Annotated in this window: 116 protein-coding genes and 11 pseudogenes (1 of these 127 cut by a window edge); 47 read left to right on the top strand and 80 right to left on the bottom strand. The window is 42.3% G+C overall.

The annotated features are described in order from the left end of the window. The 3 genes from MAE_RS00590 to MAE_RS00580 form a co-directional block, all read left to right on the top strand. On the top strand, window positions 1–276 hold the 3' portion of the coding sequence (locus tag MAE_RS00590) for a type II toxin-antitoxin system VapC family toxin (protein WP_012263870.1). 102 nt of this gene lie to the left of the window's left edge; the window shows 276 of its 378 coding nt (coding positions 103–378); the start codon falls outside the window, past its left edge; it ends in the stop codon at window positions 274–276. Between the two features lie 243 nt (window positions 277–519). Further along, window positions 520–846 carry a hypothetical protein gene (locus MAE_RS00585; RefSeq protein WP_012263869.1) on the top strand — a complete coding sequence of 109 codons (327 nt, stop codon included), beginning with the start codon at window positions 520–522 and terminating at the stop codon, window positions 844–846. Window positions 847–1,184: 338 nt separating this feature from the next. Beyond that, window positions 1,185–2,909: a diflavin flavoprotein gene (locus MAE_RS00580; RefSeq protein ID WP_012263868.1), complete on the top strand. Its 1,725-nt coding sequence runs from the start codon at window positions 1,185–1,187 to the stop codon at window positions 2,907–2,909. Between the two features lie 259 nt (window positions 2,910–3,168). On the opposite strand, the gene ppk1 is transcribed toward MAE_RS00580, so the two are convergent. The 3 genes from ppk1 to MAE_RS00565 form a co-directional block, all read right to left on the bottom strand. Then, entirely contained in the window at window positions 3,169–5,337 is a 2,169-nt protein-coding gene (gene ppk1, locus MAE_RS00575; protein ID WP_012263867.1) for a polyphosphate kinase 1, read from the bottom strand. Between the two features lie 363 nt (window positions 5,338–5,700). Further along, window positions 5,701–6,543: a DUF4435 domain-containing protein gene (locus MAE_RS00570; protein WP_012263866.1), complete on the bottom strand. Its 843-nt coding sequence runs from the start codon at window positions 6,541–6,543 to the stop codon at window positions 5,701–5,703. Next, the gene (locus MAE_RS00565) at window positions 6,521–7,876 is read right to left on the bottom strand and encodes an AAA family ATPase (protein WP_012263865.1); all 1,356 of its coding nucleotides are present in this window, start codon (window positions 7,874–7,876) and stop codon (window positions 6,521–6,523) included. The genes MAE_RS00570 and MAE_RS00565 overlap by 23 nt, the downstream gene beginning before the upstream one ends. Window positions 7,877–8,363: 487 nt before the next feature. Between MAE_RS00565 and MAE_RS00555 the strand changes: the two genes are divergently transcribed. Beyond that, the gene (locus tag MAE_RS00555) at window positions 8,364–9,254 is read left to right on the top strand and encodes an alpha/beta fold hydrolase (protein WP_002797519.1); all 891 of its coding nucleotides are present in this window, start codon (window positions 8,364–8,366) and stop codon (window positions 9,252–9,254) included. A 206-nt stretch (window positions 9,255–9,460) separates the two neighbouring features. On the opposite strand, the gene MAE_RS00550 is transcribed toward MAE_RS00555, so the two are convergent. After that, on the bottom strand, window positions 9,461–10,291 hold the full coding sequence (locus tag MAE_RS00550) for a hypothetical protein (protein ID WP_002797518.1): 831 nt from the start codon (window positions 10,289–10,291) through the stop codon (window positions 9,461–9,463). 232 nt (window positions 10,292–10,523) lie between these two features. On the opposite strand from MAE_RS00550, the gene MAE_RS00545 reads away from it, so the two are divergent. Continuing rightward, complete coding sequence (locus MAE_RS00545) at window positions 10,524–10,760, top strand: ferredoxin-thioredoxin reductase variable chain (protein ID WP_002797517.1); 237 nt, start codon at window positions 10,524–10,526, stop codon at window positions 10,758–10,760. A 16-nt stretch (window positions 10,761–10,776) separates the two neighbouring features. Here MAE_RS00545 and tyrS read toward each other — a convergent pair whose 3' ends face one another. Next, a complete protein-coding gene (gene tyrS, locus MAE_RS00540) occupies window positions 10,777–11,994 on the bottom strand; it encodes a tyrosine--tRNA ligase (RefSeq protein ID WP_002797516.1) in 1,218 nt (405 codons plus the stop codon). Window positions 11,995–12,191: 197 nt separating this feature from the next. On the opposite strand from tyrS, the gene MAE_RS00535 reads away from it, so the two are divergent. From MAE_RS00535 to MAE_RS00525, 3 genes are all read left to right on the top strand, one after another. Further along, complete coding sequence (locus tag MAE_RS00535; RefSeq protein ID WP_002797515.1) at window positions 12,192–13,877, top strand: glycosyltransferase; 1,686 nt, start codon at window positions 12,192–12,194, stop codon at window positions 13,875–13,877. A gap of 95 nt (window positions 13,878–13,972) precedes the next feature. Further along, window positions 13,973–14,197 (top strand): indolepyruvate ferredoxin oxidoreductase subunit alpha, encoded by a 225-nt coding sequence (locus MAE_RS00530; RefSeq protein WP_041804484.1) that lies wholly within the window; start codon window positions 13,973–13,975, stop codon window positions 14,195–14,197. A 338-nt stretch (window positions 14,198–14,535) separates the two neighbouring features. Next, window positions 14,536–15,273, top strand: a complete 738-nt coding sequence (locus MAE_RS00525) for an ABC transporter ATP-binding protein (protein WP_012263861.1) — start codon at window positions 14,536–14,538, stop codon at window positions 15,271–15,273. A gap of 137 nt (window positions 15,274–15,410) precedes the next feature. Here MAE_RS00525 and MAE_RS33065 read toward each other — a convergent pair whose 3' ends face one another. The 8 genes from MAE_RS33065 to tnpA form a co-directional block, all read right to left on the bottom strand. Further along, window positions 15,411–15,572: a hypothetical protein gene (locus MAE_RS33065; protein WP_012263860.1), complete on the bottom strand. Its 162-nt coding sequence runs from the start codon at window positions 15,570–15,572 to the stop codon at window positions 15,411–15,413. Window positions 15,573–15,621: 49 nt separating this feature from the next. Then, window positions 15,622–16,707 carry an alanine/ornithine racemase family PLP-dependent enzyme gene (locus MAE_RS00520; protein ID WP_002762913.1) on the bottom strand — a complete coding sequence of 362 codons (1,086 nt, stop codon included), beginning with the start codon at window positions 16,705–16,707 and terminating at the stop codon, window positions 15,622–15,624. Window positions 16,708–16,711: 4 nt separating this feature from the next. Further along, complete coding sequence (locus MAE_RS00515) at window positions 16,712–17,872, bottom strand: DUF1611 domain-containing protein (protein ID WP_012263859.1); 1,161 nt, start codon at window positions 17,870–17,872, stop codon at window positions 16,712–16,714. 141 nt (window positions 17,873–18,013) lie between these two features. After that, window positions 18,014–18,226: a DUF3134 family protein gene (locus tag MAE_RS00510; protein WP_002762915.1), complete on the bottom strand. Its 213-nt coding sequence runs from the start codon at window positions 18,224–18,226 to the stop codon at window positions 18,014–18,016. A 252-nt stretch (window positions 18,227–18,478) separates the two neighbouring features. Beyond that, complete coding sequence (gene psb34 / locus MAE_RS00505) at window positions 18,479–18,787, bottom strand: photosystem II assembly protein Psb34 (RefSeq protein ID WP_002734380.1); 309 nt, start codon at window positions 18,785–18,787, stop codon at window positions 18,479–18,481. A 173-nt stretch (window positions 18,788–18,960) separates the two neighbouring features. After that, a complete protein-coding gene (locus MAE_RS00500) occupies window positions 18,961–20,334 on the bottom strand; it encodes a gluconeogenesis factor YvcK family protein (RefSeq protein ID WP_012263858.1) in 1,374 nt (457 codons plus the stop codon). 73 nt (window positions 20,335–20,407) lie between these two features. After that, window positions 20,408–20,893, bottom strand: a complete 486-nt coding sequence (locus MAE_RS00495) for a Tic20 family protein (protein ID WP_002762922.1) — start codon at window positions 20,891–20,893, stop codon at window positions 20,408–20,410. A gap of 148 nt (window positions 20,894–21,041) precedes the next feature. Next, window positions 21,042–21,473 carry an IS200/IS605 family transposase gene (gene tnpA, locus MAE_RS00490; RefSeq protein ID WP_012263857.1) on the bottom strand — a complete coding sequence of 144 codons (432 nt, stop codon included), beginning with the start codon at window positions 21,471–21,473 and terminating at the stop codon, window positions 21,042–21,044. A 49-nt stretch (window positions 21,474–21,522) separates the two neighbouring features. Here tnpA and MAE_RS00485 point away from each other — a divergent pair. After that, window positions 21,523–22,768 (top strand): annotated as a pseudogene (locus MAE_RS00485) (RNA-guided endonuclease InsQ/TnpB family protein). 11 nt (window positions 22,769–22,779) lie between these two features. Here MAE_RS00485 and nuoF read toward each other — a convergent pair. Both nuoF and hoxE read right to left on the bottom strand, forming a co-directional pair. Continuing rightward, window positions 22,780–24,387: an NADH-quinone oxidoreductase subunit NuoF gene (gene nuoF, locus MAE_RS00480; protein WP_002797504.1), complete on the bottom strand. Its 1,608-nt coding sequence runs from the start codon at window positions 24,385–24,387 to the stop codon at window positions 22,780–22,782. A 28-nt stretch (window positions 24,388–24,415) separates the two neighbouring features. Beyond that, the gene (gene hoxE, locus MAE_RS00475; RefSeq protein WP_002762924.1) at window positions 24,416–24,925 is read right to left on the bottom strand and encodes a bidirectional hydrogenase complex protein HoxE; all 510 of its coding nucleotides are present in this window, start codon (window positions 24,923–24,925) and stop codon (window positions 24,416–24,418) included. Window positions 24,926–25,522: 597 nt separating this feature from the next. Between hoxE and MAE_RS00470 the strand changes: the two genes are divergently transcribed. Then, window positions 25,523–26,443 (top strand): DUF4351 domain-containing protein, encoded by a 921-nt coding sequence (locus MAE_RS00470; protein ID WP_012263854.1) that lies wholly within the window; start codon window positions 25,523–25,525, stop codon window positions 26,441–26,443. Here the strand turns inward: MAE_RS00470 and MAE_RS33060 are convergent. After that, window positions 26,415–26,567, bottom strand: a complete 153-nt coding sequence (locus MAE_RS33060; protein WP_155120265.1) for a hypothetical protein — start codon at window positions 26,565–26,567, stop codon at window positions 26,415–26,417. The two genes, MAE_RS00470 and MAE_RS33060, sit on opposite strands and share 29 nt — an antisense overlap. Window positions 26,568–26,702: 135 nt before the next feature. Here MAE_RS33060 and MAE_RS00465 point away from each other — a divergent pair, with 135 nt between their 5' ends. The 8 genes and pseudogenes from MAE_RS00465 (at window position 26,703) to MAE_RS28105 (ending at window position 36,320) form a co-directional block, all read left to right on the top strand. Then, entirely contained in the window at window positions 26,703–26,948 is a 246-nt protein-coding gene (locus MAE_RS00465) for a UPF0175 family protein (RefSeq protein WP_002797501.1), read from the top strand. Next, window positions 26,945–27,442, top strand: a complete 498-nt coding sequence (locus MAE_RS00460; protein ID WP_012263852.1) for a DUF3368 domain-containing protein — start codon at window positions 26,945–26,947, stop codon at window positions 27,440–27,442. The genes MAE_RS00465 and MAE_RS00460 overlap by 4 nt, the downstream gene beginning before the upstream one ends. A 154-nt stretch (window positions 27,443–27,596) precedes the next feature. Beyond that, complete coding sequence (locus MAE_RS00455; RefSeq protein WP_002797498.1) at window positions 27,597–27,887, top strand: DUF4347 domain-containing protein; 291 nt, start codon at window positions 27,597–27,599, stop codon at window positions 27,885–27,887. A 53-nt stretch (window positions 27,888–27,940) separates the two neighbouring features. Continuing rightward, entirely contained in the window at window positions 27,941–28,960 is a 1,020-nt protein-coding gene (locus MAE_RS00450) for an Rpn family recombination-promoting nuclease/putative transposase (RefSeq protein ID WP_012263851.1), read from the top strand. Between the two features lie 135 nt (window positions 28,961–29,095). After that, the gene (locus MAE_RS00445) at window positions 29,096–29,443 is read left to right on the top strand and encodes a DUF4347 domain-containing protein (RefSeq protein ID WP_012263850.1); all 348 of its coding nucleotides are present in this window, start codon (window positions 29,096–29,098) and stop codon (window positions 29,441–29,443) included. Further along, window positions 29,440–30,450 carry a hypothetical protein gene (locus MAE_RS00440; protein WP_012263849.1) on the top strand — a complete coding sequence of 337 codons (1,011 nt, stop codon included), beginning with the start codon at window positions 29,440–29,442 and terminating at the stop codon, window positions 30,448–30,450. Before MAE_RS00445 ends, MAE_RS00440 begins: the two co-directional genes overlap by 4 nt. 26 nt (window positions 30,451–30,476) lie before the next feature. Further along, window positions 30,477–30,887, top strand: a pseudogene (locus MAE_RS00435) (hypothetical protein); the annotation flags it as partial. 141 nt (window positions 30,888–31,028) lie between these two features. Next, window positions 31,029–36,320 carry a Calx-beta domain-containing protein gene (locus MAE_RS28105; protein WP_012263848.1) on the top strand — a complete coding sequence of 1,764 codons (5,292 nt, stop codon included), beginning with the start codon at window positions 31,029–31,031 and terminating at the stop codon, window positions 36,318–36,320. Window positions 36,321–36,437: 117 nt separating this feature from the next. Here the strand turns inward: MAE_RS28105 and MAE_RS00425 are convergent, their stop codons facing one another. Further along, window positions 36,438–36,728 (bottom strand): type II toxin-antitoxin system Phd/YefM family antitoxin, encoded by a 291-nt coding sequence (locus MAE_RS00425; protein ID WP_002754869.1) that lies wholly within the window; start codon window positions 36,726–36,728, stop codon window positions 36,438–36,440. 76 nt (window positions 36,729–36,804) lie between these two features. On the opposite strand from MAE_RS00425, the pseudogene MAE_RS36270 reads away from it, so the two are divergent. Together MAE_RS36270 and MAE_RS00420 are read left to right on the top strand one after the other, a co-directional pair. Next, window positions 36,805–36,909, top strand: a pseudogene (locus MAE_RS36270) (bluetail domain-containing putative surface protein); the annotation flags it as partial. 380 nt (window positions 36,910–37,289) lie between these two features. Continuing rightward, the gene (locus tag MAE_RS00420) at window positions 37,290–37,613 is read left to right on the top strand and encodes a HesB/IscA family protein (RefSeq protein WP_002794892.1); all 324 of its coding nucleotides are present in this window, start codon (window positions 37,290–37,292) and stop codon (window positions 37,611–37,613) included. Here MAE_RS00420 and mraY read toward each other — a convergent pair whose 3' ends face one another. The 3 genes from mraY to mutT all read right to left on the bottom strand — a co-directional run bounded on the left by mraY (window position 37,614) and on the right by mutT (window position 39,769). Further along, window positions 37,614–38,681, bottom strand: coding sequence for a phospho-N-acetylmuramoyl-pentapeptide-transferase (gene mraY / locus MAE_RS00415; protein WP_002797493.1), 1,068 nt, complete (start codon window positions 38,679–38,681; stop codon window positions 37,614–37,616). A gap of 45 nt (window positions 38,682–38,726) precedes the next feature. Beyond that, entirely contained in the window at window positions 38,727–38,990 is a 264-nt protein-coding gene (locus MAE_RS00410) for a DUF3134 domain-containing protein (protein ID WP_002760451.1), read from the bottom strand. 374 nt (window positions 38,991–39,364) lie between these two features. Further along, window positions 39,365–39,769 (bottom strand): 8-oxo-dGTP diphosphatase MutT, encoded by a 405-nt coding sequence (mutT, locus tag MAE_RS00405; protein WP_012263846.1) that lies wholly within the window; start codon window positions 39,767–39,769, stop codon window positions 39,365–39,367. A gap of 103 nt (window positions 39,770–39,872) precedes the next feature. On the opposite strand from mutT, the gene MAE_RS00400 reads away from it, so the two are divergent. Then, a complete protein-coding gene (locus tag MAE_RS00400) occupies window positions 39,873–40,196 on the top strand; it encodes a 30S ribosomal protein PSRP-3 (RefSeq protein WP_002760450.1) in 324 nt (107 codons plus the stop codon). 144 nt (window positions 40,197–40,340) lie between these two features. Here the strand turns inward: MAE_RS00400 and atpC are convergent, their stop codons facing one another. Beyond that, on the bottom strand, window positions 40,341–40,757 hold the full coding sequence (gene atpC / locus MAE_RS00395; protein WP_002735380.1) for an ATP synthase F1 subunit epsilon: 417 nt from the start codon (window positions 40,755–40,757) through the stop codon (window positions 40,341–40,343). 75 nt (window positions 40,758–40,832) lie between these two features. Continuing rightward, window positions 40,833–42,281, bottom strand: coding sequence for a F0F1 ATP synthase subunit beta (gene atpD, locus MAE_RS00390; RefSeq protein WP_012263845.1), 1,449 nt, complete (start codon window positions 42,279–42,281; stop codon window positions 40,833–40,835). A 713-nt stretch (window positions 42,282–42,994) separates the two neighbouring features. Between atpD and MAE_RS33900 the strand changes: the two genes are divergently transcribed. Beyond that, a complete protein-coding gene (locus tag MAE_RS33900; protein WP_002760440.1) occupies window positions 42,995–43,135 on the top strand; it encodes a hypothetical protein in 141 nt (46 codons plus the stop codon). 156 nt (window positions 43,136–43,291) lie between these two features. On the opposite strand, the gene recQ is transcribed toward MAE_RS33900, so the two are convergent. Then, window positions 43,292–45,403, bottom strand: coding sequence for a DNA helicase RecQ (recQ, locus tag MAE_RS00385; protein ID WP_012263843.1), 2,112 nt, complete (start codon window positions 45,401–45,403; stop codon window positions 43,292–43,294). Window positions 45,404–45,518: 115 nt separating this feature from the next. Then, complete coding sequence (locus tag MAE_RS00380; protein WP_012263842.1) at window positions 45,519–46,130, bottom strand: DUF3318 domain-containing protein; 612 nt, start codon at window positions 46,128–46,130, stop codon at window positions 45,519–45,521. A gap of 1,130 nt (window positions 46,131–47,260) precedes the next feature. On the opposite strand from MAE_RS00380, the pseudogene MAE_RS00375 reads away from it, so the two are divergent. Next, a pseudogene (locus MAE_RS00375) lies at window positions 47,261–48,197 on the top strand (IS110-like element ISMae40 family transposase). A 237-nt stretch (window positions 48,198–48,434) separates the two neighbouring features. On the opposite strand, the gene MAE_RS34585 reads toward MAE_RS00375, so the two are convergent. Further along, on the bottom strand, window positions 48,435–51,011 hold the full coding sequence (locus tag MAE_RS34585; RefSeq protein ID WP_012263839.1) for an Ig-like domain-containing protein: 2,577 nt from the start codon (window positions 51,009–51,011) through the stop codon (window positions 48,435–48,437). A gap of 240 nt (window positions 51,012–51,251) precedes the next feature. Between MAE_RS34585 and MAE_RS33055 the strand changes: the two genes are divergently transcribed. After that, window positions 51,252–51,443 carry a hypothetical protein gene (locus tag MAE_RS33055; RefSeq protein WP_041803585.1) on the top strand — a complete coding sequence of 64 codons (192 nt, stop codon included), beginning with the start codon at window positions 51,252–51,254 and terminating at the stop codon, window positions 51,441–51,443. 281 nt (window positions 51,444–51,724) lie between these two features. Here the strand turns inward: MAE_RS33055 and MAE_RS00355 are convergent, their stop codons facing one another. Next, on the bottom strand, window positions 51,725–52,600 hold the full coding sequence (locus MAE_RS00355; RefSeq protein ID WP_012263837.1) for an energy-coupling factor transporter transmembrane component T family protein: 876 nt from the start codon (window positions 52,598–52,600) through the stop codon (window positions 51,725–51,727). A 3-nt stretch (window positions 52,601–52,603) separates the two neighbouring features. Continuing rightward, window positions 52,604–53,962, bottom strand: coding sequence for a ribosome biogenesis GTPase Der (gene der, locus MAE_RS00350; protein ID WP_002761352.1), 1,359 nt, complete (start codon window positions 53,960–53,962; stop codon window positions 52,604–52,606). Between the two features lie 152 nt (window positions 53,963–54,114). Between der and MAE_RS00345 the strand changes: the two genes are divergently transcribed. Then, the gene (locus MAE_RS00345; protein ID WP_012263836.1) at window positions 54,115–54,336 is read left to right on the top strand and encodes a helix-turn-helix domain-containing protein; all 222 of its coding nucleotides are present in this window, start codon (window positions 54,115–54,117) and stop codon (window positions 54,334–54,336) included. Between the two features lie 184 nt (window positions 54,337–54,520). On the opposite strand, the gene MAE_RS28090 is transcribed toward MAE_RS00345, so the two are convergent. Next, a protein-coding gene (locus MAE_RS28090; RefSeq protein WP_148204717.1) for an ISAzo13-like element ISMae28 family transposase occupies window positions 54,521–55,743 on the bottom strand; the annotation gives its coding sequence in 2 pieces (ribosomal slippage) (window positions 54,521–55,263 and window positions 55,263–55,743; 1,224 coding nt in all). Window positions 55,744–55,941: 198 nt separating this feature from the next. Between MAE_RS28090 and MAE_RS00330 the strand changes: the two genes are divergently transcribed. Together MAE_RS00330 and MAE_RS00325 are read left to right on the top strand one after the other, a co-directional pair. Then, window positions 55,942–56,184: a hypothetical protein gene (locus tag MAE_RS00330; RefSeq protein ID WP_002797484.1), complete on the top strand. Its 243-nt coding sequence runs from the start codon at window positions 55,942–55,944 to the stop codon at window positions 56,182–56,184. Window positions 56,185–56,617: 433 nt separating this feature from the next. Further along, window positions 56,618–57,109: a hypothetical protein gene (locus tag MAE_RS00325; protein ID WP_041803581.1), complete on the top strand. Its 492-nt coding sequence runs from the start codon at window positions 56,618–56,620 to the stop codon at window positions 57,107–57,109. On the opposite strand, the gene MAE_RS00320 is transcribed toward MAE_RS00325, so the two are convergent. The 6 genes and pseudogenes from MAE_RS00320 to MAE_RS00295 all read right to left on the bottom strand — a co-directional run bounded on the left by MAE_RS00320 (window position 57,084) and on the right by MAE_RS00295 (window position 63,529). Further along, window positions 57,084–57,869 (bottom strand): DNA cytosine methyltransferase, encoded by a 786-nt coding sequence (locus MAE_RS00320; protein ID WP_012263833.1) that lies wholly within the window; start codon window positions 57,867–57,869, stop codon window positions 57,084–57,086. The genes MAE_RS00325 and MAE_RS00320 overlap by 26 nt on opposite strands. A 49-nt stretch (window positions 57,870–57,918) precedes the next feature. After that, window positions 57,919–59,107, bottom strand: a pseudogene (locus tag MAE_RS00315) (RNA-guided endonuclease InsQ/TnpB family protein). 346 nt (window positions 59,108–59,453) lie between these two features. Beyond that, window positions 59,454–59,654, bottom strand: a complete 201-nt coding sequence (gene psb35 / locus MAE_RS00310) for a photosystem II assembly protein Psb35 (protein WP_002761344.1) — start codon at window positions 59,652–59,654, stop codon at window positions 59,454–59,456. 59 nt (window positions 59,655–59,713) lie between these two features. After that, window positions 59,714–60,121, bottom strand: a complete 408-nt coding sequence (locus MAE_RS00305; RefSeq protein WP_041803579.1) for a gamma-glutamylcyclotransferase family protein — start codon at window positions 60,119–60,121, stop codon at window positions 59,714–59,716. Beyond that, window positions 60,118–61,143: an aldo/keto reductase gene (locus MAE_RS00300; protein ID WP_008205609.1), complete on the bottom strand. Its 1,026-nt coding sequence runs from the start codon at window positions 61,141–61,143 to the stop codon at window positions 60,118–60,120. The genes MAE_RS00305 and MAE_RS00300 overlap by 4 nt, the downstream gene beginning before the upstream one ends. 290 nt (window positions 61,144–61,433) lie before the next feature. Further along, window positions 61,434–63,529: pseudogene (locus tag MAE_RS00295) on the bottom strand (S8 family peptidase). Window positions 63,530–63,596: 67 nt separating this feature from the next. Here MAE_RS00295 and MAE_RS00290 point away from each other — a divergent pair. Continuing rightward, the gene (locus MAE_RS00290; RefSeq protein ID WP_041803577.1) at window positions 63,597–64,388 is read left to right on the top strand and encodes a Uma2 family endonuclease; all 792 of its coding nucleotides are present in this window, start codon (window positions 63,597–63,599) and stop codon (window positions 64,386–64,388) included. Window positions 64,389–64,459: 71 nt separating this feature from the next. Here the strand turns inward: MAE_RS00290 and MAE_RS27875 are convergent, their stop codons facing one another. From MAE_RS27875 to MAE_RS34575, 9 genes and pseudogenes are all read right to left on the bottom strand, one after another. Next, complete coding sequence (locus tag MAE_RS27875; protein ID WP_002797475.1) at window positions 64,460–64,615, bottom strand: anacyclamide/piricyclamide family prenylated cyclic peptide; 156 nt, start codon at window positions 64,613–64,615, stop codon at window positions 64,460–64,462. 144 nt (window positions 64,616–64,759) lie between these two features. Next, the gene (locus MAE_RS00285; protein WP_012263827.1) at window positions 64,760–65,719 is read right to left on the bottom strand and encodes a cyanobactin biosynthesis PatC/TenC/TruC family protein; all 960 of its coding nucleotides are present in this window, start codon (window positions 65,717–65,719) and stop codon (window positions 64,760–64,762) included. Between the two features lie 123 nt (window positions 65,720–65,842). Continuing rightward, entirely contained in the window at window positions 65,843–66,100 is a 258-nt protein-coding gene (locus tag MAE_RS00280) for a cyanobactin biosynthesis system PatB/AcyB/McaB family protein (protein WP_002753002.1), read from the bottom strand. A gap of 80 nt (window positions 66,101–66,180) precedes the next feature. Continuing rightward, window positions 66,181–67,266 (bottom strand): annotated as a pseudogene (locus tag MAE_RS00275) (PatA/PatG family cyanobactin maturation protease); the annotation flags it as partial. Between the two features lie 17 nt (window positions 67,267–67,283). Further along, window positions 67,284–68,519 (bottom strand): IS701 family transposase, encoded by a 1,236-nt coding sequence (locus MAE_RS00270; protein WP_080506913.1) that lies wholly within the window; start codon window positions 68,517–68,519, stop codon window positions 67,284–67,286. Window positions 68,520–69,405: 886 nt separating this feature from the next. Then, complete coding sequence (locus MAE_RS33050; RefSeq protein ID WP_012263821.1) at window positions 69,406–69,555, bottom strand: hypothetical protein; 150 nt, start codon at window positions 69,553–69,555, stop codon at window positions 69,406–69,408. 72 nt (window positions 69,556–69,627) lie between these two features. Beyond that, window positions 69,628–70,497 (bottom strand): annotated as a pseudogene (locus MAE_RS00265) (S8 family serine peptidase); the annotation flags it as partial. A 184-nt stretch (window positions 70,498–70,681) separates the two neighbouring features. Next, window positions 70,682–70,825 (bottom strand): hypothetical protein, encoded by a 144-nt coding sequence (locus tag MAE_RS34580; RefSeq protein ID WP_231859621.1) that lies wholly within the window; start codon window positions 70,823–70,825, stop codon window positions 70,682–70,684. Between the two features lie 103 nt (window positions 70,826–70,928). Continuing rightward, window positions 70,929–71,117, bottom strand: a complete 189-nt coding sequence (locus tag MAE_RS34575) for a hypothetical protein (protein ID WP_012263819.1) — start codon at window positions 71,115–71,117, stop codon at window positions 70,929–70,931. Window positions 71,118–71,200: 83 nt separating this feature from the next. Here MAE_RS34575 and MAE_RS00255 point away from each other — a divergent pair, with 83 nt between their 5' ends. Both MAE_RS00255 and MAE_RS00250 read left to right on the top strand, forming a co-directional pair. Then, entirely contained in the window at window positions 71,201–72,688 is a 1,488-nt protein-coding gene (locus MAE_RS00255; protein WP_012263818.1) for an NF041680 family putative transposase, read from the top strand. Between the two features lie 286 nt (window positions 72,689–72,974). Continuing rightward, window positions 72,975–74,633 carry an IS1634 family transposase gene (locus tag MAE_RS00250; RefSeq protein WP_012263817.1) on the top strand — a complete coding sequence of 553 codons (1,659 nt, stop codon included), beginning with the start codon at window positions 72,975–72,977 and terminating at the stop codon, window positions 74,631–74,633. Between the two features lie 353 nt (window positions 74,634–74,986). On the opposite strand, the gene MAE_RS00245 is transcribed toward MAE_RS00250, so the two are convergent. From MAE_RS00245 to MAE_RS00200, 11 genes and pseudogenes are all read right to left on the bottom strand, one after another. Continuing rightward, window positions 74,987–75,358 carry a S8 family serine peptidase gene (locus MAE_RS00245; RefSeq protein ID WP_012263816.1) on the bottom strand — a complete coding sequence of 124 codons (372 nt, stop codon included), beginning with the start codon at window positions 75,356–75,358 and terminating at the stop codon, window positions 74,987–74,989. A 31-nt stretch (window positions 75,359–75,389) separates the two neighbouring features. Beyond that, window positions 75,390–75,959 carry a Uma2 family endonuclease gene (locus MAE_RS00240; protein WP_012263815.1) on the bottom strand — a complete coding sequence of 190 codons (570 nt, stop codon included), beginning with the start codon at window positions 75,957–75,959 and terminating at the stop codon, window positions 75,390–75,392. A 35-nt stretch (window positions 75,960–75,994) separates the two neighbouring features. Beyond that, window positions 75,995–76,441, bottom strand: coding sequence for a DUF29 domain-containing protein (locus MAE_RS00235; RefSeq protein ID WP_012263814.1), 447 nt, complete (start codon window positions 76,439–76,441; stop codon window positions 75,995–75,997). Between the two features lie 42 nt (window positions 76,442–76,483). Continuing rightward, window positions 76,484–77,152 carry a Uma2 family endonuclease gene (locus MAE_RS00230; RefSeq protein WP_002753010.1) on the bottom strand — a complete coding sequence of 223 codons (669 nt, stop codon included), beginning with the start codon at window positions 77,150–77,152 and terminating at the stop codon, window positions 76,484–76,486. 8 nt (window positions 77,153–77,160) lie between these two features. Then, window positions 77,161–77,481: pseudogene (locus tag MAE_RS00225) on the bottom strand (DUF29 domain-containing protein); the annotation flags it as partial. Between the two features lie 79 nt (window positions 77,482–77,560). Then, window positions 77,561–78,457 carry a DUF5838 family protein gene (locus MAE_RS00220; RefSeq protein WP_012263813.1) on the bottom strand — a complete coding sequence of 299 codons (897 nt, stop codon included), beginning with the start codon at window positions 78,455–78,457 and terminating at the stop codon, window positions 77,561–77,563. 33 nt (window positions 78,458–78,490) lie between these two features. After that, window positions 78,491–78,934, bottom strand: coding sequence for an HNH endonuclease (locus tag MAE_RS00215; protein WP_002802537.1), 444 nt, complete (start codon window positions 78,932–78,934; stop codon window positions 78,491–78,493). Continuing rightward, complete coding sequence (locus MAE_RS00210) at window positions 78,931–79,323, bottom strand: hypothetical protein (protein ID WP_012263812.1); 393 nt, start codon at window positions 79,321–79,323, stop codon at window positions 78,931–78,933. Before MAE_RS00210 ends, MAE_RS00215 begins: the two co-directional genes overlap by 4 nt. A gap of 348 nt (window positions 79,324–79,671) precedes the next feature. Beyond that, window positions 79,672–79,827, bottom strand: a complete 156-nt coding sequence (locus tag MAE_RS27870) for an anacyclamide/piricyclamide family prenylated cyclic peptide (protein WP_070108813.1) — start codon at window positions 79,825–79,827, stop codon at window positions 79,672–79,674. A gap of 203 nt (window positions 79,828–80,030) precedes the next feature. Beyond that, complete coding sequence (locus MAE_RS00205; protein WP_002797462.1) at window positions 80,031–80,327, bottom strand: type II toxin-antitoxin system RelE/ParE family toxin; 297 nt, start codon at window positions 80,325–80,327, stop codon at window positions 80,031–80,033. Next, window positions 80,327–80,611 carry a ribbon-helix-helix domain-containing protein gene (locus MAE_RS00200; protein WP_002797461.1) on the bottom strand — a complete coding sequence of 95 codons (285 nt, stop codon included), beginning with the start codon at window positions 80,609–80,611 and terminating at the stop codon, window positions 80,327–80,329. Before MAE_RS00200 ends, MAE_RS00205 begins: the two co-directional genes overlap by 1 nt. Before the next feature lie 120 nt (window positions 80,612–80,731). On the opposite strand from MAE_RS00200, the gene MAE_RS33895 reads away from it, so the two are divergent. Continuing rightward, entirely contained in the window at window positions 80,732–80,869 is a 138-nt protein-coding gene (locus tag MAE_RS33895; protein WP_002802526.1) for a hypothetical protein, read from the top strand. Between the two features lie 33 nt (window positions 80,870–80,902). Here the strand turns inward: MAE_RS33895 and MAE_RS00195 are convergent, their stop codons facing one another. Next, a complete protein-coding gene (locus tag MAE_RS00195) occupies window positions 80,903–81,088 on the bottom strand; it encodes an anacyclamide/piricyclamide family prenylated cyclic peptide (protein WP_002797460.1) in 186 nt (61 codons plus the stop codon). 334 nt (window positions 81,089–81,422) lie between these two features. Between MAE_RS00195 and MAE_RS00190 the strand changes: the two genes are divergently transcribed. The 3 genes from MAE_RS00190 to MAE_RS00180 all read left to right on the top strand — a co-directional run bounded on the left by MAE_RS00190 (window position 81,423) and on the right by MAE_RS00180 (window position 83,294). Beyond that, window positions 81,423–81,629 carry a type II toxin-antitoxin system HicA family toxin gene (locus MAE_RS00190; protein WP_158303484.1) on the top strand — a complete coding sequence of 69 codons (207 nt, stop codon included), beginning with the start codon at window positions 81,423–81,425 and terminating at the stop codon, window positions 81,627–81,629. Between the two features lie 149 nt (window positions 81,630–81,778). Further along, entirely contained in the window at window positions 81,779–82,993 is a 1,215-nt protein-coding gene (locus MAE_RS00185; protein WP_012263806.1) for an ISL3-like element ISMae36 family transposase, read from the top strand. Window positions 82,994–83,060: 67 nt separating this feature from the next. Continuing rightward, entirely contained in the window at window positions 83,061–83,294 is a 234-nt protein-coding gene (locus MAE_RS00180) for a type II toxin-antitoxin system HicB family antitoxin (protein WP_041803571.1), read from the top strand. A 47-nt stretch (window positions 83,295–83,341) separates the two neighbouring features. Here MAE_RS00180 and MAE_RS00175 read toward each other — a convergent pair whose 3' ends face one another. The 5 genes and pseudogenes from MAE_RS00175 to MAE_RS28065 form a co-directional block, all read right to left on the bottom strand. Beyond that, window positions 83,342–83,692: a DUF2887 domain-containing protein gene (locus MAE_RS00175; protein WP_080506911.1), complete on the bottom strand. Its 351-nt coding sequence runs from the start codon at window positions 83,690–83,692 to the stop codon at window positions 83,342–83,344. Between the two features lie 6 nt (window positions 83,693–83,698). Then, window positions 83,699–84,511 carry an Rpn family recombination-promoting nuclease/putative transposase gene (locus MAE_RS00170; RefSeq protein WP_012263803.1) on the bottom strand — a complete coding sequence of 271 codons (813 nt, stop codon included), beginning with the start codon at window positions 84,509–84,511 and terminating at the stop codon, window positions 83,699–83,701. Between the two features lie 83 nt (window positions 84,512–84,594). Then, on the bottom strand, window positions 84,595–85,254 hold the full coding sequence (locus MAE_RS00165) for a Uma2 family endonuclease (RefSeq protein WP_012263802.1): 660 nt from the start codon (window positions 85,252–85,254) through the stop codon (window positions 84,595–84,597). A gap of 17 nt (window positions 85,255–85,271) precedes the next feature. Beyond that, entirely contained in the window at window positions 85,272–85,850 is a 579-nt protein-coding gene (locus MAE_RS00160) for a Uma2 family endonuclease (RefSeq protein ID WP_012263801.1), read from the bottom strand. 14 nt (window positions 85,851–85,864) lie between these two features. After that, window positions 85,865–86,056 (bottom strand): annotated as a pseudogene (locus MAE_RS28065) (Uma2 family endonuclease); the annotation flags it as partial. Window positions 86,057–86,233: 177 nt separating this feature from the next. Here MAE_RS28065 and MAE_RS31305 point away from each other — a divergent pair. Then, window positions 86,234–86,449 (top strand): annotated as a pseudogene (locus MAE_RS31305) (transposase family protein); the annotation flags it as partial. A 668-nt stretch (window positions 86,450–87,117) separates the two neighbouring features. After that, complete coding sequence (gene hisH, locus MAE_RS00155) at window positions 87,118–87,756, top strand: imidazole glycerol phosphate synthase subunit HisH (protein ID WP_002795703.1); 639 nt, start codon at window positions 87,118–87,120, stop codon at window positions 87,754–87,756. Here hisH and MAE_RS00150 read toward each other — a convergent pair. Together MAE_RS00150 and MAE_RS00145 are read right to left on the bottom strand one after the other, a co-directional pair. After that, the gene (locus tag MAE_RS00150; protein ID WP_002795704.1) at window positions 87,745–88,497 is read right to left on the bottom strand and encodes an ABC transporter ATP-binding protein; all 753 of its coding nucleotides are present in this window, start codon (window positions 88,495–88,497) and stop codon (window positions 87,745–87,747) included. The genes hisH and MAE_RS00150 overlap by 12 nt on opposite strands. A 281-nt stretch (window positions 88,498–88,778) precedes the next feature. Then, on the bottom strand, window positions 88,779–89,894 hold the full coding sequence (locus MAE_RS00145) for a branched-chain amino acid ABC transporter permease (protein WP_012263798.1): 1,116 nt from the start codon (window positions 89,892–89,894) through the stop codon (window positions 88,779–88,781). 171 nt (window positions 89,895–90,065) lie between these two features. Here MAE_RS00145 and MAE_RS00140 point away from each other — a divergent pair, with 171 nt between their 5' ends. After that, window positions 90,066–90,722, top strand: coding sequence for a response regulator transcription factor (locus MAE_RS00140; RefSeq protein WP_002742402.1), 657 nt, complete (start codon window positions 90,066–90,068; stop codon window positions 90,720–90,722). 14 nt (window positions 90,723–90,736) lie between these two features. Here the strand turns inward: MAE_RS00140 and MAE_RS00135 are convergent, their stop codons facing one another. From MAE_RS00135 to MAE_RS00120, 4 genes are all read right to left on the bottom strand, one after another. Continuing rightward, window positions 90,737–91,255 carry a low molecular weight protein-tyrosine-phosphatase gene (locus MAE_RS00135; RefSeq protein ID WP_041804476.1) on the bottom strand — a complete coding sequence of 173 codons (519 nt, stop codon included), beginning with the start codon at window positions 91,253–91,255 and terminating at the stop codon, window positions 90,737–90,739. Window positions 91,256–91,257: 2 nt separating this feature from the next. Further along, window positions 91,258–91,551: a hypothetical protein gene (locus MAE_RS00130; protein WP_002797452.1), complete on the bottom strand. Its 294-nt coding sequence runs from the start codon at window positions 91,549–91,551 to the stop codon at window positions 91,258–91,260. Between the two features lie 153 nt (window positions 91,552–91,704). Further along, window positions 91,705–92,343, bottom strand: a complete 639-nt coding sequence (locus MAE_RS00125; RefSeq protein ID WP_002797450.1) for a hypothetical protein — start codon at window positions 92,341–92,343, stop codon at window positions 91,705–91,707. A 246-nt stretch (window positions 92,344–92,589) separates the two neighbouring features. Beyond that, window positions 92,590–94,182: a hypothetical protein gene (locus MAE_RS00120; protein ID WP_012263796.1), complete on the bottom strand. Its 1,593-nt coding sequence runs from the start codon at window positions 94,180–94,182 to the stop codon at window positions 92,590–92,592. Between the two features lie 229 nt (window positions 94,183–94,411). Between MAE_RS00120 and MAE_RS00115 the strand changes: the two genes are divergently transcribed. Then, complete coding sequence (locus MAE_RS00115; RefSeq protein WP_012263795.1) at window positions 94,412–94,612, top strand: hypothetical protein; 201 nt, start codon at window positions 94,412–94,414, stop codon at window positions 94,610–94,612. 69 nt (window positions 94,613–94,681) lie between these two features. Here the strand turns inward: MAE_RS00115 and uvrC are convergent, their stop codons facing one another. From uvrC to rfbC, 7 genes are all read right to left on the bottom strand, one after another. Then, complete coding sequence (gene uvrC / locus MAE_RS00110) at window positions 94,682–96,559, bottom strand: excinuclease ABC subunit UvrC (protein WP_012263794.1); 1,878 nt, start codon at window positions 96,557–96,559, stop codon at window positions 94,682–94,684. A 4-nt stretch (window positions 96,560–96,563) separates the two neighbouring features. Beyond that, entirely contained in the window at window positions 96,564–96,710 is a 147-nt protein-coding gene (locus tag MAE_RS33890; protein ID WP_002763481.1) for a hypothetical protein, read from the bottom strand. Window positions 96,711–96,839: 129 nt separating this feature from the next. Then, on the bottom strand, window positions 96,840–97,100 hold the full coding sequence (locus MAE_RS00105; protein ID WP_002734814.1) for a hypothetical protein: 261 nt from the start codon (window positions 97,098–97,100) through the stop codon (window positions 96,840–96,842). An 80-nt stretch (window positions 97,101–97,180) separates the two neighbouring features. Beyond that, window positions 97,181–98,266: a 3-isopropylmalate dehydrogenase gene (leuB, locus tag MAE_RS00100; RefSeq protein WP_002797441.1), complete on the bottom strand. Its 1,086-nt coding sequence runs from the start codon at window positions 98,264–98,266 to the stop codon at window positions 97,181–97,183. A 270-nt stretch (window positions 98,267–98,536) separates the two neighbouring features. After that, on the bottom strand, window positions 98,537–99,610 hold the full coding sequence (locus tag MAE_RS00095; RefSeq protein ID WP_012263793.1) for a glucose-1-phosphate thymidylyltransferase: 1,074 nt from the start codon (window positions 99,608–99,610) through the stop codon (window positions 98,537–98,539). Between the two features lie 4 nt (window positions 99,611–99,614). Beyond that, entirely contained in the window at window positions 99,615–100,490 is an 876-nt protein-coding gene (gene rfbD / locus MAE_RS00090; RefSeq protein WP_012263792.1) for a dTDP-4-dehydrorhamnose reductase, read from the bottom strand. 5 nt (window positions 100,491–100,495) lie between these two features. Further along, window positions 100,496–101,041: a dTDP-4-dehydrorhamnose 3,5-epimerase gene (rfbC, locus tag MAE_RS00085; protein WP_012263791.1), complete on the bottom strand. Its 546-nt coding sequence runs from the start codon at window positions 101,039–101,041 to the stop codon at window positions 100,496–100,498. Between the two features lie 133 nt (window positions 101,042–101,174). Between rfbC and bioB the strand changes: the two genes are divergently transcribed. Genes bioB through lspA form a run of 3 tightly spaced genes read left to right on the top strand, consistent with a single transcriptional unit; the run spans window position 101,175 to window position 103,373 of the window. Continuing rightward, window positions 101,175–102,269, top strand: a complete 1,095-nt coding sequence (gene bioB / locus MAE_RS00080; RefSeq protein WP_012263790.1) for a biotin synthase BioB — start codon at window positions 101,175–101,177, stop codon at window positions 102,267–102,269. Beyond that, the gene (locus tag MAE_RS00075) at window positions 102,241–102,894 is read left to right on the top strand and encodes a biotin transporter BioY (protein ID WP_012263789.1); all 654 of its coding nucleotides are present in this window, start codon (window positions 102,241–102,243) and stop codon (window positions 102,892–102,894) included. Before bioB ends, MAE_RS00075 begins: the two co-directional genes overlap by 29 nt. Window positions 102,895–102,905: 11 nt before the next feature. Then, window positions 102,906–103,373 (top strand): signal peptidase II, encoded by a 468-nt coding sequence (gene lspA / locus MAE_RS00070; RefSeq protein ID WP_012263788.1) that lies wholly within the window; start codon window positions 102,906–102,908, stop codon window positions 103,371–103,373. A 282-nt stretch (window positions 103,374–103,655) separates the two neighbouring features. Here the strand turns inward: lspA and MAE_RS00065 are convergent, their stop codons facing one another. The 5 genes from MAE_RS00065 to MAE_RS00045 form a co-directional block, all read right to left on the bottom strand. Continuing rightward, window positions 103,656–103,868: a type II toxin-antitoxin system HicB family antitoxin gene (locus tag MAE_RS00065; protein ID WP_002776225.1), complete on the bottom strand. Its 213-nt coding sequence runs from the start codon at window positions 103,866–103,868 to the stop codon at window positions 103,656–103,658. Next, window positions 103,852–104,118 carry a type II toxin-antitoxin system HicA family toxin gene (locus tag MAE_RS00060; protein ID WP_002797432.1) on the bottom strand — a complete coding sequence of 89 codons (267 nt, stop codon included), beginning with the start codon at window positions 104,116–104,118 and terminating at the stop codon, window positions 103,852–103,854. The genes MAE_RS00065 and MAE_RS00060 overlap by 17 nt, the downstream gene beginning before the upstream one ends. Window positions 104,119–104,272: 154 nt before the next feature. Then, the gene (locus tag MAE_RS00055; RefSeq protein WP_002797431.1) at window positions 104,273–104,719 is read right to left on the bottom strand and encodes an HNH endonuclease; all 447 of its coding nucleotides are present in this window, start codon (window positions 104,717–104,719) and stop codon (window positions 104,273–104,275) included. Then, window positions 104,716–104,958, bottom strand: coding sequence for a hypothetical protein (locus tag MAE_RS00050; protein WP_002767156.1), 243 nt, complete (start codon window positions 104,956–104,958; stop codon window positions 104,716–104,718). The genes MAE_RS00055 and MAE_RS00050 overlap by 4 nt, the downstream gene beginning before the upstream one ends. Before the next feature lie 84 nt (window positions 104,959–105,042). Beyond that, a complete protein-coding gene (locus tag MAE_RS00045) occupies window positions 105,043–106,836 on the bottom strand; it encodes a fatty acyl-AMP ligase (protein ID WP_002797429.1) in 1,794 nt (597 codons plus the stop codon). Between the two features lie 189 nt (window positions 106,837–107,025). On the opposite strand from MAE_RS00045, the gene MAE_RS00040 reads away from it, so the two are divergent. From MAE_RS00040 to MAE_RS00025, 4 genes are all read left to right on the top strand, one after another. Then, window positions 107,026–107,727, top strand: a complete 702-nt coding sequence (locus MAE_RS00040; RefSeq protein WP_012263786.1) for a Uma2 family endonuclease — start codon at window positions 107,026–107,028, stop codon at window positions 107,725–107,727. A 24-nt stretch (window positions 107,728–107,751) separates the two neighbouring features. Then, complete coding sequence (gene purE, locus MAE_RS00035) at window positions 107,752–108,285, top strand: 5-(carboxyamino)imidazole ribonucleotide mutase (protein ID WP_012263785.1); 534 nt, start codon at window positions 107,752–107,754, stop codon at window positions 108,283–108,285. Between the two features lie 42 nt (window positions 108,286–108,327). After that, complete coding sequence (locus tag MAE_RS00030; protein WP_002761720.1) at window positions 108,328–109,128, top strand: tetratricopeptide repeat protein; 801 nt, start codon at window positions 108,328–108,330, stop codon at window positions 109,126–109,128. A gap of 288 nt (window positions 109,129–109,416) precedes the next feature. Next, window positions 109,417–109,911, top strand: coding sequence for a hypothetical protein (locus MAE_RS00025; RefSeq protein ID WP_041803568.1), 495 nt, complete (start codon window positions 109,417–109,419; stop codon window positions 109,909–109,911). Window positions 109,912–110,014: 103 nt separating this feature from the next. On the opposite strand, the gene cimA is transcribed toward MAE_RS00025, so the two are convergent. Next, a complete protein-coding gene (gene cimA / locus MAE_RS00020) occupies window positions 110,015–111,655 on the bottom strand; it encodes a citramalate synthase (protein ID WP_012263782.1) in 1,641 nt (546 codons plus the stop codon). 62 nt (window positions 111,656–111,717) lie between these two features. Between cimA and MAE_RS00015 the strand changes: the two genes are divergently transcribed. Together MAE_RS00015 and MAE_RS00010 are read left to right on the top strand one after the other, a co-directional pair. Next, window positions 111,718–112,053, top strand: a complete 336-nt coding sequence (locus MAE_RS00015) for a 2Fe-2S iron-sulfur cluster-binding protein (RefSeq protein WP_012263781.1) — start codon at window positions 111,718–111,720, stop codon at window positions 112,051–112,053. A gap of 101 nt (window positions 112,054–112,154) precedes the next feature. Continuing rightward, complete coding sequence (locus tag MAE_RS00010) at window positions 112,155–112,700, top strand: hypothetical protein (protein ID WP_012263780.1); 546 nt, start codon at window positions 112,155–112,157, stop codon at window positions 112,698–112,700. On the opposite strand, the gene sds is transcribed toward MAE_RS00010, so the two are convergent. Then, entirely contained in the window at window positions 112,697–113,668 is a 972-nt protein-coding gene (gene sds, locus MAE_RS00005; protein WP_012263779.1) for a solanesyl diphosphate synthase, read from the bottom strand. The genes MAE_RS00010 and sds overlap by 4 nt on opposite strands.

The raw sequence follows: 113,668 nt of genomic DNA, 5'->3' as shown, positions 1-113,668 counted from the left end.
ATTTCGCCGATAGTAAGGCTAGAGTTACAATATTTATACGAAATTGGGCGAATTACTGAAAAATCAGACGACATTGTTCTAGAATTAGTAAGTTGCCTTGATTTAAAGGTATGTAAAAAAGATTTTAATTTAATTATTAATCAGTCTGTCATTATTAACGAGACTCGTGATCCCTTTGAGCGCTTAATTGTTAGTAACGCTTCAGTAGATAACCATATTTTGCTAACCAAAGATTATCACATTTTAAATCATTATGAAAATGCCGTATGGGATTAATCACAATCTATGGGAAATTGATGAAGCATAACGGCGATCGCACCATTCAATCGCTAAATAACGATGGACTCCTATAGGTTAAGTACATAATAACTGTTCAAGGAGAATCATCGGTGATCTCACCTAGTTAAAATCCTGACTCCTAGCGCAAACTTTAAATATTGTAAAAAAAGTAATTTTTTGTATTCCCACTGATTACCATAATGGAAAATTCTGCTAATCTCTATGTTGATGAGGTAACTTATGGAACAGTCAAAGGGTAAATCCTCTCGTCAGCGCGGCGTAATCTTAACCTCTATCGGCTACCAAAAACTGCACCGTGCTAAAGTGAATTGGGAAATAAAACAAAACACTCGCTGCACCTTAGACATTCTTAGCCAACACACTGGACTGACTGCCAATACTCTCAGTAAAATTTTTAGTCGCTCTGTCGCCGTTGATAAACGTAGTCTGTGGGTCTGCTTTTCTGCCTTTAATCTCGATTTAGACGGTCAAGATTATTTATCCACTTTTACCCTTGCCTACAAAGACCGCCAATTTTCACATTGGGGGATAAATATGAACTGTTAAAAAGAAGGTGACAGCTAATAAAGGCGTTCAATCGTATCCAAAAGTTAGTTTGGGTCTAGGTTTTAAAAATCCCAGAAAAGAGGATTCATATCTGAAATCAGCAACGCCTCAAATTTAATTTGACTGGAATGTATAAGACCCATTTCCCCACACAGATCGATAGAGAGCTTTTCTCATAAAGATGAAGTATAAGCTAATTCGGTATCGACGATCGACTCCTACCTGACCATTAAGATAACTGTTATCAGTAATTATTGAGAAAATAAATCCCCATACCTTATTTCCTCGTGGCACAATAGAGACAAAGTATAAAAAACTTAACAATAAGGAGAGGTTCGATGGTTGCTACACCAGTCAAAACAAAACGTCTCACCGTGCAGGTGGCCGATCTCACCGCAGACACTACCGCTATTCGTTCCCTCGATTGGGATCGCGATCGCTTCGATATTGAATTCGGATTACAAAACGGTACGACTTATAACTCCTATCTGATTCGTGGGGAAAAAATCGCCCTTGTGGATACCTCTCACGAAAAATTCCGTCAACTATATTTTGATAGTCTCAACGGATTAATTAACCCCCAAGAAATCGATTATTTAATTATCAGTCATACCGAACCCGATCACAGTGGGTTAGTCAGAGATATATTGCAACTCGCTCCCAATATTACCGTCGTTGGGTCGAAAGTAGCAATTCAGTTTTTAGAGAATTTAGTGCATCATCCCTTTCAACGTCAACTGGTCAAAAATGGCGATCAGTTAGACCTAGGCAACGGTCACATTCTCGAATTTGTTAATGCTCCTAATTTACACTGGCCCGATACTATTTTTACCTACGATCACGGTTCGGGAATTTTATTTACCTGTGATGCCTTCGGAATGCACTACTGTTCCGATGATCTTTACGATGAGCAATTAAGTGCTATTGAACCGGATTATCGTTTCTATTATGAATGTTTAATGGCTCCTAATGCTCGTTCCGTACTAGCGGCGATGAAAAGGATGGAACCCCTAGGTAATATTAATCTCGTGGCTAATGGTCATGGACCGTTATTAAAACATAATGTTACTGAATTATTGACCCATTATCGTGATTGGAGTCAGGCACAAACTAAGGCAGAAAAAACCGTTGCAGTTTTCTATGTTTCCGATTATGGTTATAGCGATCGCCTCTGTCAATCTATTGCCAAAGGTATTACTAAAACCGGTGTGGCTGTAGAAACTTTAGACCTGAAATCCGCCGACCCCCAAGAGGTAAAAGAATTAGCTTCTTCCGCGGTGGGAATCGTCATCGGTACTCCCCCCGTTTCTGGTATTCATGCCCAAGAAATTACGGGGAATCTAGGCACAATTCTCGCCTCGGTTAACCCCAAACAATACCTCGGAATGTTTGAATCTCAAGGGGATGATGATGAACCGATTTTACCTCTATTTAATAAGTTTCGTGAAGTTGGCTTAACCAAAGCTTTCGATCCCATTCGTAGCGCGGAAACTCCTAACGAGAGTCTCTATCAACGCTGTGAAGAAGCGGGGACAGATCTGGGACAACTATTAACCCAAGAGGTAAAAGTTAAACAAAGAAAATCCCTCGATACTGACCTCGATAAAGCCATCGGACGGATTAGCGGTGGTCTATATATTATTACCACCAAGAAAGGAGACAGAAGCGGGGCAATGGTCGCTTCTTGGGTCACTCAAGCAAGTTTTGATCCTCCCGGTTTTACCGTTGCTGTGGCCAAAGATCGGGCGATCGAGTCTTTACTGCAAGTGGGGGATCAATTCATTTTAAATATTCTGGAAGAAGGCAATTATCAAACCCTGATGAAACACTTTTTAAAACGTTTCGGACCTGGGGAAGATCGTTTTGCAGGAGTCGATACTCGCACCGCTAATAATGGTTCGCCGATTTTAGCCGATGCCCTCGCTTATTTAGAATGTGAGGTAGTTAGTCGTATGGAATGTGCTGACCACTGGATTGTTTACAATAAAGTCGCCGATGGTCGCGTTTCTAAACCTGATGGTTTAACGGCTGTTCACCATCGCAAAGTCGGTAATTATTATTAGGATTCTTGCTTGATTTGACTGGTTGAGAAAATACAGATCAAGATGCTTGCTCTCAGCTTTTGAGATGGTTTAACCTCTCAACCAGTTAGTCATACTAAATCCGTTGAGTATAGGCTACATATCAGGAGAGGCAATAGGCAATAGGCAAAAGGAGCAATAGATAATCAGTTTTTAATAACCAGATTTAGTATCACATCTGATCACTGACAACTTACCCACTGATAACTGATAACTGATAACTGATAACTGATAACTGTTCCTATTGACTAATACCCGCAGATTTAAGGGCTTTTTCCATCAAAATTACATGGGTACTGCTTTCCTGTCCCTGGTTGGCAGCACGACGCTGAATATAACTGCCGTCGGATTGTAATTCCCATGCTTGCCGGTTATCTGACAACATAATGCCGAGAATTTCTTCTAGTTCCTTGGCGATCGCTGGTTCATCGATGGGTGTCACTGCTTCCACGCGACGAGTCAGGTTCCGCGTCATCCAATCGGCGCTACCAATATAAACCTCCTCCTGACCATCATTGTAAAAGTAAAAAATGCGGGAATGTTCCAAAAAGCGGCCGATAATGCTAATTACTCGGATATTTTCGCTTATTTCTGGCAATCCGGGTCGTAAACAACAGATGCCGCGAATAATTAAGTCAATCTGCACACCAGCACGAGAAGCGGCGTATAAAGCTTCTATAATCGGTTTATCGACAATAGAGTTCATTTTTGCGACAATGCGCCCCGTACCGCCATTTTTACAGTTTTTGGCCTCGCGATCGATCATTGCTAACATCCGTTTTCGCAAACTCACCGGAGCAATTAAAAGTTTGCGATAGGATTGCTGACGGGAGTATCCAGTCAGAAAGTTAAATAAATCGGTGATATCTGCCCCCAAATCCTCACGACAGCTAAGTAAACCCAAATCAGTGTATAATTTGGCAGTTTTTGGGTTATAATTGCCCGTGCCAATATGGAAATAACGACGGATTTTATCCCCTTCTTTTCTGACCACGAGAACCACTTTCGTATGGGTTTTTAGACCAACTAAGCCATAAACAACGTGAACTCCGGCTTGTTCGAGCTTTTTCGCCCAAGTAATGTTATTTTCCTCATCAAAGCGTGCTTTTAGTTCCACTAACGCCGCTACCTGTTTCCCATTTTCCGCCGCTGCAATCAGGGAATTGACAATCGGGGAATCTCCGGAAGTACGATACAAAGTCATTTTAATCGCTAAAACATGGGCATCATAGGCCGCCTGGGCGATAAACTGTTGTACTGAGGCACTAAAGGAATGGTAAGGGTGATGAACGAGAATATCGTTATTGCGAATTAAAGTAAAAATATCTTCGCCATCCTGTTCTAGGATACCGTCTTCGTTACCGTCAACTATTTCTCGCAATCCCTGTAAAACTGTTGGAGTGACAGGATTCCAAGGCGGATCTTTCAGTTCGGGACAGGGTAAAGACATAAAATAAAATAAATCTTTGTGTCCCAGCAGTCCATCCACATCGTAAACATCGATCTCCTCAAGTCCGAGATCGCGCATGATCCGGTTTTTAATATTGCTAGGGGTAGAACTGTGAATTTCCAGACGTACTGCCGATTTACCGATGCGGCGCTTGCGTACTTCTTCCTCGATCGCTAATAATAAATCATCGGCCTCATCTTCTTCGACGGAGATATCGGCGTTGCGCGTCACCCGAAAAGGATAACATTCTTGAATGATCATGCTGGGGAAAAGTGCCTCTAAATTGTGCATTACCACCTGTTCAAGGGGTACTCCCGTCCAAATCGAAGCTTTTCCGTCTTGGTGGCGTAATTCCTTGGGTAATGCCAGAAAACGGGGGAAAACCTGCGGCACTTTCACCCTGGCAAATAGTTCTTTATCGGTGTCGGGATCGCGAACGACTACGGCTAAATTGAGACTAAGATTAGAAATATAGGGAAAAGGATGACTAGGATCCACCGCTAGAGGAGTTAAAACGGGGAAAATATTTTGTTCAAAGTAATCATGGAGATAATTGCGCTGTTCTTGATGTAAATCTACATAGTTAATCAGATGAATTCCCTGTTCCACTAAGAGATTTTTTAGGGTGTGTTCAAAAAGACGATCCTGCTGTTGTACAAGGGGACGCAGACGTTTACTGATCTCGGTTAGCTGTTCCGAGGCAGTCCGGCCATCGGCACTTAAAACGGCTACATTTGCCTCTACCTGTTGTTTAAGAACTGCCACCCGTACCATAAAAAATTCGTCGAGATTGGCACAAAAAATGGCGGTAAATTTTAATCTTTCCAGTAGGGGAGTCCGAGGATCAAGTGCTTCATAAAGCACGCGACGATTAAATTCTAACCAGCTTAATTCTCGGTTAAAGTAATATTGCGAATCTTTAAGATCGATTTCGGAAGTTACGGTAGAAGCTTTAGCCATAGAGTCTAATACCTAAATAATAGATTAAACAGTTAGTAAGAAGCCACTCAAGTCTAAATTTGACTATTTTTGGCGTTTTTTTAGGCTACACTGCCCCAGATTAACCAAAGTTACCCCGATTATCTTGGATGCTAATCCTACTGATTCTAGCCTGACTGGGGAAAAAATCAATTTATTAACAGGTTAAGAAATCAATCCCGACAGATCAAGGTTAAATTAATCTTTCAGTGAAATTAGAGTGCCAGGAAGAACAATAGGCATAATTTGCTGAGAATATCGTCTTTAAAGCCTTGCTTTGATTATAACACAAAGTCGAGCCGATTTGTTAAATATATCATCTCAAACTTAAGGCAATAAGCCAAATCAGAATATTTGATAAGGATGATTATTAGATTGCCAATTGACCATTAGTTGATATATTTGTGTTTGATAAAAATAAGATAACTCATAAGCTAATCTTAACTCTCTTTCCCAGTCTTCTTTTTTAACATCATTAGCATTCCATGTACCTAAAACCTTGCAGAGTGCGATCGCTAAAATACTGATAAAATCGTGTCCACAACATAGCTGCCACGGATCATGATTTTCATCGCTAATTACCGATAAATACTGTTTAATTTGCTGTTCGTCTAAGGACAGTTTCTGAGAATGATTTTTGATACTTATAATTAATTTGTCAATATCTATTGACAGATTCTTTTTGTCAATAAACTTACCAAACTTTAATCCTTCAAACTTTAAATCTAACTCATTTCTAAGAGATAGCAATCTTAATTTACCAATTTCCTGACCTAACTTTAGTAAAGTTTCTCTAATATCTTTGGAAAAAGCTGCAATTTTTTCTTCACTTCCTCGTTCTTTTAATAATTTATCGAAAGCGGCAGATTTAATTAACATCATTTCCAAATCATGTTCATCGGTTAAAAAGAGATTATTACTGTCGGAAATTTGCTGTTCTATTCTCGAAAAATCCGCATCTATAACAGCAACAACTCGGCAAAAATTTTCTTTTTCTAAGATGGATAATGCTTTGATAGCATTATTTTTACCAGAGGCAATTGTCACCCTAACCTCTTGCTTGTTTACTAATCGCTCATAAATAAGTTTATCACTATGACCTTCAACAATTAAAAAAACTCCCTCATGATCGCTGCGTAGTAAACGAATGCTATTGGCAATTCTGTCAGGTGTTATCTGTTCTCTCATCTTTGCTTTTTTGCTTTGGTTTCTCTAATTCAACTGTCAAATCCCAACGATCATTAATAATATCAGGAGAATGGGTAGCCATCAAAATATCTAACCCGGAAAGTTTCGTGATTTCCTGTAAATCTTTTAAAAATTCCTGCTGCCATGAAATATGAAGTGACATTTCTGGTTTATCAATTAAGATCAAAGTATTAGGTTTAACTTTAAATAACAATTCATATAAAATTACTAATTCGTGCTGTTCCCCAGAAGATAAATCTGTTGGCGATAAAACCTCCCCTTCCTGGGTAGTGAAGATAAACCCTTTGCTTTGATCAATAGTAACACTTTTGAAAGAATATTTTTTATTAATTATATTTTTAAATAGCTCTACTTTAGGATAAATGTCATTGAATACATTGAGCTTTTTATCTACATCCTCAATATAAACCGATAATAACTTTCTGGTGCTATCATCAATACTATCTTTAACTTGGAAGTTAGAATCTTCATCTTTTTTCAATAGTCCTGCACTAATTAATTGATTTCTTTCGCTTTCAAGTTGATCAATTTTTTCCCTTAGTTCATCATCGGTCAATGATGCCTTTTTTTGTACAACTCTCGCTGGAAAGGTTCGGTCTAAAGTTTGAGATAGTTGTCCATACTCTGCTAATTTAGTTTGAATATTTTCTGCTAAATCTTCAGAATAGCTGGCCACAGAGTACAATGTCATCGGCATCCTTATAGTTCTGCCATTTTTGGCACTATTGGAAATATCTAATAGACGTTGTGATTCAATAAAACGAACATTAATAGAGTCTCGAATTTTATTTAACCAATCAGGATATTCTTGCTGGAATTGCTTTGGTAAATATTCTCCAAATCGTTCATAAATATCTTCTAAATCCAGAATTTCTTTTGTGGGGGTATAGAGCCATTTTTCTGATCCAACTCTATCTAAACCGGGTATGACATCAGCTATCATGCCGGTCAGTAAAGGGATTTTTCTCCCGTCTAGTAAATTAGGAGAAAAAGTCAGTTTTTCTTTTTGATCGGAGGAAGTAAAATTAAAATCAATCTCTGGTCTTACATTACTTTTTTTATTCTTACTGGTGGAAGCTTTGACAACATCCACAAAGCTGTTATCGTCAAAAATTATAGTAAATTTTTGAAAAGGAATAGCTCTTATATCTGAATACTTTAAGTTAAAAAAGCCATTGACCAATCGCAGTATTGAGGTTTTACCAAAGCCATTTTTACCATGAATAATAGTTATTCTTTCCTCCATATTGAGATTAATTGTATGGTCAAATATGCCAAAAAGATGCTTAACTGTAATTTGTTTAATTCTCATAATTTCCCGGGAGCAAGCGATTAAACTTAGACGCACTCTACTACTCATAACTTGAGAGGATCGAGGCGTTGAAGCTAGAAATTTTGGCAGACGTTTTCAAAAAACGCCTATAGACACTGTATTATACCAAATCCCTTTTAAATAGTATGATTAACTCCCGATCGAACTTTAACAGCCCACTTCCCATTCTCCTAGCCGCTACTTAGGGTTTGCGGCAAAAAGCTTTTCGGTGGTGGCAGGGTGTGGGGTGTGGGGTGTGGGGTGTGGGGTGTGGGGTTTTATCGATTTTCAGGTGGTCAACTACCTAATTTTCAGGGAAAAAGTCCAGGAATTTTCCCCCCGATCCCCGCAATGGCTGGCACTTTTTGAGGGGAAAAAAGTCCAAAAGTCTTATCCAACAAGGTTTTTAGATTTATTCAGCAGACCCTACTTAACCTGACAGTATATATTAAGAAAAGCAACAAATACTTTACAGATAAACAAAAATATGCAGCAAATTCTAGGATTAGAGACACAACCAAAAATCTGGCATTGGCGGGGATTCAAAATCACCTATCAGAGTGCGGGGGAGACGGGACCTGCGATCGTGCTTGTGCATGGATTTGGGGCATCTTGGGGACATTGGCGGAAAAATATCCCCGTTTTAGGCGAAAAATGTCGCTGTTTTGCCCTAGATTTAATTGGTTTTGGCGGTTCCGACAAACCCGAACCGAAAAACGAGATCGATTACACTTTCGAGACTTGGGGGGCGCAAATTGCCGATTTTTGTCGGGAAGTGGTGGGGGGTCCTGCTTTTTTGGCGGGTAATTCCATCGGTTGTGTGGCCATCATGCAGGCTGCCGTCGATTATCCCGATTTTGTCCTTGGGGTAGCGGCGATCAATTGTTCCCTCAGACTACTGCACGAAAGAAAACGGGGGGAATTACCATGGTATCGTCGTTTAGGCGCAGATTTTGCCCAAATAATTCTAAAAAATAAGGCAATTGGGGCTTTTTTCTTCCAACAGATCGCTAAACCCCAGACAGTGCGTAAAATTCTCCTGCAAGCTTATCGGCGCTCGGAAGCGGTAACGGAGGAATTAGTAGAAATAATCCTAAAACCCGCCAGAGATCAGGGAGCGATCGAGGTTTTCCTCGCTTTTACCGCTTATTCTGGCGGCCCGCTGCCAGAAGACCTACTGCCGATTCTCCCCTGTCGGGCGATTCTGCTTTGGGGTAGCGAAGATCCCTGGGAGCCCTTGGCCTTGGGCCAAGAATTAGCACGATTCCCGACAGTAAAACAGTTTATCCCCTTAGCCGGTTTAGGCCACTGTCCCCAGGACGAGGCCCCAGAAATAGTTAATCCGATTTTATTAGACTTCCTACAAGCTCCTATCTAGGGTTTGCGGCAAAAAGTTTGTTGGTGGGGGTAGGGTGTAGGGTTTTACCCATTTTCAGGCGGTCAATTACCTAATTTTCAGGGAAAAAGTCCCGGAATTTTCCCCCCAATCACTCCAATCGCTGGTACTTTTTGATTTCAAAAAAGTCTAAAAATATTATCCAACAAGGTTTTTAGATTTATTCAGCAAACCCTATCTAAGTTCCTCTAGTAACCAGAAGACCTGGTATTAATGGGTTGTTGGATGGAGAAACCTCGGTTAATACTTTGAGGTGGAACTTGATTGGGGGTGCCATTATTGTTAGGTGGCATTCCCTGATTGGGATAACCAGTGACGTTAGGTTGACTGCCGTAGACGGGGGCCTGATATACGGGGGGTTGATAATAGTTGGATTGGTTGCTAGAGCCGGGGACGGGGTTAGGGTTGGCATTATTCCGGGAGGGTAGGGCCTGAACATTTTGTTGCTCAGGGGAATAATTTCCCTGGGGGTTGACTTGATTCGGGCTGCCCCCGGGGTTGGGATTAGGAAAATTATTCCAGTTATTAGTCCGCGAGCGATTTTCGATTTCCCTTTGTAAAGGATAATTGCTAGTGTCGCCACTAATCGGTCGCACTTGAATCGGTTGCAGACTTTTACTAGCCTTCGGAGCCTGATTTTGCTTAGGCTGCGGCATTAACGGGGTGAACAAAGAGGGTTTCTGGTTGTTATCGGGATTAGTATTTAAAGGGTCAAAAGGCTGCGTCGAGGCCGGTTTGTTCAGGCGAGCGGTATTATTATGGGCAGGAATGGCCGGCAATGGTACAGCAGTGGGGAGAGGAGTATCGGTAATCTGGTTAGCCCTGATTTCCCGCTCCTCCAAGGACATTCCTGGGGTATCTAATACCGAACCCAACCATTCAGGATTCTGTTGATATACCCACAAACCAATTAGAGCCAAGGAAAATATTCCTAACGGTAGCCAAAATAAAGGTTGGGCAAAGGGTTTTAATCCCGCCAGGAAATAGCGCATGGAAGAAGAATTTTTATAGTCACTCATACCGCTTAACCCTCTATAGGTTTTCCCCCATGCTATCAAATCAGTGAGCAGTTATCAGTTTTTTAGCCGTCAGCCCCCTGCCTCCTGCCCCCTGCCTCCGTTATCTGGAGAAAAAAGCTCAGGCTCTAGGTTTCAATCTTAAGAGTTTTCAGTTCCCCGTTCCCTGATACGGCGTAGAATGATAAGATTGTTTTCAAAGATACAATAGGCGTTTGTCTTCGCTAGAGAGTTTATGAAAGTTGGCGATCGAGTTCGTGTAATTGAGTCTGTGGTAGTTTATCACCATCCTGAACACAAATCGGATCCTTTTGACGTGAAAGGACTAGAGGGAGAGGTGAAAGGGATTGTCACCGAATGGCGTGGTAGGCCGGTTAGCGCCAACCTACCCGTCCTCGTCGAGTTCAGTAAAAAGTTTAAAGCCCATTTTCGAGATTTTGAGTTAGAAATCCTGGAAAAAGCCGCCGAATAGGGACTTTTTCGCTTATTTAAGCTACAAAGCGAATAAATTTATTTTTGCCCACCTGTAGGACTTTTCCGGTTAAAGCTTCGGCTGTCTCAAAACTTTTGTCCACATCGGTGATTTTCTCACTATCGATCCTCACCGCACCCCCCTGAATCTGTCTTCTCCCTTCGCCGCTACTTTTACATAAGCCAGTGGCCGAGAGGAGATAGAATAATTTCAGGGGAAAAGTGACCGCCGCGAGGGAAAATTCGGGTACAGAAGCAGCGGCCGCTGTATTTCCCTGTAGAACTATCTCCTGCGCCGTTTTTTGTGCTTTTAATGCCTCCTCTTTCCCGTGAAACTGGGCAACTACCTCGATCGCCAGTTGTTTTTGTGCCTCCCGCGGATTGCTCGCCATAGCATCTAAGGGCAAATTTGTCAATAGTTCGTAATAATCTTTTAACAAAGCGTCGGGGGTTTTTTCCAGTTTCGAGTACATGGACAGGGCCGATTCCCGCAATCCCACATAATTATTCAGGGATTTGGACATTTTTTGACTGCCATCGGTTCCGATTAAAATCGGTAAAAGTAGCCCGAATTGCGGTGTTTTGCCGAAATATTTCTGTAAATCGCGACCGACGACAATATTAAATTTTTGATCAGTTCCTCCCAATTCGACATCGGCCTCGACAGCTACGGAATCATAACCCTGCATTAAGGGATAAAGAAATTCATGGAGAAAAATCGGTTTTTCCTGGTCGTAGCGTTCGGAAAAGCCTTCTTTTGCCAACATTTGCCCGACAGTCATGGTGGAGAGAAGTTCGAGAATTTGCGATAGGTCTAATTTCCCCAACCATTCCGAGTTATAGCGAATTTCTAGGCGATTAGGCGTGTTAAAATCTAAAATTGGGCGTAATTGTGCCAGATAATTCTCGGCATTGGCTCTCACTTCTTCGCTCGTCAATTGTTTTCTAACTTCCGATTTTCCCGTCGGATCGCCGATTCTAGCGGTAAAATCACCAATAATCACCACTGCTACATGACCGGCATCCTGGAAAGCACGCAGTTTCCGAAAAGGGATACTATGGCCTAGGTGAATATCGCTGCCGGTGGGGTCAATACCTAGTTTAATTCTTAAAGGGCGATCGGTAGTTTGCAGTAGTTGGGTTAAATTTTCCCTAGGATCTTGGGAGTCGGGTTGATGGGGGAATAGGTCACTGGTGCCACGGGTTAGCCAGTCTAGGGAGGAAGATACGGTCATTGTTGCTCATTTTCCACAGCCTTCCCATTATAGTTTTTTATTATGTCAAGTAACAAGCAAAAGGTAAATAAACTGGTATCTTCAATAAGAGTCGATAACATCTTGACAATTCTCCCGATCAAATATAGAGTCTTAAAATCTTCTTTTTCAAAATTATCAAAAAATTTCCCTGTCTTGAATTGCGATCAGATAAGCCGATGAATCCTAGTTTTAATAACTCTATACCAGTGCAGAGGATCAAAGTTTCTGTAATTGTTTCTACCTATAAATCAGCAGAGTTTATCTGGGGTTGTCTAGAGGATTTAGTTACTCAAACTCTTTATGAAAAGGGAGAAGTAGAACTTATTATTATCGATAGTGCTTCTCCGGAGAATGAAGGGGAGATTATTCAAGAGTTTCAAGAAAATTATCCTAATATTATTTACCAGAGAACTAGAGAACGAGAAACCCTCTACCGCGCTTGGAATCGTGCTATTAAACTAGCTAGGGGTTCCTATATCACCAATGGGAATACTGATGATCGTCGCTGTTTTAATGCTCTGGAAATTATGGCTAATTATCTAGATAACAATAGAGAGATTAGTTTAGTTTATGCCGATCAATTAATTACCACCCTCAAAAATGATACTTTTGCCACCACCCCAGCTTTAAAACATTGGAATTGGCCAAATTACTCCTATCAACAGATGCGTCAAGGTTGTTGTGTGGGTTCTCAACCAATGTGGCGAAAAATGCTGCACGATAAATATGGTTATTTTCAGGAAAATTTTCGCTGTGCCGGTGATTACGAATTTTGGTTAAGAATCGGCATTCAAGGCGAAAAAATGGCTTTAATTCCTGAGATTTTAGGGTTATATTATTTAAATCTCCAAGGCTTAGAACATGGCAGTAATGGTCAAGCATTACAGGAACATTATCAAGTGTGTAAAATCTATAAAATTCCCCACCCAGACATTAAGGATATAGAAATTAAACCCAATCCAGTTAAGATGGAAGATTTAGGCATAATTTTACAGGAAGATGAGCGAGAAAAATTACAAACAATTCAAGCTATCTCCCGGAAAAGATGCCCAATTATTGTTATTGATGGCGTGATCTTTCAACTTGAGCAACGAAAATTAGCCAGAATTTGGTCTTCAATTCTAGAGCATTGGAGTCAATTAGAATTTAGTCAACACATTGTTATTTTAGATAGAAATAACACCGCACCAAGATGGGAAGAATTTAAATATTGGCCTGCGGAATCCTACGATTATAATTGCACGGGAAAGGATGCCAGAAAAATTCAAGCTATTTGCGATCGCCTACAGGCAAATTTATTTATTTCCACTTTTTATACCAGTCCCTTAAACACTCCTTCTCTACTTTTACTTGCTTCTGAACTACAACAAAAAAACGGCAATTTAACAGTGGATTTAGAAAAACACTATGCAATTTTATCCGCTTCTAGAATCATCGCTTTTTCCTCTGATATCGCCCAAGACTTAAGAAAGTCATACCCGAAAATTAACCCCGAAAAAATTGATATTATCGAGCTTTTTGAAGTTAATCAAAAAATAGCGGAAGAAATCAGTAATTTTCTCTGGTATGCGCTCAGTGAAGGGAACGAATCAAGTCAGCATCAAGTCTGGTTAGAGTTAAGAAAATTACAGGAAGCACAACAGACAATGTATCTGAAACAACAGCAAGATTATCATACTATGCAAGGGATGGGAATATCCCTAAAAGAATTAGATAATAATCATAACTATCTCCAGAAAAATAATCAGGAATTACGGGAAGAAATTAACTATTTGTCCTCCCGTAAGGGAATAGTAAAAACCCTATCGAAAACTTCTATTTTACTTCTTGCTAAGATCAAGAAAAAACTCCCAATATTTTAGGGAATTAAGAGAAAGTTTCCTAACAATGATCCGATCCTGGCACGGCAGGGCCTAAAAGTGGTAAAGTAATGTTAAGAATTAGAGGAGAAAACACTGTGCCACATTCGATCGTCACTGGAACTTGTGAAGGGGTTGCCGATTGCGTTTCCGCTTGTCCTGTTGCTTGCATCCATCCCGGACCGGGTAAAAATGTTAAGGGAACCGATTGGTATTGGATTGATTTTGCCACTTGTATCGACTGTGGTATCTGTCTTCAAGTATGCCCCGTCGAAGGTGCAATTCTGCCACAAGAACGTCCCGATTTACAAAAAACTCCCTAATTTATCAGGCTCTTCGGTAATTGTTATGCAATGGACGGGGGTTATAAGGGATGGAACCCTTATATAGAAAGGCATTTAGCGATTTTTGTCAATTATTTTTGATCTAGAGCGAACTAATCAATTAAGTCTCTTACCAGATAAGGATTTAGTCGATTTATGACCCCCTATCGAACCATACCAAGTAACGAAGAACCATTTATCAGTTATCAGTGATCAGTTATCAGTTATCAGATGTGAGTTTTCAGTTCACTGATTACTGTTCACTGAAAATGCTTCCCACTTCCCAATTCATAATTCATAATTCATATTACTGTCTGCTATCTCCTTTTTACCTTACCATGGATTATCTTTTAGAAGTTGAACAAGTTTATGCTGGTTATGTGCAGGATTTATACATATTGCAAGGGGTTAACTTTCGCATTGCACCGGGGGAATTAGTCACGGTTATCGGTCCCAATGGTGCGGGAAAATCTACCCTCGCTAAGACGATTTTTGGTTTATTAAAACCCAGTGCTGGAACTATCACTTTTAAGGGACAAAATATCGCCGGTTGGAAATCTAATCAAATCGTTCCCCTCGGAATGGGTTATGTTCCCCAAATTGCTAATGTTTTTCCGTCCCTGAGCATCGAGGAAAATCTGGAAATGGGGGCTTTTACCAGTAAAAAAGCGATTAAACCGCTAAAAGAGCGCATTTATGCCATGTTTCCCCGTTTGCTTGAGCGCCGTCGTCAGAAAGCTGGCACTTTATCCGGAGGAGAAAGACAGATGTTAGCCATGGGACGAGCGCTGATGTTGGAACCAGATTTATTAATTCTCGATGAACCTTCGGCAGCTTTATCTCCTATCTTAGTAACCAGCGTTTTTGAACAGATAAAAGCGATTAATCAGACGGGAACTGCAATTATTTTAGTGGAACAGAATGCCAAAAAAGCCCTAATGATGTCCGATCGAGGTTATGTTTTAGAAAGTGGTCAAGATCGTTTTCAGGGATCGGGTCAAGATTTACTCAATAACCCGAAAGTAGGGGAATTATACCTCGGGGCGGCTTATCATGATGCCAAACGAGATGATTAGGAATTTGTTAAGGATTGAGGGGGATTTTGATTTCTTCCCAGAATTTAGCGATAGGATAGTAATTGAGTACAAATCTCTACGGCCCTGATGTCAAGGTGATAAGCCAGCAACCCCTAAATAGGGTCTGCTGAATAAATCTAAAAACCTTGTTGGGTAAGACTTTTAGACCTTTTGTCAATCAAAAAGTACTGGATCTGGGAGTGATCGGGGGGAAATTTAGGCACTTTTTCCCTGAAAATTAGGTAATTGGCCACCTCAAAACTGGTAAAACCCCACACCCCACACCCCACACCCCACACCCTGCCACCACCGAAAAACTTTTTGCCGCAAACCCTATTTATTCATCGCTCAAGACAGTTGTGCTACTGCATTGAGAGCATAACTTTTAGTAATAAAAGGAGAAGTCATGGCTGTTAAAAGTCCTCCGTAATCAAGATTAAAACTGACTTCGCTTCCTACTTTTAACCTCTTGTTATGACTATCAAGAACTAGATGATCGCTACTAGAACCTAATATTTTTATCTCCTGACTTGTTTGTAATCCAGAGATAAGAATATCCTGTCTTCCTAATGCAATAATAACTCGACGGTGAATGCCTTGATCGATAAAGCTGGGAACATTACCAAAAGCATCTCGACCAATTTCTCCAGAGGGTAGAGATGGTTTATCTTTGGATTCGATTACTTCAGCAATTAACCGAAAAGCATCGGTATATAAGCCAGGTATCACTTGTCGATTAACTGTTTCACAACCTAATAAAATTGATTCTCCTAAACGCAGATTATTAATCCGACCAACTTCGCTACTTTTTTGATACCATTGATAGTTAGCAGAATTGCCTCCTGAAATAATCGGTAATTTTATTAAAAATTCCTGCTCAATTGTATCTGTTAACACAGATAATTTGCTCATATTATGGCTATCAGGTTTAATACCTCCATAACAAGCCAAATTACAACCCAGTCCAATAATTTTGATAAAGGGAAAAGCGAGGGTCTTTTTGATGAACTTGACCAGATCTTTCGGCAGTACACCTTCGCGTAAATCCCCTAACTCCGTCATGATAATAATGCGGTGTATTTTTTGCTTTTCCTGAGCATAATAGGAAAGTTCCTGAATTGTTGCTAATTCGGTATTTAAGCTGATATCTGCAATGTTAACCACTGATTCTGCTTGACTCAAGGCAGTACGCAACAGAACAAAAGTTGTCACTATTCCTGCTTGTTTCATTTTGAGAATATTTTCGATTCGAGAGTCAGCGATAAAGTTGACTCCACCTTGAATCATCGCCAAGGCGATCGAGGGATCACCCAAAATCGCTTTGGAAACTCCCATCACAGAAAGTCCCTTGCTACCGTAGAATTGGCAGAGTAAACGAGCATTATGGCGTATTTTCGGGAGAGAAATCTCGATTCTGGGTAAAAGGTCTTTCATCAGCCTATTTGCTCCCAATTGCGGGAATTGCAGCTAAAATTTCCCCTTTGATTTTCCGGTTTAATTTCGGAAAGCGATCGCATAAAGCTTGGACTAATTTCTCACATCCGTGTAACAAAACATCAGTAGTCGGTAACTGAAAATCTCGCTCATATTTGGCAATAATACGCTCAGTGGCTGCTGCGGTGAGATTTTCGTGATTAATCGCAATAGCGATAACTTTAGTGGGAGAAATTGCCTCAATTAGTGAAATTTCTTCCTGTAATTTTGGCATGGCTAAATGAGGAAAATCACAGCGAAATTTTCGGGCTGGGGGATGTTGTAAAATAATCCCATCGGGCCTACTTCCTTTCAAAATTCCCACGGAACTCATAAAAGCAGGATGACTCAGAGAACTTTGTCCTTCCACTAAAATAATATCGGGTTTTTCTTGCTCAAAAGCTTGAACCACAGCATTTTCAATTTCACCGATGACAAATTGAGAAACCAAAGCATCGATCGAAACCCCATATCTTGCTCCCTGCATCAAGCTAGTTTGTCCAGTAGCGACTAAGACAGACTTAATACCCAAGCCTTGGAGAGTTTGATTAACTGCCACCGCAGTGGTCATTTTTCCGCAAGCACAATCGGTTCCTAAAAAGGCAATAACGGGTATATTTACTTGGGAAATTTGCCCAGTAAATACATGAAGATCAGCTAATTGTGGTGGTTTACGAATGTCTGTAATTTGCACACCATACTGACTAGCTTGCTCCCTAAATTCTAAATCCTCGGAGAAGAATTGATGCAAACCATTAATAATCTCCATTCCTTGTGCCATTGCTTCTAAAATTAGCAGTCTTTCTAGGGGGGGAATAAACGCTTCTAAGGGTGCTTTGCCGTAGATATAACAATTGGGAACATCTCTAAGTTTTTCTAAGGCTGTTTGTAAATTGGCAAAAATGGGAATATGATTTTTTTTGTCTCCTAATGCTTCTCCCGCATCTTTTCCCGCTAAGGAACTATCCAGCACTCCAACAATTGTATATATTTCTGATTGTCTGATCAAGCCAGCTGCCGTTTTTCCGTCCACACGTCCAAACTGATTTTCACAGTAAATTAAAGCCGTTTTTTTCGTTGATACCACTTTCTTAATCTCCTGAATATTAGATAATTGAAATTTCACTCCTAACTCCCAGTAAGTAGGGAGGCACAATTATTTGTAGGATGGGTTAGCAGTAGCGTAACATGAGCGGGCGTTGGGTTTCATGCTTCAACCCAACTACGTTCATCTTATATTTAATTCCACCCACCTACTTAAGACTATTTATTCTTCTTCTTCTTCTATAGCATAATTATCTGGATCGATAATATCGTCTAATTCTTCTAAAATTTGCAAATCGGGATGAGCATCAGATTGACGTAATTTTAATCTTCCTGTCCGTTCTAACCAATGGAGAAGGGTTTCTTTGGAAGTTATCTGCATAACAGGAATTGCCTGATAGCGAGGTTCTTGACTAAGAGAAGGATTAAATTTCATACCTGTTGAATTTCCTTTGAGAAGTTATCTCTATTGGTTGTTCTATTGTTGATCACGAAGCAACCCACAAAAAACTGAAAAAAATTGTCAAGTTTAGCAAAGTAAAAAAGTTCAGCTGTCAGATTTACTATTTGGACAGATAGATAGAGTCGGTTCCAAGATATGCTCCCGATACTTGGGATGCAGACTCTATGGTGTAAATTAAAGTTTTCCTGTCTCGCTCAACTTAAATGTCAATCCTACGGTTTTTATCTAGCTAACGGAAAAGGTGATTAATAACACCAAAGCAACCAACAAAACCGCCCCTACTCCTTGCAAAATATACCATTTTTGCTGTTCTAAAGATGGGGATTTTGATAGATAAATCTTGGGTTCGCTACCATAGTTATTGATGATTCCTTCATCATCTACTGTATAGCCCTCTGGGAGAGGTATATTAAGTGATTGATAGTTTTGCCCGTTTATATCTAGTTTAACCTCAGCAGGAATTAATTCACTTCCATCGCTTGGGGAATAGACTGTCGCACCTGTCTCTTGATTAGATTTAGTAGAGTAGTGCATGATCATCTCTCTTCAAAATCTGAGTATAACACAGAATAAGGCGAAATGGTTTTTAGGCTAATTTTTTCCTAGGGCTTTAATCAGCAAATTTGGCTAATGTCGGCAAATTAAAGCAAAAAATATGATTTTATAACTTGACAAAGCTAGATAAAAACATTTAGTCAACTCGCTATTCACTTTTTAGCATACCAGCGCCATAAAACTCGCGCTAAACGTTGGGGATCATGACTAACTTTGGCAGTAACTTCATCTTCTGCCATTACATTCGCTAAAACAATGCGATAACCCATTTTTCCCACCTCCTCGCGGTCTAAAAACACAGGATGACTATGCTCTTGGGCGTATAATTGCAGAGATTGGGGCGATGGTGCAGTTCTTTGGGCCAAAACCGCATCAAAGACGCGTTCCTCGCAGACTTTTTCGATCGCCCGAATATGATCAGCCACCGAATAATTATCCGTTTCCCCCGGCTGGGTCATAATATTACAAACATAGACACGGGGGACTGTCACCTGTGCTAGGGCCTGACGAATTGCGGGAACCAACAAATTAGGGATAATACTGGTATAAAGACTACCCGGCCCGATAATAATATAATCTGCCTCCTTGATTGCCGCTAAAGCAGCCGGTAAAGCGACCGGATCGGCAGGATGACAGCCAATCTGACGAATTTGCCCCATAGCTTCGGTTATCTTCGATTCTCCCTCAATAATGCGCCCATCGGCTAACTTAGCCCAGAGACTAACATCGGTAAGGGTAGCAGGTAGCACTTTACCGCGAATGGCCAAAACTTTGGCACTAGCATCGATCGCCTGTTCCAGATCCCCAGTAATCTCGGTCATAGCGCTGATAAATAAATTACCAAAACTGTGGCCCGATAAACCATCCCCGGCATGAAAGCGATATTGAAACAATTCCGTTAATAACTTTTCCTCATCGGCTAAAGCGGCGATACAATTGCGAATATCCCCCGGGGGTAAAATGCCCATTTCCCGACGTAATCGGCCCGAAGAACCGCCATCATCAGCTACGGTGACAATAGCGGTGATATTGGAACTATACTGTTTTAAACCCCGTAAAAGCGTCGATAAACCTGTACCTCCACCGATGGCCACAATTTTCGGACCGCGATGGAGACGACGATGGGTGCGTAGGAGATCAACTAATTCCTCCGATGCGTCCGGTTGTAGTGCTTCTGTAATCGTTTCCACGGTGCGACTCTGACCCCAGAATAACAAAAAGACACCCAACAAAACCGCCAGCGGCCCGGAAACAGAATTGGGGACCAAACGGGCGATCGTTTCTAATGCTTGGGAAACAAACTCTAAAAAGCGATTAACTGGGGTTAATTTTACCCAAATAGCCAAACCGAAGGAGGTGAGAAAAACGCCGCTTAAACTGATTAAAAGCCAGCGTTTGACAAAAAGACCGGGAGAAAGCCATTTAAACCAACGATTAACTCGTTTAGGCGTTTTTCTGCCCACAGAAGCGGCTATTTTCCCCTTCTGAGCGTTGAGTTCCCGTAGCGTCTGTTTAAATGGACTCATAGATGTGGCCTGGCAGCGAACGCATTGATTCTGGAGAGACTGTAGCCGAAAAAGGGGACAAACTCAAGTTAACCTAACCTCCCACCTGGGAATAGGCCGCCTCGGAAATTGTGGGAATATCGGCGTATTTGCCGATAACCGACTGTATAATGCTGTAAACACAGGCGGCAAATGCTCCCAAAAAGACGACGTTAAAAAGAGTTTCTACCACTAAATTCGCCCCTAAACCCCTAGCGACGAAACCTAAGACCAATCCCAATAAATACACCAAAATCTCGATTAAAATCGCCTGCATGGTGTTAAAGCGGATAAAATGACTGATGCGGGGATTGCGTACCACGGCGAAAAAGAGGACGAAAAAGATAATTAAACTGCCAAAGCTTCCCAGAGAACTATAGAGAAAAGCTAAGGGATATAAGGCTATTGCTAAGGCCGCTCCTAAAAAAGGAATTTGCTGAAAGATAAAGATCCCGAAGGCAAAAGCCGAATATAAGGGTAAAAGATATACTAAAGCTGCAAAAATGCGATCTTTTGTATCGGTTGAGCCGCGCCAAGTCATAATCTATTGTCTCCTGAGACTACTGCTAACTCTCTTCAAGATAACCCGGCAGCCCACCAGACTTCGCGTAACTGAAGAAATTGATCGAGGCCGAAGATTGTTAGGCCTCGATCGAGTTATCGAAAATTTGGGTTAAAACCCCGTCGTTTTACGACGGCTTTTCCTGATTTTTAATGTAGCACTTAAGAACTTCCAGTGGCGCACCTCCTACAGAAGATACAAAATAACTGGGCGACCAAAGAGCGTCTTTCCCGTACGGTTTAGGATAACCAGCTTGTCCATACCTGCGACTAGAGACTCCCTTTAAAGAATTGACCATCACGGAAATAGATAGTTTCGGTGGGTATTCAATCAATGCGTGTACATGATCAGACTCCCCATTAAATTCCAATATCTGAAAATTCATCTTTTCCGCAACTTCTCTAAAAGATTTTTCAACCAAAGTCAGACTTTTAAAAGACTTTTCAACCAAAGTCAGACTTTTACCAGTAAAAACCTTTCTTCTGTATTTTGTCACACAGACCAAGTGTATCTTTAAATCGGAAACAGAGTTTCTTTCTTTTCGCAACCGACTTGACATTATTAACAGACCTAGTTAAAATAAATACAGACACACATATCTTAACCCAATGAAAGCAAGGTATCAATACCGTATTTACCCAACAGACCAACAAAAGAGGCTTTTGTCTCAGTTGTTCGGGTGTGTGCGCGTTGTCTGGAACGATACCTTAGCTTACTGTCAAGAACTCTATCGACAAGGGGAGAAAAAGCCAAAATATACTGAGTTATCTAAAAGACTAACTCAAGTCAAGAAAACAGAAGAAAAACAGTGGTTAACCGAGGTTTCTTCTATCCCTTTACAGCAGTCTTTGAGAGACTTAGAGACAGCCTATTCTAACTTTTTTGCATCTTGCAAGGGAGAAAGAAAAGGAAAGAAAGTCAAACCTCCTAAATTTAAGAAGCGTAAATCTAAACAATTAGCAAGATTTACCGATAATGGTTTTACCGTTAACCAACACTGCGTTACTTTAGCGAAAATCGGTGATTTAAGAATAGTTTGGAGTCGCCCATTACCTTCTAAACCTTCTAGCGTCACCGTGATCAAAGACGCATCAGATCGATACTTTCTTAGTTTTGTCGTCGAGATTCAGTCCGAAATACTTCCCAATAATGGGGAGTCAGTGGGAATTGATCTAGGGATTGCTACCTTTGCTACCCTCTCAACAGGAGAAAAGATAGACGCACCGAAACCGTTAAAGAAACGATTAAAACGACTAAGAAGAGCATCGGAAAAACCTTTCTAGAAAACAGAAGGGAAGTAAACGACGGGAAAAAGCTAGGAAACGAGTAGCTAGAATCCACGCAAAGATTAAAGACACTCGCACTGATTTCTTGCATAAAATATCCACTAGAGTTGTTCGTGAAAATCAAACGATAATTTTAGAGGATTTAAACACATCGGGAATGGTTAAAAATCGCAAGTTGTCCCGTGCTATATCAGATTTAGGATGGCGTTCTTTTCGAGATATGCTATCGGCAAAATCTGACAAATATGGGCGTGATTTTCGGATAATTTCCCGATGGGAGCCAACGTCTCAGAGGTGTTCCTGTTGTGGGAATATCGGCGGGAAGAAAGCGTTAAATATCCGTGAGTGGGAATGTCTTTTCTGTGGGACTTTCCATGATCGAGACGTGAACGCCGCAATTAATATCAAGGTCGCCGGTGGGCAATCGGAGACCTCAAAAAACGGACGCAGAGGAAAGTGTAAGACTTCTGTTAAAGAAGCAGCATCCCGTGAAGCGTCAACCCAACCGAAGATCGTTCAATTAAGTTTGTTTGATCTGCCGGTCATCACCGTCCGGCCCCGGCGGTGAGGATGTCAATCTCAAACAGAGACGGGGTGCTTGATTTCCTGTAACAGAGCCAGATATTCCTCCTTAAAATACTTTAGGGTACTTAAAATCGGATTGGGAGCGCTTTGACCAAGACCACAAAGACTGGTTTCCTTGACCATTTGACAGAGATGTTCTAGGTTTTCGAGGTCGTGAATATCGGCCTTTCGAGCGATAATTTTGGCCAATAATTCAAACATTTGTACTGTTCCCGTGCGACAGGGGATACATTTACCACAGGACTCCTCGCGACAGAATTCCATATAGAATTTCGCCACTTCCACCATGCTGGTGGTATCATCCATAACCACCATCCCCCCGGATCCCATCATCGAACCGAGTTTGGCTAAGGATTCGTAATCCACGGGAGTATCGAGTAAATTAGCGGGAATACAACCCCCAGAGGGGCCGCCGGTTTGTACCGCTTTTACTTGACCATCGGGAACACCACCCCCCATCTCCTCGACAATTTCCCGGAGAGTAATACCCATCGGCACTTCAATCAGCCCATTATTGCGGATTTTTCCCGTTAAAGCGAAGATTTTTGTGCCTTTACTGCTGGCAGTACCGATATTGGCGTACCAAGCGGCTCCCTCGCGGATAATAGCGGCGATATTAGCGTAGGACTCGACGTTATTAATCAGGGTGGGACAACCATCGAGGCCCGATTGGGCCGGATAGGGGGGACGGGTGCGGGGAGTGCCGCGGCCGCCTTCGATGGAATGGATGAGAGCGGTTTCCTCTCCACAGACAAAAGCTCCCGCCCCGATGCGGATATCCACCTTAAAATCGAAAGTGGACTCGAATACTTGGGAACCCATTAAACCGAATTTTTTGGCCTGATTAATCGCTTTTTGCAGACGATCAATCGCCAGAGGATATTCGGCTCTAACATAGATATAACCATGATCGGCCCCCACAGCATAGGCAGCGATCGCCATTCCTTCCAGGACTAAATGGGGGTCACTTTCCAAAACACTACGGTCCATAAACGCCCCGGGATCCCCTTCATCGGCATTACAGATAACGTATTTTTGTTTACCCGGTTGTTTAGCCACCGTCGCCCATTTTAAACCGGTGGGATAACCCGCACCGCCCCGGCCGCGCAAACCGCTTTGGGTGATTTCCTCCACCACCTGGGCCGGAGTCATCTCGTAGAGGGCCTTGTAGAGAGATTGATAACCCCCGACGGCGATATATTCCTCAATGCGATCGGGATCGATTTTACCGCTATTTTCCCGGACAATTTTGACTTGATGGGAGAAAAAGGGATGTTTTGAGTCCCCTAATTGCACCTCGGTTTTGCCGCCGTTTAAGGCTGCAATAATGCTGGCCGCACTTTCCGGGGTGACTTCTTCGTATAAGAGATCCTGGGGATCCACTTCCACCAACGGACCGCGACCACAAAAACCCATACAACCGACCCCGACCACTTCGACTGTATCCTCTAGGTCTGCCTCTTGGACGGCAGTGGCGAGGTTTTTTTTGATTTGGAGGGAGTTAGCAGCTTGGCAACCGGTGGAAGTGCAACAATGCACCCGGATGCTTTTTTGTCTAGTTTTTTCTTTCTCGGCCACTGCCAATAATTCTTGTAAGTCCATATTCTTCTCAATCCACTAGAGTGAAAAATTACTGGGAGAAACTCTGTAGTTTCGCTAAGACAGTTTCCGAATCTTGTTTAGGGGCCACGACTCCATCGAAGACCACGGCCGGCGCAATCCCACAGGCCCCGATACAACGGGCCGACACTAGGGAAATTTCTCCATCGGCGGTGGTTTCTCCCACTTTGACATCAAAGGCGTTTTCGATGTCTTCGAGGATTTTGCCGCTGCCTTTGACATAACAAGCAGTCCCCATACAGATGATACAGGTGTGTTTTCCCGCCGGTTTCAGGGAAAAGAGATGGTAGAAGGTTGCTACCCCATAGACGCGACTGAGGGGCAGTTTTAGCGCCCGGGCAACGTAGAGGAGAACATCTTCTTCTAGGAATCCAAAGGCTTCTTGAGCTTTGTGCAGGACTTCAATCAGGGCTGATTGATTATATCCTGCCCGCTTCATGGTGATGTCGAGGACTTTGAAGCGTTTATCGCCACTGGGATGCTCTTTTTTCTCCGTTTGACGAGGATTGGCAGTTTGCATAAATCTGAACCAAATAAATTTTAGGGGCGATGACGGGAAAAAGATGGAGAGTTGTCGGTTTTCCTTGGTCATCTCCCTGCTTTTATTCTGACACTGGCTCCGGAGGGCGATCGATAACTTTATCTTTCCTTTAGTTATTGGGGGATATTCAGTTATCAGTGACCAGTAATCAGTTTCCCTAAGCTGTGGAAGATGAATTTAAGCCATTTTTCAAGAATCTGGACTGAGATATAAGGCAATGCTGCATTACACTGCGTTAATACCAACGATAAGAAAGGCAATCGCACTCGATAAGATTGAACCCCACAGAAAACGGGTTTCTTTAAGAAACCCGTTTTCTGAAAGCATCCCCCTCTTTTCGTAAGTAGCTGGTTATAATTAAATTAAAAATGGATTTTAGGTTCGATCCCCCCTGCCCCTAGGGTTGATTCATGAATCAACCCTACCCTTGATAACGGGGGTGTCTGATAATTTTTAACGCCTACCTACTTAGGTTAAAGGGGTAAGGTTATAACAATCTGCTGCCAAAACAGACTTTTCAGAATATAATAGAGAAGAGTAGTCATTCATCACTCAGATTAGTTAAGATGATATTACATGACTAATAATATTGACCATGATCGCTTATTTAAGGAGTTAATCTCCATCTTTTTTGTCGAATTTATCGAGTTGTTTTTCCCTCAATTGATCAATTATTTAGATAGGGACTCGATTACTTTTTTAGACAAAGAAGTATTTACAGATGTCACGGAAGGAGAAAGGTATGAAAGTGATTTAGTCGCACAGGTTAAGTTTCGAGGAAAAGAATCTTTCTTTCTGATTCATGTAGAGGCGCAGGAAAGTTCCCGAAAGTGGTTTAACCGGCGAATGTTTACTTATTTTGCTCGCTTTCATGAGAAATTTGTCTTACCGATTTATCCGATTGTAATTTTTTCTTATTCAAGGCCAAAAAGAGCAGCGATTAGTCAATATGTGGTCGATTTTCCCGATTTTAAGGTCTTAGAATTTAACTATCAAGTAGTGCAGTTAAATCGATTAAATTGGCGAGATTTTCTCAATCAGCCGAATCCGGTTGCTTCAGCTTTGATGGCGAAGATGAACATTGCCGAGAAAGAGCGAGCAAAAGTTAAGGCCGAATGTCTGCGCTTGTTAATTACTTTAAGGTTAGATGCGGCGAGAATGCAATTAATTTCTGGATTTATTGATACTTATCTCAATCTAAATCCGGTCGAAGAGATACAATTTCAACAAGAGATTAGCACATTTAGTCAACCCGTACAGGAGGGAGTTATGCAAATTACCACCAGTTGGATGCGTCAAGGTATCGAACAAGGTATTGAACGCGAAAAGACATTGATTCTTCGTCAACTTAAACGCAAGTTAGGGGAGATTAATCCTTCATTAGAAACTAAAATTATGCAGTTAAGTATTGATGATGTCGAAGTATTAGGAGAAGCTTTATTCGATTTCTCTACGGTTGAAGATTTAATCAATTGGTTAAATACTTTAACTGCCTAGTTTTGACGTTAGCGATCGCATCTTCGCCATCACAAGCGGTGAGATTACTTCGGGTGGTTTTGGCTGAAAGAGAAAAGTTAACGCGGGAAGTATCCCCCTGACAATGACCCGCTAAAATTGTCATTATAGCTTGTTGATTGAAGTGAGGTCAAAGACAATGCTTTTTACCGTAGGGTGGGAATTACTCACCAATTCACCTTGACAGGCGGCGAAAAATAGGATAACATTTGTATAATTCTTGTCAAAATACGAAGAAAATATGAGTCTAGTTATTTCCCAAGAAGTGATTAAAGCAAGTGGTTTATCAGAGGATGAACTGTTAAAAGAGATTGTTATTATGTTATTTCAACAAGATAAGATTAGCTTGGGAAAAGCAAGTGAGTTATTAGGTATTAATCAAATCAAGTTTCAACGGCTGCTTTCTGAAAGAGGAATTTGTATTCATTATGATGTTGCTGAGTTTCAGGAAGATATTAAGCATTTAAAAAACAAAGGTTGGCTATGATCATTATTAGCGATACTTCTCCTCTCAGCAGTCTTGCTCTTGTTGGTTATCTGTCAATCTTAAAAGATATTTATACTAATGTTATTATTCCCCAAGCAGTTGCCAATGAATTGGCCAATTTAACTGAGGAAGATATCCGCATTAAAGCGACGCTTTCTCTGGAATGGATACAGGTTCAACAAGCCACTAATTTAGAACTTGTGGCTTGTTTGAGGAATGAATATAATTTAGATCTTGGCGAAGCAGAAGCAATCGCTCTTGCTTGGGAATTAAAGGCGGATGAATTGTTAATTTATGAACGTCTTGGACGGAGGGAGGCTGTGCGTTTGGGGCTGTCAATTACGGGTATTCTAGGAGTTCTTTTAATTGCTAAAAATAGAGGATTAGTTTCTAAGGTTAAACCGATAATGGAGTCTCTAATTAGCCAAGCAAATTTTCGCATCAGTCATCAACTTTATGAGGAGGTTTTGCAAACTGCAAATGAATTAGATTAAGTTGTGAGGGGGGAATTGAGAGACAATATTCAGAAAAACTGATGATTTAGAAATACAGTTTTCCCGATCAATGTTAACTTATGTTATGGAAGTCTTGAAAAATTGGCGCTTGTTGGGCTAAAACTGTTAGCAATAAACCTTTACAGTTAATATCATGAGTTCTCCCCTGTTGCCGATTCTTCCTGCTGTTGACGATATTTTATTCGATTTCGCTGAATCTGATGGCTTGAGTCAAGCTAATCGGGTGGATAGTGCGAGAAATCAGCGTTTAACCGCTACCGTAGTTTTCCTCGATGCTGGTGTTAGCGATTATCAAAGTCTCCAAGCTGGAGTAATTCCAGAAGTCGCCACCGTTATTCTCTCTCCCAATCAAGACGGAATCGAACAAATATCCGCTTTTTTACCACAAAATCCCCAGATTACCACCATTCACCTCTATTATTAAATCGGTGCGTTACGCTATCGCGCTTCACCCCTAAGAGTAAGCGGACAACTCCAATGAACCCAACAACAGCCAATTATGATGAACCCTGGAAAGAAGCATTAAGCGAGTATTTTGAAGCGTTTTTATGCTTCTTTTTTCCTGAAGTTCACCAACTAATTGATTGGACAAAAATTCCCGAATCCCTGGAAAAAGAACTCAAACGGATTACCGCTTCAGCTAAGACAAAAAAACGTTTCGCTGACAAACTTTATAAAGTCTGGTTACTCAGGGGTGAAGAAGTCTGGATTTTGATTCATATTGAAATTCAAAGTCAATACGAAGAAAATTTCCCTCAGAGGATGTATATTTATAACTATCGGGCCTTTGATTTGTATCAGAAACCAGTTATCAGTCTGGCAATTTTAGGAGATGAACGAGTAAATTGGCGACCAGATTCCTATAATTATACTATCGCTGGTTGTGAAGTGAGTTTGAAATTCCCAACGGTTAAATTACTGGACTATGAGGAAAGATGGACAGAACTAGAAACAAGTAGCAATCCCTTTGCTATAATAGTGATGGCACACCTGAAAACAAAAGCGACTACTGGGAAGCTGCCACAACGGGAACAGTGGAAGTGGAGGTTAATCAGGGGATTGTATGAAAAGGAGTTCGAGAGAGAACAGATAATTAAACTGTTTGAAATCATCGACAATATGATGACTTTATCCCCTGAATTGCAGTCAAGTTTAGAGAGTAAAATCAAACAATTTGAGGAGGAAAGAACCATGCCTTTAATGAGTAATATGGAGTTACGAGGAATCGAACGCGGTAAGGAAATTGGTAAGGAAATTGGGGAGTTACGAGGAATAGAACGCGGTAAGGAAATTGGTAAGGAAATTGGAGCGTTAGAAAATGCTCGTGATTTTGTCAAAACAGTTTTGCAAGCTCGCTTAGGTGAAGTTCCTTTAGATGTGGAACAATACCTGAATAAAGTTTCGGTACTATCTACATTACAAGAGATTGTTAAATTAGCAGCTACCGCTAATTCTCTCGCAGAATTTAAGCAGTCTTTGGCTAAAATCAATATCTAGAAAACGGGTTTCTTAGAAAACGGGTTTCTTAAAGAAACCCGTTTTCTGTATAATGTTAATTTTTGTTATATCCCCCTTGAAAAATTGGCGATTGTTTGCACAAAATAGTCGCATTAATCCTTTGCAGTTAACGTCATGACTTCTACCCTGTTGCCGAGCTTTCCTGCTGTTGACGATGTTTTGTTCAATTTTGCTCAATCTGATGGCTTGAGTCAAGCTAATCGGGTGGATAGTGCGAGAAATCAGCGTTTAACCGCTACCGTAGTTTTCCTCGATGCTGGTGTTAGCGATTATCAAAGTCTCCAAGCTGGGGTAATCCCTGGAGTCGCCACGGTTATTCTCTCTCCCAATCAAGACGGAATCGAACAAATATCCGCTTTTTTACCACAAAATCCCCAGATTACCACCACCAACTCTATTATTAAATCGGTGCGTTACGCTATCGCGCTTCACAGCCTACGAGTAAGCAAACAACTCAAATGAACCCAACAACCGCCAATTATGATGAACCCTGGAAAGAAGCATTAACCGAGTATTTTGAAGCGTTTTTATGCTTCTTTTTTCCTGAAGTTCACCAACTAATTGATTGGACAAAAATTCCCGAATCCCTGGAAAAAGAACTCAAACGGATTACCGCTTCAGCAAAGACAAAAAAACGTTTCGCTGACAAACTTTATAAGGCTTGGCTACTTGAGGGACAAGAAGTCTGGATTTTGATTCATATTGAAATTCAAAGTCAATACGAAGAAAATTTCCCTCAGAGGATGTATATTTATAACTATCGGGCCTTTGATTTGTATCAGAAACCAGTTATCAGTCTGGCAATTTTAGGAGATGAACGAGTAAATTGGCGACCAGATTCCTATAATTATACTATCGCCGGCTGTGAAGTGAGTCTGAAATTCCCAACAGTCAAATTACTGGACTATGAGGAAAGCTGGTCAGAACTAGAAGCAAGTAGCAATCCCTTTGCTATAATAGTCATGGCACACCTGAAAACAAAAGCGACTACTGGGAAGCTGCCACAACGGGAACAGTGGAAGTGGAAGTTAATCAGGGGATTATATGAAAAGGAGTTCGAGAGGGAACAGATAATTAAACTGTTTGAAATCATCGACAATATGATGACTTTATCCCCTGAATTGCAGTCAAGCTTAGAGAGTAAAATTAAACAATTTGAGGAGGAAAAAACCATGCCTTTAATGAGTAATATGGAGTTACGAGGAAGGAAAATTGGTGAGGAAATTGGGGAGTTACGAGGAATAGAACGCGGTAAGGAAATTGGTAAGGAAATTGGAGCGTTAGAAAATGCTCGTGATTTTGTGAAAAAAGTTTTGGAAAACCGACTAGGCGATATCCCTGGAGATATTGGACAATGTCTCAATGATGCTTCAGTTATTTCGGTTTTAGAAGAGATGTTAAAAGCCGCACTTATAGTAAATTCTTTTGAGGAGTGTAGGAAGTCTTTTAGTATCATCATAAATAAGTAGGGTGGGTAATACCTACCTTACTTAGTAAACTGTTTGAAATCATCGACAATATGATGACTTTATCCCCTGAATTGCAGTCAAGTTTAGAGAGTAAAATCAAACAATTTGAGGAGGAAAGAACCATGCCTTTAATGAGTAATATGGAGTTACGAGGAATAGAACGCGGTAAGGAAATCGGTAAGGAAATTGGCAAGGAAATTGGGGAGTTACGAGGAATAGAACGCGGTAAAGAAATTGGTAAAGAAATTGGCGCGTTACAAAAAAGCCGCGATGCCATAAAAACAGTTTTAACTGTGCGGTTTGGACAGATTTCTTCAGAAATTGAAGAGATAATCGGCAAAATGACTAACCCTACTATCTTAGAAGAGCTACTAAAATTAGCAGCTACCGCTAATTCTCTCGCAGAATTTAGGCAGTCTTTGGCAAGAATCCAATAATCTTATCCTAATATCTAGAAAACGGGTTTCTTTGAGAAACCCGTTTTCTTGGAATAAATGTTAATTTCTGTTACAGGGGTCTTGAAAAATTGGCCATTGTTGAGCTAAAACTGTTAGCAATAAACCTCTGCTGTTACCGTCATGACTTCTACCCTGTTGCCCCTCCTTCCTGCTGTTGACGATGTTTTGTTCGATTTCGCTCAATCTGATGGCTTTTGGGCGAATTTAGAAACCGCTTTTGGCACAAGTTATGATGTGGTTAAAGCGACAGAATTACGACAGCAGTGGCAAAGCCGAGATTTTAGTCAACTTCCTGAGATTGAGGTTGTCAATAGCAGTGTTTTAGGTAGTGCAAATGGCGCTTATGGGATTAGCACCAATAAGATATATCTATCTGAAAGTTTTTTTGCTTCTGCTAGTTTAGATGCTTTGGTTGCGGTGATTTTAGAAGAAATTGGGCATTATGTGGATGCTCAAATTAATAGGGTGGATACGGTGGGGGATGAGGGAGAATTATTTTCTCATCTGGTGAGAGGGGTTAATTTAACTGAGGCTGAGTTAACTTATATTCAAACAGAAGATGATCGTTCTGTTATTAATTTAGGTGGACAATTTATAGGGGTTGAACAAACATCACCAATTACTTTAATTGTCAATACTACTATAGATGAGAATGATGGAAGTGCCACTATTGGGAGTGGTTTATCTTTGCGGGATGCTGTTACAATTGCTAATAAAAGTCCTAATACTCCCTATATTATTAAGCTGAAATCAGGAACGACTTATGCTTTAACTTATGTTAATAATACGACAACAGGCGATCGCAGTTTGAATACGAATGGTACGATTACCATTGAAACTGATGGAACAGCACTAGCTTCTATTGTTAATAATGCTAGTCCTATCTCTGGGGAGAATGATTATAATTCTATTATAAGTAACTCTAGTCAACTTGGAGTTACATTAAATAATCTCTATATCAGCAACAAAGCAGGAAGGGGAATTGACAACGACTACGGGGGAACATTAACATTAAACAACAGTACAATAACAGGTAATACGGCTACTTATGGAGGGGGAATTGACAACGATGGAACATTAACATTAACCAACAGTACAATATCTGGTAATACTGGAGGGGGAATTCACAACTGGGGAAGGGGAATATTAACGTTAACCAACAGTACAATAACAGGTAATACGGCTACTAATTTTGGAGGGGGAATTGAGAACGATGGAACATTAACGTTAACCAACAGTACAATAACAGGTAATACGGCTACTTATTCTGGAGGGGGAATTTACAACTGGGGAAGGGGAACATTAACATTAACCAACAGTACAATATCTGGTAATACGGCTACTGGTTATTATGGTTCTGGAGGGGGAATTTACAACTCTACGGGAACATTAACAATAACCGACAGTGCAATATCTGGTAATACGGCTACTGGTTCTGGAGGGGGAATTGAAAACTATGGAACATTAACATTAACTGACAGTACAGTATCTGGTAATACGGCTGCTTATGACGGAGGGGGAATTGACAACTATGGGGGAACATTAACATTAACCAACAGTACAATATCTGGTAATACGGCTACTGGTTCTGGAGGGGGAATTGAAAACTATGGAACATTAACATTAACTGAAAGTACAGTATCTGGTAATACGGCTGCTTATGACGGAGGGGGAATTGACAACGATGGGGGAACATTAACATTAACCAACAGTACAATATTTGGTAATACGGCTACTCGTTCTGGAGGGGGAATTTTCAACTCTACGGGAACATTAACAATAACCAACAGTACAATAACAGGTAATACTGCTGATGCTGGGGGGGGAATTTACAACGGGGGTACATTAACATTAACGAATAACATTCTTACTAACAATAATGCCAACTTAGGTGGTGGTATTTACAATAGGGGTACATGGAGTTCAAATAGTATTATTAGTGGACATACTGCGAACCAAGTTTGGTATATAGATTCAGATGGAGATTCAACTACATCTGAATCCAGCTGGATTAATGGTCAATGGATAGCAAATCCAATAGATCCAAAATATCCAAATATATATGATGATGCCACTTACACAGCACTCCCACCCACTCCTAATCCTCCACCTAAACCAACGATATCAGTCAGTAATGCGCGGTTTGATGCTCCCGCAGGGAAGGTTATTTTCGAGGTTAAACTATCCTCAACCTATGATAAACCCATAACCGTTGATTACTATACCCTTGATGGAAGTGCCAATTCAATAGACCCTAACCAATTAAAAGATTTTAACAATGTTGTCAAACAAACCCTCTCCTTTTTCCCAGGACAAACCAGTAAACAAATAGAAATTACTGTTTTAGGAAGTGCGCCTCCTACCGACCAAACCTTTGAGATTTTGGCTAGAGACACCGCTTATCGTGATTGGACAGATACGGACAAAGGCAAAGAAGTAGATAAGATCTATGACTATAGTGACCTGGGTTACGAAGGCTATCGTATCAATAAAGTTTTCAAAGATTCTAGCACAGGATTTGATGCTTTTGGTTTAACTTCTGATGAAAAATTCTTTCTGGTTTTAGCCAATCCCCTTAATGCCAATGAATTTACATCTAATAGCAATAACTTACTGCAAGATATTGCCAATACTTCAGGCGGTAACAATACCGCCGCCTATACTGCTGGACAGAATCTAATCAACCAACTCACCAGCGCCAATCAATCCTATACCTTCACTGATGGCACAATTTATGACCTTGCTAAACCTCCTGTTTTAGCCATTCGGGGTACTGAATTCTCATCTGGTAAAGATTTATTAAGTGATACTGAAACCGAAGGAGTTGGCTATAATCAATTTACTAACAATAAAGCCGCAATCAATCAATGGCTTTCAGAAGTATCTAATCCCGTAAGCGGATTGACTCTAAAACCTAATATTACAGGTCATAGTTTAGGCGGTGCATTAAGTCAGTGGGTAGGGGGTAGTTATACAGGACAACTCGGAAAGATTGTTACTTTCAATAGTCCGGGTATTTCTCAACAACCCGGCATTAATTTCAACGCTACTAATAACTTAGGTGTCACTCATTACATAACCTCGGCCGATGTGGTTAGCATTGCAGGTTCAACATACCTAAATGGACTCTGGAACTTAGAAAAATATTCAAAACTAACATCTGCAATTACTTTTGAAAAACATTCAGTTCCCGTCTTAAATCAAACTATTACAAGAACTAATTTGTCAAAGCCGACAGATTTAACTCGGAAAGTTGCCAACGGAAATACCACTGATTTAAGTAGTTACTGGTTTACATATTTGCCTGATGCTGATTATTTTGCATTGCAAATGATGATTAGAGGATTGGGAAGCTTACCTATTCCTGGAATTGGATTAACAGGAACATATCTGGCAGCGGCTTTAACTTATCGTGGAACCACTGAAAAAGTACGCCAAGCAATCGGAATTGCCATTGATGGTCTTGGAAATATATCCGATGCAGTAACATCCGCTTACAACGCAGCTAAATCTTGGACTTCAGATGCGTGGGATGCGATTATTGGACAGTCTGACAAGAAACTTGGTTTATCTCCATCAACTGCAAATCAAAGCAATTCAACGCAAACGCTTGCATCATCTTTTCTCGACACAAATAGCTATCAAATAGCAACAACAGCTACAGCATCACAGACAATTGATAACTTTTGGGATGCCATACCTGACTGGGGAGATAACGCTTGGCAAGCTACAACTAAATGGTCAGGAGATGCTTGGAACAGTATTGATGAATGGACACCCCAAACTTGGCAAGCAACAACTACCTGGACAGCAGCCGATTGGGATAAACCATTCTTTACAATCTCAAATCCGACAATTGTAGAAAACAATTCAGGAACAAACAACCTGGTATTTAAAGTTACATTGTCAACCACAAGTACCCAAACAATTACCGTAAATTATGCCACTGCTGATGACACAGCAACAGCAGGAAGCGACTATACAGCCACAACAGGGACTCTCACCTTTACCCCCGGACAAACCAGCCAAGATATTATTATTTCAGTCAATGGTGATACTGCAATTGAACCCGATGAGACTTTCTTGATTAACCTTTCTAATCCTAGCAATGCGCTGATTACAGATAATCAAGGATTAGGAACAATTACTAATGATGATGGTGATAATACCAGTGTCACTCTTGCGGTTTCTCCCAGTAGTGTGACAGAAGACGGGACAGCTAATCTCGTTTATACCTTCACTCGTACTGGTGTAACAACCAATGCTTTAACAGTCAATTACACCCTCGGAGGGACAGCTACCCTTAATACAGATTACACTCGTACAGGGACTAATAATACAGTCACCTTCGCTGCTGGTTCAGATACTGCGACTGTAACAATTGACCCCACTGCTGATACAAATGTTGAAGATGATGAAACCGTAACTTTAAACCTTGCTCCTGGGACGGGTTATACAATAGGTACGGCCACCGCAGTGACGGGGACAATTACTAATGACGATTTCTCCAAACTCTCCATCAATAATGTCACCGTTGTCGAGGGTAAAGATAATAATGCCATCCTCACCGTCACTGTCAACAACCCCAATCCACAACCAATTAGCGTCAATTATACTACTGCACCCATTAACGCTATCGCCAATGTAGATTACACTAGCAAAACTGGAACTATCACCATTGCACCTAATACTTCCACTGCTACTATTACCATTCCCATCCTCAATGATAACCTTAATGAGGCAAACGAAACTTTTGCCATTAACCTCAGTAATCCCGTCAATGCAACTCTTAGCAATAACAAGGGAATTGTCACCATCAGCGACACCTTAACCGCTAATGTCACCACTACCCTACCCGCCAATGTCGAAAACCTCAGACTAATTGGCAGTAATAATATTAATGGTACAGGTAACGCCGGTAACAATAAAATCACCGGAAATAGTGGCAATAATCAAATCAATGGACGTGCGGGAATTGATACCTTAACCGGTGGTTTAGGTGCAGATACTTTTATCTTCCAATTTGGTCAATCTACCATATCAACAAGGGATCGTATCACAGATTTTGCCATCAATAGTGATAAAATTGACTTATTAACTCAAGCTGGAAACGCCACGAGTGCGCCTAGCAATTTCAGTCGTGCTGCTAATAGCACTGTCACCACTTTACAGAATTTAATCAATCAAGTATTTACTGATGCCAATGGAGCCACTACAGGTAATCAAGGATTAGGGGTTAATAGTGCCGCCTTAGTGCAGGTAACAACCGGTGCGATAGCTGGAACTTACCTCGTTATTAATGATAGCACGGCTGGCTTCCAATCCAGCAATGATTTATTAATAAATATCACCGGATTTACCGGTACTTTACCAGCTTTAGGGAACATTCCAGTGGGTAATTTCTTTGTTTAATTAACAATCCTTCTAGCCACAACCTCGCTTTTCGAGGAGAATCTTTACTGAACCACAGATAGGCTTTTTCAATTCCCTGTTGTGCTTCAGGTTGTATGACCACTTGATACTTTTGGCTCATGGAGAACTGTCCAGCTTATCGAACAATTCAGAGAAGAATTCCTCTGCCTTCTTACCTTTGCCTTGCTTCATCTCTTCAAGACCACGCTTGACTCCTTTAAGCGTCTCAACCAATTCAGCAGCTTCAAGAAGTGTCTGATAGGATTCCGCATCTTGCACGACGAGTGCTGCTTTCCCATCAACCGTAAGCACCAAAGGGTCTTTGGTTTGTTTGAGATGCTCTAGGAACCGGGTCGTGTTTCGTTTAAACTCAGTTAAAGAATGAATGTCTTTTGAAAGGTTGAGCATTATCCTAGCAGACAAAACGCATTTAATTGTATGCTACCACAAATTAATTCCCCTGTGACAAATACCCGCTCCTCTCACGGCTGGCTTCCAATCCAGCAATGATTTATTAATAAATATCACCGGATTTACTGGGACTTTACCAGCTTTAGGGAGCATTCCAGTGGGTAATTTCTTTATCTAAGTTTCTAAGCTCTCCTTCTAAGTCACCTAGAAAAAGGGTTTCTCGGAGAAACCCTTTTTCTGTGTTAAAAATTGTCAGCTACCCCCGCCATCCATTAGTTACATATTTCTTAAGTAGGTAGGCGTTAAAAGTTGTCAGACACCCCCCTTATCAAGGGGGGCAGGGGCGATCCCCCCGCCTATCGGCACCCCCCTTATCAAGGGGGGCAGGGGCGATCCCCCCGCCTATCGGCACCCCCCTTATCAAGGGGGGCAGGGGGGATCGAACCTAAAATCCATTTTTAATTTAATTATAACCAGCTACTTAACATAAAGTTTGATAATAACTGTGGTATAACTTCACAAGAACTTGATATTATTATTACAATAGTCTCAAAAACAATGATCGAATTAAGTCCCGCCGCCGCTAGAGAAATTGAACGTTGGAGTCAAAGCCGTCGTCTGACTGGTTCCTATCTGCGTTTGGCAGTAAAAAACGGTGGTTGTTCGGGACTTCACTATCATCTCGAATTAACCCCTATTGCGGCAGAAAACGATCGCTTTTATCAAAGTCAGGGTATTAATATTGTAGTCGATCCTGACAGCGATCGCTACCTACAAATTTTAAAATTAGACTATTCAGAAGATCTCATGGGTGGTGGTTTCCGTTTTACCAATGCCAACACCCAAAATACCTGCGGTTGTGGTCTTTCCTTTAGTGCTTAATTAACTACTCCAAATAGCCAAGACAACTAAAAGCGCATTAACCAGATAAAAAGCTCCCACAATCTTCGTTTCCGTCCAACCACTTAATTCTAAATGATGATGAAAAGGAGCCATTTTTAATAATCTTTTGCCCTTGCCATCGGGTCCTTTTGTGGCTTTATAATAGATAACCTGAGCGATTACCGAAAGAGATTCCAGAAAGAACAGACCACTAATTAAAAATAATCCCCAGAGATGTCCGGCAATTAAACCCACCGCAGCTAAAGCACCTCCCAAAGCGAGGGAACCCGTATCACCCATGAACACTTTAGCGGGGTTGCGGTTATGAAAAATGAAGCCTAGACAAGCACCAGCAAAACAAGTGCAGAAAATCGCCAAATCCGGATGACTAGGGGCGATAATAATACCTAAACCCAAAAATGCGATCGCACCTGTTCCCCCCGCTAATCCATCCACCCCATCGGTGAGATTAGTGGCGTTACTTTCAGCCACAAGGACAAATCCCGCCAAAATCCAGAAGAAAAAGCCCAAAGGAATGACTAATCGACCCCAAAGGGTGATATCGGTACTCACCTGATTGACCAACATCCAGAGGCAAAAAAGCACCGCCCCCGTTATCTGTAAAATTAACTTCATCTGGGGAGACAGGCCCTTATTCGACTTATAACGCAGAATTTGCCAATCATCTAACCAACCGATACCCATGTAAACAAAGGTCAGCAAAGCAACCGCCACCACATTAGGAGTGAATTTAGACCAGATTAAAGCGAAAATAAGGGCTACTGGCACAAAAAAGCTGCCTCCCATGGTCGGGGTTCCTGCTTTCTTTAAATGGGCCTGGGGTCCATCTTCGCGCATAATCTGACCCATTTTCAAGCGCCGCAGCATCGGTACTACTTGACAACCAAGACCAGCACTGATTAACGTTGTGGCCATCAGGGGGATTAACAGGGAATTAGTGGACTGAAAAAAAACTACTAACAGAAATAGTAATCCCGTTAGTAGAATCAGGAGATGGGTTCCAGTGGGTTTTTTAAAGATAGGGGCGGAAAAAATGTTAGCGTTCACGACTAAAGCGCCAGATAAGGGTAAAATTTGCCAAAGAAGACGGGATTAATCTTCATCTAAGACTAATTCATCCTCGTCGTCATCATAACCGATATCATCGACATCCATGAGTTCAGATAGTTCCACATCTTCTTCGAGAGTCAGATCCGGTTCGGCGATTTTATCCCGGGGAATCATGCGATTATTTTTTTCTAACCACTCGACAATGGAAGCGTCTTTTTTTAGGGGAATAACCGCGGCCGGTTCATAGCGGGGTTCTTGACGAATAGAAGGATTAAGCATAATTACTCGACGATTAGCAGCAATCATTTCGAGTTTACCATGTCTTTTAAGGCTCTGTTGACATCCTCGCCGCCGTAAAACGGACGGCGATTCCTCACCACGCCACTTTTTTAGGGTGGTCGCGTCAATGGGGTTGACGCAGATAGCGAAAAACGCTTAATTGCTTAAGTCTGACTCTTTCGACCCGTCCGTTTTGAGTGTCCGGATGCCGGACGGCCACTTTGAACAAGTCGAAAAAATCTAATGTTCAACCTTATTTCCTAGAAAGTTTTACTCGTTCAAGGCCGAATTTGAATTCTTTTCTGAACAAAACCCCCTACTATCTGTTGTCAAGGTTCAGTTTTTAGCTTGGTTATCGCTTTTTCCATTGTAGCTTAAAGCCGTCCTAAAAGGACGGGGTTTTAACCCAAATTTTCGATAATCTCTTGATTGGCCGCGGGGAAAGTGTAATTATCTAGTTCCTGGATAGTTACCCAGCGGATTTCTTCACATTCGATCGCCCGCGCTTCGCCGCTGAGATAACGACAGTTATATACTTGTAGATTAACCCGAAAATGACTATAGGTGTGATCGATGGTGATTAAATGACTATCCACTGCGATTTCAATGCCAATTTCTTCTAATACCTCCCGTTTAATACATTCCTGTACCGTTTCATTGCCTTCGATTTTGCCACCGGGGAATTCCCAAAAACCGCCCAGGAGTCCCTTGGCTAGACGGCGATCGATTAAAATTAAATCTCGATCATCTCTAATTACGGCCACACCGATTTGTTTACAGGGTAAAGAGTCTGTTTCTGGAATCATAGCGGTTATTAGCGAAAAAACAGCAAAAAATAGTTAAAAACTGACTGCGGAAAATTGAGTCAAAAGATGATATAATCGAGAATTGTACGATTAACGATTAACAATGACAGTCAGTTCCGAATCAAAGTTTATTTTAAAAGTATTGTGGTTAGATCAGAACGTAGCGATCGCTGTGGATCAGGTGGTCGGCAAAGGAACTAGCCCCCTCACCGCTTATTTTTTCTGGCCGCGCAATGATGCTTGGCAACAACTGCAAGAGGAGTTAGAAGCAAAACACTGGATTGATGAGTCCGATCGCGTTGATGTTCTCAACAAAGCCACAGAAGTAATTAATTTTTGGCAAGAGTTACGCAATCAAGGCCGACAAATCCCCATGGCCGATGCACAGTTAAAATTCCCCGAAGTTGTGTTTAGTGGTAGCAATTAATCGGCTTTTTAGCCGTCAGCTAGATAATCTTGATAGTAAGCAGAAAAATGGCTAAAAGCTGATTGCTAAAGGCTAAAAAATTAATCGGGTAGGTTTATATAAACCCGCCCGATTTTGCTTGAATTTAATTTGATTTGGTTTGGTTTAAACCGATACTAAACCGCCGGCGGCCTGGTATCTAGCGCGAGCTTTGCGCCATGATTGTTGCGCTTGGATAGTTTTGCGACGGTCATCCCCTTTACTGACTTCATCGAGACGAGTTTGGGCCCGTTCGTATTCGGCGCGAGCTTTTTCTTTATCGATTTTTGAGCCTAATTCCGCCCCATTAACGAGGACTTTGATCTCATTATTTTCGACTTCGGCAAAACCGCCCAAAACTGCGATATTTTCCCAGTCTTTCCCCGGTCGAATTCGCATTACGCCAATATTCAGGGCAGTTAATAAAGGAGCGTGACCGCTAAGAATACCTAATTGTCCCGTGGAACTGGGTAGGATTACTTCTTCGGCCACGTTATCCCAGACAATGCGATCGGGTGTAATAACCCGTACTGTAATGCTCATTGGTGATAATAACGATAATTTTGGCAGATTTCTGGGTTAAGTAACCGCGTTTAGCGGTTACTACTGACTTTGTAATTAGCCTTTTTTGAGTTTTTCGCCTTTAGCGATCGCTTCATCGATACTGCCGACCATATAGAACGCTTGTTCGGGTAAGCTATCGAGTTCACCTTTGAGGATCATCTGGAAGCCTTTGATCGTATCAGCGAGGGTAACGTATTTACCCGGGGAACCGGTGAAAACTTCGGCCACGAAGAAAGGTTGCGAGAGGAAACGCTCAATTTTGCGAGCGCGGTCAACGGTGAGACGATCTTCTTCCGACAATTCGTCTAAACCGAGAATAGCGATGATGTCCTGTAACTCTTTATAGCGTTGCAGGGTAGATTGGACGGCGCGAGCGGTGCCGTAGTGTTCATCACCGACGATATCAGCTTGGAGCATGGTGCTGGTGGAACCGAGGGGATCTACCGCCGGATAGATACCTTTGGAAGCCAGACCCCGGGATAGTACAGTAGTTCCGTCCAAGTGAGCGAAGGTAGTAGCGGGAGCGGGGTCAGTCAAGTCATCCGCGGGTACATAGACCGCTTGGATGGAAGTGATCGATCCTTCTTTGGTGGAGGTAATCCGCTCTTGCAGGTCGCCTACATCAGTGCCGAGGGTGGGTTGGTATCCTACCGCAGAAGGCATCCGACCGAGGAGCGCCGATACTTCCGAACCAGCTTGCACGAAACGGAAGATATTATCAATAAATAAGAGTACGTCTTGCTTGCTGACATCGCGGAAATATTCGGCCATGGTCAAAGCGGAGAGACCGACGCGCATTCTCGCTCCGGGGGGTTCGTTCATCTGACCGTAAACGAGGGCAATTTTCGAGTCTTCGGGGTTATCAGCGTTGATTACCTTCGATTCGATCATCTCGTTGTAGAGGTCGTTTCCTTCGCGGGTTCTTTCACCCACACCGCCAAAAACCGAGACACCACCGTGTTGAATGGCGATATTGTTGATTAATTCCATCATAATGACGGTTTTGCCCACACCAGCACCCCCAAAGAGGCCGATTTTGCCCCCTTGACGGTAGGGGGTGAGCAGGTCAATCACCTTGATACCGGTTTCAAAAACCGTCGGTGTTACTTCAAGATCGACTAATTTGGGAGCGGGACGGTGAATAGGAGAGGTTTCGGTGACGTTAACCGGTCCTTTTTCGTCCACGGGTTCACCAAGAACGTTAAAAATCCGACCGAGGGTGCATTTACCCACGGGAACGCTAATCGCTGCGCCGGTATCGACGATATCCATACCGCGCACTAAACCATCGGTGGTACTCATGGCAACGGCGCGCACTTGGTTATCACCGAGTAACTGTTGCACTTCACAAGTAACCGATAGATTTTGACCGGCGGAGTTAGTTCCTTTTACGGTTAAGGCATTATAAATACGGGGCAGTTTGCCACTGGGAAATTCGGCATCGATGACAGGACCGATGATCTGGACGATTTTACCAACGTTAGTTTCTGTTGTCGCTACCATTGTTTATGTCTACTCTGGGTTTTAGCTGATAACTCCCACAAGGGGAAAGTCTTAATTTTTTGTAAAATTAGCCAATACACAGCTTATCACGCTAGGGGATCAGATCAGTTATCAGTTATCAGTTACCAGTGATCAGATTTGAGTTTTCCGTGGACAGTCTGAGCGCTGATTGGTATTAAATGGCAATTTTCTGCTTACTGGTTACTGATCACTGATAAAAAGTAAGGCAGGCCTTAGCCTACCTTAAAACAAAACGAGGTTGATCAACTTTGAGGATGCCGATGCGGATGCCGTGGATGGAATTGGTCTATTACCATGTATTGTCGATTATAGCAAGGGTTTTGCTGGTTGTATAGATTCAAATAACAAATAATTGTAAGCTTTACCATAGATGTTAATCTATACATTGAGCCGCAAGGACTATCTCTCGTCAAACTGGGTTTCAACCTGAACCTCAGTTCGGGATTAGTCAAAATTCTGAATGTTCTCCTAGCTGATAAACCCTATTCTTTCGTGGAACTGATGGCAAAATCTCTTTAACCGTAACTAACCTTGATTCGGTAAAGATTTTCCTCCTCTCGATCGCCTCGGAGAATTGTGCTGTAAGATATCTTCAGTTTAAATTGTTTATCCTCGCAATCGTAGATGAGAATAAATTTCGGTAGCTTTTGCGGGAATAGATCAATAATCTCAGGAAATTAACGGTTAATTATATGAATTCTGCTAAAATTATCGCCATTATCACGGGAGCAATTTCGATTTTAATCGCCGTTGCCTATTTAATCCTAGTCCAGATTCTTGACTTTCGTAGCGAGATGATTCCCGCTCCCCTAGAAGTTATTTTTCCTGGATGATAAAAATCAGGGTTGAAAATGTTTCAACCCCAGAAAAAGCAATTTTTGAGCGGATTAACCCACTGGTTGTAATACTAAATCCGGTTATTAAAAACTGATTATTTATTGCCTATTGCCTGTAAAGTGGAGGGTTGCATCAAAAGAGTTCCTCTGGCCTTATTGCCGGGGTCGTCTTTGCCAAGCAACAACTAATTTAATTTCCTCATAACTATAATTATCTCCCAGATTTTCTTTGAGAGTTTTCAGGGATTGATCGCCCAATTTTTTGATCACTAAACGAATATATTCCTGTTTATTTTTAGAGACTAACTGATTAATATCAATTTCGTAACCCGCTTCCAGCAATTTAGCTAAATGTTCATAGATGGTTGAGACTTTTAAGCTTCTTTTGCGAGCGATTTCTTCCGCATTCAACCCATCTTGATAGTATTGGAGAGTGAGGAATTGAGTAGAGGGAAGACTATCCTGACAAAAATCATTAATTGCCGCTATAAATATATCCCCATACTGTTGTACTTTACTGTGTACTACTCCAGAAATTTGACGAAACTGCCCCAAATTCCGGGGTTTCGATTGGGCCATCAAACGTAGACTAGAATCATGGAAAATAACGTAGGGAGGAACCCCTTGACTATCGGCAATTTTTTTCCGCAGTTGCCGCAAGCGCTCGAATAATAAATCACTTTCCACCATATTGGGATTGTCGTCTCCCACGATTTGACCGTTAGCTTTTTGGGGGACGGCAATAAACACGGAACGTTGTTTCCGCATCACTTCCCAACTGTGTTGATTAAGTTTCAAGATTCTAAAATCGTCTTCAGTTTCTACTAATATATTTTGCTGGACAAGGGAACGACTTAAACGTTTCCACTCCTCCACAGTTTTATCTTTACCGATGCCATAAGTAGATAATAAATGGTGTTGATATTGGGTGATTCTTTCACCTTTTCCTCCCCTGAGTACGTTGATTATGTGCATCATACCGAATTTTTGTCCCGTCCGCGCCACACAGGATAAAAATTTTTGTGCCTCGATTGTCCAATCCTGGTTATTTGTACCATTCCGACAGTTATCACAGTTACCACAGTTACCCGCAAAACTTTCTCCAAAGTAACCTAGTACGCGCGATCTTCTACATTCAGTCCCTTCAGCATAATCTAACACCTGTCGCAATTGTTGACGAGCTTTCTGTTGTTCATTTTGCTCGGTTTTTTGGTTAATAAAATACTCAATTTTTCTGGCATCTGCAAAGCTAAAAAAGAGTGTACATTTAGCTGGTTCTCCGTCCCTACCCGCGCGGCCCGATTCTTGATAATATCCCTCTAAATTGCGGGGTAAATCGTAATGAATGACAAAGCGTACATCCGGTTTATTAATCCCCATACCGAAGGCAATTGTTGCCACCATAATCTGCACATCATCCCGAATAAAACGGGTTTGATTGTTACTTCTTTCCCGATCCTCCATACCCGCGTGATAGGGTAGGGCATTAATACCATCTTTTTGCAACTGTTCAGCAACTTTATCGACGGTTTTGCGGCTGATACAGTAAACTATTCCTGCTCCTTTTTGTCCTTTAATATATTGATACAATTGCTGATAAGATTTACTGGTTTTAGGTTGAACTTCATAATAAAGATTAGGACGATTAAAACTAGCAATATGAATGGAAGTATCTCGCAATCCTAATTGTTGGATAATATCTTCTCTAACCTGTTGGGTAGCGGTGGCAGTTAAAGCCAGAATTGGCACGGAGGGAAAGCGTTGACGAACTTGTTTAATTTGTCGATATTCAGGGCGGAAATCATGACCCCAATCGGAGACACAGTGAGCTTCATCCACTGCTAAACAGGCTAAACCGAGGTAATTATCAATAACAGCTAAAAAGTCTAAAAAACTAGGCGATAATAATCTTTCTGGGGCGACATATAACAGTTTAATTTTTCCTTGCAGGATTAAAGATTCTCTTTCTCTGACTTGTTTAGCGTTTAAAGTGCTATTGAGAAATGTTGCCCCGATGCCATTATCAGCTAAAGCAGTTACTTGATCCTGCATTAAAGCAATTAAGGGAGAAACCACCACCGTCACCCCTTTTTTGATTAAAGCGGGTAGCTGAAAACAGAGAGATTTACCGCCTCCAGTGGGCATAATTACTAATAAATCCTGATTATTTAAAGCAGCCTCAATTATTTGGCGTTGATTCGGTCGAAATTGATCGTAGCCAAAGTGATATTTTAAGGCTTTTTCTAAAGAGTCAATTGCAGCCATTGAGCAAGGGGAAAAATATTTTTATAGTAGTTATTTTAAGGTTAGGGATTTAAGCGATCATTGATCAGTGATCAGTAATCAGTAAAAAGAAAGCTGATAGCCAAAACAACTGACCTTAAGATTGTCTCACCTGATCGGGAACACCAACAAAGGAGAGATTGGCTAATTTTTTCAGATTTTGACAGCGCAATAACTCGTTAAAATTGAGACTCGATCGCCCCTCAATTTCAGCTATAGTCTCAATAGCCGATAATAAACCCTTAGCGGCCTCGGTTTCCGTGTAACCGCGTCTAACAGCCACTTTTAGGGCCGCTTCATCCGCGTCTAATTCCCGTTGGGGGCTGCGTTTTTCTCGCCAAATCCGGTTAATTGCCAAGGCAGTTAAACCCCCCGCTACTGCCATACCGACGGCATCGGTTTGCAGGGTTTCCACGGTTAAACCGATCATACCAGCCAGAGCAATTAATCGATCGAGATCGGGTTTAAACCATTTTACTGCCGTTAAAACAGAGACGGCCCTTAACAAGACTAGATCCCGTTGGGGTCTTGATAATTGCCGCCAGAGGTCAAAATTAATTTGAATCGGTCTGACTCCTCTTTGCCAGGGCAGGGGAAAATTAGTTTCGATTACCTTGGTGCTTTCGGGTTTGCTGACAATGCGCGTCATCATCCGTCCCGAAGCAGGCATGAGGTCTAGTAAGTGACTAATCTCGTTGTCTTGGTTCATCGATCGCCGGCCAATAGTCTTCGATCATTGAGTATAATCGCTTTCTGAGCTAATATCTCTTTTCCGACAATTTTCTCAACGAAACCGCGTGAGTCCCTACTGTTCGGCTTTGAGGGGTTCGATGCCCCAAAAATCGCCAATAAATTCTTGCATCTTCCTCAAAATCCTCATGTATTGATTAAACCTCTTGCATAATTAATTTTTGAGGATTCAAAAACGGCAAAAACAAGGATTAAATTACATAAAATCTGGAAATAGACCGTTTAATTGATTATTATTCATTCTTAATTCTCCTGACTACTGACTACTGACTCCTGACTCCTAACCCTAACAACAATTTTTGATTTTTACAAGAGGTCTATTATTAATGAGGGGATGAAACAAGTCCTGACCGTATCTTGCCAACTCCAGGTAACACCCGAACAGGTCGCCGCTATCGAGGCGACACTGAAAGCGTTTGCGGAAGCTGGCGACTACGTTAACGGGACGGTGAAACCGAACCTGTTGACATCCTCGCCGCCCTAAAAGTGCGGCGATTCCTAAACCTCACGATTTAAGTTTCTGCTTCCACCACCGTCGCATACCACAGTTAAAAAACCATGTACTGTCTTACACAGAGTCCACAGACTTTCGCCCCATTTCAGAAGCCCGATTCCGTGTGTCCCACGGTACGTTGACCGCCTATAGCTTCTTGTACTTGTTGCGCGCGACTTTTTACCCGGCCAAGCTTTTCTGGTCGGAACCCCCTAAGCCGAGTTTTCAAGGTGCTGCGCCGTCCACTTGGTTTTCGAGACTGGCCTTTTAATTCTAACGTAAAGCCAACCTAGAACGGCGGGGTTTCAGACCCAAAATTTCCGATGAACGAACTGGCGATACAGTCGCTTGTATCTTGAGAAGTAGGCAACCCGTCCCAACCTAGGTAAAAAATACCGCTTTGTAGCTTGGGTGCCTATATTCTGAAAAAGGGCGTGGACATCCAGTTCAACCGAGGTGCTTGACACCGTTGGGTAGCCACCGGAGCCACGCCGTCATCCCGATGAGACAAGCTCGAACAATCGCTGGAGGATTAACCTCGTATTCGCAAGGACGAGTTACCAAAGGGACAAAATAACTTAACCCCAGCATAAACGATGACAGAAGAAAAAACATGGGTAGGGATCGATGTCAGTAAAGAGGTTCTAGATATCTACGTGTTGCCGCAAGGTCTGACCTTGCAACAACCCAACAGCGACGTTGGCGTTCAATCGCTGATTGAACAATTACATCCTCTCTCACCGAGTTTGGTGGTGGTGGAATCGACGGGTGGATTAGAGCGCGCACTCGTATCGGGCTTACAAGCCGCCACAATACCGGTAGCGATCGCCAACCCCCGCAAGGTCAAAGGGTTTGCGACGGCATTGGGGAAAGCAAAAACGGACAAATTGGACGCACAGGTAATCGCTCAATTCGCACGAGCCGTGCAACCCCAACCCCAACCCGTGGTTGCCCCCCAAGCCCAACAATTGAGCGACCTAGTACGACGACGACAGCAGTTGGTGGAGATGCAGGTGGCGGAGAAAAACCGCCTCAGTCGTGCGTCTGAGACGGTGCAACTAGATATCAAAGCCCATATTGAGGAAATCCAACAGCGTATTGAAAGCCTCAACGAGCAGATTCAGTCCCTCGCCCAACAGCAAGCCGATTGGCAACGCAAAAATGAAATCTTACAATCCGTTAAAGGGATCGGCAAAGTTTCATCTGCCCTATGTTTGGCGGAATTACCCGAGATGGGAACACTCTGGCGAAAAACAGATTGCCCGGCTGGTCGGGGTCGCTCCTATCAACCACGATAGTGGCCAGCACAAGGGTAAACGCATGATTTCGGGGGGACGCACCTCGGTTCGCTGTGGCTTGTACATGGCCACATTGGTAGCCATTCGTCATAACCCGGTGATTCGGAAGTTCTACGAACGGTTGTTGACCAATGGCAAGTTGAAAAAGGTGGCCTTAGTTGCCTGTATGAGGAAATTGCTGGTTATCCTCAATGCCATGATTCGTGATAATAAATGCTGGCAAGCACCCGCTTAGTCCAGTTTTCCGAACAATTTCATCGCTGACAAAACGGATGACTGGTGCCGTTACTTTGTCTTGCCTATTTGGGGTACAAAAGATTTTCTTTATTCCCCTTGACTTTTAAGACAATCGCTACGGACTGGCTCAAAACCAGAGCCGGTAAGCAGGTGCAGAGCAGAAGAAGTTAAGAACATTCCCCGCAATAATGGCCAGCAGGGGCCGGAGAAATAAGGCGGGGAATGCCTGCTTGGGCTAGAGGTTCTGGAACAGTACGTTGGTGTTGGAGAGGGTGGGAGAGCCGGTCAACGTGACGATCGCCAACGGACTGAAGGTTGATCCCGCGGAACCATCGGCATCGTAGGAGAGTACCCCACCGCTGTAGGTGAGGTAACCGCCGGCAATTGCACCGGTGTAGGTTGTGGTTCCCAAAGCCCCGCTACCCAAGGACGTGAAGGCGCTGGCACCGGTTATATCGAACACGATGGTGTCGTTGAAACCGGTGATCACATCCTGCTGGTCGTAGATGCTCAGAAACCGGAAGGTGTCGCCGCCGCCACCGGTGAGGGAATCGTTGCCGAACCCGCCGACGATGGTGTCAATACCATTACTACCATTGATGGTATCATTGCCGGATCCGCCGTAGATCAGATCAAAGCCGCCGAGTCCGATGATGTTGTCGTTGCCGGTGCCGCCGCTGATAATGTCGGCGCCAGTGCCGCCGTTGATGGTGTCGTTGCCGTCGCCGCCATTGATGGTGTCGTTGCCGTCGAGGCCGCTAAGGTTGTCGTCACCGGTTGATCCGGTGATGGAATCCGCGCCAATTGTACCTGAGCCAATCACACTGCCGCCTCCAGACGGCCCATCATTCGGGTCAGGACCGCCGCCCACGGTCATGGCGATGTTGGCCGAATTGGCAGCACCCTGGTTGCCAGGGGTATCGAAATAGTCGTTGGACACCGCCACTGTTCCCGTTGGCGACTGGAAGTTGGTGGCGATGAAGGTGGCGGTGTAGCTGCTGCCGCTGCCGGTGAAGTTGCTCAGCACCCCGTTGGTCAGGGTCACATCGCTGGCGGCGAAACCGCTTACGGCTTCGCTGAACTGGAAGGTGATCGTAGTGCTAAAGTTCTGGCCAGTGAGCGGTGAGTTGTCGAAGGTGATGCCCACGGTCGGATTAAGCGTGTCAATCGTCACCGTATCCGTACCCGCTCCACCATTGTTACCTGCCACGTCGCTGTAGCTATCGGCTGCCACGGACACCGAGCCGGTGGTTTCCACAGCATCGTCGGCCGTGAAGGTGGCCTGGTAGCTGTTGCCATCCACTTGGGTGAAGTCGCTCAGGGTTCCACCGCTGACGCTCACATCACTGTTGTCAAAACCGGCGACATCTTCGCTGAACTCAAAGCTGACCAGAGAATTGTTATCGCCATCGTTCAAGGAAGCATCAACAATATCGACTGCAAGGGTCGGATTTTTGGTATCAATCGTCACCGTGTCCGTACCCGCTCCGCCATCGTTGCCCGCCACGTCGCTGTAGCTGGCCGCTGCCACGGACACCGAGCCGGTGGTTTCCACAGCATCGTCGGCCGTGAAGATGGCCGTATAGCTGTTGCCATCCACTTGGGTGAAGTCGCTCAGGGTTCCACCGCTGACGCTCACATCACTGTTGTCAAAACCGGCGACATCTTCGCTGAACTCAAAGCTGACCAGAGAATTGTTATCGCCATCGTTCAAGGAAGCATCAACAATATCGACTGCAAGGGTCGGATTTTTGGTATCAATCGTCACCGTGTCCGTACCCGCTCCGCCATCGTTGCCCGCCACGTCGCTGTAGCTGGCCGCTGCCACGGACACCGAGCCGGTGGTTTCCACAGCATCGTCGGCCGTGAAGGTGGCCTGGTAGCTGTTGCCATCCACTTGGGTGAAGTCGCTCAGGGTTCCACCGCTGACGCTCACATCACTGTTGTCAAAACCGGCGACATCTTCGCTGAACTCAAAGCTGACCAGAGAATTGTTATCGCCATCGTTCAAGGAAGCATCAACAATATCGACTGCAAGGGTCGGATTTTTGGTATCAATCGTCACCGTGTCCGTACCCGCTCCGCCCTGGTTGCCTGCCACGTCGCTGTAGCTGGCCGCTGCCACGGACACCGAGCCGGTGGTTTCCACAGCATCGTCGGCCGTGAAGGTGGCCTGGTAGCTGTTGCCATCCACCTGGGTGAAGTTGCTCAGTGTTCCGCCGCTGACGCTCACATCACCGACCGTGAAGCCGCTGACGGTTTCGCTGAACTGGAAGGTGACGAGAGAATTGTTATCGCCATCGTTCAAGGAAGCATCAACGATATTGACTGTCACTGTAGGTGGAGTTGTATCGTAGGGAACGAAAACATATTGTCCATCTACCGCCTTGATACCGTCGGTGCCGTTGACGCTTGTGGCTCTGACACCAAGAGTCGTAACACCCCCCGCCAAGAGCGCTTCGATCTCTACCCCTTGATCCTTGCTGTAGCTGTAAGTATAGGTATTACCCGCAGTAAGAAGACTGCTGCCATTATGCTCCGTTCCCGTTAACCCCGTATCGGAAATCTTGTCGTATCCATCCCAGACGATACCAGTCCCATTCATATTGAGACTGTTGTCAGCCTTGGAAAGAACTATATTGCCATCCGCGTTGCTATCGCCATTCGACCACCAGAATGCGTTGAGGTCCATTGACCCCTTCTTCATATCAACAGTCCATTGATTTGTGACTGTGTTGTAAGAAGCGGTGAACCAGAGAGCCTGGGTGGTGTCGCCGTATTCCCAGATGTAAGTGCCTTCCTGCAATGTCATAATAAAAATTCCCAATCAACAATTCTATACATACGGCAGATTCAGGCTCAGTCTGGTACATCTTCTAAGTGGAAAGGCTTATCCAATAAGGAGTTATCGGTACAAAACGGACAGAAGAATCGCCGTATGCAAATGGTAACAGATTATGTAGCGTATGTAACCATTTAGTGTGGCAAGCAGCCAGTGGCATTGATTCTGTGGAAGGAGTCTCCTGGGGCAGCACAGAGGGATAATTAGGGTTTGCGGCAAAAAGCTTTTCCTGGGGGCAGGGTGTGGGGTGTGGGGTGTGGGGTGTGGGGTTTTATCGATTTTCAGGTGGTCAACTACCTAATTTTCAGGGAAAAAGTCCCTGAATTTCCCCCCGATCCCCGCAATGGCTGGCACTTTTTGAGGGGAAAAAAGTCCAAAAGTCTTATCCAACAAAGTTTTTAGATTTATTCAGCAGACCCTAATTACTACTCCTCCCGGAGGCGCGAAGGGTTCCTCGGTTATAAATTCCACAACATTGCCGTCAACATCCGCACCCTGAAGGGGTGACAACGCAGTTAAAGTCTAGGCTGGGTGTAGGGTGTGGGGAGTTTTTTGCTGTGAACAGTAAACAGTAATCAGTAAACAGTAATCAGTAATCAGTGCAAAGACAGTAGGAAACTTCTATTTAATACTGCACACTTAAAACTCAAATCTGATAACTGATAACTGATAACTGATAACTGCTATAAACCCCCCCAAACTAATCGGGCTGCCCAAAAGGGAATTAACAAAAATAAAGCGATCAAATCAGCCCATCTTAACTGTAATTGGTGCCAGCGTACTTGATGCTGATTGGGACTGGTAAAACCGCGAACCTCCATAGCGATCGCTATTTGTTCGGCGCGCAAAAGCAAATTATCTAGGAATTTTTCCACTACTGTTAACCAGACGTTTAAACTCTTTTTAATCCCTAATTTTTGCCAATCGATCGCCCTAGTTCTCACTGCCCTAGCTAGATTTTGCACTTCTTCTAAAACCAGGGGAATAAAGCGCAAAGAGAGGGTCAGAGTCAGAGAAATTTCCGTCACCGGCACATTAAATCGCCGTAAAGGACTCATTAAATTCTCTAAACCTTCGGTAATTTCTTCCGGGGCCGTCGTCAATAAAAAGAGATTAGTGCTATAAATTAAAGTAAAAACTAAGGTACTAATTCTCACTGCTAATTCCAAAGAACGTCGGGTAACAAATAAACGACCTCTATCCCATAAAACATACTGATAATCACTTGCTGGCGGTAAATTCAGCCCTTCATCCGGTAAACGCGGCTGAATACTCACCGCTAAACCATCGGGAGTGATAGCAGTAATCAGAAAGACGATAATCGCTAAAAATATCAGCCAGCCCATCTGTTGCCGCCAGACGCGGGGGGGAATAGGAGCTAACAGGGTTAAAAACATTAACAATCCCACCAAAGCTAAACGCCACCAAGGATTAGCTAATAAAGGTGCTGCTAAAAAAGCCATTAACCAGATAAATTTTACCCGGGCATCTAGTTGATGTAGTCGGGTAATCGGTTGATCGAGATAAAGACCGATGGGCAAACTTCGCAATAAATCCATAAATTAGACCTTGGTGGCTCTATTAACCGTTTTTTCCACTTCTCGCGCCGGTTTGCCGCGCCAGATTAAGCGGATCGGGGTTCCTTTAAAGCCTAACTGTTGCCGGAATTGCCCTTCGATGTAACGGCGATAGTTATCATTAAAGCGCTGGGGATCGTTAACGAAAAGGGCGATCGTGGGGGGTTGACTCGATACTTGCGTGCCATAGTATAGTTTCCCCTGTTTTCCGCCCCTGGTGGTGGGGGGATTGTGCCACTTCACCGCCTCTTCGATCACATCGTTGATTACCGAGGTACTGACGCGACGACGGTGAGATTCGGCGGCAATATCGACTAATTCGAGGATTTTGGTGACTCTTTGCCCCGTCATGGCGCTGACAAAGATCATTTCTGCCCAATCCATAAAATACAGCCGATCTTGGAGCATTTTGGTGTAAGTATTGATGGTGTAGGTGTCTTTCTCCACCGCATCCCATTTATTGACCACTAGCACCACCGCGCGCCCTTCTTCAATAATTCGTCCCGCCAATTTTAAATCCTGTTCGGTGACACCATCTAGCACATCGATGACGAATAGTACCACGTCAGACCGGCGAATGGCCTTAAAAGCACGGTTAATACTGAAAAATTCGGCTCCATAGTCCACATTCTTCTTACGGCGAATGCCAGCGGTGTCAATTAACCGATAAACCTGTCCTTCTCGTTCAATTAAAGTATCGATCGAGTCTCTGGTGGTTCCCGAAATCGGACTAACGATCGCCCGTTGTTGTCCGGTTAAAGCATTGAGGAGACTGGATTTACCCACGTTAGGACGACCGATAATTGCCACTTTAATCTCTTCATTTTCGGGAATTTCCGCCGCAGGTGGCAAATATTTAATCACCGCATCGAGTAGTTCGCCTGTACCAGAGCCGTGAATGGCCGAGATGGGGAAGGGTTCACCGATGGCTAATTCCCAGAATTCCGTCGCTTGCAGGATACCCTGTTCCACCGATTCACATTTATTGACGGCCAAAAGTATCGGGACATTTTGCTGTCGTAACCAAGCGGCAATTTCTCGATCGCCGGCGGTAATTCCCCCTTGCCCATCGACGACAAAAATCGCCACACTTGCCTCTGCTAGGGCGATTAAAGCCTGTTCGCGGATTAAAGGGAGAAATTCGCTGTCATCGTTAAAAACTAGCCCCCCTGTATCGACAATTTGAAAATCTCGATCGCACCAGAAAGCTGGTTGATAGGTGCGATCTCTGGTAATCCCGGGTTGATCGAAAACGATCGCCTGTTGATCTCCAGCGATACGATTGACGAGGGTGGATTTGCCCACATTGGGACGACCGATAATAGCGACGACAGGCAGTTTCATAAGAGGAGGAGGGGACGGAAATTAAAGACCCAATATTCTATCATAGCGATTTGCGATCGACCTTGGTTGATTTATCTGTTTCTGTTCGGCACTGAGACATTGAATACTTTAGTCTGTAGAACTTTGGTATACAAAAGACTAGAATTCAGGTTATGCAATCTGGTCAACTAGAGCAAATTTTAGGACGAGAGCTACAGCGTTATCGCCAAGAAAAAGGGTGGTCGCAAGAGTATTTGGCGGAAGTAACAGGTCTGCATAGAACTTACATCAGTCAACTAGAGCGAGGATTAAAAAGTCCATCGGTGAGAGTGCTTAGTCATATTACTAATGCTTTAGGGGACTTCCAGAGAATAAAATACCCAACAAAAAAATAGAAAAGTGTTTTTTTGAAAAAGTAATTATTTTTGTCTAGGAAAACAAAGAGTCTCCCATTACAACCTATTTTTCCGAAAAAATAGGCAGCACAAACTCTTATACTTCCGAGCTTTTTCGAGTATAACAAGGACAAGTTAAAGAATCAAAGACAGTTTTTAGCTAACCATCTTAGTTAACTACAAACTAGGTCTTATCATAATAGATATCAATAAACCATTGTCCCAAATCGGGAAAGTCTTGATTCGTTGATTCTGTGAGACGTTCGATTTTTTCTTCGATTTTTTCCATGGCTTTTTTAGTAAGCTTTACTCCTTTTTCATAAGTTTCAGTAATCAACTTAACAATCGGGTGTTTTCCTTTCCAAGTCATAGTTTGGGCGAATTTCAAAGCCGTTTCGATTTCATCTAAAATACTCCCATTCCAAGGGTTTTCTAACACAGCCCAGGTTCGTTCAATAGGATTATATTTACTATGGTAAGGGGGATAGTAAGCTAAACGTATATTAACTTGATATTTTTGGGAAAACTCAACTATACGTTTCATGAACTGAGTTCGTCTCCAATTATTTTCTGGTCCATTATCTTGATTAATTATCAAAGTTTTAATTTTCTCAAAACGAGATTTTTCCGACTCCCAGAAATCTTCTAATATATCAACAATAAAGTCACTGGTGACTGTGGAGGCAGTGAAATACAAAAACAACTCATCAAATTCTGGAATAAATATTCCGTAAGGGGTTAGGGTTGTTTTCGGATTAAAATCATGATCGTTTGTTTCGACAGTTATTCTATTCTTACCTCCTCGATCAAATAGTCCAATATTAACACGGGCTTTGGCATCCAAACTAAGACGTAACATCGTAGGGTCTTCATCCGCTTCCCGATTAATGTTAGCTAATTCCTCAAAGATTGCCTCGGTTTCTGGAATTTTTTTTGAGGTAAAACTTTAGCGACTCTTTTCAGACGATAACCTAAGTTATTTAATTTAACCCGAATAGTTTCCTCGCTCGGTAAATCCTCATCACTGTACCCATATTTAGAGATTAATTGCTTTCGGACTTCGGCCGCACTCAGTCTCACATAAAGCCTTTGGCTTTTAAAACTTGGGTCAGTTTGGCTTTGAGAATCCACTAAACTTTTGATGTTTTCCAATAGAAAAGGTAAATGTTCTTCTGCTTTTTTCCGCCCCTTAGCTGAATGATTATCAACACAAATAATACCTCTTTTTAGTTCTTTAATTCCTTTACGAATAGTAGTTCGATTCCAGCCTAACTCCTGTGCAGCAAGGGTTTGTCCCCCATAGCCTAATTCTAAGACTGTTTGGGCCATGAATCTTCTTTTAGCTGCACCTTTTAATTGAAGTGCAGTTTCACTGAGCAATTTCTTGAGGGAATCAGTTAATTCCATATACACTTACAAAGAAAAACTTGATTAATAATGTACAGGATTAATTCTACTACAAAATTGGAAGGAGGAGGCAACCATCGACCCCTACCTCCTACACTCCGAGAATGATTATTATTCTTGAGCATGAATAGTTTATTTTTTGGAAGTCCCTAGGTCTGAGGATGAGTGAATTTTTGTATTCCGTAGAGGAATCCCTAAGTGTTAACGAACGACGAGACTAAAAGACTAAAGCAGGCCATTCTAGCCGCAATTGCCTCACCATTGATTGGCTCGATCGAGGATTATAGCTGGGAAGCAATTTTTCATTATATCAAGAATATTCCTTTATCCGATCCTGCCCTAGGCAGAAGCAAACTACTCTACGATGCAGTGGACAGTAAAACTGCCAGTGGTTGGTCGCTAAAATCTCTACAACTGAATAGTTTAACTAGGGCTGGCTGAATAAATCTAAAAACCTTGTTGGATAAGGCTTTTAGACTTTTTTTCCCTCAAAAAGTGCCTACCATTGGAGTGATCGGGGGGAAAATTCCTAGACTTTTTCCCTGAAAATTAGGTAGGGCTGGCTGAATAAATCTAAAAACCTTGCTGGATAAGACTTTTAGACTTTTTTGAAATCCAAAAGTACCAGATATGGGAGTGATCAGGGGGAAATTCAGGGACTTTTTCCCTGAAAATTAGGTAATTGACCCCCTCAAAATCGGTAAAACCCCACACCCCACACCCTACACCCTGCCCCTAGGAAAAACTTTTTCAGCAGACCCCAGGTAACTGACTACCTCAAAATCGGTAAAACCCTACACCCCACACCCCACACCCCACACCCTGCCCCCACGAAAAACTTTTTCAGCAGACCCTAACTACAGATAATACCTTTTTGTTCGTAATTCAACGAGCAGATATTATCAAAAAAGCCATTCAACTTGGGGTTCCCTCTTTGAATCTGCAATCTTCCCCCGCACAACTGGGAACCGCTATTATTCAACACTGGAACGAGAAGATTCGCTCCAGTCAAACTGCTCAAAATGTCATCAACAGCTATGAGGGAATATTGCTAAAAAACCGAGAGGGCAATGAATATGTTTACTGTGAATACCCCCTTAATCCTCTTGATCCTAATGTTTTTTCTTGGGCATGGGCAATAGATAAAAAAACTGGGGGAGTAGGGGCAGGTTTACAGGGAAGCATCGCTGGCAAAACTCAGTTAGTTTGGTACAAAAATCAGAAACAGTTGTTTAGAAGCAGAACAATCCCCGCTGCCGCTATTCGTCTGAGAATTGAGAGAACTCGTCTGACAATAGATCGATATGTGGAGACAATTTTTGCAGCGCTACAAACCCAAACTAATACTCAAGATTTTGTCCCATAGAGTCTGCTACCACTTTGCCTAACAGTGGTGGCACAGATTCTCCAATTTGAGAGGCCATATCAGTATAAGTCCCTAAAAAGTGAAAATGATCGGGATAAGAATGTAATCTTGCTGCTTCACGAATTGTGATTGTCCGATTCTGGGTCGGATGAAAAAATCTGCCAGAACCGGGATGAAAAAACCACCTTGTAATTGTTCTTGCTGGTTTATCCCAAGAAAGTCGACCATAGGCCCCGCTATAGTGTTTTTTCGGTGCTAATTCAGCAGGTAAATCTCTCGCATCTTGTCCTTCCGCCAGAATTTGCACTCTTGACATTTGAATTGGTGTTAAAGCACGGGCAATATGATTAACAATTTTTTGACTTTGCTCACGCATCTTCTGTTGATATATGGTCTCGGGTTCCCTAGTATAAATTTCGTGATCATAAGCTTGTCCTGCTTCTAAAGTAGGTAAATCACTAATGGCATCTTTAACAGTAGTAACTGGGGCAATATTTGGTTCTAGTAAAGTAAGCTGTGTCCAAGATTTTACAGCTTTATAATCACTTCTGATATCACCAGAATGAGTTGCTTGGGGAAGGGATGGTAAACGCTCTAGACTAGCTAAAAAAAAGGCTCTTGAGCGAGTTTGTGGCACTCCATAATAAGCGGCGTTTAGGGAAGTAGTAACTACTTGATAACCCCAAGATTCTAAATGTGCTACAATTTCATCTCTGATGATACCGCCATAAGCTTTCAAAATTTCAGGAACATTTTCCATGACTACTTGACATCCTCGCCGCCGTAAAACGGACGGCGATTCCCAAACCTCACGATTTGGGTTTCTGCTTCTTTCCCGAAGGATTTTTCGCACCTGCCTTAACAGATTTACTCTGTTCTGGTCTTATGGTCGCTCTACAGACTGACACCGCAAGCCCTGCGGCCAAAATATTTTTACTGGCGTTAATATCTCGGTCATGGTGCGTCCCACAGTCTGGACAATCCCATTCTCGAACATTTAACGGCATTTTCAAGGGCAATATACCCGCAATTACTACACCTTTTAGAGCTAGGAAACCATCTATCTATTTCGATGTAGTTTCTCCCATACCAACGGCATTTATAGGCTAATTGTCGAGTGATTTCTCCCCAGCTTACATCAGATATTGCCTGAGATAATTTCGGGTTTTTGACCATATTCTTGACGGCTAAATTCTCAACCACAATCGTTTGGTTTTCACGAACTAATTGAGTGGTTAGCTTGTGTAAATGGTCTTTTCTACTATCGGTGATTTGAGCGTGAATCTTGGCTACTTTGATTCTTGCTTTTTCCCGATTTTTTGACCCTTTCTGTTTTCTAGAAAGGCTTTTTTGGGCCTTTCGCAGTCTCTGATAATGCTTGTTAAAATGCTTAGGATTAGATACTTTATCGCCATCGCTGGTAATCACGAGGCTACTAATTCCTAAGTCAATTCCGATGGCTTTATCTGTTACTGGTAATGGCTTAATCGTTGGGTCATCAAATCTAATTGAAATATGCCAACGTCCAGATGGATGTAATCTGACTGTTACTGTGCTTGGTTCACAGCTTTCTGGTATTTGTCTTGACCATCGAATAGGTAAAGGTTCTGTGCATTTAGCTAAATAGACTTGTCTGTCTTTAAATTTAAAAGCAGATTTGGTAAATTCGGCACTTCCTCCCTGATGTTTTTTCTTAAAGTTAGGATACTTAGTACGACCAGCAAAGAAATTAGTGAAAGCTGTTTGTAGGTGTCTTAACCCTTGTTGTAAAGGTACACAGCTTACTTCGTTTAAAAAGTCTAATTCTTCTTGTTTTTTCCAATCGGTCAACATTGAAGAAGTTTGAGCGTAGCCTACTCTTTCTTGCTTTTCGTACCATGCTTGTGTTCTGACATGGAGAGCTTTGTTGTAAACTAATCTTACACAGCCCAATGTGCGCCGCAATAGCGACTCTTGTTCGGGTGTGGGGTAAAATCGGTAAGAATAGGCTTTTTCCATGTCTCATATTTTAGCATATATTTCGTAAATGTGCTAATATTTAACAGCAAAGCCGCCGTAAAACGGCGGGGTTTCAGACCCAAATTTTCGATGATAGCGACGACAGGCAGTTTCATAAGAGGAGGAGGGGACGGAAATTAAAGACCCAATATTCTATCATAGCGATTTGCGATCGACCTTGGTTGATTTATCTGTTTCTGTTCGGCAGGAAGGGCGGAAATGCCTGAAATAACCGCCTAGTCAGGTCTTTAGTCCCTTGTCCGCAGCCAAGGGTCAATCCCAACCAACCTGATTGCTGAGAAGGGAGAAAAAGCTGACGGCTAAAATAACTGATCACTGCCTTTTTCTAGGATTGAGAATCAGAATCCACCTCTGTCTTCACTTCGGGGACAATATCGGGTCTTTGGGCATCTTCCCAACCGACCGGGCGTTTAGAATTGTACCAAGCGATCGAACCGATGGTGACAGCAGCGAGAAAACCGACCACATAAACTGCCACAAAATAAACGGGGAATTTGCCACTGGCCACTTCTAGGAGTAGATACATAATTTTTTCACGATTAAGCTTTTAATTTGTATATCTTAACAGAATCGGCCCCCTCATCCCTATTCTCGATCGCTACTGGTCCACCAACCGGAAGGCAGCCAAATACCGCCATGAAAAGCTATTTTTGCCGGTGTCATCATATATCCCCAAGCTTCGCCGATTAATTCTCGCTCTAGATTATAAATAGGAATTCTGCGACGCTGATACTCGTTTTCTTCTGCATCTCTGCCGGGTTGATAATCTTCCAAACCATCCAAAAGCCCCAGATCATAATCTGCGTTAAAAGTCAATAAAATTCCTTTCACCCAGCCCTCGCCCTCGGTCAGTCCGGGATAACCGAGGGCGGTAAGATGGTATAAATGCCCCCTTGTGTAGACGGTTTTAGAGTTGATCACTTTTCCTGCACAGTAGGCAGAATAGTTACTTTCCTTGGGTTTCAGGGTTCCATAAACAAAGACTTCCATCATCGATCCAATTGTGCTGCTACTCCTCCTAATAGGATATCGCAAACAAATTGACTGGCTAAAAGTTCGTGGGGAAAACCGAGGGAAATGGCACTGATATTATCGAGTCGTTGCAGCTGTTCCCCAGTCAGGTTAAAGTCCACACAGGCTAAATTATCCTGCAATTGGGACAATTTTCGAGCGCCAATGATGGGAATTACGGAGTTAGGGCGATTTCTGAGCCAATTTAACGCCACCTGTGCCGGTGATTTGCCGATTTCTCTGGCAATCTCTAGGGCGGTCTCGGCAATTTTCAGATCGCGATCGAGAATTTGAAAAGGTTGGTCGGTCATGCTTAAACGACCATCGACGGGGTTGGGTTGATTATATTTTCCCGTTAAAACTCCTCCTCCCAGGGGACTCCAAGCTGTCACCCCGATATTTAATGCTTTGGCCATGGGCAATAATTCCCGTTCGGGGGTGCGTTCCTTGAGAGAATATTCTATTTGTAGTCCGATAAAGGGTGTCCATCCCCGTAGGGTGGCCAGGGTGTTCCCTTGAGAGACAATCCAAGCAGGACTGTCAGAAATGCCAATATAAAGGACTTTTCCCATCCTGACCAAATCATCGAAAGCGCGCATCACTTCCTCGATAGGAGTGAGAGAGTCCCAAATATGAAGCCAGAGTAAATCGATGTAATCAGTGCCTAAACGCTTTAAACTAGCTTCTACCGCTTGAAAGAGGTTTTTTCGATGATTTCCGCAAGCATTGACATCGCCGGGGCGCGTGTTGAGAGAATATTTCGTGGCGATTACCCATTTTTCTCGATCGCCCTTGACAAATTCCCCCACTAATGTTTCACTGGTTCCGTTTGTGTAGATATTGGCCGTATCGAGAAAATTGCCCCCCGCTTCCGCAAAAGCCTGAAAAACCGCCCGACTTTCCTCTTTATCCGACCCCCAACCCCAATCTTGCCCGAATGTCATCGTTCCTAGACATAGTTCGGAAACTCGCAGACCACTATTACCTAAAAGTTTGTAACGCATAATTAACTAAAATTTTGAATAAGAAGTTAATTATAATTGAATTTGAGCGACATTTTTGCTAAGTACATTTGGTACAATTTTGACAAGTTAACCCTGGCCTTATTGGTTAATCAATTTTGCTTAGGTACTTAAGTAGGTAGGTGTTAAAAGTTGTCAGACACCCCCCTTATCAAGGGGGGCAGGGGGGATCCCCCCGCCTATCGGCACCCCCCTTATTAAGGGGGGCAGGGGGGATCAGAGGCAAAATCTATCTTCAATTTAATTATAACTACTTACTTAGCAGACTCAGGCTATTTAGAAACAGCCCAAGAACGCACTTCACCTAAAGTTACAGGGGTGCGATCGCTGACATCAATGGTAAAGCGAAAAACTCGTTTGGCCCGCAGACCATTTTCGGGATCGAAGAATTTTAATTTCACATCCCAGCATTCACTACCATAGCGACAAAAAGGGCTTTTTTCCACTTCAATGCTGTGTAGTTCCATTCCCAGCGCTACTGCTTGGGAGAAGGTTTGTACAGCTTGAAAAGCGTTAGTAGCTGCAAAATTTAAAGCGCGATCCCGGGCGATTTGTCCGACATTGCGTAAGTCATAATAAATGCGATTCAAGAAACTGGTCAGAGAACGCCGCATCCTCGCTTCATCGGCGATTTCATGTTCTGCGCTAACAGTTTCTAGCGCTGATTCAATCAAAGTATTAACTTTCCAGCCATACATTCCCCTGGGACTATTAACCTTGATGACGGGAACAATTTGACCAGAAAAAAGTTTCACAGTTTCCTCGGTCAGCATACCGGGGATACTCACCCTTTCCACATAATCTTCGTCAGATTCTGGTAATATTTGACCCGCTAACATATATTGGATGACTTGATAAATGTCGGCGGCAAAAGCTCCCACTGGTTTAATCGCATATATGGGAGTTAGTTCTAAATTGACTGTCCAAATTAAAGACTTAGTTTCTGATAGATTACTTTCTAAATAATCTACCATTTGCCGCGCATCGTAGGGATTGGATGGTAATTCAAGATTATCGATCGTGATGCTTGGCATTAATTGTTTAAAGGTGTCCCGACGCGCTTCTGTTCCGAAGTCATAACCTAAAGTTCCTAACACATAAACGAGGTTTGAACGTTGACTAGGAACGACACTATTAAAGACAATATTTTTATTTGTTTGATTATTTTGTATTAATCCAGTTGAGGAAACATTTTCTGAAGCATTGCTAGGAGCGATCGCCAGTTCTATTGTCGCTGCTGTTGGGGGGGTTATAGTTATTCCCTGAGTCGCCATCTCGGTTGTATTAGATGGGATAACCGAGGTTGTCACTGTCATCGGAATTACCGCCGATTCTATGATATTATTCGACAAATTGTTATCCGCTTCAACAGTTTGTAATTTCTCTCCCGTCAGCAGTTCATAAGCACCCGCAATATTAATTTTTCCTAATAAACAGCGTTCTGGTTCTTCTACTTCATTAGGATCGCAGGGGATGGCACTATTAATCAAGGCGGCCCTTACTGCTTCAGCATCAGGAGATAAACCCTGTTCTAATTGTAAACTCATCAATAAAGCGGCTGTTCCTGTCACAATGGGAGCGGCGCAGCTAGTCCCTTTTTTGCGAATGGGGTCATCAGTTGCGGGTTGAGCGCCTAAAATATTCTCTCCTGGAGCGAGAATCCCTTGAGTTGCATATTTACCACCAAAATTACTAAATTTAAATGGCTCGCCTGTATCTTTCATCGCTCCCACCGCCAGGACATTTTCTAATACCGCAGGAACACACCAACACTCTCCCTTATCATTACCTCCGGGGGCAATCACCAGGATATTATTAGCTTGAGCTTGACGAATTGCTTTATCAATAAATTCGTGAGCTATCCGCTTTGAGTTGGATGACAAGCGGCACAATGGATAATATTAACTCCCTGTTCAATAGCGGTACTAATTGCGCGAGAAAGATTGAGGGGATTAATAAAATCTTCGTTGCTATAGGCGATGGGAATATTAATTACAGTAGCGTTAGGAGCAATCCCTTCTACAGGTGAATCTGGCTGGCCGCAAATGGTGCTGATAATATGGTTAGCATGGAAGCGCAAATGCAAACTCTGGAGGATGTTTTCATCGGGAATCGCTTCTTTCAACATATCACCTTTTTCTTCATCACTTTTGGCACTTTTTTCTACATCTAAAAAGGCTTGTAAGTGTTGCGGATCGATGGGAAATTCTTGCGACCAATAGGGATCAAGGCGGGTAATATTTGCTCCTTGAAAGCAGGCGCAATCTAAGTCAATCGGTCCATCAAGAACGGCGATTTTGATGCGTGGATCGCCTTTTGTCTGGGAGCGAAGAGCGGTCATTCCGGGGATAGCATTGAGATCAGGCATAGTTTTTGCAGGTTTTCAAGAACAGTTATAGAATAAAAGCTAGATAACAAAAATAGGGGAATTAAAGATGAGTTCAATGACCCCAACGGCACAACCCTCAACCACAATTCAGGACCCTTCTGCAACGGTTTATTGCGATTCCCCTTTACCCGATCACACCCAACTCCCCGATAAAGATGGAAGTTTTGTGAAAAACTATCAAGAGCCTCCCCAGGCAGACCTTTTAACGGATACGATCACGCCCATTTTGGACAAATTACATCCTGACGGTAATTACTGTCTGGGTCGAGATTGTGGGATTTATTGGCGATTGCCAGAGTATCCAGAATCCCTAGAAAAGGGTGCTGTTGCTCCCGATTGGTTTTATGTTCCCCATGTCCCCACAACGATTGAGGGTCAAGTCCGGCGTTCCTTCGTGATGTGGAAAGAAACCATTGAACCAGTCATTGCCTTAGAATTTGTCTCGGGCAATGGTGAAGAAGAACGGGATAAAACGCCTGTTAAGGGTAAATTTTGGATCTATGAGCGAGCGATTCAAATTCCTTTTTATGGGATTTATGAAGTTAACAAGGCCCAGATCGAGATGTACCAGTTAGTTAATGGTCGTTACCAAAAAATGACTCCTAATCAGCGCGGTCATTATCCCATTGTTCCTTTAAAGGTAGAGTTAGGAATTTGGCAGGGAGAATACCAAAATCAATTCTTTCCCTGGCTTCGCTGGTGGGATGGGGAAGGTAACTTGTTGTTAACTTCCCAGGAATCTACTGAACGGGAACGACAACGAGCCGAACAGGAACGACAACGAGCCGATCGCCTAGCGGAACAGTTAAGGGCCTTGGGGATAGAACCTGAAGATTAATGGTTTTGTCAGGTAGGCAAGCGCGAACAATTCATGTAAAAAAAGACTGCCTACCTGCCAGGAAGAACAAATTACACTGCGTCGTCACCCGCAAAGGGATAACATTGCTTGGTGGCTAAATCACAGAAGGTAGCAGGGGTAATCACATTACCATCACTAGGAACGGTACTGATATTGTCTCGTTGAACCGGGGCGGTAATGCGAGGGGTCAGTTTTGGGGTTTTCATCGTAAGTTACTCCAAAGGTAGTTGTCGATAACACTAAAAGCTTTACACGATCTTTGTCAAGAGTTTTCTGTTAACTATTGTCAACTTTAAACAATTTGTTTGCGGGAAAAATAGACAAAGTTTTGCAGGAAAAATGGACAAAGTTTAAGACCAGATTCGACCCCGACGAAACGGCGGATCATTGGGATTCGCCTTGCGGTCTTTGAACATGGTTTTCCAGCGTCCGTAATCTTCTAAACCAGTGGCGGGAATGTATTTAGTTTTAGGTTCAGTTGTTTCTGGTTGGTCAGTCTTGGGTTTTTCTGGGGTGGGTTGAGTAACATTCGCAGCAGCGGCTGCTGATTCTGTAGAATCTTTGGATTTAGACATAGTTTGATGCTCTCCATGAGTTTGTTGTAATACAGGTTGTGGATCGCCGTCAGTTGCTAAAGCAGTTGTTGGCGTATCGTTGTTCTGCGGTTCGGTTAAGGGGATTTGAGGAAGAGATTGACTCCCACAAATGATTTGTTCGAGAACCGTGGCAAAATCCCTGAGAGAACCTTCAGCGGTGAAAGATTGACCCCCAGTTTCTTGGGCGACGCGAGCATATTCAGCTTCAATCGTGTGACGATAGCGACTTTTAGATTGACCACAATAGGTATGAATGATCACTTGCGCCGTTTTAGCTCCTTGAATCGCCTGGTTAGCGGCTTCAATATCCTTGGCAAGGGTTTTGTCCCCGCCTGCATCTAAGGCTTCATCTCCTAGATAAAAAATCGCCCTTTTCGCCCCAGTCCGCCAATCAAAATGAGTGGCAAGATCTTGCATCACCCGCGCCGCATCTTCCTGGGCTCCCCCTGATGGGAGTTCACCTTTTTTTCGGCTTTTTAAGGCTGATTCGGGAATGGCACAGGTTTTGCTTAGATAGTCTCGAACTGTGCGCTCAAATTGGGTGTTTTTCCAGGTTCCTTCGATCCCCAGCCAGATCACTCGCAGGTCTGAGGGACAGTGAGAACGGGCGTTGGCGATCGCCGTTTCCGCCGCCTGACTCAATCCTTCGGCCTCCGCTTTAACGGAGACACTGGTATCAATCACAATGACTAAATCAACAGGAATTGCCGTCATAAAATGGGAGTGATAGGTGAGTAGGTGAATCTAGGTTTTCAGTGTTGCTCATGCTGTCATTATTTGTTACGGCAGATTGCCTTTTAATGACAGATTAATAAAGACTATATTTTCTACCCTTGACTAATAACGAAAACCGCCAAAAGAGGACATTTTCAGATAGCCATAGTGAGGGTATTGAAACTGAGCCGGATCATTGTAGTTAGCTCCATGAACCAACTTCACCAGGATAGATACCAAGTCTTCGCCATCTCCATGAACAATATCGACGCATTCATGGGGATGAATAAAATGGGGTCGTTTGACGGGAGCAGATTGTTTGGGAAGTCTCACGGTTGTTTTGGGGTAAATAATGGGGGTAGGGGCGAAGCATTCGGGCATAACCTATCGCTGAAACCTTAGATTTCCTATCCGAATGCTTCGCCTGTACTTGAAGTCAGAAGTCAGCGCAGGGGAAAGGACTAATAAGGAGAAGACCAGGAACGAACTTCGCCCAAGGTGACAGGAATTAAATCACTGACATCAATGGTAAAACGGAAGACTTTACGAGCGCGGCGGCTATTTTCCGGGTCGAAGAATTTTAACTGTACGTCCCAACAATCGCTATCCAGCCGACAGAAAGGACTCTTAGAAACATTAATACTATCGAGTTCCATCCCCGCACCCACAGCCTCAGAAAAAGTTTGCGCTGCTTGGAAAGCGTTAGTCGCAGCAAAATTGAGGGCGCGGTCTTGGGAAGTTTGCCCTAAATTGCGTAAATCGTAGTAGATGCGGTTGAGGAAACTACTCAAAGTGCGGCGCATTTGGCTTTCTTGGGCTTCTGTTTGTTCTGCACCAACAGCTTCGATTGCCGCACTGACTAAAGTATTAACGTGCCAACCATAAATTCCCCGGGGGCTATCCGGTTCAATGACGGGAACAACTTGTCCTGAGAACAGGCGTACTGTTCGTCCAGTAATCCGTCCAGGAATACTAACACGCTGGATATATTCGGGGCTGTCTTCTGCTTGCACTTGTCCCGAAAGAAGTTCCTGTAAAGCCGCATAAACTTCGCGGGAAAAAGAGCCAAGGGGTTCAATGGCGTAAATTGGCGTAAGTTCCAGGTTCAGGGTCCAAATTAAGGATTTAGCTTCCGAGAGGTTGTCAGCCAGGTAATCCACCATCTGACGGGCATCGTAGGGATTAGAGGGAACTTCAATACCACCAATTACCGCTGTCGGCATCAGTTGTTTAAATGTGTCCCGACGGGCTTCGGAGCCGAAGTCATAGCCCAAGCTGCCAATGGCATAGACGATTCCGCCAGCAGGTTCAGCAGCTTGGCTAGGGGTAACAGATTTATTAGTGGTTTCGGGCATAGATACTCCTTGAGAGGTGATGACAGGATTGGGAATTTGGGCGACGGGAATTACCGGTGCGCTAGTTGCGGCACTCAGTTCGAGTTTTTGGCGTTCAGCCTCAGGGGTTTCGGGCGTACCACCGCAGCCACAGCCTGATGCTTCTACTGTTGCTTGGGTTTCCACAGATTCGGACATGGTTTCTCCTGTTATTGGGACTTAAACAAATTTCAAGCCCAAACAAAGCCTAAACTGGCTTTGTAAGCGGCAAACACATCCCGATTCTCGGTCAGCCACTCAAAGAAACGGAAAGACATCGCTGTCCGAAAAGCTTCCAAGGCTTCCACAAAAGTGTTTAAAGGTCGATTCGCCCACTGCCTTTGCAATCCCCCAGTTAACTTATGCCACAGGATAAATGTATAGGCACAAAACACCAGGATAAAATGACGAAGTAAGCTTCGTTTATCCCTGACTTGATATTCCCTTAACCCTAACCATCCTTTGGCTTCTCGGTAGAATACTTCCACCCAATTTCTTTCGGTGTAAGTCCTCACTATCCACGAAGCTGTTACTGTATCTGCCTCAACTACATTGGTGATGAAATAGTCCACCTCTGTGGCTTTTTCCATTGAACTTGCATTCATGACGATCGCCAAGTTCCTTTCTCCTTCTAGTTGAGATATTTTCGCTCTGAATACCGCTACCCAAACCGTTTTTTCTTTATCTAGATTTAGGGTGATTTTCTCCCAATCCTTTTCTGATAGGCTTTTTGCTAGTTGCTCAAGCTGGATTGTTTCTTCCACACCCCCTTCTTTTTCAATAATTACTTTTCGATTTTTTGCCAATCCTCCTAAGTATTTTAGCTTTCTTTCTTCCAGGGCTTTGAGAAAATTTGTGTTGTTGCCATAACCAGCATCTATTAAGACGATTTTCGGTCGATAGCCTCTGGTTAAGCTCCGGTCAATTAAATCTATCGCTATCTCTGGTTTCTTCTTAAATTCTTTGTCTTCTTTCCCCTCGGCTAAGGAACTAGCCGGTTGATAAATTTCAATGTCTAGGGGGACACTTTTTTTGCCGTCGTAGAGATGGGTAGTGACGGCGACTATTCCGTTGTCTGTCTTGCCAATTTCTCCTAGGTACTGCCTGCCAACTCCGGCGGTCAGATTGCCACTTTTTCGATGTCCTGAGTCATCGACAATCAGGGAAAATCCTCGGGGGATTTGCGTCTGGCGGCATTGGTTCATCACTTGCAACCGACATTCATTCACCTGACGGTCTGACCAGGGAGATTCGGTCAAAAAGTGATGTAATCGGTTATAAACTACTCCGACGGCATTATTGGCCATTTGAGTGAGGTTTTTCCTCTCACTTTCCCCTAATAATCCTCCTAAATAGGGCTGGCTGAATAAATCTAAAAACCTTGTTGGATAAGACTTTTGGACTTTTTTCCCCTCAAAAAGTACCAGATATGGGAGTGATCAGGGGTAAATTCAGGGACTTTTTCCCTGAAAATTAGGTAATTGACCCCCTCAAAATCGGTCAAACCCCACACCCGTTACAGTAGAGCAGGAAGTCGCCTTCCCACCCCCTGCTTCAAAACCGGACTTACGACTTTCGCCGTATCCGGCTCCTGAGTAACTAGGCTACTGTCATTAGTAGAATAATAATGGGAATTATTATTTCCTTGTCTATTCAACCCTCTTGGCTGTATCCCCACCAGACAAGATTGTTGGTTTTAGGGCGTATATGACCGTTGATTGTTGCTTAGACTTCCTAGTTACCCGTCCTTTGTCAGCATATCTTTGATATTACTCAAAGCCTTGGCTTTTAAGGACATCCTCTCCCTCTATTGACTTGCGGATGGTTTCCTACTGCCCCGAACGGGCAGAGTCAATCAGGGTTACTTCGTTCCCTATAACCATTGGTTGAACCCTTAGGATGATACTGTCCACAACAGAGTAACGGGAATGCCTTACTGATAGTGGTATGAGCTATCAGCCCCAACTCTGTTAACTTTTGTTTCGAGCCTGTCAGCCTTTTGGCTCGTGGGTGTTGACGATGGTTAATTCGTATCTTCGCCCCAGGGCTATCCATAGGTTCTGGCTCAACGGGTTTCTGATTTAGGCTATCAGATACCGCTTTTTTTTCCTCGCTCACTACCTCAGATGTACCAAGTCTAAAGCAGCAGGAAATGCCGTCACTCTAGGCATCTAGAGGACAGGACTAAGGTTATTACTAACCCGCACCTGTAGGGTTATAAAGTTATCAAGGTACTACATTTACCAAGCGGCTAATCCTCTAAACGTCTTACTGTCTAGTTTCTAGCCAACGAATCGCACCACACCCCACACCCTACACCCTGCCCCTAGGAAAAACTTTTTCAGCAGACCCTAAATATTGTCTGAAGCCGTTTTTTTGCGCTTCGTTTTTGAAGCAATTGTCAAACCGCCGACACCATCGGTCAAAGCATGGGGGCATCGCGGCTGGGGTTGTCTCTTTCATCGCTGATCTTTCAACGTAAAGTGCTTACTCTTTAACGATTATACTCGATTTGATCTTTATTTGGCGTTTAAGTCCCATTAGTTGTTTAATTGCCCCAGAAATGTTCAATACTCCGGCTAAACATTTTGGTTCATTTTCGCTGTCTGCATATTGGCAGGGGAGGGCGCTTTTTAGTATTGCCTCCCGGACTGCGTGAGGATTGGGGGTTTCTCCCCGCTGCACCTGCAAGCTGAGTAATAAGGCGGCTACTCCGGCCACAATGGGCGCGGCGAAGCTGGTCCCACTCAGTTGCACAGTCCCGCCTCCGGGTTTTGCCCCTAAGATGTTTTCTCCAGGGGCAAGGATGCCTTGGCTTTGGTAGGTTTCCCCCCAATTACTAAAGTCGAGGGGATGGCCTCTAGCATCAACAGCACCCACCGCGAGGACGGCGGGAAGGGCTGCTGGAACTTGGAGGCATTCACAGCCATCATTGCCAGCAGCAGCAACGAGAAGAATATTTCTCTCGTTACACATCTCGACGGCACGAATTAGCCAGTCTTCGGCTTCTCCCATATCAGTGAGGGTCCCGCCGCTAATATTAATCACTTTTGCCCCTTTTTCGGCGGCTTGTTCAATCGCCCTCGCTAAATCGAGTTGGGAGAGTTTACGGTTATCGTCGGAGAAGACGGGTACGAGTAGGCCTCGACACTGGGGGGCAATACCTTGGATGTCGCTATTGGGTTGTGCGAAGATGAGGCTGGCAATATGGGTTCCGTGGGTGGACATTTGCCCGGCGGTGGCTTGATGCTGGACGAGGGTGGGTAAACGGGTTAGGTCTGCCCCGTTGAAGCAGGGATGGTCGGTATCAACTACACCATCGAGAATGGCGACGGTTATTTCTGATGCGCCTTTCGTTTGTTTTTGTAGTTCTTTTAATCCGGGAATAGTTAAGCCGTTCATCATTTTTAATTCTTGGGTTAACCGATAAAATTAAGAATTAAATACATCAAAAACCTTTAAGTTTAATTCTTTGAATCCAGGAGATTTTTTGGACTTTGGACAAAAAAAATTAAATTTGCGTAAATATTACGCAAATTTAATTTGCGTTTAATTTTGCCTAGTCAGTCTCACATCAAAGAGGAAAGGGTTACTCCTCTTTTAATCCCTCGTTATAATAAGAAGGGTCAGGCTCCGTTTCCCCTCCAAAACAAACATCCAAGTAACTTTCATGGAGAGAATTAATAACTCTCTCTAATTCGTCAATAAGACTTCTTCGAGCTACTTTTTCCACCGCCTCAAGATGAGCTTCGCTTCCAGCTTTACCTAAATATAAATATTTACTTTTTTTGTTACTATCAGTTGCTGTTGGAAAAAGCGGTTCGTTGCTTTGTAGTTTATAATACCAGTAAATTTTTTGATGAAAGCTTAGTTTGATAACGAATCACATGACAAGGGGGCGGAGCGACTTCTCCTTCTGCTTCGATTTTCTGGATTTTTTGCTTCAACTTACGAATAGTAGCCTTGATTTGTTTGGCTCTAAGTCCAGCTTCTTGGTTCGTCTTCAAGAAATTATATTTGAGCATCAGCTTACAGATTGGGGGCTTCTTATATTATAAGAATATTTGCGTATATTTCACGCAGATTAATTTCTCATATATTTTTTCCGATGAAAAGTCAAGAAATTTGTCCTGATGTCGAAGAACTTTTGAAGTGGAGAAGGCAACTCTATAACGCCCTTGGTTCGAGACGCGAGACGGTCATGGAATTGCTGGATTCCCTCTCGTCGAATCGACAAGCTTCAACAGTTGCCGAATTATCTTTGAACCCTTTATTTCGTCGAGATTATAACAGTTTATATAAAGGGATTCAAGAGTTTTTACCAAGTCCAACAAATGACAATTATCAAAAAGCATTTGATAGCTTATTATCAGTCGTTTCGGCTACTATTCCTCCCCCCGTTTCTAGACAATTCTATTTATTTGGAGTAGATGTAACTCCTTGTCCAAGACCTTATTCGGCGACTCTAGAAGACAAAAAGTATATCTATCAACCCAATACTATCAAAGGCAATAAACCCATCAATATTGGTCATGCTTATTCAGTAATTGCTGCTCTGCCAGAACGAAGTGAAACGGGAAACGTGCCTTGGGCAATTCCCCTGTCAGGACAACGAGTATCTTCAGGAGAAAAAGACATTTCTGTGGCCAGTAACCAAGTCAAAAAAATCCTGAACCATTCCTCAGTTCCCTGGAAAGATAAATTATCAGTTTTAGTCGCTGATAGTCTCTATAGTCAGCGAGGTTTTCTTGGAGAACAAGTCAAGCAAAATAATTTAGTTACCCTCACACGAGGGAGAAGTAATCGGGTCTTTTATCGGCAATTTATTCCTGAAGATTATTCTCCCAAACAACCGGGTCATCCCCGTTGGTATGGGGATAAATTTGACCTCAAAGATGAGACAACTTGGCTCGAACCAGATGAAATCATTCAATCAACTTTTACGACTAAAAGGGGACGTGAACTTAATCTCAAAATCTCTGGTTGGAAACAAATGCTAATGAGGGGAACATCCGACTATGAAATGCACTCTCATCCCTTTACCTTACTACAAATTATTGTCAGTGATGAAACTGGTAAAGCCGTCTGGAAACCGATGTGGCTTATCCTTATTGGTTCTCGTCGTTATGAGTTAAGTCTTCAAGAATGTTATGAGGCTTATGGACAACGTTATGATCTGGAACATCTTTTTCGATTTGGTCAACAAAAATTGTTGCTGAATGCCTATTATACCCCTGAAGTTAATCATGAGGAAAATTGGGTTCAACTCACCCTATTAGCTGCTGTAAATTTATGGGCAACTAGGAAATTAGCTCTGGTTTTACCCCGTCCTTGGGAGCAGTATTTGAAAAAAAGTGAATCGGTAGAAATTACACCCAGCTTGGTTCAAAGAGACTTTTACAGAATAATTTCGGAGATTGGCACTTTGGTCAAATCTCCCAAACGCCGAGGTTATTCGGCTGGACGAATTAAAGGTTATAAAAAAGTGCCACGAACCCGCCATCAAGTTATCAAAAAACAGACAAAAACCCACATTCCGCACCCTCAACTGTCACATAAGCTGTCCCCCGCCAGAGACTTGAGTAAAAATACTTAGCTGGTGAAGGTTTTCTCGGTGGCCGCTAGGGGGGCTTTGAGACCCTAATTATGAAAAAATAGTGGGACTTAGACACTTTTCGAGCCATAAAAGCACTGAAAAACCCTCTGAATAAGGGAAAGAGGTAAATAAGAAAAAAATGACTGAAACCCTCAAGAAGACTAGATTGAGTGTTGTTTGAACTTAAGTCATCTCTCTGTATGGGTTTGAAGCTATTTTTGTCTTAGGTTTTGTTTAAGTCCCAATAGGAATTGTTGGAAAACTGAGGCGAGTGGACTGTTCGACCATGAATCAATCAACAGAAATTGAAGTCAAAAATCTAGACCATCTGGGATTAGTAGCCGGAATTATCGATGAAATAGGAATCGTTGAAATTATCAACGAACAAGTCTCAATTGAGCGAGGAGAAATTGTCACAGCGGGGCAAGTCGTGAAAGCAATTATCCTGAATGGATTGGGATTTGTCTCCCGAGCCTTGTATTTATTTCCTCAATTTTTTGAAGATAAAGCAACCGAACATCTGCTGGGAGAGGGCATCGAACCAAAACACCTGAATGATGATAAAATTGGTCGAGTAATGGACAAACTTTATCAACTTAATGTTTCGGTCATTTTCCTACTGATTAGTTTAGCGGCCGTGAAAAAATTTGGTGTAGCAACCGAGAACTCCCATTTAGATTCGACTTCTCTATCAGTAGAAGGAGAATATAACAAGGAATACCCAACAGTAGAAATCCTGAAATCAGGAGCAGTGGGAGAAGAAATTGAAACCAGACAACAGCCAATAAAAATTACCTACGGATACTCCCGCGACCGAAGACCTGACTTAAAACAATTTATGATTGACTTAATCGTAAGTGGGGATGGAGATGTACCTTTATTCCTGAAAGTAGGGGACGGAAATGAAGCGGACAAAGCGGTTTTTGGTCAAATCGCCCGAGAATTTAAAAAACAAGTTGACTTTGACAGTTTAATAGTCGGCGATAGCGCCCTCTATAGCAAAGAGAATTTAAAACTAATGAAAGAAATGCGTTGGTTGTCTCGAGTACCATTAAGCATTAAAGAGGCTCAAGAGTTGGTTGATAGCATCTCAGAAAAAGAGTTAACCGATTCAGAAATACCGGGTTATTCCTGGCGGGAAACCATCTCTAACTATGGGGGGATAGAACAAAGATGGTTGCTAGTTGAAAGTCAAGCTAGACAAGAATCAGACTTGAAAAAATTAGAGAAAAAAATCGAGCAGGAAAAGAATTCTGCCCAAGAAAAAATCCGGCAACTATCCCGAAGAGAATTTGAGAATAGAGCGGTGGCGTTGGCGATAGCCAAAGGATTATCTGACTCCTTAAAATCTCATCAGTTAACGGAGATTAAAGTCAATCTCATTCCGCCTGAGTCCCAGGGGTCAAAACTCAAATCAAAAGACGATTTACCCTCTCAAAGCTATCAAGTTCAAGCCAAATTAGAGTTGAATTTGACCGCCATTGAGAGGCTAAAGAAACGAGCAGGACGATTCGTTTTAGCAACTAACGATTTGGAGAAACAACGATTAAGCAGTGAGGATATACTCAAAAAATATAAAGGGCAACAAGCTCCGGAAAGAGGATTTTCTTTTCTCAAAGACCCCTGCTTTTTTGCCCACAGTGTCTTTCTCAAATCTCCCCATAGAATCGAGGTCATGGCCATGCTCATGGGCTTGTGCCTGCTGGTTTATACTATTGGTCAAAGACAACTTCGTTTAAGTTTAAAACAGCAGGAGACGGGACTGAAAAATCCGTTGGGTAAGTTAACTGACCGACCAACATTACGCTGGATATTTCAGAACTTTCAAGGGATTCATCTCCTACGTATTCAAGACAATCAAAAGATTAGCAACTTAACGGATGAGAGGCGCAACATTTTGAGATTTTTCCCCAAACCTTGCCAAGAATATTATCTCTTATCTTGACCAGATGGATTGACTTCAAGGGGTGACAAAACAAAGCGAGCAACTGGAACATCTCCCCCTAGATGTTAAGTCTGATTGCCTAGTCATTCTCAACAAGCACTGTTTATTGAGAATGACTGGGGGAACTCTGAAATTTTCGGCTTAGTTGCCGGCAGCTTGCCGCCAACTCACTCCTCTAGATAAGTATTTTGACTCGCGCCCCTTCCTCTTTTGAGACGTTGTGACACTTAGGGTGCGGAATGTGGGCAAAAAGTAAAAAAGAAAAGATGAAAGTTCCCTAAGTCTTGCTAAGAAGACCTTAAGAACCGCTATTTTTCAGCTTTTTTTCTGGCTGAGACAAAGGAGATATTGCCTCAAATTTTATTTGCGTAAGTTTTACGCAAATCTGTTTTTCTTTGTCCAAAGTCCAATAAATCGAGTTGGGAGAGTTTACGGTTATCGTCGGAGAAGACGGGTACGAGTAGGCCTCGACACTGGGGGGCAATACCTTGGATGTCGCTATTGGGTTGTGCGAAGATGAGGCTGGCAATATGGGTTCCGTGAGTGGACATTTGCCCCGCGGTGGCTTGATGCTGGACGAGGGTGGGTAAACGGGTTAGGTCTGCCCCATTGAAGCAGGGATGGTCGGTATCAACTACACCATCAAGAATGGCGACGGTTATTTCTGATGCGCCTTTCGTTTGTTTTTGTAGTTCTTTTAATCCGGGAATAGTTAAGCCGTTCATCATTTTTTAATTCTTGGGTTAACCGATAAAATTAAGAATTAAATACATCAAAAACCTTTAAGTTTAATTCTTTGAATCCAGGAGATTTTACTAAGTCATCATTGCTAAAATTACCGATTTTTGTATAAGTATTTCCTCTTAATTCTAAGACTAAAATGGTTTGAGTTTGGGGGTCAACGATCCAGTATTCGGGAATCCCACAATCTTGATATTGAATTCTTTTGGCGATGTAATCTCTCTCTCTTTGGATTTCCCCCGGACTAACCACTTCAAGGACTAATAAGGGGGGTGACATGGAAAGAAGAATCGTATTTCTCTGGGAGAGTAATTGAATATGTTCTTCTCGAATAATGGTTAAGTCAGGATAACGGTTTTTCGGTTCGCCTCTCACTTCTAATTCTAAACCATGTCCTCTGACTCTATCGGTTCCTAGCATTAAAGCAAAGACTAGAAAAAGACGATTAGCAATTTGAAAGTTAAGTCCTGATTCTGGTGGCATTTCTACCAATTCTCCGTTAAATAATTCATAAGATTCCTCTGAATTATCCTCATATTGTAGATATTCGGCAAAGGTTTGAAAGCGGGGTTTTGTGATTAACATAATTTCTTCATCTCTTTTTGTTGTTTAATTAATTTTTATGGCAACCAATCGCGATCTAGTAATTGTTCTAGTGAGTAAGGACATTGAGAGGGAAAAATCACAGTATTCGCTGTTTTGATTTTGACGAAACCTAACGCATCTTCATAAATATAGTTTAATTCTTCTTCTAAATAATTACGGAGATTAGCCGTCATTTTTCGCCTTAATTGAGTACGGAAGTTATAGATTTCTTCCTGCCAATGAATTATATTATATTCTGCCTCCTTAGTCCAGTATTGCAGTAATAATAAATGGCGGATAACCTGTTCTAAAAGACTGGCTACCGCATTTTTCTTTTCTTTGCCCAAATCCTCTAATTCCTCGATTAAATGTTCTAAGTCTAGCTGTTGAAATTGATGATTTCTAAGCAAGCTAATGGTTTCTCCTAGCCATTGAGAGTCATCAAGCTCGTAGAGTTGTTTTAATTGATGAACACCTAGCATAATTGATTATCTCCGTCTTGATTTTGTTGAATTTAGATTACTCTAACTAGATTGATGTTTGAGCGTAGCTATTCCTAATTGCAAAACCTCTAAAACCTTGGCTAAGTCACCGGCTAATAAGGCATCCCTATCTAACCATAATCCAGGGAAGATCTGGGAACAAATTATCCCTTCTGAGTTCGGTTCAAGTTTAATATATTCTTCATTGGTTAATCTAAACCAATCAAATTCTCCATCTTCAACTCGCCAGACTAGATATTCTTGCACTTGGTTACGGCGATAAACATTAAGTTTTTGATGTAAGTCAAGGGAGACGGTACTCGCTGCAATTTCGACGATTAACTCTGGCGCACCTTCGACATAACCATCCTCACTAATCGTTGATTGTCCACCATTTTTAATTCTTAATAGTGCATCGGGTTGAGGTTCATTGTCAGTATCAAGACGAACCGTACAATTATCACCTAATTCGGTTCCGGGTGTACTTGACCAATAGTTACCTAGCCAAGTAATAATACGCGCATGAGGGTTGCCATGATTCGTAATTCTTAGGGGAGAAGCCATAATATAAACAATTCCTTCAATGAGTTCTGCTTTTTTTAGATTTGGCATAGCCTTATATCTACGCTCGAATTCACGACGAGTAAGCTTATCCCCATTTTCTAGGCGTGGAATGGTTAATTGAGGAGAAATTGTTGTAGTTGCTATCATCTAGGGATTTCCTCTAAATAGTTGCGGAGATTGGTCGTCATCTCTCGCTTTAATTGAGTACGGAAGTTATAAATTTCTTCCTGCCAATTAATTGTATTATATTCTGTTTCTTTTGTCCAGTATTGTAGTAATAATAAATGGCGGATAACCTGTTCTAAAAGACTGGCTACCGCATTTTTCTTTTCTTTGCCCAAATCCTCTAATTCCTCGATTAAATGTTCTAAGTCTAGCTGTTGAAATTGATGATTTCTAAGCAAGCTAATGGTTTCTCCTAGCCATTGAGAGTCATCAAGCTCATAGAGTTGTTTTAAGGCGTGAATACTTTGCATTATTGATGGTCTCCATTAGCAGTTTTATCTTTTTGAGTATCTTGATATCAGGGAAGTTTAGTGGTTAACATAAGATTTACTACAATTTACCAAAGAGTTTATAATAGTAAAGTCTAACATTTTCAATTCTCGTTTTTTCTAATTCTTGTTGGGCTGTACCTAACCACACACTAGATAAAATATCTTGATGCTGATAAAAGCTATGAACTCTTTGGGCGGTATCATTAAGCTTGAAGTAATTGGTTAAATCTTGACGATTTTTGAGCCTGTAGTAAAGCACTGGGTTATTATTTGTTTTGGAAAAGCCAAAACCAAATAAGCTTGTTGCTTTAAGAGGTTCTAAAACAAATTTGGGAAGATGTCGCCATACTTTGTCTTGAGTTTCTGGTTTAAAAAAGTCTGTTTCTGCAACTTCAGGGTAAATTTTGATCGCACTACGGCCATCAAAATAGAAATCAAAGCCGACAATGGAAAGAAAATCTCGTACAGCTATTAAATCATCACTATCACTGGTTAACAATAACGCTTGGTTGATTTTTTCAGGATAATCTTTTAGCCTGATGTGCATTTTTAAACTAGAATCAGCAAGATTAGTCCTTAAATCAATACCCGTACTGAAAACCGTGATTTTACTGAAATTAAAATTAAGTCCTAAGAACTGCTGTAATAAAGAATAGTCTAATTTAACACCAACTCGGTTTTCAACTTGCCGAAAAAAAGCTAAAGACTGCGCTAGATAGTTTTGCCATTCTTGAGCTTTATCTTTAAAAAAGAGCATAAACCTTGAGGCAATGAGTTGATCTAATTCTATCTTACAAGAGGCTTGAATAGTACAATCGCCCTCAACCCCCATCACGAAATCTTCAAACAGCCGTAGAGGATAAATCGGCTCAACATCGAAAGCTTGTTGATGGTTACGAATAAATTGTAGCCTTTGCTCTTTGAGGGAGCTTTTTTGAATGTCAGCAACTATCATAATGGCCAGTTTTTAGATTGTTAAAGGAATATTTTAGGTAAGGTGAGATTCCGTCTGCAAATTAGGTGGATGCCAACCAGCTTTAACCCAATTTTTACGCACAATAACAGCCAGATTACTATTTAATCTTAAAGCTACAATTGTTGCTCGACCACAAGCCGTTACTCCCATAATTTCCGTTCCTTCTTGAGTCCAAGTAAAATGTTCTTGCCATTTTTGAAGGCGAGGATTAAATAAGGAAACCAACACCTCAGATTTGGGATCAATAGCTTCAGTTTGAGTCCATTTATATTGATTACATAATTCACAAGCTAAACATAAATTATCTTCTGTATTAGCACCACCTTTAGCTAAAGGTTGGATATGATCAATTTGTAATCTCCCCATAATATAATCCTGGTGACTTAGGCAATATTCACAGCGATTTCCTGCCCGTTGTTTAACTTTTTGGCGTAAGGTTTCTGTGAGAAAACTCATGGTATTAAAGGCTCTCTCAAACCTCGTTTAACGGCTTCAGCTAAGGCTATTGACTTTCTTAATTGTCCCATTTGGTAAATTGAGATTAAAACTAATAATTCATAGCCTTCGGCTTCGGTTAAGCCCGTATTTTTTCCCTTAGCTTGTAACTCTCCTAAGCGTTGATTCTGAACAGCATCCATTTTTGAATTAGCTAATTCAATAACTTCGGAATCTAAAAGATTGGAAACTTCAAGATGATTGCCCACAGCTGAGAGATTATTAAAGGTAGGCAAAATGATTTCTAAGGTATCAATTAAAACCTCTGATAACTCTCGTTCTGTAGCCTTTCCTAAACATTGGGCTGATTCAAGTAAACTGACTGGTAAATTAATAGTAATCTGAGTCATTTGTGATGTATGAATAAGTAAATCTTACTTTAATCATAGCTCATCTAATTCTGTCAAAGGTACAAACCGAAGGAGAAGAAGACCCCAACCCGATCACACTGGGGTAGTAAGCTGTTGGCTGGGGTTCATCTCCCTGAACCTAAGTCTTCTAACACTCGTGAGTCAAGGAAAAGGGGAACCGAGAAGAGAAACTGCTTCCCTGCCCCCGGTGCTTCTTCTCCGTGCCCGGTATCCGAAACTCCCGAATTAACTAGGGTTGTACGTCAATTCCTTGAGGCTAACCGTGCGCCTTGGCAAGGAGAAAAAGACTTTTGACCTGATTTGAGGTTCGTGCTAGAATCAGGGGGATTACTCTGCGTCGTCTCCCGCAAAAGGAGCGCCCCACCTTACCAAATCCCAAAGCGGAGCGATCATCGCAATCGCATTGCCATCACGAGAGACGGTAGCGGTGTTTTCCCGTTGGACAGGAGCAGCATTGCGGGGTGTCAGTTTTTTGGTTTTCATGGGGTAAATGCTCCAATGATGTTAATTAATTTAATTAACCGGCCTTGACATCTTCTTGTCAATAGTTTTTTGTGAAGTTTTTGTGAAGTTTTTGTTGAGTTTTTGTTAAGTTTAGATCAGCTTAAATTTCCCGAAGAAACCCCCAGCCGATGCTACTGGGTAGCAGGGAAGAATGACACCCTTAGATTGATGCGATCGCTTTCTTAATCAACATCAAACATAGCATCTAAATCTCTATATCCACTGACTACTCTTGCGATTTCAATTCCGTTTTCAAGAGGGAAATAAAATATCAGATAATCTTCTACTGGAAAACTTCGTAATCTAGGGATTAACTCATCGCGCCTACGTCCCAGATTGGGGAATTTAGCTAATTTTTTACAAGCCTGTTGGATTTTTTCTTTTAAAATTCTAGCAGCTTGCGGATTTTTCCCAGCCAAGTAACTATTAACTTGCTTTAAATCCAATCTAGCTGAGGGTGAGAAAATAATCTTTGACATTATTTCTGACTCATCGGGAAACCCTTAGCCTCTATTTGTTGTAAATCCTCTTCTAATTCTGAAAAAACCTCTTCGGCATTAATTCCTTCCTGTCGTCTTAATTCCTCAACGCCAATCATAACTTCCCGTTTCAATTCTTCAAATCTTCCTCGGTAAATTCTGTCTCTTTCTGCCAATAAACGCAATCCCTCTTGAATAACGGCTAAATCATCTTGATATTTTCCTGTTTTAATTTGTTGAGCAATCAAATCTTCTATTTCTGGTGTCAGTTGGATAGTGTTCATCGCTTCTCCTGATTACCTTTATATCATCCTAATCGAGTATTATAGCGCAGACTTTTTAGCATCTTATATTTTTAACAGATTTTCGGGTTTATCTCCCTGAATCTAAGTCTTCTAGCACCCGTGAGTCAAGGAAAAGGGGAACCGAGAAGAGCAAAAACCTGTACTCCCCTGCTCCCTCTCTCCCCTGACCCCTTGCTTCTCCACCGTCAATTACAAGGAAGCAACCGTGCGCCTTGGCAAGGAGAAAAAGACTTTTGACCTGATTTGAGGTTCGTGCTAGAATCGGGCAGATTACTCTGCGTCGTCTCCCGCAAACGGCAGTTCGTACCACTCTTTACAATTTCCCTCCCCATCCTCTTGCACACAAAAAGTTCCCCAATCAAGTTGAATGATCGCATTGCCATCACGAGAGACGGTAGCGGTATTTTTCCGTTGCACAGGAGCAGCATTGCGGGGTGTCAGTTTTTTGGTTTTCATGGGGTAAATCCTCCAATGATGTTAATTAATTTAATTAAGCGGCCTTGACATCTTCTCGTCAATAGTTTTCCGTGAAGTTTTTGTGAAGTTTTTGTGAAGTTTTTGTGAAGTTTTGTTAAGTTTAGCTCTGATCAGCTTAAATTTCCGGAAGAAAATTCTCTGGTGAATCAAGGAAAAGGGGTACCCAGAAGATAAACAACCTCTGCTCCCCTGCTCCCCCTCTCCTCTGCTCCCGGTGCTTCTCCAGTAACCGCTCAATGCTCGAAATCTTTATATAATAAGAATTATACAAGACTTGTCACACCCCCCAGCAAATTACCTGATCGATCAAATCTTGACTGATGCCAAAAAAATCAGAGAATTGAAACAAATGCTCAAAAAAGCTGGATTTATTGATTTTCCGGGAAAAGGCAGTCACAACCATTGGTTACACCCTCTATATGCAGGGAAAATCACTCTCTCGGGAAAAGACGGAGCGGATGCTAAACGTTACCAAGAACAAGAAGTCAGGCTCTTCGGGAATTGTTATGCAAATAATTAACTTAAAATAAAATTCGATGAGAGCGCCTACGCTCAAAAGTAGCTGAAATCCATACAGGGAAGGACTTAAGGCACAAACAGGTTAATACCAAAAGATAGACAATTGAGTTAAGATTTGATATAATAGCCAAAAACGAGATTATTTTACTTATGATACTTGACAAATTTTTGAACCTAAAAGGAACCTGTATTCAAGGCTATCTACACCTAGAAAATATCGGTATAGTTTGCCGAATCGAATCGAAAAATCAAAAAGCAACCTGTCCTCGTTGTGGGTTAGAGAGCGATAAACTCCACCAAAATCATCGACATTTAGTCAAAGATTTACCAATCTCAGGTCAACCAGTATACCTACAAATTAATCGTCGTCAATTTAAGTGCGATAATTGTCAGAGACCCTTGAGCGAAGAGTTAGATTTTGTCGCCAAGAAACGAACCTATACGAAAAGACTAGCCGCAAATATACTCGAACAATTAAAAGAAGGAGATATTTTAAATGTTAGTCGAATAAATGACGTAACGGAAGAAGAGATTCAAAGAATGATAGAGGACATCGCCGAAGAAATTACAGAGCCAGACCTATCGGAATTAAAAAGACTAGGAATTGATGAAATCGCTCTAGTCAAAGGACAAAAAAATTACTGTGCGGTTTTAGTAAATTTAGATACGGGAAAACTAATAGCTATTCTAGAGAAGCGAACACAAGAAGAGTTGAGAGAAACGCTTACGGGCTGGGGAAAAGAGGTGTTAGAGCAAATTGAAGAAGTGAGCATAGACCTTTGGTTGCCTTATAAAAATTTGGTGAAAGAATTGATGCCATCGGCCGAAGTAGTCGCCGATAGATTCCATGTAATGAAACAAATTAATCAAGAGTTAGACGAACAGAGAAGAGCAGAAAAAAGAGCCGTAGAAGCGCAGAAAAATAAAAAACAGAAAGCGGAAAAAGAAGCGAAGCTAGAAGTTTTAAAGCGAAGTAAATATAGCCTGTTAAAAAATGAAGAAGATTTAACGGAACCCCAAAAAATTAAACTAGAAGCTATCAAAGAAAAATTCCCAAATTTGAAAAAGATGCAGGAATTAAAGGAAGAATTTAGAAAGATTTATGAAACCTCAGAGAATCCGACAGAGGGAATGCTATCCATCTCGGAATGGTTGGCAAAATCCTCCAGTGTTTTTACCAAGAGTTGTCAAACAATCCGAAACTGGTTTGGAGAAATAATTAGTTATTTCGAGCGAAGGACAACGAATGGGGTGGTCGAGGGAATCAACAATAAACTTAAACTAATAAAACGGAGAGGCTATGGCTTTAGAAACTTTCGGAATTTTTGGGTTAGAAGTATGTTATCTTGGCATCTTGTATGTTGATTTAGCATAAAGGGTAACGAAGAGCCAGAAGTCAAAAATGCCATTGAAGAGGTCAGGAGAAAAGAAGATGAAAAAACTTAAATATAGAATAGTGATTCAGTGGTCTGATGAAGACAATTGTTATCTAGTTGGCTTACCCGACTTTCCAGGTCAAAAATGGCGAACTCATGGTAGTACTTATGCTGAATCAGTGAAAAATGCTGAAGAAGTCCTAGAATCTCTGATGGAACTTTATCAGAAATTAGGAGAATCTTTACCTGAGCCTGAAATAAATAAAAAGAGAGAAATTTTGCAAAAATAAACCTTGATAAGGGAATTGATGATCATCGCATTGGTAGCCAAAAAGTTTTAATTGTTCTGATTGGCAATAAATTGATGAACAATCTCAACTTTTAGATTTAATTCCCGCGCAATTTGTTCTTCGTTAAGTCCCAACCTAACCAGAAGAGGAATTGTTTCCAATTTCCCTTCAAGTTTACCTTCAAGTTTTCCTTCTTCTTTAGCTTCTTGATAAAACTTGGTTTGTTTCCATTCAGTGAGATTAAACATGGCTTCTAACTCCTGGCGACTTTTCTGAGGAAATTTGTAGATAATAATCTTCTCGATTAACTCGATAACATTTCGTTGAGTGTTAGGGTCAATAATCTGTTGGCGGGTTTGCTCAATCAAGGATTGAACCTGTTCGGGTAAATTAGTCAAAAAGTTTTAATTGTTATGATTGGCAATAAATTGACGAACAATCTCAACTCTTAGATTTAATTCCCGCGCAATTTGTTCTTCGTTAAGTCCCAACTTAACCAGAAGAGGAATTGTTTCCAATTTCCCTTCAAGTTTTCCTTCAAGTTTTCCTTCAAGTTTTCCTTCTTCTTTAGCTTCTTGATAAAACTTGGTTTGTTTCCATTCAGTGAGATTAAACATAGCTTCTAACTCCTGGCGACTTTTCTGAGGAAATTTGTAGATAATAATCTTCTCGATTAACTCGATAACATTTCGTTGAGTGTTAGGGTCAATAATCTGTTTGCGGGTTTGCTCAATCAAGGATTGAACCTGTTCGGGTGCTTTTTTCCCACTGATGAGGATAAACTGGAGGATACTTATCCCCAGAGAGGGAGGAGATTCAGCCTCGACTTCATCGAGATATATTCGTTGTATCCGCTCTAAGTTTAGCAAATTTTGGTAAGCGATGGGAAACCCAATGTCCAAGCGGCGCTTTCCCCACAGAATCACGGGACAGCAGGCGCGTTCCGGCTTATACTGCTTGAGATACAGGAAGATCTGAGTCATAAATCGCCAATAAAAATCCTCGTCTTTTTGAAATTGAACTTCGACAAAGTAAAGCGGATAATCCGGGTGGTCAGCATCGGGAATAAATACCCCATCGAGTCGGAAAGCCAATTCTTTGATTTCGATTGACTTGAATTGATAATTTTGCGCTAGATTCGGAGATTCCCCCAGCAGTTGAAAGAGAAGTTCGGGAAAGACTTGAAATAGGGTATAAAAGATTTTATCGGTTTTCATTACTCCTTCTTTGGTCGTCGAGTCAATAGTTTTTTTATGAATTTGTGTGAAGTTTTTGTTAAATTTAGATTACTCTAACTAGATTAATTTTTTATCCTTGCCATTCCCAATTGCAAAACCTCTAAAACCTTGGCTAAGTCACCAGCTAGTAAAGCATCTCTATCTAACCATAATCCAGGGAATATCTGAGAACAAATTATCCCTTCTGAGTTCGGTTCAAGTTTAATATATTCTTCATTTGTTAATCTAAACCAGTCAAATTCTCCATCGTCAACTCGCCAGACTAGATATTCTTGCACTTGGTTACGGCGATAAACCTTAAGTTTTTGATGTAAGTCAAGGGAGACGGTACTCGCAGCAATTTCAACGATTAACTCTGGCGCACCTTCGACATAACCATCCTCACTAATCGTTGATTGTCCACCATTTTTAATTCTTAATAGTGCATCGGGTTGAGGTTCATTGTCCGCATCAAGACGCACCGTACAATTATCGCCTAATTGCAGATTGGGAGTAAAGGCTTTATAGACACTTAGCCAACCTATAATATCAGCATGGGGTTCACCATGGTTCTTAATTCTGAGGGGAGAAGCCATAATATAAACAATTCCTTCAATGAGTTCTGCTTTTTTCAGATTTGGCATGGCATTATATCTATGCTCAAATTCACGACGAGTGAGCTTGTCCCCATTTTCTAGGCGTGGAATGGTTAATTGAGGAGAAATCGTTGTAGTTGCTATCATCTTGGTATTTCCTGTCGTCAAAAAATGGGTAATTCTAAAGTAAATCCAGGTAAAACGCTCTCCCCAGATAAGGTGGTTGGTAATGAGACGATTTCTACTTCCTGATTTTGGCGATAGATGGCTACCTGTTGACTAATGGGATCAATTAACCAACCCAATCTTAAGCCACTATCAAGATATTCCTGCATTTTTGCTTGTAGTTGACTTAAAGAATCAGTGCGTGATCTTAATTCTATCACAAAATCAGGACAAATTCTCGCAATTTTTTCTTGTTCTTCTAAGGGTAAAGCTTCCCAGCGTTCATTAGCAATCCAAGCAACATCAGGGGAACGTTTACCCCTCTTGGGTAAGGTAAATATAGTGGAAGAACTAAAGACTTTGCCGAGTTTTGTTTGACGATTCCATAACCAAACAAAGCCGTTTAAATCTGATTTGCGGTTGCCGCTAATAGCACCAATCGGGGGCATAATGATTAATTCTCCTTCGGCATTTTGTTCAATTCGCCAATCGTCGTTATTATGGCAAAGTTGATAAAATTGCTCATCGCTTAAATTGACGGATTTTAAGTTTAATGTAATGGGTTCTACGGTAATCATGGGGGTTAATTTGCCTAATTAAATACTTGAGAAACTTTTAAATTAAGTTGACCAAATATAGAGGATTTTACTAAGTCATCATTGCTAAAATTACCAATTTCCGTATAAGTATCTCCTCTTAATTCTAAGACTAAAATGGTTTGAGTTTGAGGATCAACTATCCGGTATTCGGGAATCCCACAATCTTGATATTGAATTCTTTGGCTCTTCGGTAATTGTTATGCAAATAATTAACTTAAAATAAAATTCGATGAGAGCGCCTACGCTCAAAAGTATCTGAAATCCATATAGGTAAGGACTTAAGGCACAAACAAGTTAATACCAAAAGATAGACAATCGAGTTAACATTTGATATAATAGCCAAAAACGAGATTATTTTACTTATGATACTTGACAAATTTTTGAACCTAGAAGGAACCTCTATTCAAGGCTATCGACACCTAGAAAATATCGGTATAGTTTGACCAGTCGAATCGAAAAATAAAAAAGCAACCTGTCCTCATTGTGGCTTAGAGAGCGATAAACTCCACCAAAATCATCGACATTTAGTCAAAGATTTACCAATCTCAGGACAACCAGTGTACCTACAGGTTAATCGTCTTTTGTACGGTGTAGTTTGTTCATCGTTTAAATTCTCTTTATGATAACCATATCGAAGAAGATTTGTTGCAGCATTCAGGGAAGATGTAGAAAAGTAATCCGGTATGGAAAGAGATTTTTGCGCTGCAATTCGATGCACTAAATCTCTTGCTCGTGAACTGAATTCAATCCAAACGCCAAAACGAGTTTTTCCCGAACCATTAGCACCTATGATCACAAAGCTCGATTGGGATCGCACTTTTACTGAATCCAGTGAACTCGAAATCGATGGAGGCAGTTGTAGCATTCGATATTCAGAACAATTAACACTTGCTTGCATAGCTACTCTAAAATGTATCTATAACTTGATTATAAGCTGTTGAGAATATTATGACCAACCCCCTTTCTTCAAAATCAATTATCAATGGGAATCAGATAGCCTGTGTTTGGGAAAAGGGTTTATCAATTATGCAAGGCTGATTTGTAAGCAGCCGGTTGCGGGTTCAAATCCCATCACCAGCTTTTAACAACTTTTGAGTCAAGACCTAATTTAGCGGCGTGATTGCTCTAAAATAAGGTCATCGCCTGATCAGTATATAGTAAAGACATTAATCGCTTTTTGAGTCAAGACCTAATTTGGCGGCGTGATTGCTCTAAAATAAGGTCATCGCCTGATCAGTATATAGCAATGACCTTAATCGCTGTCATCGATTATGACATGGGAAATCTGCACTCTGCCTGTAAAGGACTGGAAACCGTGGGTGCAGTGCCGAAAATTACCGATTCTCCCCTCGATCTGGAAAAAGCTGACGCTATTGTCTTACCCGGAGTCGGTTCTTTTGATCCTGCTGTCCGGCAAATTCGCAGCCGTCATCTCGAAAAACCGATCAAAGCGGCGATCGCTAATGGTAAACCCTTTCTCGGTATCTGTCTCGGTTTACAAATTCTCTTTGAGACATCGGAGGAAGGTCAAGAGGCGGGTTTAGGGATTATTCCGGGGACAGTGCGCCGTTTTCGCTCGGAACCTGGCATTACCATTCCCCACATGGGTTGGAATCAATTAGACTTCACCCAGCCGGATCATGCTCTTTGGCAGGGATTACCCCCGCATCCTCACGTCTATTTTGTCCATTCCTATTATGTTGATCCCCTTGATAGTCATCTAACTGCTGCCACCGTCACCCACGGCAGTCAAACGGTGACGGCAGCGATCGCTCGTGATCGTTTGGTAGCGGTGCAGTTTCACCCGGAAAAATCCTCGACTAATGGCTTAAAAATTCTGGCTAACTTTGTTCAGCAGGTGCAAAAATTAGCTTTAGTCTCCTAAATAAGCCTTTAAAACCCGCTCGTTTTTTTGGATTTCGCTGGGAATACCATCGGCTAAATTTGTCCCTTCTGCTAATACCCAAATGTGGTGACAAAGGGACATAATCACATCCATATTATGCTCGATAATTAAAAAGGTAATTCCCTGACGATTCCACTCGATAATATGGTCGTTGATTTGAGCGATTAAAGTGGGATTAACTCCGGCGGCCGGTTCATCTAATAAAATTAATTTTGGCTTGGTCATTAGCACTCGGCCAATCTCTAATAATTTACGCTGTCCTCCCGATAAAGCTCCCGCATAATCCTGCGCTTTCTCCCCTAGACCAATCGAATCTAATATGTCCAAAGCTTTGGCACGATTTTCCTGTTCCTGTTGGCGAATTTTTGCCCCCTGAAACCAGACTTTGAGAAAATTTTCTCCCGTTTGCCCCGGACTAGCTAAGAGCATATTTTCTAACACCGTTAATCGGGATAATACCCGTGCTACTTGAAAAGTTCTCACACATCCTTTCAGGGCAATTTGATAGGGAGGCAGCTGATGAATGGGCTGACCATCAAGAAAAACTTCTCCTTTATCTGGGCGAATAAAATTAGATAAAAGGTTAAAAAGTGTGGTTTTGCCGGCTCCATTTGGACCGATTAACCCAGTGATGCTGCCCTGCGGCACATCCAAATAAGCATTATTGACGGCGCGAATGCCCCCAAAACTTTTCGATAATCCTTTGGCAGAAAGTAACATAATTGATCAGGTAAACATCAGTTATCAGTAAACATTAAACAGTAATCAGTGAAAAGACAGTAAGTAGTCGTGGGAAATAAATTTCTTAGTTGAGACAGGCAATAGGCACTCTTGCAATAGGATTATTTAAATGTGTAATTAATTTTGCTTAAGTCCTTAGAAAACTGCTATTTAATACTGTTCACTTAATCTTCAAATCTAATCACTGATAACTGATAACTGATAACTGATAACTGATAACTGATAACTGATAACTGATAACTGATAACTGATAACTGAAATTATTTTCCCAAAGTTAACTCCTCTTTTTTGCCGAGGATACCCTGGGGTCGCCAGATCATTAAAACCATGAGTAGCAGACCGATAATCATAATCCGTAAAGCCCCTAATTGGCTATCATTAAAAATATCTAATTGGGGCAGAATAAAGCGAGTCAGGGAATCGTAAGCCCAGAAAATTACCGCTCCTAGTAAGGTGCCGGCATTGCTACCAGAGCCACCGAGAATGATAATAATCCAAGCGTTAAAAGTCAATAATGGTTCAAAATTAGTCGGGTAAATAGTGGTTAATTGCCATGCTAAAAAAGCCCCAGCTAAACCAGCGATTGCACCGCCTAACATCAAAGATTGTAACTTATACCAAAAGACATTTTTTCCTAAAGCCCGGGGAATTTCTTCATCTTCCCGGATAGCTTTGAGGATGCGTCCCCAAGGCGATCGCAAAAGTAATTCTAAACCAGTATAAACGAGAGCGAGGAGGACTAAAACTACCACCATCAGCCCCGCTTTGTAATTATAGTCATTCAAGGAAATTACACCGTTTATATACAGAAAAAGCAGGATTATCGCCCCTAACGACCCCCAAAAGATTAAAGCTCTCTTTTGCGTCGGTTGATAGCTTTTACCGCTAATTTGCCCGGCTTCGCGCCATTGTCGTTGCAGATTGCGCCCCAATTGCCAGAGAGCAAAGATAGCAAGCAGGGTAAACAGGGCAATAATTAATAATTTGACGGCAAAACTGGGATTTATATCCAAAGGTAGGGGATAACGTTGTAGTCCGAAACTGCCTTTCGTTAACCAATCCTCGTTAAGCACCAGTAAACGAATTAACTCAGATACCCCGATGGTGACAATTGCTAGATAATCGGCTCTTAATCTCAGGGTGGAAAAACCGATCGCCAATCCCAACAATGCCCCTAGGATCGCCCCGACAATGGCGGCAAAAATCATCGGTACACCCTGTAAAGTTAATAAAACCGTTGCATAAGCCCCTAAAGTGGCAAAAGCAACGTGACCAAAGTTAATTAAGCCAGTAAATCCCCATTGTAGATTTAAACCGAGGGCAAAAATCGCGTAAATACCCGCCCAAATTGTCAAGGAAACCAAATAATCTGTCATCTTAAGTAAAAAGTAAACAAGGGGTTGGGGAAGTGGGGAGATGGGGAGAAAAAAGCTGGTTACTGCTAGTATAATATCAGTTACAACGGCCTCTGTAGCTTGATGGACAATTGTGGCGAGCGGAGGGTGCTAGGCTATCAATACTGAAAAAACCTTGTCCTGTTAATTTCTATGCCTCTTTTGATTCTAATTGCCGATGATGACCCCGGTATCCGCCTAGCGGTCAAAGACTATTTAGAATTAGCAGGTTATAGTGTGGTGGCGGCGAGTAATGGTTTGGAAGCTTTGAATTTATTGGATACCTATCATCCCCATCTTTTGGTATCGGATATCAAAATGCCGCGTTTAGACGGCTATTCTTTGGTGACTAAGGTGCGGCAACAGCCAGAATTTAGGTTATTGCCGGTAATTTTTTTAACCGAAAGAGGGTCAACAGAGGAAAGAATCCGCGGTTATCAAGTGGGTTGTGATATCTATCTTCCTAAACCTTTTGAGATGGAGGAATTAAAAGCAGTTATTCGCAATCTTTTAGAGCGATCGCAAATGGTGCAAAGTGAACGTCAATATCAGAAATTAAAACCGGAAGAAAGCCCCAAAACTAGGGATGTTTTAACTTCTTCTTTACAGGACGATTTTAAGTTAACTAATCGCGAGCGGGAAGTGTTAGAACATTTAGCCCGGGGACTTTCTAATAGTGAAATTGGGCAAAAACTGCATCTTAGTTCTCGCACGATCGAGAAATATGTTAGCAGTTTACTCAGAAAAACAACTACTAACAATCGGGCCGAATTGGTGCGTTTTTCCCTCGAACACAGATTAATCGATTAGCTGGAAGAAAAAACTTAAATTTTGTTTTTTACTTCCTCCAAAAGACTGCCACAGGAGTCTAAAAGCAGCTCGATTACGCGGTCAAAACCTTCCCGACCACCGTAGTAGGGATCGGGAACTTCTTTTTCTGGGTGATAACGAGCATAGTCACACATTAACTTGACCTTTTCTTGATATTTTCCTGTCCGATCTAGGGATAAAATATCTTGATAATTGGCTTTATCCATGGCTAGGATTAGATCAAAATTCTCGAAATCCTCGCGAGTAAATTGTCTGGCTGTCCCTTGCAGAGGAATACCGCGTTTTTTAGCCGCCGTATTCATGCGAGAATCGGGAGGAGAACCGATATGATAACCCGCAGTCCCCGCAGAATCACAGAGGATTTTATTGCCTAATCCTTCTTGTTCAATCAGATAAGTCATGATATTCTCGGCAGCGGGAGAACGACAGATATTTCCTAAACAGACGAAGAGTAGTTTATAGGGCATAAATTGACCGGTAGAATCATCACTAAATTGCCAATTATAGGGCATTTTTAACATCCCGATAAAGATTTATCCTCAAAAAACTCCTCGCTGTCCATTAACCTAATTTTGGCTAATCCCAAGCTTTCTAAATGATCTTGCCACCCTTGGGGGGTATCTTCAATCGCTAATAATCCTAATACTCTAGCTACGTCTGCTACCCAGGGTAGGGTATGAATTCTATAACCCTGCCAGTTTACTTCTAAAGATAACCAAGCGGGAATCTCTTGGGGGTTAAATTGTTGGGAGGCAATATAATCAGCTTGAAAGCAGTAAATCCGAGGTGGTTTTTGACTCTCTAACAAGGTTAAACACTCCTTCTAATCTGGACATTAATCTCTTTCCTCATATTTTAGGGGAACCTCAGCATAATTTCTGTTAAATATGAACTTCTCTTGTCAAGAAATGATTAAAAAACAACTGATAACTAGGCCGAGTTTACCCAAGGAAATTTACTCTTAATTCTCCCCTAAGCGAGGACGAATAATTAAATAAATTGCCGGACCGATTAGAGGCAATAGGGAAATTACCGGCAACAGGAAAGGATTTTTTAATCCCCGTCGGGTTAGATCATCTTGCAGCAAAATTGGACATAAGAGAGTTAAAAGACAGAAATCTAAACTCATAACATGAATAAAACGGCTAGTTTGCCACTGATGCCAAAAATCAGACCAATTACCGTTAATTAATCCGTAAGCGATTAAAATTGCCGCAGTAATTAGGGCAATTACTCCTAACCAAGGTGAGTCTAGAAGTTTAATGACCAGATTTTTTTTACCAGTAAAATTGCTGTTGGATTGACGGAGAGTTAGATAGGGTAAAATAGCGAAAGCACCCACGGCAAAGGAGGCAAAAGTAAAGGGCCAAGCGATGATCTTTTGGTCACGACCATCGATAATTAAAAGGCTAGTGTAGATCAGTGGCCAAACTCCCATCAGGTTAAAAAGAGCGATAATTAACGGGTTGATATATTGCCATTTCCCAGTGGAAAGATCGATAATTAAATTCACTGTATCTGGTTGATCGGGGGGTGCTAGTAAAAAAGCGTATAATCCGAAGCCTAACCAAAGTAACCCGAGAATAATTTTTGTTAACATGGGAGTAGATAATTAGGTTAATTGAGTAATGGGGGTTTCAGCAGAAATTTTAGTACAAAAGTGATCAAAAGATCAAGCAATATTACCTAATCAATGATCGCTAAGTAGGTAGGCGTTAAAAATTATCAGATGCCCCCTTATTAAGGGGAGATCCCCCCGCCTATCGGCACCCCCCTTATCAAGGGGGGCAGGGGGGATCGAACCTAAAATCCATTTTTAATTTAATTATAACCAGCTACTTAATTTTTAGGGAAGACGACGGGGATTCATGGTTTCTGCTGGGTTAGTTTCTGCACTTTGAGAGTGGAGTAAGCGAGTTTGTTCGAGGATAGTTTCTAAGTCTTCATCCGAGAATTCTTGTACATAGTTTAATTTGACTTCTTCTAGGAAGATAATTAATAACATCTCGATTCTTTCTAAACTGTGACGGGATTGTAATTCCCCGGCGAGAGATTGCCCGAAACGCTGGACTAATTGCTGCAATAAACGCTCAAAAACTTCGTCTTCTTGGGTGATCTTGTCAGCTATATTAACAAAAGATTGATACAATTGACTAGATAGGCGATTGCTCAAGTCAGTTTTTAACCCTTTCATGCTGGGTAATCGCAATAAGCTTTGATAAGCGGGAGTTTGACTGAGAATTTTCTCGATATTGTATTTAATTAAAGCTTCTGCTTCTGGTTTAACTTGCGGTAAAACCTTGTCAACAGTGCTATTAACTACTAACCGAAAAATTTCAATAACTTCATTAGTATCATTGAGATTATTATATCCTCCATTGAGGGATCGATTAAGAAGTTTCTCCACTTGTCCCTGTCGAATATATTCCTGAATTTTATTAATAATTCTCAGGACGATTATCTCAGTAATATCTTTAGAAATTAGCGCAACTAAGCCTTTAACTGCCTGTTCTTTAATCAACCTTAAGTTAATAATTTTAACTTGATCTAGGCGAATAACGGTAGGAATAAATCGCAACCATCTCCAGATAGGAACAAACAGAAAAATATCATACCATCGCCATAACATAGCCTCGCGCCAACGCAGGCCTTTATGAGTGCGAGCAATCCACCAAGTTCTCAGCATAAATTCCCAGAAAAAGATGGTACCAAAGAAAAAATCGATCGCCTCAAAGTTATCGATCGGTCTCCCATCTTCTCCTAGGGGACGAAAATAATTAGTTTCTATTAAAGGTTGAATTTCTTGATTAAAAAACTTCAACTCTTTTTCCCAGCCATTTTGAATGAGATAATCCCAAGTCCAAAACTTTTGAAAGGCTGCTTTTGCGGAAACATTTTCTGTTTTAAAAACCCGCAAGCGCATTTTATTTTTAATCTTCTCTAAAGTCCCAGTTTTCTCCGCCGAGGCAAAGGGATTATTATCGACCATATTGATACTTTTTTGGCGCAAATTATCTAAAACTTTCTCAATCTCCTGGCGATATTCTTGCAGATTAAACTCTGGGTTAAAGAGCTTTTGATTAATTAGTTGATTAAGTTTATTAACCGTCTCTAAATATTCACTGGTACTACGATAGGGTTTAATTCCTTTCACCACATCATACTTAGCGATTCCTTTAACAAAGGGAATTTCTAGGGGTTTATCGGGAGGTATTTGTAATTCTTGAAAGGAAATCGGACCGAGTTTTATTGGTTCATTAAATCTTAATAAAGTTATTTGCAAGCGTCCCTGTAACCAAAAATCTCGCAGGGGAATATAGGTTAAATCGAAAATAACAAGAATATAATTGCATAACACCAATAAGGCCATGCAAGTCTCAAAGAGATTGCGCGGGGAAAAACGACGGTTTCTGCTCACGGGGTTTTTAGTCAAAGTCATTAGCCTAGAAAGCACACTTTGACCATGGTAAACCGAAAACGCCTAAACAGAGATGAGAAAACTAGAAAATAAACGTTTGGGTCTATAGTCGGCTCTCCAGCTTGTAGATTTTGTAGGCTGCATTAATCAAAGGTAACGCACCTTATCTGAGGTGAAAATTTGTTCTTTCTAATTGTTGCTAGAAATGGGTTATGATGTGTATGTGTTTATGGGCTAAAGGAGAAAAATCATGGTACGTTGGTCACTAACCGAATCAGCTTTAGGACAAAAAGGCGCAAAAAAGGGATACTTTGAAGAAACGTCACAAAGACTGAGCTTTGAAGAAACCGTGGATTCTGTCCAAGAACGTAACTTGCGTTATTCCGAGGAAGAAATCGAAGAATCTATCAATGAGGCTATCCGAGAAACTCGTGCTGCGTCTCGTTCTTGATACCAATATTCTAATTTCTGCACTGTTACGCAAAAACACACCGCCTTATCTTCTTTATACAGCTTATCCTTACCTAGGATGAAAATAATTATAAATTTCCTTAGCTAATTGTTCCCCAATTCCTGTCACCTGTTGCAATTGTTCTAGGGAAGCTTCGCGAATATAATCCAGAGAATGAAAATGAGCTAATAACTCCTTTTGTCGCTTAAAACCTAAACCCGGTATCTCATCCAAACGGGAACGGCGACTTTTTTGCATCCTTTGTTGTCGGTGAAAGCTAACAGCAAAGCGGTGCGCTTCATCCCTGACTCGACGCAATAATTGCACTCCGGGTTGTTCCTTATCTGTCTCTAAAGGAGAGGATTCCCCCGGTAAAAAAATCTCCTCTCTCTGTTTAGCTAAACTAACAACTTTTACCTGTTCTAATAAATTCATCTCCCCTAAAACTGCCACCACTGCCGATAATTGTCCTTTTCCCCCATCAATCATGACCAAATCGGGAAAATCATCACTTTCGGCAATATTATCGGGATTTTCGGCATAACGACGGAAACGCCGCCGAATTACTTCTGCTAAACTGGCGAAATCATCGGAATGGCCGATTTTAACCTCGGGATTTTTGATTTTATAGTGACGATAATGTTGATTAGCGGCCACCCCATCGATAAACACCACTCCCGACGCGACTGCATTAGAACCCTGAATATGAGAAATATCATAACCTTCGATGCGGTGGGGTAGTGCCGGTAAATCGAGAATTACCGCTAAATCCTGCAAAGACTGTAAATCCCGGTCGGCGCTTCTTTTCGTCTTTTCTAACTCATAAAGAGCGTTTTTCTCGACCATAGCTAATAAATCCGCTTTACTTTGCCGTTGGGGGACAGTTAACTCGACTTTGCGACCTTTTTTTTCCCTTAACCACCCCGCTAACACCTCACCTTCCGGTAATTCGCAGGGTAGCAGGATTTCGCTAGGAATTTCCACCCCTTCCACCGATAAATAATGTTCTTCTAGGACTTTTTGCAGGATTTCTCCCTCGTTTGCTGACTGACTATCGGCAAAAAATCCCAAACGTCCCACCAAACGACCAGAACGCACTTGGAATAATTGTATGCAACAATGCTGCTCGTCCTTAGCTAAAGCGATCGCGTCCCGGGATACGGTATCATCAGGTAAAGAGACTTTTTGATCGGTATTAAGGGCCTGTAATCCGCGAATTTGATCCCTAATCGTGGCCGCTTGTTCAAAATCTAGGTTTTCCGACGCTGCGAGCATCTTTGTCGCTAATTTCTCTAATAATTCCCCCGTCCTTCCCTGAAAAATCATCGCCACTTTCTGCAAGGTTTCTCGATAATCTTGGGGACTGATTAGTTTTTGACAAACCCCCGGACAACGACCGATATCATAATTTAAACAGGGACGGTCTTTAAAAAGAGGTTGGGGACGTTGACGCAGGGGAAAAGTGCGTTTAATTAGGTGTAAAGTGTAGCGCAGCAGCCTAGTATCGACGTAGGGACCATAATAACGGTCTTTTTGGTTATTTATCCTACGTTTGCGGGTGATAAAAATGCGCGGGTAGGTTTCCGACCAAGTAATACAAATGTATGGATATTTTTTATCGTCCTTGAGGAGAGTATTAAAATGGGGCTGATGTTGTTTAATTAGATTAGCTTCTAGGGCCAAGGATTCTGCTTCCGTGTCGGTGACGATAAATTCAATTTCCGTCACCTGTCGCACCATTAAAGCAATGCGGGGACTGAGGGGTTGACTGGGACGAAAATAGGAACGGACTCTAGACCGGAGTTTTTTGGATTTACCGATGTAGAGAATTTCGCCATTTTGGTCGCGCAGGAAGTACACCCCCGGTTCGAGGGGAATTTCCCGAAGACGATTTTCTAGGCGATCGAGGTCTTGGATTAGGGTAGAGTTAAGATTATTCCCGAACATCTTTTTATATTAGGGTTTGCGGCAAAAAGTTTGTCTTGGGTGTGGGGTGTGGGGTGTAGGGTGTGGGGTGTAGGGTTTTACCGATTTTCAGGGAAAAAGTCCAGGAATTTTCCCCCCCATTACTCCAATGGCCGGTACTTTTGGATTTCAAAAAGGTCTAAAAGTCTTATCGAACAATGTTTTTAGATTTATTCAGCAAACCCTATATTAGACAAAAAAACTACGCCAGTGGGTATTAGCTGACGTTTGGCAAGATATTCAGGGCAAATCTTCACAAAAATTAATAGGCTTCCGATTCGATTTGCTTAATCGGGACGAAACATTCCCCGGGGAGAAGAATCGGTTTATTGTTAAAAATTAATTGGCCGCGATGATTGTCGCGGTTAATAGCGACACCAAAAGGACGTTTACTAACTCTGCTATTGAGGGTACAGTAGATGCGATAAATGCGTCTGGCTGCCCGTAAGACAGTAGGATCTAACAAAATTGGGATTTCCATATCGACACGCTGTTGTTCTGTTTTCTCAGATAGGGCTACCATAGCACTCGTCTCCCCACGATTAAATTGACGTATTTATTAAATCAATGGTATATGACGATTTCCGAATTATGCCACTTTTGTTAGGATTCTAAAACTTTTAGGATGGCCTGGCCCATAGCTTGGCATCCCACTAAGGTCATACCCTCCGAGAAAATATCTCCGGTACGATAACCGAGAGCTAAGACTTTTTCTACGGCTTTTTCCAGCGATGCTGCCGCTAAAGGCTGATTTAGCCCATATTTTAACATCATAGCAGCGCTGAGAATCTGGGCGATCGGATTGGCTTTATCTTGGCCGGCGATATCTGGGGCCGAACCGTGGACGGGTTCAAAAACTCCCACCCCAGCAGTCCCTAAACTAGCGGAGGGTAACATTCCGATACTACCAGTTAACATGGCCGCTTCATCGGAGAGAATATCACCGAATAAATTGCCCGTGACGATAGTATCAAATTGCTTGGGGGCCCGGACTAACTGCATGGCTGCGTTATCGACGTAGAGATGGGAAAGTTCCACATCGGGATAATTAGCGGCCATTTTCGTCATCCGGTCGCGCCAGAGTTGGGAAACATCGAGAACATTAGCTTTATCGACGGAACAGAGTTTATTGCCGCGTTTTTGGGCAATTTCAAAGGCTACCTTAGCGATGCGGTCCACCTCCGATTCCAAGTAAACCATGGTATTTACACCGCATTTTTCTCCCGTTTCTGTCTCAAAAATCCCCTTCGGTTGACCGAAGTAAACACCCCCGGTCAATTCCCGGACCACCATGATATCCACTCCCTCGATAATCTCCCGTTTGAGAGTAGAAGCGTCGATTAATTGCGGAAAAATGGTGGCAGGACGCAAATTAGCAAAAAGACCTAAGCCAGATCTTAAGCCTAATAATCCCGTTTCTGGCCTTTGCTGCCGGGGCAAATTATCCCATTTATAACCCCCGATAGCGGCCAGGAGAACAGCATCACTATTTTTACAGGCGCTCAGGGTTGCTTCGGGGAGGGGACTGCCGGTTTCATCAATGGCAGCCCCTCCAATTAAAGCGGTTTGGAAGTCAAACTGGAGGTCAAATTTTTTACCGATGACTTTCAGTATCTCTACGGTGACAGCGAGGATTTCCGGCCCGATGCCATCGCCGGGTAGTAGGGTAATGCGATACTGTTGCGTCATAGTTCTAGAACGGTAAAATAGGTCAGACTCTTAATTATAACATAGTTAGGGTTGGCTGAAGAAATCTAAAAACCTTGTTGGATAAGGCTTTTAGACTTTTTTCCCAGCAAAAAGTGCCAGCGATTGGAGTGATTGGGGTGAAAATTCAGGTACTTTTTCCCTGAAAATTAGGTAATTGAACCTCTGAAAATCGGTAAAATCCTACACCCTACACCCAGGAAAAACTTTTTGCCGCAAACCCTAATTAAAGGGGCAGTTAATCCCCATTAACTACACTAATTCTACATGGGAATCATCCCCGATCATAAAGCGTAAAGCTTTTGGACGTTGGGGGGCAATTTCTAATTTTGCCCGTCGTCCGATCACACTATCAACTATGCGCTGATGAATGCCAATAATCGTGGCATCTTTGAGAATAACACTGTGTTCTACGTCGGCATCGATTAATTTTACTCCATTAGCCACACTACTATAGGGACCGATAAAACAATTCTCAATGTGACAATTTTCTCCAATAATGACAGGGCCGCGAATGGTACTATTAATAATTTTACTACCCTGACCAATTTTTACCCGTCCGATCACCTGACTATTAGCATCAATTTCTCCCTGCAAAGCGATTTCTAGACTGGTATCAAGGATAATCCGATTTGCTTCTAATAAGTCATCTTTTTTACCCGTATCTAACCACCAACCCAGTAGTTTATTGGCTTCTACTGCTTTATTTTGATTGATTAATTCTTGGATAGCGTCGGTAATTTCTAACTCACCCCGGCCTGAAGGTTGAATAGATGCGATCGCTTGGTGAATGGTGGGGGCAAAAAAATAAATCCCCACCAAAGCTAAATTTGAGGGAGGTTCTTTGGGTTTTTCGACTAAGTATAAAACTTTGCCGGTTTCATCTACTTTTGCCACCCCAAAAGCACTAGGATTAGACACTTTTCGCAACAGAATTAAAGCGTCAAGAGACTGTTTTTGGAAAGAGCCTAAAAAGGGCGATAAATCATCCTCAATTAGGTTATCACCCAAGTACATAATAAAGGGGGAATCTCCTAGGAAAGATTGGGCAGTTTTAACCGCGTGAGCTAATCCGGCTGGTTGATCTTGGCGAATATAAGTTATCTTAGCCCCAAACTGTTCACCATTGCCCGTGGTCTGACGAATTTCTTCCCCGGTTTCGGGACTGATAATAATGCCAATATCGGTAATTCCTGCGGCGACAATTGACTCGATTCCATACCATAAAATCGGTTTATTGGCAACGGGAACTAACTGTTTTGCCCCAGTATAGGTTAGGGGACGTAACCTCGTACCTTTACCACCGGATAAAATTAGTGCTTTCATAGTTTTAAAGATTAAATAGTTGGGTGAGCATAGCTTTGAGGGAATCCCGCCAATAGGGAGGAATATAACCCAATTGTTGCGAGATTTTTTGACCGGAAAGAACCGAATAGGCGGGACGCACCGCCGGGGTAGGATATTCAGCAGTAGTAATGGGAATTACTCTCTGAATTTTTAAGGGAATACCGCTTGTTTTTGCCTCCTCAAAAATCGCTTTAGTTAAATCAAACCAACTGGCGACACCGCTATTAGTAAAATTATAGATTCCTGCGGGATTATCGGCATTAATTAAAAGCTGAGTAATTGCCGTGGCGATATCTTTTGCCCAAGTGGGACTTCCCAGCTGATCGACAACTACTTTTAACTCCTCTCTTTCCTTGCCTAATCTCACCATGGTTTTGACAAAATTACTTTTGCCATAACTGCCATAAACCCAAGCAGTCCGCAGGATAATTGCCTGAGAATTAACAGTATTAATCTCCTCTTCTCCCCTTAACTTTGATTGTCCATAAACCCCTAAAGGATTAGTTAGATCGGTTTCTAGATAGGGGGTATTTTTTCGACCATCAAACACATAATCGGTGGAAATATGGAGAAATTTAGCTTTAGTTTTCTCGGCAGCTTCCGCCATGATTTTCGGGGCTATAGCATTGATAGAATAGGCTAAATCTGGCTCAGTTTCGGCTTTATCCACTGCCGTATAAGCGGAGGCATTAACCAGATAATCGGGGTGAATTTCCCTAATTAACTGACCGATTTTTTGCGAGTTGGTTAAATCTAGTTCTTCTCGACCGATACTAATAACTTCACCTAACTGCGGTAAAGTTACCTGTAACTCTTGTCCTACTTGACCTTTAGCACCAATTAGTAAAACTTTTTTCATCGTCTTTAGGGGAAAACTTCCACGGATTTAAAGGGTTGTCCAGCTTGGTCTTTAGGAGAGAGAATCGGCGGGGTCTCTAGGGGCCAATCAATCCCTAAATCGGCATCATTCCATAAAATGGTTTTTTCGTATTGGGGATAATAATAATTAGTGGTTTTGTAGAGAAATTCTGCTCGGTCGGAGAGGACTAGAAAGCCATGGGCAAAACCTTCGGGAACCCAGAAAATACGTTTATTTTCCGCACTTAAAATACAGCCTACCCATTGCCCAAAAGTGGGGGAACTTTGACGCGCATCCACGGCCACATCAAAAACACTACCATTCACTACTCGCACCAGTTTACCCTGGGGATTGGGGATTTGATAATGCAATCCTCGCAGGACATTTTTTAGGGACATAGAGTGATTATCCTGGACAAAAGTGGTATTAACCCCAGTTTTCTCTCGAAAATCTTTCTGATTAAAACTCTCCAAGAAAAAACCTCGATCGTCTCCGTAAACTTGCGGTTCAATAATTAAAACATCAGGAATTTCCGTCGGAATAACTTTCATAAAATCGGAGACAAGATAACTTTTGCGGGTAGTCTAGCACAAAAGGGTATTTTTTTCTAAAGTTTTTTATTAATCTTTCCCTGGTAACTGAACAATGATAAGATGAGCCTAACTTAGTTAGAGCATAAACGACGTGGTACAAGTCTCTACACACAGCGCTACTCAATCTATCCCCATGGAGGGAGAAGCCTTAAAAAACTGGTTACAGACTAGGGCTAATCAGATTATCGCCGGCGATCGACTCAGTAAGCAAGAGGCCCTAGCTTTAACTGCGATCGAAGGTCAGGAAAATATTTTCAGCTTATGTGAGGCTGCCGATCGCATTCGTCAGGCCTGTTGTGGCAATACGGTGGATTTATGTAGCATTATCAACATAAAATCGGGAAGTTGTTCGGAAAATTGCAGTTTTTGTTCCCAATCCGTCCACCATCCCGGCCAAGATTCGCCTATCTACGGTTTAAAAAGTCGCGAGGAAATCGTCACCCATGCGAAAGCGGCAGCCGACGCGGGGGCCAAACGCTTCTGTTTAGTTAGTCAAGGTCGGGGATTAAAGTACAATAGCCCTAAATCGCAGGAATTCGAGGAAATACTGGCCACAGTTCAAGAAATCATCGAAACCGCCAAGATTAAACCCTGTTGCGCCTTGGGAGAGTTAACCCTCCCCCAAGCGCAGGCCTTAAAAGAAGCCGGAGTTACCCGTTATAATCACAATCTGGAAGCTTCCGAGAATTTTTATCCTAACGTGGTCTCCACCCACAGTTGGCAGGATCGGGTAGAAACGGTAAAAAACCTGAAAGCGGCGGGAATTCAGGCTTGTACGGGCGGAATTATCGGTATGGGGGAAAGTTGGACCGATCGCATTGATTTAGCTTTTTCTCTGGCGGAATTAGAAGTGGAATCAGTGCCGATTAACCTATTAAACCCCAGAAGTGGCACCCCTTTAGGTCATTTACCCAAACTGGAGCCCTTTACTGCCCTAAAAGCGATCGCTATTTTCCGGTTTATTTTACCCCAACAAATCCTCCGTTATGCCGGGGGACGAGAGGCAGTGATGGGAGAATTGCAAAATCTGGGGCTAAAATCGGGAATTAATGCTATGCTGATTGGGCATTATTTGACCACTCTAGGACAACCCCCCCAACAGGATCAGGCGATGTTGGCTGATCTTAGTTTAATAGGAGGAGAAGCCCCCATCCCCGGTGAATACCAACCCCAACAGGCAACCTAAATCACGTCGAGGACGAGAATCTCCGCCGCGGCGCGCTTCCGCATCGGTTCCCAATGAGTTAATCTGGGCTTTGATTGGTTTGTTGCTGACAATTTTTAGTACATTTGTTCCGGTCAGCCTAGCTAGTTGGTCGGCTACTACGGGTCTATCTTCGCAAAAACTGGGCATAACTTACCAAATTGGGGCAGTATTATTAACGGGCTGTCTGGGGGGCAAAAATGCTGGGCTTCTCGCCCAGGTGGCCTATATTTTTCTCGGTTTAACTTGGTTGCCGGTGTTTGCCCAGGGTGGGGGAATGGGTTATCTGAAAGAACCCAGTTTTGGCTATATTTTAGGCTTTATGCCGGGGGCATGGCTGTGTGGTTGGTTGGCTTTTCGCTGGCGGGCTAAGATAGAAACCCTGGCTTTAAGTGCTTTTGCCGGTTTGTTAGTGATTCATCTGTGCGGTTTATTATATATGCTGGGATTGTCGATTTTTCAGCCCCAAGCCGGTCAAATCACCTTTCCCGATAGTTTGCCCACCCTATTTATGAATTATTCAGTCTGGCCATTTTTAGGGCAGTTAGTAGTAATTTGTGTGGTGGTAATTATTGCCTTTTTCTTCCGTAAATTATTATTTTATTGATGCCACAGCCAATGTTTAAAAAAAATCGCTGGTTTTGGATAGTGGCGGTGATTGGTCTAATTTTAGACCAAGTAACTAAGTATATAACCGTGCAGAGTTTTGAGCAAATTGGTGATACTTTTCCGATTATTCCGGGGGTTTTTCATTTTACCTATGTGATTAATACCGGGGCGGCTTTTAGTGCTTTTCGAGGCGGTGTTGGTTGGCTAAAATGGCTATCCTTATTAGTTAGTTTGGGATTAATGGCTTTTGCCTACTTTGGACCGCATTTAAATCGTTGGGAACAATTAGCCTACGGTTTTATTTTAGCAGGGGCTTTCGGCAATGGTATCGATCGCTTTTTGTTTGGTTATGTGGTGGATTTTCTCGATTTTAGATTGATTAATTTTCCTGTTTTTAATCTGGCTGATGTCTTTATTAATATCGGGATTATTTGCCTATTAATTTCTACCTTTCCCCACAAGTCAAGGGTTCCGTAGGGGCGAAGCATTCGGGCGATAACCTATCGCTGAAACCGTAGATTTCCTATCCGAATGCTTCGCCCTTACTTTTTCTGTTCAAAAAAATTGGGGATTTAGTATTATATTCCTGGAGTCCTGATCATTTAAATATTTTGCAAATCCAGATAATTCCTGTTGAGTACCAATCATAATAAATCCGTTGAGTATAAGCTACATATCAGCAGAGGCACTCATGCAAAAGGGGGAATAAATAATCAGTTTTTAATAACTGGATTTAGTATTACATATTCCTGTGCTTGTTCAAGCAAATAATAAACGTCCTTTAGGTTCAGGAATTTCTCGGCCTAATTCCTGTGCTGTTTCAATCCATTGTTGAATAATGATTTCAGCATTTTGCACAGCTTCTTGATAAGTTTCTCCATCAGCCATACATCCTGCAAGTTCTGGAACTTCAACGATAAATAGTTGATCCTCATTACTCCAGTAAATAATCAGTTCATAACGAATTTTCATCTTGATATCCTAACTTATATTTTAAAATCAGACTACGAATTTGCTTAACTTGATAGACTTTGGCTTTTCCTTGTTTGGGTTGCAGATTTAAAATTTCTTCAACTCCTTCTTTGGTAAAAATATGATGACTTCCTCCTATTCGTTGATCAAATCCTAATTTCCTCAGTAGTTGACAAAGTTGCTCGAAGGGAATGTTAGCATCAGAATTACCTAAAAGAATTTTAATCAATAATTTATCCTGTTTACTCATACATCCGATAAATATAAGTAGGGAGGCACAATTATTTGTAGGATTGGTTAGCGGTAGCGTAACATAATCGGGCGTTGGGTTTCATGCTTCAACCCAACCTACGTTCTGGAAAAAAACTTAATTGAAGCTCATTTACCTAGATAAAAATAAGCTATTATTCCTGTTTTTTATCGGTGCTGGGTGGATGCCAACCTCCCCGGATCCATAATCGACGAACTTTAACGATAAAACCTTCATTATGATTGTCATCATTTAAGTCCAAACGTTCAATAGTTGCCCTAGCGATGGGAGTAAGTCCCACTATTTTTAAAGCATCTGGTGTCCAGATAAAATGTTCTTGCCAATGCTGTTGGCGCGGATTGAATATTTCTACTTCTTGTTCTGTTTTCGGATCAATTGCCTTGATAAAATTGTAGCGATATCTGTTACATCTTTGGCAAGCTAAAGCTAAGTTTGCCAATTCATCTTTGCCTCCTAAAGATTTGGGCTGAATGTGATCTACTTCAAATAATGCGGCACTAATTTCTTCTGGAGAATGACAGTATTCACACAGATAGTTGGCTCTTGCTCGGACTTGTAATCGAGTTGTGATACTAATCATTTAGATTCAGCAACTATTCGCGCATTTAACAGCGTGAAAATTTCGTTTAACTCTAAAATACCGGCCAATTCTGCGGTTTCTTGAGAATTAAGTTGGGAATTTTTTTCTAGTTCCCGTAGTTCCTCCAATCGACACTGCAATTCCTCGGTGAATTTAAAAAGATAATTTTCCCTTACTGGCGATAGCTTAATTCCTTTTTCAATCCAGGAAGAGGGCTTGACCATCAGTTGAGTTAACATCACTTTCTCCCTAACTTTAATCCCTAACCTAATCCTAACACGATTAGTTATCCTCGATCGGGTGAGCAATGCCCACCCGAAAAACTATGCTTCTGTTGCAGAATTAGAGCGATCGAATTTACTAACTAACTGAGGATTTTCTGACCAAGCATCGATAACACTCATATTACCATTGAGAAAATTCTGTTTAATAGCGCGGCGTTGAATTTTGCCACTGGCAGTTTTGAGAATTGTTCCCGATTTAGCCAAAACAATGGCATGGGTCATAATTTCGTGTTCTTCGGCGATTTCTTGACGAATATCAGCGATTAATTTAGCCGTATCTAACTCACCGATGCGACGTTCCAATTCCTGGACAATAACTAACTGTTCTTCCCCGTTATCTTCAATAGAAAAAGCGGCACCATAATCGGGACGAAAAACCTCATTAAGATGCTGTACTGACCATTCTAAATCTTGGGGATAATGATTACTGCCACGGACAATAATTAAATCCTTAATCCGTCCCGTGATATGTAATTCCCCATCGAGAAGAAAACCTAAATCTCCGGTGCGTAAAAACGGTCCTTCTCCTGTATCGGCAAGATAAGCTTGAAAAGTCTCTTTGGTTGCGTCTTCCCGTTGCCAATATCCAGCGGCCATACTGGGGTCACTGGCCCAAATTTCGCCCACTTCATCGGCTGCACAAAGGGTGAAAGTATCGGGATTAACCATAGCTATACGGGTATCACAGACGCGACGACCACAACTGGGGACGTATCTAACTCCCGTGGTTCGATCGGAGCCTACAGGGACAATTTTACCGCGTTCGTAGGCGGTTGCATCCAAAGCGGTGATAATTGGGGTGGTTCCCTTGGGTTTATTGGAAATCAAGAGGGTATATTCAGCTAATCCGTAGGCAGGGGCGAAAGTTTGCCAAGAAAAGCCGTAATCTGCAAAAGTATCGACAAATTTGGCCATGACCTTCGGATTAATCGGTTCGGCGGCATTTCCCGCGGCCTGCCAACTGCTCAGGTCTAATTCCGCTAAATCGGCAGCTTTAATCCTGCGAGTACAAAGATCATAGGCGAAGTTGGGGGCCTGACTATGAGTAACTTTGTACTTAGTAATATTTTTTAACCACTGCATCGGACGCTTAATAAAAGCAAAGGGAGACATGAGATAGCAGGGTGTACCGTTGTAGAGGGGGACGGTGATACCTTCGACTAACCCGTAATCGTGAAAATAGGGCATCCAAGTTAGGGTAACGCTATCCGGTTCGTAACCACAAGCTTTTTGCAAGTAACCGCAATGGTGCATCAGGTTAAAATGACTTAGCATCACCCCTTTGGGGATATTAGTCGAACCGGAGGTATATTGCAGATAAGCAAGCGCCGATTTATCCACCTGGGGATCTTGCCATTGGTCCGCCAGGGAAATATCAATACTTTCGGTAGTAATCCACTTCATTTGGTCGAATTCTGGAAATTCTTCCTTAACACCTTCAATAAGAGTCAGAATACTTTCGGTAACTAGGGCAAAGGTGGCATTAGCATCCTTGACAATTGCTCGTAAACGGGGCAAAGTGCGCTTAAGTCGTCCCGATTCCGGTGGGGGGACGGGAATGGCAATCACTCCCGCGTAGAGACAACCACAAAAAGCGGCCACTACTTCTAAACTTTGAGGATAGAGTAATAGGGCGCGTTCCCCTTGGGCCTGGTATTTTTGCAAATAGGCGGCGATTGCTCTTGCTTGGCGATCGAGTTCACTGTAGGTTAAAGGTGGGGTTTCTTTTTTACCATCGATAAGAAAAGTGTAGGCATGGCCCTCTGGTTGTGCCGTGGCGCGGTAACGTAAGAGTTCTACTAGGGTGGCAGGTTGAATTAAGGTTTCAGTCATCGTTGTTATCGGGCTTATTGGCGCTATTGTATAGAAGTTTTAACATATTTGCCGATGGCGCTAGGATAAAGTGCCGAAGGCGATCGGTCAAGGTATAGGATTAAGTTAGGGGCAAAAATCCCCCAGCACCATCTCTAAAGTAGTGAGAAAAAGCTACAATTAATCAATCCTAAAATACCGGGAAAAGTCATGACAGCCCTAGACATGATCCCAGATGTCACCTATCTCCCCACAGATTTATGGAGTGATGAACCACCCTTGGCAAGTGATCTACACCTGCAACAGATCATCATTCTCCTTAGTTGTCTAGAATTATTATGGCGCGAGAGGAGTGATTACTACGCTTCGGGAAATCTAACCATCTACTACAAAGCGGAACAACTAAAAAAACGTGATTTCTGGGGTCCCGATTTTTTTGTGGTTTTAGATACCGAAAAACGTCCCCGCAAAAGTTGGGTAGTCTGGGGAGAACAGGGTAAATATCCCGATGTAATTGTCGAGATTCTTTCCGATTCTACGGCCAATATTGACCGCAATAACAAGAAAATTCTCTATCAGAATACCTTTCGCACTCCTAATTATTTTTGGTTCGATCCCAATAGTTTAGAATTGCAGGGATTTAGACTAATTGGGGGACAATATCAAGCCATTTCTCCCAATGACCAAGGTTATTTATGGAGTGAACAGTTAGGATTATATTTAGGTATATTTGACCGTAAACTGCGTTATTTTACCGCCGATGGTCAATTAGTCCCCACTCCTCAAGAAGCTGAGTTACAGCAACGACAGGCAAAAGAACAGGCTCTTTTAGAGAAAGAAAGGGAACGACAAGCTAAGGAAAAATTGGCCCAAAAATTGCGAGAATTAGGCATCGATCCCGATACAATTTAGGGGAAATATTATTTTCTAGTAACTATGGTGACAGCAGCGCCCCTAGTGGGTGTAATTATGGGCAGTGATTCCGACTTACCCACCATGAAAGAAGCGATCGCAGTTTTAGAGGTTTTTCAGATTAGCCACGAAGTCGCCATCGTCTCGGCCCATCGTACCCCCGAAAAAATGTTTGAATACGCCAAAAACGCTCATAGGAGGGGAATAAAAGTGATTATCGCCGGAGCCGGCGGCGCTGCCCATTTACCTGGGATGGTGGCATCTTTAACCCCCTTACCCGTGATTGGGGTTCCCGTAGTCACGCGCACTTTACAAGGGTTAGACTCTCTCTATTCAATTGTACAGATGCCCGCAGGCATTCCCGTGGCCACGGTGGCGATCGGTAATGCCAAAAATGCCGGACTTTTAGCGGTTCAAATTCTCGCCACCGGTAATGCCGATCTTTTAGAGCAAGTTATCGCCTATCGTCAATCCCTCACCGATTCCGTCCTCGAAAAACAAAGCAATCTTCAACGACTAGGCTATCAAGACTATCTAGAGCAGAGTTCACCTAAGTAGGGTAGATTGAGAAAAGATTAAGTAACAAATTATGAAGTAATTATGCGTTGGATCACCGCTTGTGTATTGAGTCTATTGCTCTTTTTTGCCCTACCCATAGCGGCTTATGCCGATAGCCCGACTATTAGCGAAGAACAGATTAGAGAAGGGGAAGTTATCGCCGAAAAAGCCCTAGAAGCCACAGAAAAAGGGGATTACGCCCAGGCCGAAAGCTATTGGACCCAATTAGTCGCCAAATTCCCCACTAATCCCGCCGTCTGGAGTAATCGCGGCAATGCCAGAGTCAGTCTCAATAAATTAGAGGATGCGATCGCTGATTTTAACCAAGCGATCGCCATTGCCCCCGATGCCCCCGATCCCTACCTCAATCGCGGCACCGCTTTAGAGGGAGAAGGCAAATATCAAGAAGCGATCGCCGATTATAATAAAGTTTTAGAACTGGATCCCAATGATGCCTTTGCCTATAACAATCGCGGCAACGCCGAAGGCGGTTTAGGGGACTGGGAAGCCGCCGTCAAAGACTATCGCCAAGCCACTCAACTAGCCCCGAATTTTGCCTGGGCGCAAGCTAATCTGGCTCTGGCCCTGTACGAATTGGGCAGATATCCAGAAGCAGTCCAAAAAATGCGGAATATTGCCCGCAAATACCCCATGTTTCCCGATGTCAGAGCGGCCTTAAGCGCCGTTTTATGGACACAAGGACAACAGGGAGAGGCGGAAAGCAATTGGGTAGCCGCCGTCGGCATGGATACCCGCTATCAAGACCTCGATTGGGTAAAAAGCGTGCGCCGTTGGCCGCCAAATATGGTTCTAGCCTTAGATAAGTTTCTTAACTTAAAGTAAAGAAGGACTAAATAGCAATTTTTCTGGCAGTAGCGGGACTGAGAGGCAAATTATCTGGAAATCGGCGACTAAGATACAGTTGAGATGTGCTGGGTTGTACTGCATTTAAACTGCGTCGGGGAATTTTTAGTACAAATGCTCGAACTTCCTCGACCCAGATATGGTTAAATTATCATTTCTGGACGACCAGCTACTGTTCCCCGTTCCCCAAAAAGAAAACTTTGTACCTTACCACTAAGATAACTGCTGTATCTGCAATGGCCTTTTTTACTCTCACTCACATTAACCATGACCGATCCAACCCAATTAAACTATCACGATACCTATTCTTGTCCCGTCTGTCGCCATGGTAAAATTGCCGCTTTACCACTCATGGAAGCCTATGCTTGTAACTTTTGTCAACACATTTTTACTGCTAATTTAGAACAACAAGTTTTAAAAATGGCCGATAGTCAATTACCCTTAACTTGGTATTGGAATGGTAAGTATTGGCAGGGTTTACCGAGAGAAGGAATGGAGATGGCAGGTTTTTACTTAATTATCGGTTTAGGATTTGTGATTTTTCCCACGGCAATTGTGGCTACGGGGGCCTATCTTTTTCCTCCAGTCGAGGGGAGTCCTTTGTCATGGGTGCCTCTATTTTGGTCGATTTTAACCTTTGTTTGTCATGCTATTTGTTTACTCTGGTTAATGATCGAATATTATCAGTTTCCCGTTAATATGTATCTGCGGGCCTTGGCTCGTCGTTGGCAAAATTCTGTCGTCACTAGATTATTATCCTAGGAAACATTCAATCCCAGAAAGGGGAGCAGGAAGTGGGGTGTAGGGTGTGGGGATAAAAAATCTGATAACTGATAACTGATAACTGATAACTGATAACTGTTCCCTAAATTATCCCCAAAGGACAAAATTGACCCGATAATTCTAGTTTATTGTTTTGCAGCAGATATAAACCGTATTCAATTCCTTCCACCACTGCTTGATAGGAAGCTTCCAAAATATTACTAGACACTCCCACGGTAGTCCATCTTTGTTGACCGTTACTCGACTCGATTAAAACCCTAGTTTTCGCTGCCGTCCCCGAACCACTATCGAGGATTCTCACTTTATAATCGGTCAGGTGAAAGTTAGCAATTTCGGGATAGAATTTGACTAAAGCCTTTCTTAAAGCCAGATCTAAAGCAGCCACAGGCCCGTTACCCTCGGCCACTTCTAATAAATCTTCCTCTTTTACCCGTACTTTAATTGTAGCGATCGCATTACCACTATCCCGCAGCATATCACAATAAACTTGGAATCCTTTTAATTCAAAAAGGTGGCTTCTCTGTCCCAAAGCTTCCCGCATTAATAACTCAAAACTAGCTTCGGCTGCCTCAAATTGATAACCCTCACTTTCCAAGATTTTTAAACGTTCCAAAATTTGCCGACAGGTGGGATCATCTTTATTTAAATCGATGCCAAAACTACGCGCTTTCGCTAACACATTACTTAATCCCGATTGGTCAGAAATGACGATGCGGCGCTGATTCCCGATCGCTTCCGGGTTAATATGTTCGTAGGTTAGGGGATTTTTCGCCACCGCAGAAACGTGAATGCCGCCTTTATGGGCAAAAGCGGAGCGTCCGACGAAGGGAGCATGATCATCCGGGGCTAAATTGACCATTTCGCTGATTTTTCGGCTAGTTCCCGTCAATCGGCCTAATTGATTTTCTTCTAGGCAAGAAAAGCCCATTTTTAACTGAAGATTGGGAATTAAAGTACATAAATTGGCATTGCCGCAGCGTTCCCCATAACCGTTAATTGTGCCTTGAATCATGCGTGCGCCCTCGTTAACTGCCGCTAAGGAGTTAGCCACGGCCGTTCCTGCGTCATTATGGGCATGGATGCCTAATTGAGGCGCATTTTCCTCATCGGGATCGATGCCCAATTGCTGCCGCACTTTCTCCACAATGGGGGCGATTTCTTGGGGTAAAGTGCCACCGTTGGTATCACAGAAAACTAACCATTCGGCCCCAGCAGCCCTGGCGGTTTTGAGGGTTAAAAGGGCGTATTCGGGGTTATTTTTGTAACCATCAAACCAATGTTCGGCATCATAAATGACTCGTCTTCCCTGACAGCGTAGATACTCGATCGTATCTCCTATCATGGCTAAATTCTCCTCCAGACTGGTTTTTAAGCCCTCTGTGACGTGCAGATCCCAAGATTTGCCGAAAATTGTCACCCAACGGGTTCTAGCGGCGAGAATGGCGGTTAACATCCGATCTTCCCGGGCCTCGACATGGGGGCGACGCGTGGAACAAAAAGCGACTAATTCCGCTTGTTTTAGGGGTTCTTCGTGCAGTTTCCAGAAAAATTGACCGTCTCTAGGGTTTGCGCCCGGCCAACCGCCTTCGATAAAAGGAATACCCATTCTATCTAATTCCCTGGCGATTTTAATTTTATCTTCGAGGGAGAGGGAAATACCTTCTCGCTGGGCCCCGTCCCGGAGAGTAGTGTCATAGACCCAAATGCGCTTACCATTGTTCATATAAATAGTCAATAGGTGTTAATATTAATTAATAACTGTAGCAAGTTAAAATCACGTCCCTAATGCCTAGAATAACAGTTTACGGTCAAACAATCACCTGCGATCGAGGTGAAAATCTCCGTCGTATATTATTAAAACATGACATTTCTTTGTATAATGGCGCTTCCAAGTTGATCAATTGTCGCGGCATCGGTAGCTGTGGAACCTGTGCGGTGGCAATTGTGGGCGAAGTTTCTGCTATCAATTGGCAGGAAAAAGCGCGTCTTTCTTTACCTCCCCATAACCCCGATAATAACCGTCGTCTTGCTTGTCAAGTCAAAGTTTTTGGTGATATCGAAGTTACTAAATACGATGGTTTTTGGGGACAAGGAGACTCAGTGATCAGTGATCAGTTTTGAGTTTTCAGTGAACAGTATTAAGTATTAAAGTGTTAAAGTATTAAGTGGCCAGTTCGGAGCCTTCTTTTCACTGTTTACTGTTTACTGATTAAGGTTATCAAATGAACGAGACAATAACTTTTCGGATATCACCAGTAATTCGGGTAACTTTATTAAGTTTATATGTGGCGTTAACCATCCCTTTACCCTTTTTAGCAAAAGTCACTAATTCCCCTGTTAATCCCAATTTTCTCTGGGGAGGAATTAGCTTAGGATTAATCGCTTTATACGGAGCTTTAAGTGAAAGAGTTATTTTATCAGAAACAGGGATACAAGTTACCTATCCCCAATGGTTTCCTGCTTTTCTTCGCTCTGGTTGGTGGTTAAATTGGACAGATATAAAAGAACTTAAATGTCGCAGTACAGGACAGGGTGGTTTAGTTTATTATTTCCTTGATCGCTCCTCGGAAAAAGCCTATTTATTGCCGATGCGAGTAGTGGGATTTAATCGCATGGTCAAAATAATCGCGGAAAAAACTAACTTGGATATGACTGATATTCGCCCCCTTTCTCAGCCTTGGATGTATGGAATTCTTTTTATTCTCACCCTATTTTTATTATTAGTCGATGCTTGGACTATTGCTACGGCGAGAACTATTATTCCCTAATAAATTCGGCTCAAAACGTAATCTACTAGCTCGATTAACACATCTTTTGAGGGAGAAGAAGCTAAACATTCAAGGTGTTTTAAGGCACTTTGACCGTATTGATCGGCTAATTCTTTTGAGCGAGGAATACCTTGGCTAGAGTGAATAAAATCAAGAGCTTTTTCGATGTCTCCTTCCTGACTAAATTCCCGCTCGATTAACACTTCTATATAGGAATTTTCCTCCATGGCAAAGAGAGCGGGAGCGGTGATATTACCACTGATCAAATCGGAGCCAGAGGGTTTTCCTAATACTTCCGTAGGGGAGGTAAAATCGAGAATATCATCGACGATTTGAAAAGCTAATCCTAAATCGCGACCATAATTATATAAATGATGATTAACTTCAGCCGATTGCTCGCTTAATACCCCGGCCGCTTTGGCACTGTTGGCAATTAAAGAAGCAGTTTTGTAGTAACTTTTTTCTAGATAAGCTGCCAAGGAGATACTGGTATCAAAGCGATTAATTCCCTGTTGAATTTCCCCTTCAGCAAAATCGCGAATCACTTCTGAGAGCAATTTTACCACTTCTAAATTATCTAAATTTGCTAGATACCAAGAGGATTGAGCGAAAAGAAAATCCCCCGCTAAAACCGCCACGCGATTGTCAAATAAACTGTTAACGGTGGGAACACGGCGCCGCAGTTCTGCCTCATCTACCACATCATCATGGACGAGACTGGCAGTGTGGATCATCTCCGTGATTTCCGCTAATCGACGATGACGGGGAGTGATATCCCGGTCTAACATAGTGGCGCGAGACACTAACAACACGATCGCCGGTCGAACGCGTTTACCACCGGCCTCGAACAAATGTTCTGCTGCCGCCGCTAAAATGGGATGACGAGCGCCGACGAGGTTTTTTAAGTTATTGGTCAAAAGACGGAGATCATCGTCAACGGGTGCGAATAAAGAAGTTGTTGGGATCAT

The sequence above is a fragment of the Microcystis aeruginosa NIES-843 genome, assembly GCF_000010625.1.
GTDB lineage: Bacteria > Cyanobacteriota > Cyanobacteriia > Cyanobacteriales > Microcystaceae > Microcystis > Microcystis aeruginosa.
Note: the sequence above shows the minus strand (reverse complement) of the source record. Positions and strands in the feature narration are given on the sequence as shown.

What these genes read in the sequence shown, in the direction of transcription:
- MAE_RS00230 (WP_002753010.1), bottom strand. Translation starts at nt 77,152, where the DNA reads ATGATAGCAACTACAACAATTTCTCCTCAATTAACCATTCCACGCCTA.
- MAE_RS00235 (WP_012263814.1), bottom strand. Translation starts at nt 76,441, where the DNA reads ATGCTAGGTGTTCATCAATTAAAACAACTCTACGAGCTTGATGACTCT.
- sds (WP_012263779.1), bottom strand. Translation starts at nt 113,668, where the DNA reads ATGATCCCAACAACTTCTTTATTCGCACCCGTTGACGATGATCTCCGT.
- MAE_RS00055 (WP_002797431.1), bottom strand. Translation starts at nt 104,719, where the DNA reads ATGATTAGTATCACAACTCGATTACAAGTCCGAGCAAGAGCCAACTAT.
- MAE_RS00120 (WP_012263796.1), bottom strand. Translation starts at nt 94,182, where the DNA reads ATGACTTTGACTAAAAACCCCGTGAGCAGAAACCGTCGTTTTTCCCCG.
- MAE_RS00180 (WP_041803571.1), top strand. Translation starts at nt 83,061, where the DNA reads ATGAAAAAACTTAAATATAGAATAGTGATTCAGTGGTCTGATGAAGAC.
- MAE_RS00440 (WP_012263849.1), top strand. Translation starts at nt 29,440, where the DNA reads ATGAACCCAACAACCGCCAATTATGATGAACCCTGGAAAGAAGCATTA.
- MAE_RS00030 (WP_002761720.1), top strand. Translation starts at nt 108,328, where the DNA reads ATGCGTTGGATCACCGCTTGTGTATTGAGTCTATTGCTCTTTTTTGCC.
- MAE_RS00045 (WP_002797429.1), bottom strand. Translation starts at nt 106,836, where the DNA reads ATGACTGAAACCTTAATTCAACCTGCCACCCTAGTAGAACTCTTACGT.
- MAE_RS00345 (WP_012263836.1), top strand. Translation starts at nt 54,115, where the DNA reads ATGCAATCTGGTCAACTAGAGCAAATTTTAGGACGAGAGCTACAGCGT.
- MAE_RS33050 (WP_012263821.1), bottom strand. Translation starts at nt 69,555, where the DNA reads ATGAAAGAGACAACCCCAGCCGCGATGCCCCCATGCTTTGACCGATGG.
- MAE_RS00255 (WP_012263818.1), top strand. Translation starts at nt 71,201, where the DNA reads ATGAAAAGTCAAGAAATTTGTCCTGATGTCGAAGAACTTTTGAAGTGG.
- MAE_RS00125 (WP_002797450.1), bottom strand. Translation starts at nt 92,343, where the DNA reads ATGTTAACAAAAATTATTCTCGGGTTACTTTGGTTAGGCTTCGGATTA.
- MAE_RS00460 (WP_012263852.1), top strand. Translation starts at nt 26,945, where the DNA reads ATGATCATTATTAGCGATACTTCTCCTCTCAGCAGTCTTGCTCTTGTT.
- tyrS (WP_002797516.1), bottom strand. Translation starts at nt 11,994, where the DNA reads ATGACCGTATCTTCCTCCCTAGACTGGCTAACCCGTGGCACCAGTGAC.
- MAE_RS00420 (WP_002794892.1), top strand. Translation starts at nt 37,290, where the DNA reads ATGATCGAATTAAGTCCCGCCGCCGCTAGAGAAATTGAACGTTGGAGT.
- MAE_RS00160 (WP_012263801.1), bottom strand. Translation starts at nt 85,850, where the DNA reads ATGATTACCGTAGAACCCATTACATTAAACTTAAAATCCGTCAATTTA.
- MAE_RS00500 (WP_012263858.1), bottom strand. Translation starts at nt 20,334, where the DNA reads ATGAGTCCATTTAAACAGACGCTACGGGAACTCAACGCTCAGAAGGGG.
- mutT (WP_012263846.1), bottom strand. Translation starts at nt 39,769, where the DNA reads ATGATTCCAGAAACAGACTCTTTACCCTGTAAACAAATCGGTGTGGCC.
- MAE_RS00495 (WP_002762922.1), bottom strand. Translation starts at nt 20,893, where the DNA reads ATGACTTGGCGCGGCTCAACCGATACAAAAGATCGCATTTTTGCAGCT.
- leuB (WP_002797441.1), bottom strand. Translation starts at nt 98,266, where the DNA reads ATGACGCAACAGTATCGCATTACCCTACTACCCGGCGATGGCATCGGG.
- MAE_RS00355 (WP_012263837.1), bottom strand. Translation starts at nt 52,600, where the DNA reads ATGGATTTATTGCGAAGTTTGCCCATCGGTCTTTATCTCGATCAACCG.
- MAE_RS34575 (WP_012263819.1), bottom strand. Translation starts at nt 71,117, where the DNA reads ATGCTCAAATATAATTTCTTGAAGACGAACCAAGAAGCTGGACTTAGA.
- psb35 (WP_002761344.1), bottom strand. Translation starts at nt 59,654, where the DNA reads ATGTATCTACTCCTAGAAGTGGCCAGTGGCAAATTCCCCGTTTATTTT.
- MAE_RS00525 (WP_012263861.1), top strand. Translation starts at nt 14,536, where the DNA reads ATGGATTATCTTTTAGAAGTTGAACAAGTTTATGCTGGTTATGTGCAG.
- MAE_RS00115 (WP_012263795.1), top strand. Translation starts at nt 94,412, where the DNA reads ATGGTACGTTGGTCACTAACCGAATCAGCTTTAGGACAAAAAGGCGCA.
- MAE_RS00245 (WP_012263816.1), bottom strand. Translation starts at nt 75,358, where the DNA reads ATGAACGGCTTAACTATTCCCGGATTAAAAGAACTACAAAAACAAACG.
- MAE_RS00400 (WP_002760450.1), top strand. Translation starts at nt 39,873, where the DNA reads ATGACAGTCAGTTCCGAATCAAAGTTTATTTTAAAAGTATTGTGGTTA.
- MAE_RS00195 (WP_002797460.1), bottom strand. Translation starts at nt 81,088, where the DNA reads ATGAAAACCAAAAAACTGACACCCCGCAATGCTGCTCCTGTGCAACGG.
- uvrC (WP_012263794.1), bottom strand. Translation starts at nt 96,559, where the DNA reads ATGTTCGGGAATAATCTTAACTCTACCCTAATCCAAGACCTCGATCGC.
- MAE_RS00025 (WP_041803568.1), top strand. Translation starts at nt 109,417, where the DNA reads ATGACCGATCCAACCCAATTAAACTATCACGATACCTATTCTTGTCCC.
- MAE_RS00455 (WP_002797498.1), top strand. Translation starts at nt 27,597, where the DNA reads ATGAGTTCTCCCCTGTTGCCGATTCTTCCTGCTGTTGACGATATTTTA.
- atpD (WP_012263845.1), bottom strand. Translation starts at nt 42,281, where the DNA reads ATGGTAGCGACAACAGAAACTAACGTTGGTAAAATCGTCCAGATCATC.
- psb34 (WP_002734380.1), bottom strand. Translation starts at nt 18,787, where the DNA reads ATGCACTACTCTACTAAATCTAATCAAGAGACAGGTGCGACAGTCTAT.
- hisH (WP_002795703.1), top strand. Translation starts at nt 87,118, where the DNA reads ATGACCTTAATCGCTGTCATCGATTATGACATGGGAAATCTGCACTCT.
- ppk1 (WP_012263867.1), bottom strand. Translation starts at nt 5,337, where the DNA reads ATGGCTAAAGCTTCTACCGTAACTTCCGAAATCGATCTTAAAGATTCG.
- lspA (WP_012263788.1), top strand. Translation starts at nt 102,906, where the DNA reads ATGTTTAAAAAAAATCGCTGGTTTTGGATAGTGGCGGTGATTGGTCTA.
- MAE_RS00015 (WP_012263781.1), top strand. Translation starts at nt 111,718, where the DNA reads ATGCCTAGAATAACAGTTTACGGTCAAACAATCACCTGCGATCGAGGT.
- MAE_RS00210 (WP_012263812.1), bottom strand. Translation starts at nt 79,323, where the DNA reads ATGACTCAGATTACTATTAATTTACCAGTCAGTTTACTTGAATCAGCC.
- MAE_RS00555 (WP_002797519.1), top strand. Translation starts at nt 8,364, where the DNA reads ATGCAGCAAATTCTAGGATTAGAGACACAACCAAAAATCTGGCATTGG.
- MAE_RS00165 (WP_012263802.1), bottom strand. Translation starts at nt 85,254, where the DNA reads ATGATAGCAACTACAACGATTTCTCCTCAATTAACCATTCCACGCCTA.
- atpC (WP_002735380.1), bottom strand. Translation starts at nt 40,757, where the DNA reads ATGAGCATTACAGTACGGGTTATTACACCCGATCGCATTGTCTGGGAT.
- MAE_RS00450 (WP_012263851.1), top strand. Translation starts at nt 27,941, where the DNA reads ATGAACCCAACAACAGCCAATTATGATGAACCCTGGAAAGAAGCATTA.
- rfbD (WP_012263792.1), bottom strand. Translation starts at nt 100,490, where the DNA reads ATGAAAAAAGTTTTACTAATTGGTGCTAAAGGTCAAGTAGGACAAGAG.
- MAE_RS00380 (WP_012263842.1), bottom strand. Translation starts at nt 46,130, where the DNA reads ATGAACCAAGACAACGAGATTAGTCACTTACTAGACCTCATGCCTGCT.
- MAE_RS00200 (WP_002797461.1), bottom strand. Translation starts at nt 80,611, where the DNA reads ATGAACACTATCCAACTGACACCAGAAATAGAAGATTTGATTGCTCAA.
- MAE_RS00585 (WP_012263869.1), top strand. Translation starts at nt 520, where the DNA reads ATGGAACAGTCAAAGGGTAAATCCTCTCGTCAGCGCGGCGTAATCTTA.
- MAE_RS00445 (WP_012263850.1), top strand. Translation starts at nt 29,096, where the DNA reads ATGACTTCTACCCTGTTGCCGAGCTTTCCTGCTGTTGACGATGTTTTG.
- MAE_RS00285 (WP_012263827.1), bottom strand. Translation starts at nt 65,719, where the DNA reads ATGACGGCAATTCCTGTTGATTTAGTCATTGTGATTGATACCAGTGTC.
- MAE_RS28105 (WP_012263848.1), top strand. Translation starts at nt 31,029, where the DNA reads ATGACTTCTACCCTGTTGCCCCTCCTTCCTGCTGTTGACGATGTTTTG.
- MAE_RS00065 (WP_002776225.1), bottom strand. Translation starts at nt 103,868, where the DNA reads ATGAAAATTCGTTATGAACTGATTATTTACTGGAGTAATGAGGATCAA.
- MAE_RS00545 (WP_002797517.1), top strand. Translation starts at nt 10,524, where the DNA reads ATGAAAGTTGGCGATCGAGTTCGTGTAATTGAGTCTGTGGTAGTTTAT.
- MAE_RS00135 (WP_041804476.1), bottom strand. Translation starts at nt 91,255, where the DNA reads ATGCCCTATAATTGGCAATTTAGTGATGATTCTACCGGTCAATTTATG.
- purE (WP_012263785.1), top strand. Translation starts at nt 107,752, where the DNA reads ATGGTGACAGCAGCGCCCCTAGTGGGTGTAATTATGGGCAGTGATTCC.
- MAE_RS00465 (WP_002797501.1), top strand. Translation starts at nt 26,703, where the DNA reads ATGAGTCTAGTTATTTCCCAAGAAGTGATTAAAGCAAGTGGTTTATCA.
- MAE_RS00220 (WP_012263813.1), bottom strand. Translation starts at nt 78,457, where the DNA reads ATGATAGTTGCTGACATTCAAAAAAGCTCCCTCAAAGAGCAAAGGCTA.
- MAE_RS00105 (WP_002734814.1), bottom strand. Translation starts at nt 97,100, where the DNA reads ATGGTAGCCCTATCTGAGAAAACAGAACAACAGCGTGTCGATATGGAA.
- MAE_RS00565 (WP_012263865.1), bottom strand. Translation starts at nt 7,876, where the DNA reads ATGAGAATTAAACAAATTACAGTTAAGCATCTTTTTGGCATATTTGAC.
- MAE_RS00280 (WP_002753002.1), bottom strand. Translation starts at nt 66,100, where the DNA reads ATGCCCGAATGCTTCGCCCCTACCCCCATTATTTACCCCAAAACAACC.
- MAE_RS00320 (WP_012263833.1), bottom strand. Translation starts at nt 57,869, where the DNA reads ATGGAAAATGTTCCTGAAATTTTGAAAGCTTATGGCGGTATCATCAGA.
- nuoF (WP_002797504.1), bottom strand. Translation starts at nt 24,387, where the DNA reads ATGGACTTACAAGAATTATTGGCAGTGGCCGAGAAAGAAAAAACTAGA.
- MAE_RS27870 (WP_070108813.1), bottom strand. Translation starts at nt 79,827, where the DNA reads ATGAAAACCAAAAAACTGACACCCCGCAATGCTGCTCCTGTCCAACGG.
- MAE_RS00290 (WP_041803577.1), top strand. Translation starts at nt 63,597, where the DNA reads ATGAGTTCAATGACCCCAACGGCACAACCCTCAACCACAATTCAGGAC.
- der (WP_002761352.1), bottom strand. Translation starts at nt 53,962, where the DNA reads ATGAAACTGCCTGTCGTCGCTATTATCGGTCGTCCCAATGTGGGCAAA.
- MAE_RS00050 (WP_002767156.1), bottom strand. Translation starts at nt 104,958, where the DNA reads ATGTTAACTCAACTGATGGTCAAGCCCTCTTCCTGGATTGAAAAAGGA.
- MAE_RS00095 (WP_012263793.1), bottom strand. Translation starts at nt 99,610, where the DNA reads ATGAAAGCACTAATTTTATCCGGTGGTAAAGGTACGAGGTTACGTCCC.
- MAE_RS00170 (WP_012263803.1), bottom strand. Translation starts at nt 84,511, where the DNA reads ATGAAAACCGATAAAATCTTTTATACCCTATTTCAAGTCTTTCCCGAA.
- MAE_RS00425 (WP_002754869.1), bottom strand. Translation starts at nt 36,728, where the DNA reads ATGCTCAACCTTTCAAAAGACATTCATTCTTTAACTGAGTTTAAACGA.
- hoxE (WP_002762924.1), bottom strand. Translation starts at nt 24,925, where the DNA reads ATGCAAACTGCCAATCCTCGTCAAACGGAGAAAAAAGAGCATCCCAGT.
- recQ (WP_012263843.1), bottom strand. Translation starts at nt 45,403, where the DNA reads ATGGCTGCAATTGACTCTTTAGAAAAAGCCTTAAAATATCACTTTGGC.
- MAE_RS00145 (WP_012263798.1), bottom strand. Translation starts at nt 89,894, where the DNA reads ATGACAGATTATTTGGTTTCCTTGACAATTTGGGCGGGTATTTACGCG.
- tnpA (WP_012263857.1), bottom strand. Translation starts at nt 21,473, where the DNA reads ATGTCAAGTCGGTTGCGAAAAGAAAGAAACTCTGTTTCCGATTTAAAG.
- MAE_RS00510 (WP_002762915.1), bottom strand. Translation starts at nt 18,226, where the DNA reads ATGAAATTTAATCCTTCTCTTAGTCAAGAACCTCGCTATCAGGCAATT.
- MAE_RS00300 (WP_008205609.1), bottom strand. Translation starts at nt 61,143, where the DNA reads ATGCGTTACAAACTTTTAGGTAATAGTGGTCTGCGAGTTTCCGAACTA.
- cimA (WP_012263782.1), bottom strand. Translation starts at nt 111,655, where the DNA reads ATGAACAATGGTAAGCGCATTTGGGTCTATGACACTACTCTCCGGGAC.
- MAE_RS00140 (WP_002742402.1), top strand. Translation starts at nt 90,066, where the DNA reads ATGCCTCTTTTGATTCTAATTGCCGATGATGACCCCGGTATCCGCCTA.
- MAE_RS33060 (WP_155120265.1), bottom strand. Translation starts at nt 26,567, where the DNA reads ATGACAATTTTAGCGGGTCATTGTCAGGGGGATACTTCCCGCGTTAAC.
- MAE_RS34585 (WP_012263839.1), bottom strand. Translation starts at nt 51,011, where the DNA reads ATGACATTGCAGGAAGGCACTTACATCTGGGAATACGGCGACACCACC.
- MAE_RS27875 (WP_002797475.1), bottom strand. Translation starts at nt 64,615, where the DNA reads ATGAAAACCCCAAAACTGACCCCTCGCATTACCGCCCCGGTTCAACGA.
- MAE_RS00470 (WP_012263854.1), top strand. Translation starts at nt 25,523, where the DNA reads ATGACTAATAATATTGACCATGATCGCTTATTTAAGGAGTTAATCTCC.
- MAE_RS00215 (WP_002802537.1), bottom strand. Translation starts at nt 78,934, where the DNA reads ATGAGTTTTCTCACAGAAACCTTACGCCAAAAAGTTAAACAACGGGCA.
- MAE_RS00040 (WP_012263786.1), top strand. Translation starts at nt 107,026, where the DNA reads ATGACAGCCCTAGACATGATCCCAGATGTCACCTATCTCCCCACAGAT.
- MAE_RS00535 (WP_002797515.1), top strand. Translation starts at nt 12,192, where the DNA reads ATGAATCCTAGTTTTAATAACTCTATACCAGTGCAGAGGATCAAAGTT.
- MAE_RS00305 (WP_041803579.1), bottom strand. Translation starts at nt 60,121, where the DNA reads ATGATGGAAGTCTTTGTTTATGGAACCCTGAAACCCAAGGAAAGTAAC.
- MAE_RS00240 (WP_012263815.1), bottom strand. Translation starts at nt 75,959, where the DNA reads ATGTTAATCACAAAACCCCGCTTTCAAACCTTTGCCGAATATCTACAA.
- MAE_RS00410 (WP_002760451.1), bottom strand. Translation starts at nt 38,990, where the DNA reads ATGATTGCTGCTAATCGTCGAGTAATTATGCTTAATCCTTCTATTCGT.
- MAE_RS00010 (WP_012263780.1), top strand. Translation starts at nt 112,155, where the DNA reads ATGAACGAGACAATAACTTTTCGGATATCACCAGTAATTCGGGTAACT.
- MAE_RS00250 (WP_012263817.1), top strand. Translation starts at nt 72,975, where the DNA reads ATGAATCAATCAACAGAAATTGAAGTCAAAAATCTAGACCATCTGGGA.
- MAE_RS00185 (WP_012263806.1), top strand. Translation starts at nt 81,779, where the DNA reads ATGATACTTGACAAATTTTTGAACCTAAAAGGAACCTGTATTCAAGGC.
- MAE_RS00570 (WP_012263866.1), bottom strand. Translation starts at nt 6,543, where the DNA reads ATGAGAGAACAGATAACACCTGACAGAATTGCCAATAGCATTCGTTTA.
- rfbC (WP_012263791.1), bottom strand. Translation starts at nt 101,041, where the DNA reads ATGAAAGTTATTCCGACGGAAATTCCTGATGTTTTAATTATTGAACCG.
- MAE_RS00550 (WP_002797518.1), bottom strand. Translation starts at nt 10,291, where the DNA reads ATGAGTGACTATAAAAATTCTTCTTCCATGCGCTATTTCCTGGCGGGA.
- MAE_RS00580 (WP_012263868.1), top strand. Translation starts at nt 1,185, where the DNA reads ATGGTTGCTACACCAGTCAAAACAAAACGTCTCACCGTGCAGGTGGCC.
- MAE_RS00520 (WP_002762913.1), bottom strand. Translation starts at nt 16,707, where the DNA reads ATGAAAGACCTTTTACCCAGAATCGAGATTTCTCTCCCGAAAATACGC.
- MAE_RS33900 (WP_002760440.1), top strand. Translation starts at nt 42,995, where the DNA reads ATGAATTCTGCTAAAATTATCGCCATTATCACGGGAGCAATTTCGATT.
- MAE_RS00150 (WP_002795704.1), bottom strand. Translation starts at nt 88,497, where the DNA reads ATGTTACTTTCTGCCAAAGGATTATCGAAAAGTTTTGGGGGCATTCGC.
- MAE_RS00205 (WP_002797462.1), bottom strand. Translation starts at nt 80,327, where the DNA reads ATGTCAAAGATTATTTTCTCACCCTCAGCTAGATTGGATTTAAAGCAA.
- MAE_RS00060 (WP_002797432.1), bottom strand. Translation starts at nt 104,118, where the DNA reads ATGAGTAAACAGGATAAATTATTGATTAAAATTCTTTTAGGTAATTCT.